General features: G+C 44.5%; 101 protein-coding genes and 1 pseudogene (1 of these 102 running past the window's edge). 55 read left to right on the top strand and 47 right to left on the bottom strand.

Annotation, left to right across the window (positions count from 1 at the left end; all coding sequences use genetic code 11):
- From QZZ41_RS07360 to QZZ41_RS07345, 4 genes and pseudogenes are all read right to left on the bottom strand, one after another.
- A pseudogene (locus QZZ41_RS07360) lies at positions 1 to 87 on the bottom strand (NAD-dependent protein deacylase); the annotation flags it as partial.
- Positions 88 to 90: 3 nt separating this feature from the next.
- Positions 91 to 486 (bottom strand): secondary thiamine-phosphate synthase enzyme YjbQ, encoded by a 396-nt coding sequence (locus tag QZZ41_RS07355; RefSeq protein WP_028517068.1) that lies wholly within the window; start codon positions 484 to 486, stop codon positions 91 to 93.
- Between the two features lie 55 nt (positions 487 to 541).
- Positions 542 to 1171 carry an endonuclease III gene (gene nth / locus QZZ41_RS07350; RefSeq protein ID WP_295069942.1) on the bottom strand — a complete coding sequence of 210 codons (630 nt, stop codon included), beginning with the start codon at positions 1169 to 1171 and terminating at the stop codon, positions 542 to 544.
- Entirely contained in the window at positions 1171 to 1527 is a 357-nt protein-coding gene (locus tag QZZ41_RS07345; protein WP_074714655.1) for a hypothetical protein, read from the bottom strand. Before QZZ41_RS07345 ends, nth begins: the two co-directional genes overlap by 1 nt.
- Before the next feature lie 302 nt (positions 1528 to 1829).
- On the opposite strand from QZZ41_RS07345, the gene QZZ41_RS07340 reads away from it, so the two are divergent.
- Positions 1830 to 4076, top strand: coding sequence for a glycosyl hydrolase (locus QZZ41_RS07340; protein ID WP_295069941.1), 2247 nt, complete (start codon positions 1830 to 1832; stop codon positions 4074 to 4076).
- Positions 4077 to 4162: 86 nt separating this feature from the next.
- Here the strand turns inward: QZZ41_RS07340 and QZZ41_RS07335 are convergent, their stop codons facing one another.
- The 3 genes from QZZ41_RS07335 to QZZ41_RS07325 form a co-directional block, all read right to left on the bottom strand.
- Positions 4163 to 4591, bottom strand: a complete 429-nt coding sequence (locus QZZ41_RS07335) for a hypothetical protein (protein ID WP_295069939.1) — start codon at positions 4589 to 4591, stop codon at positions 4163 to 4165.
- A 349-nt stretch (positions 4592 to 4940) separates the two neighbouring features.
- Entirely contained in the window at positions 4941 to 5537 is a 597-nt protein-coding gene (locus QZZ41_RS07330; protein WP_295069937.1) for an AAA family ATPase, read from the bottom strand.
- A 22-nt stretch (positions 5538 to 5559) separates the two neighbouring features.
- Entirely contained in the window at positions 5560 to 6912 is a 1353-nt protein-coding gene (locus QZZ41_RS07325) for an SLC13 family permease (protein ID WP_295069935.1), read from the bottom strand.
- A gap of 381 nt (positions 6913 to 7293) precedes the next feature.
- Between QZZ41_RS07325 and QZZ41_RS07320 the strand changes: the two genes are divergently transcribed.
- From QZZ41_RS07320 to QZZ41_RS07295, 6 genes are all read left to right on the top strand, one after another.
- The gene (locus QZZ41_RS07320; RefSeq protein WP_295069933.1) at positions 7294 to 8232 is read left to right on the top strand and encodes a calcium/sodium antiporter; all 939 of its coding nucleotides are present in this window, start codon (positions 7294 to 7296) and stop codon (positions 8230 to 8232) included.
- 14 nt (positions 8233 to 8246) lie between these two features.
- Entirely contained in the window at positions 8247 to 8603 is a 357-nt protein-coding gene (locus tag QZZ41_RS07315; RefSeq protein WP_295069931.1) for a hypothetical protein, read from the top strand.
- Between the two features lie 17 nt (positions 8604 to 8620).
- Positions 8621 to 8965, top strand: a complete 345-nt coding sequence (locus QZZ41_RS07310) for a hypothetical protein (RefSeq protein ID WP_295069929.1) — start codon at positions 8621 to 8623, stop codon at positions 8963 to 8965.
- 110 nt (positions 8966 to 9075) lie between these two features.
- Positions 9076 to 9408 (top strand): hypothetical protein, encoded by a 333-nt coding sequence (locus tag QZZ41_RS07305; protein ID WP_295069928.1) that lies wholly within the window; start codon positions 9076 to 9078, stop codon positions 9406 to 9408.
- 15 nt (positions 9409 to 9423) lie between these two features.
- On the top strand, positions 9424 to 9747 hold the full coding sequence (locus tag QZZ41_RS07300) for a hypothetical protein (RefSeq protein WP_295069926.1): 324 nt from the start codon (positions 9424 to 9426) through the stop codon (positions 9745 to 9747).
- A 64-nt stretch (positions 9748 to 9811) separates the two neighbouring features.
- Positions 9812 to 10168: a zinc ribbon domain-containing protein gene (locus tag QZZ41_RS07295; RefSeq protein WP_295069925.1), complete on the top strand. Its 357-nt coding sequence runs from the start codon at positions 9812 to 9814 to the stop codon at positions 10166 to 10168.
- Positions 10169 to 10206: 38 nt separating this feature from the next.
- Here the strand turns inward: QZZ41_RS07295 and QZZ41_RS07290 are convergent, their stop codons facing one another.
- The gene (locus QZZ41_RS07290) at positions 10207 to 12636 is read right to left on the bottom strand and encodes a beta-propeller domain-containing protein (protein ID WP_295069923.1); all 2430 of its coding nucleotides are present in this window, start codon (positions 12634 to 12636) and stop codon (positions 10207 to 10209) included.
- Positions 12637 to 12655: 19 nt separating this feature from the next.
- Positions 12656 to 13165 (bottom strand): sigma-70 family RNA polymerase sigma factor, encoded by a 510-nt coding sequence (locus QZZ41_RS07285; protein WP_295069921.1) that lies wholly within the window; start codon positions 13163 to 13165, stop codon positions 12656 to 12658.
- Between the two features lie 244 nt (positions 13166 to 13409).
- Here QZZ41_RS07285 and QZZ41_RS07280 point away from each other — a divergent pair, with 244 nt between their 5' ends.
- Positions 13410 to 15575, top strand: a complete 2166-nt coding sequence (locus QZZ41_RS07280) for a substrate-binding domain-containing protein (protein WP_295069919.1) — start codon at positions 13410 to 13412, stop codon at positions 15573 to 15575.
- 211 nt (positions 15576 to 15786) lie between these two features.
- On the opposite strand, the gene QZZ41_RS07275 is transcribed toward QZZ41_RS07280, so the two are convergent.
- From QZZ41_RS07275 to QZZ41_RS07255, 5 genes are all read right to left on the bottom strand, one after another.
- On the bottom strand, positions 15787 to 16164 hold the full coding sequence (locus QZZ41_RS07275) for a hypothetical protein (RefSeq protein WP_295069917.1): 378 nt from the start codon (positions 16162 to 16164) through the stop codon (positions 15787 to 15789).
- Between the two features lie 537 nt (positions 16165 to 16701).
- Positions 16702 to 17655, bottom strand: a complete 954-nt coding sequence (locus QZZ41_RS07270) for an ROK family glucokinase (protein WP_295069915.1) — start codon at positions 17653 to 17655, stop codon at positions 16702 to 16704.
- A 12-nt stretch (positions 17656 to 17667) separates the two neighbouring features.
- A complete protein-coding gene (locus QZZ41_RS07265) occupies positions 17668 to 18624 on the bottom strand; it encodes a type I phosphomannose isomerase catalytic subunit (RefSeq protein WP_295069913.1) in 957 nt (318 codons plus the stop codon).
- Between the two features lie 53 nt (positions 18625 to 18677).
- Positions 18678 to 19415, bottom strand: a complete 738-nt coding sequence (locus tag QZZ41_RS07260) for a GH25 family lysozyme (RefSeq protein ID WP_295069911.1) — start codon at positions 19413 to 19415, stop codon at positions 18678 to 18680.
- 173 nt (positions 19416 to 19588) lie between these two features.
- Positions 19589 to 20623, bottom strand: coding sequence for a hypothetical protein (locus tag QZZ41_RS07255; protein ID WP_295069909.1), 1035 nt, complete (start codon positions 20621 to 20623; stop codon positions 19589 to 19591).
- Between the two features lie 218 nt (positions 20624 to 20841).
- Between QZZ41_RS07255 and QZZ41_RS07250 the strand changes: the two genes are divergently transcribed.
- Positions 20842 to 21792: a hypothetical protein gene (locus QZZ41_RS07250; RefSeq protein WP_295069907.1), complete on the top strand. Its 951-nt coding sequence runs from the start codon at positions 20842 to 20844 to the stop codon at positions 21790 to 21792.
- Between the two features lie 121 nt (positions 21793 to 21913).
- On the opposite strand, the gene gap is transcribed toward QZZ41_RS07250, so the two are convergent.
- The gene (gene gap, locus QZZ41_RS07245; RefSeq protein WP_295069904.1) at positions 21914 to 22951 is read right to left on the bottom strand and encodes a type I glyceraldehyde-3-phosphate dehydrogenase; all 1038 of its coding nucleotides are present in this window, start codon (positions 22949 to 22951) and stop codon (positions 21914 to 21916) included.
- 625 nt (positions 22952 to 23576) lie between these two features.
- Between gap and QZZ41_RS07240 the strand changes: the two genes are divergently transcribed.
- The 29 genes from QZZ41_RS07240 to QZZ41_RS07100 all read left to right on the top strand — a co-directional run bounded on the left by QZZ41_RS07240 (position 23577) and on the right by QZZ41_RS07100 (position 48162).
- On the top strand, positions 23577 to 24077 hold the full coding sequence (locus QZZ41_RS07240; RefSeq protein ID WP_295069902.1) for a CYTH domain-containing protein: 501 nt from the start codon (positions 23577 to 23579) through the stop codon (positions 24075 to 24077).
- Positions 24078 to 24093: 16 nt separating this feature from the next.
- Positions 24094 to 25065, top strand: coding sequence for a PhoH family protein (locus QZZ41_RS07235; protein ID WP_074714675.1), 972 nt, complete (start codon positions 24094 to 24096; stop codon positions 25063 to 25065).
- Positions 25058 to 25570: an rRNA maturation RNase YbeY gene (gene ybeY / locus QZZ41_RS07230; RefSeq protein ID WP_295069899.1), complete on the top strand. Its 513-nt coding sequence runs from the start codon at positions 25058 to 25060 to the stop codon at positions 25568 to 25570. Before QZZ41_RS07235 ends, ybeY begins: the two co-directional genes overlap by 8 nt.
- Positions 25570 to 26463 carry a GTPase Era gene (gene era, locus QZZ41_RS07225; protein ID WP_074714676.1) on the top strand — a complete coding sequence of 298 codons (894 nt, stop codon included), beginning with the start codon at positions 25570 to 25572 and terminating at the stop codon, positions 26461 to 26463. Before ybeY ends, era begins: the two co-directional genes overlap by 1 nt.
- A 166-nt stretch (positions 26464 to 26629) precedes the next feature.
- Positions 26630 to 27379, top strand: coding sequence for a DNA repair protein RecO (recO, locus tag QZZ41_RS07220; protein ID WP_295069895.1), 750 nt, complete (start codon positions 26630 to 26632; stop codon positions 27377 to 27379).
- 143 nt (positions 27380 to 27522) lie between these two features.
- Positions 27523 to 29913, top strand: coding sequence for an endonuclease MutS2 (locus QZZ41_RS07215; RefSeq protein ID WP_295069893.1), 2391 nt, complete (start codon positions 27523 to 27525; stop codon positions 29911 to 29913).
- Between the two features lie 130 nt (positions 29914 to 30043).
- Positions 30044 to 31954 (top strand): GGDEF domain-containing protein, encoded by a 1911-nt coding sequence (locus QZZ41_RS07210; RefSeq protein ID WP_295069891.1) that lies wholly within the window; start codon positions 30044 to 30046, stop codon positions 31952 to 31954.
- A 573-nt stretch (positions 31955 to 32527) separates the two neighbouring features.
- Positions 32528 to 33298, top strand: a complete 771-nt coding sequence (speD, locus tag QZZ41_RS07205) for an adenosylmethionine decarboxylase (protein ID WP_295069889.1) — start codon at positions 32528 to 32530, stop codon at positions 33296 to 33298.
- Positions 33291 to 34742, top strand: coding sequence for an aminotransferase class I/II-fold pyridoxal phosphate-dependent enzyme (locus QZZ41_RS07200; RefSeq protein WP_295069887.1), 1452 nt, complete (start codon positions 33291 to 33293; stop codon positions 34740 to 34742). Before speD ends, QZZ41_RS07200 begins: the two co-directional genes overlap by 8 nt.
- Positions 34743 to 34802: 60 nt before the next feature.
- Positions 34803 to 35297: a hypothetical protein gene (locus QZZ41_RS07195; RefSeq protein ID WP_295069886.1), complete on the top strand. Its 495-nt coding sequence runs from the start codon at positions 34803 to 34805 to the stop codon at positions 35295 to 35297.
- A gap of 227 nt (positions 35298 to 35524) precedes the next feature.
- On the top strand, positions 35525 to 36376 hold the full coding sequence (gene speE, locus QZZ41_RS07190) for a polyamine aminopropyltransferase (RefSeq protein ID WP_295069884.1): 852 nt from the start codon (positions 35525 to 35527) through the stop codon (positions 36374 to 36376).
- A complete protein-coding gene (gene speB / locus QZZ41_RS07185) occupies positions 36366 to 37217 on the top strand; it encodes an agmatinase (RefSeq protein WP_295069882.1) in 852 nt (283 codons plus the stop codon). Before speE ends, speB begins: the two co-directional genes overlap by 11 nt.
- Before the next feature lie 301 nt (positions 37218 to 37518).
- The gene (locus tag QZZ41_RS07180; protein WP_295069880.1) at positions 37519 to 38094 is read left to right on the top strand and encodes a DUF3592 domain-containing protein; all 576 of its coding nucleotides are present in this window, start codon (positions 37519 to 37521) and stop codon (positions 38092 to 38094) included.
- Between the two features lie 44 nt (positions 38095 to 38138).
- Positions 38139 to 38816: a DUF3592 domain-containing protein gene (locus tag QZZ41_RS07175; protein ID WP_295069878.1), complete on the top strand. Its 678-nt coding sequence runs from the start codon at positions 38139 to 38141 to the stop codon at positions 38814 to 38816.
- A 66-nt stretch (positions 38817 to 38882) separates the two neighbouring features.
- Positions 38883 to 39533, top strand: coding sequence for a DUF3592 domain-containing protein (locus QZZ41_RS07170; protein ID WP_295069876.1), 651 nt, complete (start codon positions 38883 to 38885; stop codon positions 39531 to 39533).
- 89 nt (positions 39534 to 39622) lie between these two features.
- Complete coding sequence (locus QZZ41_RS07165) at positions 39623 to 40156, top strand: DUF3592 domain-containing protein (RefSeq protein ID WP_295069875.1); 534 nt, start codon at positions 39623 to 39625, stop codon at positions 40154 to 40156.
- A gap of 53 nt (positions 40157 to 40209) precedes the next feature.
- On the top strand, positions 40210 to 40668 hold the full coding sequence (locus tag QZZ41_RS07160) for a GNAT family N-acetyltransferase (RefSeq protein ID WP_295069873.1): 459 nt from the start codon (positions 40210 to 40212) through the stop codon (positions 40666 to 40668).
- A gap of 16 nt (positions 40669 to 40684) precedes the next feature.
- Entirely contained in the window at positions 40685 to 41116 is a 432-nt protein-coding gene (locus QZZ41_RS07155; protein ID WP_295069871.1) for a DUF3592 domain-containing protein, read from the top strand.
- A 65-nt stretch (positions 41117 to 41181) separates the two neighbouring features.
- Positions 41182 to 41628, top strand: a complete 447-nt coding sequence (locus tag QZZ41_RS07150; protein ID WP_295069870.1) for a DUF3592 domain-containing protein — start codon at positions 41182 to 41184, stop codon at positions 41626 to 41628.
- Between the two features lie 53 nt (positions 41629 to 41681).
- Positions 41682 to 42140 carry a DUF3592 domain-containing protein gene (locus QZZ41_RS07145; RefSeq protein WP_367267456.1) on the top strand — a complete coding sequence of 153 codons (459 nt, stop codon included), beginning with the start codon at positions 41682 to 41684 and terminating at the stop codon, positions 42138 to 42140.
- 31 nt (positions 42141 to 42171) lie between these two features.
- Positions 42172 to 42642, top strand: a complete 471-nt coding sequence (locus tag QZZ41_RS07140) for a DUF3592 domain-containing protein (protein ID WP_295069866.1) — start codon at positions 42172 to 42174, stop codon at positions 42640 to 42642.
- 74 nt (positions 42643 to 42716) lie between these two features.
- Positions 42717 to 43175 (top strand): DUF3592 domain-containing protein, encoded by a 459-nt coding sequence (locus tag QZZ41_RS07135; RefSeq protein WP_295069864.1) that lies wholly within the window; start codon positions 42717 to 42719, stop codon positions 43173 to 43175.
- A 31-nt stretch (positions 43176 to 43206) separates the two neighbouring features.
- Positions 43207 to 43596, top strand: a complete 390-nt coding sequence (locus QZZ41_RS07130) for a DUF3592 domain-containing protein (RefSeq protein WP_295069862.1) — start codon at positions 43207 to 43209, stop codon at positions 43594 to 43596.
- Between the two features lie 55 nt (positions 43597 to 43651).
- Complete coding sequence (locus QZZ41_RS07125) at positions 43652 to 44077, top strand: hypothetical protein (protein ID WP_295069860.1); 426 nt, start codon at positions 43652 to 43654, stop codon at positions 44075 to 44077.
- Between the two features lie 19 nt (positions 44078 to 44096).
- Complete coding sequence (locus QZZ41_RS07120; RefSeq protein ID WP_028517030.1) at positions 44097 to 45299, top strand: saccharopine dehydrogenase family protein; 1203 nt, start codon at positions 44097 to 44099, stop codon at positions 45297 to 45299.
- Between the two features lies 1 nt (position 45300).
- Complete coding sequence (locus QZZ41_RS07115; RefSeq protein ID WP_295069857.1) at positions 45301 to 45774, top strand: VanZ family protein; 474 nt, start codon at positions 45301 to 45303, stop codon at positions 45772 to 45774.
- Positions 45775 to 45792: 18 nt separating this feature from the next.
- Entirely contained in the window at positions 45793 to 46446 is a 654-nt protein-coding gene (locus QZZ41_RS07110) for a peptidylprolyl isomerase (protein WP_295069855.1), read from the top strand.
- Between the two features lie 4 nt (positions 46447 to 46450).
- A complete protein-coding gene (gene nspC, locus QZZ41_RS07105) occupies positions 46451 to 47578 on the top strand; it encodes a carboxynorspermidine decarboxylase (RefSeq protein WP_295069946.1) in 1128 nt (375 codons plus the stop codon).
- Positions 47578 to 48162 (top strand): histidine phosphatase family protein, encoded by a 585-nt coding sequence (locus tag QZZ41_RS07100; protein WP_295069853.1) that lies wholly within the window; start codon positions 47578 to 47580, stop codon positions 48160 to 48162. The genes nspC and QZZ41_RS07100 overlap by 1 nt, the downstream gene beginning before the upstream one ends.
- Positions 48163 to 48576: 414 nt before the next feature.
- On the opposite strand, the gene QZZ41_RS07095 is transcribed toward QZZ41_RS07100, so the two are convergent.
- Positions 48577 to 49938: an NCS2 family permease gene (locus tag QZZ41_RS07095; protein WP_295069851.1), complete on the bottom strand. Its 1362-nt coding sequence runs from the start codon at positions 49936 to 49938 to the stop codon at positions 48577 to 48579.
- Between the two features lie 10 nt (positions 49939 to 49948).
- Positions 49949 to 50497, bottom strand: coding sequence for a hypoxanthine phosphoribosyltransferase (hpt, locus tag QZZ41_RS07090; RefSeq protein ID WP_295069849.1), 549 nt, complete (start codon positions 50495 to 50497; stop codon positions 49949 to 49951).
- 408 nt (positions 50498 to 50905) lie between these two features.
- On the opposite strand from hpt, the gene QZZ41_RS07085 reads away from it, so the two are divergent.
- Positions 50906 to 54316: a pectinesterase family protein gene (locus QZZ41_RS07085; protein ID WP_295069847.1), complete on the top strand. Its 3411-nt coding sequence runs from the start codon at positions 50906 to 50908 to the stop codon at positions 54314 to 54316.
- A 70-nt stretch (positions 54317 to 54386) separates the two neighbouring features.
- Here QZZ41_RS07085 and QZZ41_RS07080 read toward each other — a convergent pair whose 3' ends face one another.
- The 15 genes from QZZ41_RS07080 to QZZ41_RS07010 all read right to left on the bottom strand — a co-directional run bounded on the left by QZZ41_RS07080 (position 54387) and on the right by QZZ41_RS07010 (position 68047).
- Positions 54387 to 54563, bottom strand: a complete 177-nt coding sequence (locus QZZ41_RS07080) for a hypothetical protein (protein ID WP_295069845.1) — start codon at positions 54561 to 54563, stop codon at positions 54387 to 54389.
- Between the two features lie 89 nt (positions 54564 to 54652).
- Positions 54653 to 56629 (bottom strand): bifunctional 4-hydroxy-3-methylbut-2-enyl diphosphate reductase/30S ribosomal protein S1, encoded by a 1977-nt coding sequence (locus tag QZZ41_RS07075; RefSeq protein ID WP_295069843.1) that lies wholly within the window; start codon positions 56627 to 56629, stop codon positions 54653 to 54655.
- A complete protein-coding gene (locus QZZ41_RS07070; RefSeq protein ID WP_295069841.1) occupies positions 56622 to 57257 on the bottom strand; it encodes a 1-acyl-sn-glycerol-3-phosphate acyltransferase in 636 nt (211 codons plus the stop codon). The genes QZZ41_RS07075 and QZZ41_RS07070 overlap by 8 nt, the downstream gene beginning before the upstream one ends.
- A gap of 28 nt (positions 57258 to 57285) precedes the next feature.
- Positions 57286 to 57948 carry a (d)CMP kinase gene (gene cmk, locus QZZ41_RS07065; protein WP_295069839.1) on the bottom strand — a complete coding sequence of 221 codons (663 nt, stop codon included), beginning with the start codon at positions 57946 to 57948 and terminating at the stop codon, positions 57286 to 57288.
- A 232-nt stretch (positions 57949 to 58180) separates the two neighbouring features.
- Entirely contained in the window at positions 58181 to 58441 is a 261-nt protein-coding gene (locus tag QZZ41_RS07060) for a hypothetical protein (RefSeq protein WP_295069837.1), read from the bottom strand.
- A 4-nt stretch (positions 58442 to 58445) separates the two neighbouring features.
- Complete coding sequence (locus QZZ41_RS07055) at positions 58446 to 58970, bottom strand: putative ABC transporter permease (RefSeq protein ID WP_295069835.1); 525 nt, start codon at positions 58968 to 58970, stop codon at positions 58446 to 58448.
- Positions 58971 to 58987: 17 nt separating this feature from the next.
- Positions 58988 to 59398 (bottom strand): hypothetical protein, encoded by a 411-nt coding sequence (locus QZZ41_RS07050; RefSeq protein ID WP_295069833.1) that lies wholly within the window; start codon positions 59396 to 59398, stop codon positions 58988 to 58990.
- 15 nt (positions 59399 to 59413) lie between these two features.
- Positions 59414 to 59773, bottom strand: a complete 360-nt coding sequence (locus QZZ41_RS07045; RefSeq protein WP_295069831.1) for a YccF domain-containing protein — start codon at positions 59771 to 59773, stop codon at positions 59414 to 59416.
- An 18-nt stretch (positions 59774 to 59791) separates the two neighbouring features.
- Positions 59792 to 61009 carry an NAD(P)/FAD-dependent oxidoreductase gene (locus QZZ41_RS07040; protein WP_295069830.1) on the bottom strand — a complete coding sequence of 406 codons (1218 nt, stop codon included), beginning with the start codon at positions 61007 to 61009 and terminating at the stop codon, positions 59792 to 59794.
- Positions 61002 to 61232 (bottom strand): DUF3006 domain-containing protein, encoded by a 231-nt coding sequence (locus QZZ41_RS07035; RefSeq protein ID WP_295069828.1) that lies wholly within the window; start codon positions 61230 to 61232, stop codon positions 61002 to 61004. Before QZZ41_RS07035 ends, QZZ41_RS07040 begins: the two co-directional genes overlap by 8 nt.
- On the bottom strand, positions 61229 to 61984 hold the full coding sequence (locus QZZ41_RS07030; RefSeq protein WP_295069944.1) for a ComEC/Rec2 family competence protein: 756 nt from the start codon (positions 61982 to 61984) through the stop codon (positions 61229 to 61231). Before QZZ41_RS07030 ends, QZZ41_RS07035 begins: the two co-directional genes overlap by 4 nt.
- A 110-nt stretch (positions 61985 to 62094) precedes the next feature.
- Positions 62095 to 64074: a YgiQ family radical SAM protein gene (locus QZZ41_RS07025; protein WP_295069827.1), complete on the bottom strand. Its 1980-nt coding sequence runs from the start codon at positions 64072 to 64074 to the stop codon at positions 62095 to 62097.
- Positions 64075 to 64078: 4 nt separating this feature from the next.
- Complete coding sequence (locus tag QZZ41_RS07020; protein ID WP_295069826.1) at positions 64079 to 64666, bottom strand: hypothetical protein; 588 nt, start codon at positions 64664 to 64666, stop codon at positions 64079 to 64081.
- A gap of 19 nt (positions 64667 to 64685) precedes the next feature.
- On the bottom strand, positions 64686 to 67244 hold the full coding sequence (locus QZZ41_RS07015) for a DNA translocase FtsK (protein WP_295069824.1): 2559 nt from the start codon (positions 67242 to 67244) through the stop codon (positions 64686 to 64688).
- 95 nt (positions 67245 to 67339) lie between these two features.
- A complete protein-coding gene (locus tag QZZ41_RS07010; protein ID WP_295069822.1) occupies positions 67340 to 68047 on the bottom strand; it encodes an ATP-dependent Clp protease proteolytic subunit in 708 nt (235 codons plus the stop codon).
- Positions 68048 to 68313: 266 nt separating this feature from the next.
- Here QZZ41_RS07010 and QZZ41_RS07005 point away from each other — a divergent pair, with 266 nt between their 5' ends.
- The 3 genes from QZZ41_RS07005 (at position 68314) to QZZ41_RS06995 (ending at position 75496) form a co-directional block, all read left to right on the top strand.
- Positions 68314 to 70827, top strand: coding sequence for a glycoside hydrolase family 9 protein (locus QZZ41_RS07005; protein WP_295069821.1), 2514 nt, complete (start codon positions 68314 to 68316; stop codon positions 70825 to 70827).
- Positions 70828 to 71118: 291 nt separating this feature from the next.
- Positions 71119 to 74208, top strand: coding sequence for a glycoside hydrolase family 9 protein (locus tag QZZ41_RS07000; RefSeq protein ID WP_295069819.1), 3090 nt, complete (start codon positions 71119 to 71121; stop codon positions 74206 to 74208).
- A 157-nt stretch (positions 74209 to 74365) separates the two neighbouring features.
- The gene (locus QZZ41_RS06995; protein WP_295069817.1) at positions 74366 to 75496 is read left to right on the top strand and encodes an Mbeg1-like protein; all 1131 of its coding nucleotides are present in this window, start codon (positions 74366 to 74368) and stop codon (positions 75494 to 75496) included.
- A gap of 56 nt (positions 75497 to 75552) precedes the next feature.
- Here the strand turns inward: QZZ41_RS06995 and rplA are convergent, their stop codons facing one another.
- The 5 genes from rplA to rpmG form a co-directional block, all read right to left on the bottom strand.
- On the bottom strand, positions 75553 to 76248 hold the full coding sequence (gene rplA / locus QZZ41_RS06990) for a 50S ribosomal protein L1 (RefSeq protein ID WP_295069815.1): 696 nt from the start codon (positions 76246 to 76248) through the stop codon (positions 75553 to 75555).
- Between the two features lie 123 nt (positions 76249 to 76371).
- Positions 76372 to 76797, bottom strand: a complete 426-nt coding sequence (gene rplK / locus QZZ41_RS06985) for a 50S ribosomal protein L11 (protein ID WP_173324922.1) — start codon at positions 76795 to 76797, stop codon at positions 76372 to 76374.
- Positions 76798 to 76890: 93 nt separating this feature from the next.
- Positions 76891 to 77418 (bottom strand): transcription termination/antitermination protein NusG, encoded by a 528-nt coding sequence (gene nusG, locus QZZ41_RS06980; RefSeq protein ID WP_295069812.1) that lies wholly within the window; start codon positions 77416 to 77418, stop codon positions 76891 to 76893.
- 25 nt (positions 77419 to 77443) lie between these two features.
- The gene (gene secE, locus QZZ41_RS06975; protein WP_295069810.1) at positions 77444 to 77677 is read right to left on the bottom strand and encodes a preprotein translocase subunit SecE; all 234 of its coding nucleotides are present in this window, start codon (positions 77675 to 77677) and stop codon (positions 77444 to 77446) included.
- A 17-nt stretch (positions 77678 to 77694) separates the two neighbouring features.
- Positions 77695 to 77844 carry a 50S ribosomal protein L33 gene (gene rpmG, locus QZZ41_RS06970; protein WP_009984160.1) on the bottom strand — a complete coding sequence of 50 codons (150 nt, stop codon included), beginning with the start codon at positions 77842 to 77844 and terminating at the stop codon, positions 77695 to 77697.
- 415 nt (positions 77845 to 78259) lie between these two features.
- Here rpmG and QZZ41_RS06965 point away from each other — a divergent pair, with 415 nt between their 5' ends.
- Both QZZ41_RS06965 and QZZ41_RS06960 read left to right on the top strand, forming a co-directional pair.
- Positions 78260 to 79006 carry a glycosyltransferase gene (locus QZZ41_RS06965; protein ID WP_295069808.1) on the top strand — a complete coding sequence of 249 codons (747 nt, stop codon included), beginning with the start codon at positions 78260 to 78262 and terminating at the stop codon, positions 79004 to 79006.
- 45 nt (positions 79007 to 79051) lie between these two features.
- Positions 79052 to 80473: a dockerin type I domain-containing protein gene (locus QZZ41_RS06960; protein WP_295069807.1), complete on the top strand. Its 1422-nt coding sequence runs from the start codon at positions 79052 to 79054 to the stop codon at positions 80471 to 80473.
- Between the two features lie 415 nt (positions 80474 to 80888).
- On the opposite strand, the gene QZZ41_RS06955 is transcribed toward QZZ41_RS06960, so the two are convergent.
- From QZZ41_RS06955 to QZZ41_RS06945, 3 genes are read right to left on the bottom strand one after another with little or no spacing between them, the layout of a single operon-like run.
- Positions 80889 to 81554 carry a ComF family protein gene (locus tag QZZ41_RS06955; protein ID WP_295069805.1) on the bottom strand — a complete coding sequence of 222 codons (666 nt, stop codon included), beginning with the start codon at positions 81552 to 81554 and terminating at the stop codon, positions 80889 to 80891.
- A gap of 46 nt (positions 81555 to 81600) precedes the next feature.
- Positions 81601 to 82716, bottom strand: a complete 1116-nt coding sequence (locus QZZ41_RS06950) for a class I SAM-dependent RNA methyltransferase (protein WP_295069803.1) — start codon at positions 82714 to 82716, stop codon at positions 81601 to 81603.
- A gap of 20 nt (positions 82717 to 82736) precedes the next feature.
- The gene (locus tag QZZ41_RS06945) at positions 82737 to 85331 is read right to left on the bottom strand and encodes a transglycosylase domain-containing protein (protein ID WP_295069801.1); all 2595 of its coding nucleotides are present in this window, start codon (positions 85329 to 85331) and stop codon (positions 82737 to 82739) included.
- 213 nt (positions 85332 to 85544) lie between these two features.
- On the opposite strand from QZZ41_RS06945, the gene QZZ41_RS06940 reads away from it, so the two are divergent.
- Entirely contained in the window at positions 85545 to 85883 is a 339-nt protein-coding gene (locus QZZ41_RS06940; protein ID WP_295069799.1) for a hypothetical protein, read from the top strand.
- Here QZZ41_RS06940 and QZZ41_RS06935 read toward each other — a convergent pair.
- The gene (locus QZZ41_RS06935) at positions 85878 to 86468 is read right to left on the bottom strand and encodes a flavin reductase family protein (protein WP_295069797.1); all 591 of its coding nucleotides are present in this window, start codon (positions 86466 to 86468) and stop codon (positions 85878 to 85880) included. The two genes, QZZ41_RS06940 and QZZ41_RS06935, sit on opposite strands and share 6 nt — an antisense overlap.
- Entirely contained in the window at positions 86461 to 87282 is an 822-nt protein-coding gene (locus QZZ41_RS06930; RefSeq protein ID WP_295069795.1) for an EFR1 family ferrodoxin, read from the bottom strand. The genes QZZ41_RS06935 and QZZ41_RS06930 overlap by 8 nt, the downstream gene beginning before the upstream one ends.
- A gap of 181 nt (positions 87283 to 87463) precedes the next feature.
- Between QZZ41_RS06930 and QZZ41_RS06925 the strand changes: the two genes are divergently transcribed.
- The 3 genes from QZZ41_RS06925 to QZZ41_RS06915 are packed head-to-tail and all read left to right on the top strand — an operon-like array spanning position 87464 to position 88868.
- Positions 87464 to 87769, top strand: coding sequence for an STAS domain-containing protein (locus tag QZZ41_RS06925; protein WP_072949807.1), 306 nt, complete (start codon positions 87464 to 87466; stop codon positions 87767 to 87769).
- Positions 87770 to 87781: 12 nt separating this feature from the next.
- A complete protein-coding gene (gene spoIIAB, locus QZZ41_RS06920; protein ID WP_295069792.1) occupies positions 87782 to 88219 on the top strand; it encodes an anti-sigma F factor in 438 nt (145 codons plus the stop codon).
- On the top strand, positions 88209 to 88868 hold the full coding sequence (locus QZZ41_RS06915) for a sigma-70 family RNA polymerase sigma factor (protein WP_295069790.1): 660 nt from the start codon (positions 88209 to 88211) through the stop codon (positions 88866 to 88868). The genes spoIIAB and QZZ41_RS06915 overlap by 11 nt, the downstream gene beginning before the upstream one ends.
- Positions 88869 to 88870: 2 nt before the next feature.
- Here the strand turns inward: QZZ41_RS06915 and QZZ41_RS06910 are convergent, their stop codons facing one another.
- Entirely contained in the window at positions 88871 to 90487 is a 1617-nt protein-coding gene (locus tag QZZ41_RS06910) for a leucine-rich repeat protein (protein ID WP_295069788.1), read from the bottom strand.
- A gap of 246 nt (positions 90488 to 90733) precedes the next feature.
- Here QZZ41_RS06910 and QZZ41_RS06905 point away from each other — a divergent pair, with 246 nt between their 5' ends.
- The 7 genes from QZZ41_RS06905 to QZZ41_RS06875 all read left to right on the top strand — a co-directional run bounded on the left by QZZ41_RS06905 (position 90734) and on the right by QZZ41_RS06875 (position 98596).
- Positions 90734 to 92656 (top strand): cellulase family glycosylhydrolase, encoded by a 1923-nt coding sequence (locus QZZ41_RS06905; RefSeq protein WP_295069786.1) that lies wholly within the window; start codon positions 90734 to 90736, stop codon positions 92654 to 92656.
- Positions 92657 to 93041: 385 nt separating this feature from the next.
- On the top strand, positions 93042 to 93476 hold the full coding sequence (locus tag QZZ41_RS06900; protein WP_295069784.1) for a peptidoglycan-binding domain-containing protein: 435 nt from the start codon (positions 93042 to 93044) through the stop codon (positions 93474 to 93476).
- A 163-nt stretch (positions 93477 to 93639) separates the two neighbouring features.
- On the top strand, positions 93640 to 95442 hold the full coding sequence (lepA, locus tag QZZ41_RS06895) for a translation elongation factor 4 (RefSeq protein WP_295069782.1): 1803 nt from the start codon (positions 93640 to 93642) through the stop codon (positions 95440 to 95442).
- Positions 95443 to 95457: 15 nt separating this feature from the next.
- Complete coding sequence (locus tag QZZ41_RS06890; protein ID WP_295069779.1) at positions 95458 to 95892, top strand: hypothetical protein; 435 nt, start codon at positions 95458 to 95460, stop codon at positions 95890 to 95892.
- A 2-nt stretch (positions 95893 to 95894) separates the two neighbouring features.
- Positions 95895 to 96233: a hypothetical protein gene (locus QZZ41_RS06885; RefSeq protein ID WP_295069778.1), complete on the top strand. Its 339-nt coding sequence runs from the start codon at positions 95895 to 95897 to the stop codon at positions 96231 to 96233.
- The gene (gene hemW, locus QZZ41_RS06880; RefSeq protein ID WP_295069776.1) at positions 96230 to 97324 is read left to right on the top strand and encodes a radical SAM family heme chaperone HemW; all 1095 of its coding nucleotides are present in this window, start codon (positions 96230 to 96232) and stop codon (positions 97322 to 97324) included. Before QZZ41_RS06885 ends, hemW begins: the two co-directional genes overlap by 4 nt.
- 18 nt (positions 97325 to 97342) lie before the next feature.
- On the top strand, positions 97343 to 98596 hold the full coding sequence (locus tag QZZ41_RS06875; RefSeq protein WP_295069775.1) for a hypothetical protein: 1254 nt from the start codon (positions 97343 to 97345) through the stop codon (positions 98594 to 98596).
- 31 nt (positions 98597 to 98627) lie between these two features.
- Here QZZ41_RS06875 and QZZ41_RS06870 read toward each other — a convergent pair whose 3' ends face one another.
- From QZZ41_RS06870 to QZZ41_RS06855, 4 genes are all read right to left on the bottom strand, one after another.
- A complete protein-coding gene (locus QZZ41_RS06870; protein WP_295069773.1) occupies positions 98628 to 99539 on the bottom strand; it encodes a hypothetical protein in 912 nt (303 codons plus the stop codon).
- A gap of 60 nt (positions 99540 to 99599) precedes the next feature.
- Positions 99600 to 101183 (bottom strand): lysine--tRNA ligase, encoded by a 1584-nt coding sequence (gene lysS / locus QZZ41_RS06865; RefSeq protein ID WP_028516990.1) that lies wholly within the window; start codon positions 101181 to 101183, stop codon positions 99600 to 99602.
- 20 nt (positions 101184 to 101203) lie between these two features.
- Positions 101204 to 101674, bottom strand: a complete 471-nt coding sequence (greA, locus tag QZZ41_RS06860) for a transcription elongation factor GreA (protein ID WP_295069771.1) — start codon at positions 101672 to 101674, stop codon at positions 101204 to 101206.
- Between the two features lie 389 nt (positions 101675 to 102063).
- Positions 102064 to 102142: the 3' end of a S41 family peptidase gene (locus QZZ41_RS06855; protein WP_295069769.1), read on the bottom strand. The gene runs 1091 nt beyond the window's last position; 79 of the gene's 1170 nt are visible here — the last part of the coding sequence; its start codon lies off the right edge, out of view; it ends in the stop codon at positions 102064 to 102066.

Genomic DNA, 102142 nt, shown 5'->3' with positions numbered 1-102142 from the left:
GCTTTCGGTGGATACTCCCGCGCCTCCGAAAAAGACGATGTTTCGGGAGATGTTTACTATATCCGCAAGTTTTTCGATATTATCCATAACTCAATCTCCTATGACCTTGACGAAGAACTTTCTTGTTCTCGGACCGTCGAACTCGCAGAAATAAATATCCTGCCATGTACCGAGAAGGAGTTTTCCGCCGCTGATGATAATAGTTTCACTTGCTCCGACAGCTGATGATTTAAGGTGAGCGTCGGAGTTTCCCTCTGCGTGTTTGAAAATAGATAAGTCAGGGAACACCTTATCTATACCGTGAATGAAATCCGTCTGGACATCGGGATCGGCATTTTCATTTATGGTTATAGCCGCAGTGGTATGTGGACAGTAAACTATGCATATCCCTTCGAGAACACCGCTTTCTTTAACGGATTCACTAACCTCACGTGTGATATCCACAAGCCCCTCAGCAGGTGTGCTCAGTTTGAAATTAAATAACATATATCAGTAACTCCTTTCGTGTAGATAGTTTTATTTATATGAAAAATATCGAAATTCAGGTTTGATAGAACCTACAGAAGTAATTCAGCGGACAGATATCGCATTTAGGCTTACGCGCATTGCAGATATCTCTGCCGAACTCTACGGTCCTGTGGCAGAAATCCGAGGATACTTCGGGAGGTATGAGCTTTACAAGGTCTTTTTCCACCTTTGCGGGCTCTTTATTCTTGGTAAGTCCAAGCCTTCCTGTTATGCGTATGCAATGGGTATCGGTCACCATTGCAGGCTTGCCGAAAACGTCACCCAGCATAAGATTGGCAGTCTTTCTGCCTATACCCGAAAGAGTGAGAAGCTCTTCCATAGTATCGGGAACTTCGCCGCCGAAGTCGTTTATGAGCTGATTAGCCATTTCCTTGAGGCTTTTGGCTTTGTTATGGTAAAAGCCGCAGGGCTTTACGTCCTGTTCAAGCTCTGCAAGGTCAGCATCCGCGAAGGCTTCAAGAGAAGGATACTTCTTAAAAAGTGTCTCTGTGACCACATTTACTCTCGCATCGGTACACTGTGCTGCAAGACGGGCAGCAAACATAAGCTCATAGGGCTTATCGTAGTTGAGAGTACAGGCTGCATCGGGGTAGAGCTTTTCAAGCTCTTTTACAGCAAGTTCGGCAATTTCCTTTTTGGTCATCAGTCAGACTCCTTCAGCTTTTTCTGCTTTTCGAGTATCCCGTCGTAGACCTTGTACATCTTCTGCACAGTATTTTCAAGGAAGTAGTAATGCTTGATATAGAATGCAAGGAGCACAAGTATCATAGTGACCAGAATAAGTACGGGTATACTCGCTTTGAATAAAGTAACAGCCATGAATATGGTGAGAACAATGGCAAAAAGCATAGTCACAAGGAAGTGGACTATCCTTTCGTGCTGCATGAAGGCTATTTTATCCTTGTGTTCGGCCATTATTTCATCCAGTTCATCAAGGCTCGAACAGCTTTCGAGACGCTGCTGAATGTATTTCATGTAATTAGTAAGATACTCAGTCATTTTCTCACGCTCCATGAACAAAGTAAACGAAACTCTAATCAAATTATACACCTTTTTATATAATATGTCAATACAAAACTGCAAAAATATGTAGAAAAAATGACTTTATTAACACTTTGGTAATTTAAGCTTAAATTAAGCGGCTTTTTGCATTATATGTCAAACTTGTTTTCTCCCAATTGTGCGTGTATACGAAAATTATATACAATATGAGAACAATTAAGTTTACTTCTTGATTTTTAACTGAAATTATAGTATAATTAAAGTACAGAAAAATTTATTTAATAGGAGGATATAAAGACATGGGAATTAAAATTTTGAAAAAGGCGAGCTCTGCTATTATGTCAGCAGCACTTCTGCTGAACTGTGCTGTTTACAGTGCTCCCACTGTAACAGCAGCCGATGCGCCTCTTAAATTCGAGTTTGAGGACGCAAAGTACACAGGCACTATAACCGTTGAAAAGGACGCAAATGCGAGCGGCGGTTCTGCACTTAAAATGACAGACAGCGGAACTATCACAATGACAGTAAAGGTCGATGAGGCAGGCCCTTACAAGCTTATTTTCCACGCTTTCGGAATAGGAACCGACAAGCAGCAGAATTTAAGCGTAAACGGCACTTCACAGGGCGCACTGGGAATCCCTGAGGGTACAGATTATCAGGAGATAGCACTTCCTGCCATTGTACTCAAAGCAGGCGAGAACACCATTACTATCGACAAGTCATGGGGCTGGTCACAGTTCGATTGCCTTGAAGTAGAGCCGATGGGCGCAACAAAGATCGAGGCAAAGCAGACAACTCCATGCGATCAGCTGGCAACAGTGGAGACACAGAGCCTTATGGCTTATCTTGCTGAGGTATACGGCAAGAACATAATCTCAGGTCAGCAGGAGATATACAGCGGCGGACCTCACGGACTTGAGACTGAGTTCGAGTACTTAAAGGAAACTACAGGACATTATCCTGCTATCCGCGGTTTTGACTACGGTAATTTCTGCTGTCCGCTCTACGGCAGCGATGACGGCTCCACAAAGCGTATCATCGACTGGGTAAAGAACAAGGGCGGTATCGCAACAGCTTCATATCATATCAACGTGCCTAAGGATTTCGCAAGCTATACTATCGGCACTAAAATGGACTGGTCATTGTCCACCTACACTGCAAAGGATACCGACTTCTCACCTTCAAAGGCTGCAACTCCGGGTACTAAGGAGAACGAGTATTACCTCTCCACACTGAAAACACTTGCCGCAGAGTTCAACAAGCTTGAAGCCGAGGGTGTACCTGTTATCTGGAGACCTCTCCACGAAGCCGAAGGCGGCGGCGGTGAGGACGGTTCATGGTTCTGGTGGGGCAGAGAAGGCTCTGAGGCTTACAAGAAGCTTTGGATATACACATACAATACCCTTACCAATGACCTCAACTGCCACAACCTTATCTGGGAGTGGAACAGCTATAACTACGCTAATTCCGCTAACTGGTACCCGGGTGACGCATATGTTGATATAATCGGCTATGACAAGTACAACTGTACTGTATACCTTGAAGAGAACGGCTGGCAGGCTTCTCTCAGACATGACGACAGCCCGATAAGCTCCACGTTCTACGGTATCATAGACAAGTATGACGGAGCTAAAATGGTTGCAATGGCTGAGAACGACTGCTTCTCAACACCTGACAAGCTTCAGGAGGAAAAGGCTGGCTGGCTCTATTTCTGCACATGGTATGACGGCGGAAGCGATAACATCAACTTCCTCTCGAATCCTGTATTCAACACCAAGGAAGACACTATCGCAATGTACCAGAGCGATTACTGTATAACACTTGACGAGCTTCCAAAGGATCTCTACAAGAAGGAAGGTATCACTCCCCCTGATCCTTCCAAGGTAACAACTACTACCACGACTACTTCTGATCCGAGCGTAACAACCACTACTACAACTGCTCCTTATAAGTTCTCGATACAGAAGAAGAATGTTACTATCCCTGAGAAGCCAGCTCTTGCAGTCGGCAAGACTATGACCATTGAAATTACAGGCGCACCGAATGCTTCTATCGGCGGTGCTATTGGCTTCGGTACAACAGCTGACGACTGGAAGAATATCGAGTGGAGCGGCAATGCCGACAAGGATGGAAAGCTTACCGTAAACGTTGACCTGAAGGAAATGTCCGATAACTTTAAGACCTGCGAGGTACAGGTATGGTGGTCAAATGTGTGGAACGCTGCAACTGAAAAGGCTATTGACCAGCCTTACACTATCGACAGCTGCGAGGTACACTACCTCATGGGCGGCGCACTTGAACCCGTATGGGGCGACGCTAACTGCGACAACACAGTTGATATGAGCGACGTTGTACTCATTATGCAGGCACTTGCAAACCCCAATAAGTATGGACTTGAGGGCACAGAAAAGAGCCATATCACAGAAAGAGGCTGGGATTATGCAGATGTTGACCTGTCCAGCAAGGGCGTAACAGCAAATGATGCACTCAAGATACAGGAGTATCTACTCAAGAAGGTAGACAACCTTCGTCCAAGTGAAAAGTAAATCATAACGAAAAAGCTGCACTTCATGTGCAGCTTTTTTAATGCATAATCCGTATTGTTGTGTCAGCTTGTGCGGACGAATAATAATTATGACAGCTTTTCTGTCATGGTGTCTATTACGGTAACTCCGTCCGACTCATATACGTTGAACGACCTCGGTACGTATGTGCCGTTATTGACAGACTCCATATATTTATCAACTTCATCGGGAGTCATATCAGGACCTAAGAAATCTTCCTTGTAAGCATAACCGACTTTTTCGTTATCGCCCATTACTGCAATAAGGTCGGGATAATCTTCGATATATATGACATCTCCTACCGTACCATAGGTCTGACCGTTGGCGTTGACATCATACTTTTTATGGGAATGTTGTATTATCTGTGTTTTCTCTCTGTCGGAGTATATGACCTTTTCATTGCTTTTAGAGCTTCCGTAAGCCAATATGCCTGTTGTAAGTGAAAAGCCTGCTATAAATGAAGCGACAATTATAGAGCATCTGAATATTTTTTTCATAATAAACATCTCCTTTCATGTAAGAATGATCGACTGTTAATTTAATTATATACAGCTTCTAAAAAAAGTCAATAGTTTTAAAATATTTTTCTGATTTAATGAAAAGGAGCTTGCTTCAAGTGCAGCTTTTTTTATTCGTAACTGTAGGGGGCGGATATTATCCGCCCGATAATAACCTGTAAAATCACAAATGATATTTTGTAGGGACGCGCATTGCGCGTCCGTTTGCCAATAATGTTATTTATGCGGACGAACAATGGTCGTCCCTGCAAGAGAATGATCCGTGCAATAAAAAGGACGCCCAATGGGCGTCCTCGCTAACGGCTAAGGGCTAAAGCCTAAAGGCTGATCAGTCCTCACTCATTCTTGACTTTATATATTCTTCAAGCAGGTCAACAGTTCTGTCGATACCGAGACGTGAGCTGTTGATGCTGAGGTCATAGAGTCTTGAATCGCCCCAGTGACCGTCGCAGTGATAGTTGTGGTAACGCTTTCTTTTGCGGTCCTTCTTGTCGATGAAAGCCTTAGCCTTGTCCTCTGAGAGCTCGTAAATGTTCATTACACGCTTGATCTTTTCGTCCATATCACCGAGTATGAACAGTGAAACGAGACACTTGAAATCGCGGAGCTTAGTCTCTGAGCAGCGTCCTACAACTACGAAAGACTCGCCGCTTGCAGCCTTTTCTCTGATGAAGTTGAACTGCATCTCGGCAATATTATCCTCAATGGAATTGCTGTAGCCGTTTACTCTGCGTGAGAGGAGGTGGTTCTTTGGCTTTTCGTTGTACTTTTCGATCTCCTCGGGAGTAAGACCTGTTTTGTTGGCGATCTCTGTGATGAGATGACGGTCGTATATCGGTATCTTGAAACGCCTTGCGAGCTGTTCGGCGATATTCTTACCGCCGCTTCCGAATTCACGACCTACTGAAATGATTACCTGTGACATATATATTCCCCCTTAAATTAAATTATAAATAACGGACAAAGAGATAAACAGTTGAGATAGCGAGTACTATAACTGTAGCAGGAGCGATCTTCTTGCAGTATCTGCCCCAGCCGATAGGATAGCCGTTTTTCTGAGCAACGGAAGTACCCACAACGTTTGCGGAAGCTCCGATAGGAGTAGCACTTCCGCCGATATCAGTACCGATAGCAAGTGACCATGCGAGAGTTGATATCGGAACGCCCGATGTCTCTGCAAGGCTCTGAATGATAGGCACCATAGTTGCAGCGAACGGGATATTGTCCACGAAAGCACTTGCGATAGCAGATACCCAGAGGATAATAGCTATCATGAGCTTTATGTTGCCGCCGCTGATGTCGCCGATGAAGTTTGCAATGAGTTTGAGTATGCCTGTTTCTTCAAGACCGCTTACAACGATGAAGAGTCCGATGAAGAAAATGAGTGTCTTATAGTCAACTTTCTTGAGAAGCTCAACAGCGTGTTTGCCGAAAGCTATGAGAGTGATAGCTGCTATGAAAAGACCGATAGTAGCAACTGTAAGGTGAGTAGTTGCGTGAGTAACAAGGAGCAGGACAGCGCAGGCGAAGATGACACAGCTTATTGCGAAATCCTTCTTGTTTGTGATAGCCTCTGAGGGCTTAGGGAATTTGCTCATATCCACAGGAGCACTTTTGTCTCCTGCAAGCTCCTTGCGGAATGCAAAGTAGAGGAAAACTACCGATACTACAAGGCATATACCTGCGCAGAGACCTGTGTTTGTAAGGAAGTCGAAGAATGAGAAACCAAGTGAAGTACCAACGATGATGTTCGGAGGATCGCCGCACATTGTTGCCGAACCGCCAAGGTTAGCGCAGAATATCTCAGAGAGTATCATAGGTACGGGATTGAATTTGAGGAGTGAAGCAAGTTCTATAGTGACAGCTGCAAGGAACATGATAACTGTGATACTGTCGATAAACATTGAGAGTACCGCAGACATTATCATAAATGTGATGAATATCGGGATAGTTTTGCATTTTACGAGATAGGCTATCTTCATACAGAGCCATCGGAAGAAGCCTGCTTTCGCCATGCCTTCTACCATGACCATCATACCTGCGATAAAGAGTATAGTCGCCCAGTTGATACCTTTGCTTTCACTTTCAGTGACCTGATACCAGAAGTCCTTGGTAGCGAAACTCTTGAGAGCGAGGGTGTCCATGATAGCTGTGCCGTTTCGCATACAAATACCGAAAACGACTACCAGCGTGAGGATACCGCTGCCGAGTGTTACATAGTGCCTTTCTATCTTATCGAGAACGATCATAATGAACATTCCTACGAAGATAATAACGGCAAAGATCTGTGCTGCTGTCATTAAAAAACCTCCATAAGAGCGGAACAGTTCCGCGTAATAAACCTTTCCTATTTAAATGGGAAAATATACCATAGCGAATTATAGCACAAAAGAGAAGGTAATTCAAGGCAAAAATTGATATTTTTTTTTAAAAGCTGAATTTTGGATAAGCTGTACCTTTTTAATTGAAAAGTGAAGTTTTTTTTGTTATTGTGTCGTCAGAAATATTCATAAAGAGCTTTTACAGACGCATCTGAAACGGGTTCAAAAAAATTTTATGGCATGTATTGCTTTATTCATAATTATGTGTTATAATAATAAAGGCAAGTGATAGTTTTATAGAACTCTTTTAGAGTTCTTATGAACTCAAAAAATAAAATATTGCCGATAGGAGATCATAGAATGCTGAAATATATTTTGCTCATAGTTGGATTTATACTGCTTATCAAAGGGGCGGATTTCTTTGTCGACGGAAGCTCGGCAGTTGCCAAGCGGCTGAAAGTACCTGCTCTGATAATCGGTATGACTATAGTTGCAATGGGAACAAGTCTGCCTGAGACATCGGTAAGCGTAAGTGCTTCCGTGCTGGGTAAGAACGATCTTGCCATAAGCAACGCTGTGGGCTCGAATATATTCAATCTTATGGTGGTATGCGGAGTCTGTGCAGTTCTTTGCCCTATGGTTATTGGCAAAGAGACGCTGAAAAAAGACCTGCCGTTTTCAATAATAGTAGCAGGAGTACTTCTTGCTCTTGGAACAATAACAGGAACTGTAATGCGCTGGGGAGGAATTATACTCCTTGCGCTGTTTGCGTTCTTCCTTTATATGATGATAAGCTCTGCGAAAAAGGCAAGAGATGCAGGAGAGCTTACAGAAGAGGACGAGTACAAGATAATGCCCGTGTGGAAATGCCTTGCATTTATAATCGGAGGAGCAGCTGCCATAGCAGTCGGCGGAAAAATGGTGGTTGACGGAGCTTCCGATATAGCCCGTGCTTTCGGAATGTCGGACAACCTTATCGGAATGACTATAGTTGCTCTCGGAACGAGCCTCCCCGAGCTTGTAACATCTATCGTAGCCGCAAGAAAAGGCGAGGTGGATATGGCTCTGGGAAATGTAGTAGGCTCTAATGTATTCAATATCCTGTTCGTACTTGGTATAGCTTCGACTATATCGCCTATTGCGTTCACAATGCAGAACACTATAGATACGGCAGTTCTCATAGCAATGAGCCTGCTTGTGCTTATACTGTGCCTGCCGAAGAAAAAGCTGCTCAGGTGGCACGGCGGATTGATGCTTGCAGTATATGCAGGATATACGACCTATATTTTTATGAGATAAAGGGGAGATGAAAGGTGTATTGTCAGAAATGCGGTTCGATGTACGATGACGGACAGCCCTGCTGTCCCTACTGTAAAACGCCTCGTGCAGGCGTGAATAATTCGCAGTTCCACGGCTTGATGCCGCCCCTGGATCAGAACGGCAGACCTTGCTATGATCCCAGTGATACACCACCGGAAACAGGTATAATAATCCTTTCTCTGCTTGTACCGCTCGTAGGGATAATATTCGGCTGCATCTGCCTTAAAAATAATGAGAAAAGAGCAGGAAATGCCTATCTTCTTGCAGCGGCTGCAAGGTATATTATTTTGCTGTTTCTGGTATTTGCCTTTGTTTTTCACTTTTTTTCTTTTTTCACGTTTTTCCTGTAAGATAGGAGGTATGTTTTATGATCTGTCCGCATTGCGCAGCTTCTATATCCGGGAAAGAGGAAAAATGTCCTTACTGTGACTCTTTTTTAGAGCATAAAGAGGAAAATAAAATAGATATTGAGGTTTTACAGGAAAACTTGAACAAGGTAAGAAACGAATTTATAGAGAATCCTGATGACAAGCCTAATATATTTATGATCATAATATCTATGTTCATGCCTATAGGAATACTGATGTTTGTTCTGAATTTGATCAAGGCACGTCCGAAAAGCGCTATTGCCTGTTTAATAACAGGTATATTAACAACATTTATATTGGGATTCTGTTACGTACTCTGGAGTTTTATTGAATTCCATTTTTAAACAGGTGAAAATATTTATTTCATACAATTATAGGGTTATGTCTGGCATGAGCCTGTTTGTCTTTAAAACTGCAAAAGCTCTATGTTTTGTTTAATAAGGAGGTATATGATATGATCTGTCCATATTGCGCTGCTTCAATATCCGATAGCGAGGAAAAGTGTCCTTATTGTGATTCTTATATAGATCATAATGATGGGCAGACTGATATAATGAAAACCTCTCCGAGACGAGACGATTTTGTTTATTACGATGAGAATTACGATCAGTTGAGGCTGCCTCTTGTATTTGTGTCACTTATTCCTTTTGTAGGTATAATTCTTGGTGTATTATGTTTGAGAGGCGGAGCACCAAAATGCGGTAAGATATACCTTGGAGTAGCTTTAGTGTCGCTGTTCCTTTTCCCACTCATGAAAAGATTGATTTTTATGTATTTGTTCTTTTAAAGGAGGGTGAAGGCTGTGAAATGTCCTAACTGTGGAGGTTCATTATCAGAGAATGATATTCAGTGCCCATACTGTGATACATTTTTTGATACATATGATGATGATTATCAATTAGGTTTTAAGATACAAAAGGTAAATCCCGAAGATGACAAGATAAATATCCTGATCTTGCTTATATCAATTATTACTCCTGTCGGACTTACTGTCGCAGTGGTATATTACCTTATTGGTTATGTAAAATGTGCAAAAGCATCTTTGATAGCAGCGTTTATACCTATGTTTTTGGTTATTTTCGGAGCAGTAATATTCAGTCTGGTGGAACTTATAAAGGCTGTTTGACAAGAGTTTTATTTTTTGAAATGTTTTTTCATGTTGTATTATTTTAAGGTGGTGTTGAATAATTATGATCTGTCCACATTGCGGAGCGTCCATATCAGAGAATGAGGAAAAATGCCCATACTGTGATTCATTTCTTGATACAAAAAAGAAGAATATCAATATAGAGGATATTCAGAGGGAGATACATGACAAGATATCTCCTTTGCAGAGCAATCCAAATGATAAGCCGAATATCCTTATGGTGCTGGTATCGCTGATCATGCCGATAGGTGTAATGATGTTCATTATAAATATTATGTTAGGACGTCCCAAAAGTGCGGCAACTTGTATTATGGCAGGTATTTTCGGAACGGCTATCATAGTATTATGTTCGATAATTTTCAGCTTTTTCAGTATGTCACGTTCCATGCCGCATTTTTGAATGAAAAACTCCCACGGTTAACCGTGGGAGTTTTTATATCAGAATACGAGTTCGTCGGTAACTTCAAGGGTATCTATAGCAGCTGCAACAAATTTGCTGTTGGAGAGTGCATATACATAGTCGCCTATATATATAGCTCTGTCGAAGCCTGTTTTGTTGTAGATGTACGGCTCGTCATCGTCGTAGTTCCAGTTTTCAGAGATATCGCCTTTTTCAACGAATTTGCCGTCCTCAAAGCTGAAGAAAACGTACTGTGATACCATTGAAGCTTTCCAGCCGTAATCCTCGTTATAGTCCTCTATTGACATTTCTATCGGCACACCTATGAGGTTTTTCTCGGGAGCTATGAGCAGAGCCTTTCTCTCCCATACAGCCGTAGAGTTATACCACTTTGATGTTGTGCTTGAAACACCGTCGTAGTTGTTATCGTAATCGTTGTTCCATGTGAATACATCAGCAGCTTTTAAGTTGTTAGGATCTGAGTTATCGAACATTGTCAGTCTCAGACCTGTTATTCTGCCGTTATCGTCAGCGTCCTGACCAAAGCCGAGAAGAAGTCCGTCGCCCCAGCTCTGCATATATGTGCTGAAACCGTTTATCTTGAGTTCGTCAAGTACAACAGGCTCGGCAGGGTTGCTGAGGTCAACAGCGTATAACGGATCAGTCTGGCGGAATGTAACGATATAAGCCATATCGCCGCTGAAGCTTGCAGACTTGAGCTGCTCGCCAACGCCCAGATCACCGACTTCGCCGACTAAGTTCATATCCATATCCATGACATAGACATGTGTATCTGTTTTGACATTCTCGTATGTGTAGTAGCCGTCCTCATCGCCTGTGATAGTTCCCCATATGTCCTCGAGGAAAGTCATATCATCGTCATTGTATTTGTAGAAAGTCTTTTTCTGTTCGCTGTAGGTAGCAGCTACGCGGAAATAGCCGTTATACTCGCTCATTGAGAACTGATCCTTTACATAGCCCTTGATAATGCCGCCTGCTTCGGGAACGATAGCACCGCCTGCGATAGATATACGGGTGATATCGGAAGTGTTGTAATCGCCGTTCTCATCGTCATAGCGTGTAGTAGCTGTGTAGAGATTATTTGCGGAGCAGTAAACGCTTCCAGAATAACCTGCGAGAGTTTTTATATCACAAGCCTTTGGCTCACCTGACTTGTTAAGGTCAACGCTGCCTATAACGCTGTAGCTGAGGTAGTATGAGCTGCCGAAACCGCACTCGGGGAGGAGTATATCCTCAGCAGCGATAACGTCATAGTTCTTTTTGAAGCCATAGCGCGGTATATAATGTATCGTATCCTCACAGTTCTCTACTATATCGAATGAGCAGGTCGAGTAATCCGAGATAAGGAGCATATATCCCTCGGGAGATATTCTTACGTCATTGAAATAGCCGTCCTGCTTGTAGACATCTATAAGCTCAGGCTCATCACCTGTGGTGAAGAAAGCTGCAAATGTATAGCCGCTTGTTGTATGAGTTGACTGGTTGTAGGTAGAATCCGTACCTATAACAATTATCATATCGTTATAGATGTACATATCACGGATATTTGTAGAATGTTCATCGCTGACACCAAGAGACTCGTTTATATTAATGGAAAAGCTGTGTGTGAACTTTCCGTTTTCAGCGTTTGCAACATAGAGGGTAGGATAATAAAAATATTCGCGTGACGTATTGGAAATGTAATAGATATGCTTTCCGTCAGTCTTGACGATATCAGCTTCAAGAACGTCCTGCTCCTGATTATAGGTATCGGAATGTTCAGGATCGCTTTCTTCTGGCTCAACGGCTGCTGTTGCAGTCTCGGTATCGGGTTCTTCTGAAGAAGTAGCAGGCTCGACCTCAGCCTCGGTGGGCAATTCAGCCGCAGGAGCAGTAGCAGGTTCACCTGATGTTTGGGGCGAATTTGTGTTTATGCTGAGCTCTTCGTCGCCGTTGGTGCTGTAAACAGGAACTTCTGCACCTGTTGCTCCTACACTTGCACCGTCAAAAGAAGCGGGAGCTTCTGCCTCATCGGCTACAGCTTCTTCTACCATATCTTCATATTTATATCTGTTTCTTCTGCTCTCTCTTTCAGCCTTTGAGTATGACTTCTTGAACATGGTATATACCTGTTCATAGTCGGAAGCACCGCTCATATAGCTTGCCTGTTTCTTTGCTTCCTGATCTGTTGTGGTATTAATGATGTCCTGTACAGTAGCAGGCTCGGTAACAGTGATCTCTTTGTCAGTATATTTATTATTATTTCTGTTGTTCAGTGAATATACGGCAGTACCGCCGATAACGGTACAGGCAGCCGCAGCAGCGGTTATGCGTCCTGCAAGCTTTATGCCGCTTCTCTTTTTCTTTGGTGCTTGTTCGTCAAGCATCTTCTTTATATTTTCAGGTTTGAGAGAGTCCGGAACGGGCTCTTTGTTTATCATCTCTCTGATCTTATCGTCATTATTCATATGTATTCTCCTTTCGGACTCATAGTTCTGGGGTAAGCTCCAGCCTTAGCTTCTGCTTTATCCTCGTCAGCCGTGAACGGACGGTGCTGGGCTTTATGCCGCAGACCTGAGATATCTCGTCGCTTGAATAGCCTTCGAGCACTGACATGGAAAGCAGCAGGCGAGACTCGGTATCGAGATTTTCCACAGCTTCACGAAGCTCGACCGACTCAAAGTCAAAGCTTTCGGTCAGGTCTGTGTTTTCGTTGAGTTCATCGGCAGGCTCAAAATACGAGCGTTGTTTTCTTTTTATCTTAGCAGCAAGGATAGTCATTATCCAGCTTCTGAATTTTTCGGGACTGCGCAGTTTTTTGATAGAACAGAATGCGTCCAGCACGGTATCGCTTACTGTATCGGCAGCGTCATGGGGACTTCGCAGACTGTAAAGTGCAATATGATAAAGGTCCTCGTAAACTGTAGCATACAGTCTTGCGAAAGCTTCTGTACTTCCTTCACGGGCAAGTCGGACATCTGCTGAGTAGTCATTCATGTGGATCCCTCCTTTGAATTCGAATTCATAAACTATGTGTCATTGGGAATGCAGATCGCTGCAAGAGATGTATAAAATCGGCGTTTTAAACAAAATGTAAAGCGTCTGATTGTGAATTATAACGATATATAAATATTCAACCCACAAAAATGCTCTTATGGTGTAAAAAACGCAGAAAACTTCATTGACAATTCTTAATAAATCATGTATAATATAAGTAACTTCTAAGGTAGGGGTGGGAAACTTGATCAAAAAAAAGAGAACGATCTTTGGCGTTGTAGCTGCTGAGGCGAACAGTATCGAACAGCGTCAGGTCATAAAAGGAGTCGCAAGGTTCGATCAGTGTGTCGGAATAGATACGATCATTTTCTCCAATAATTATAATCCTAATATTAAGGAAAAGGAGCTTTTCTGCGAAAACAGGATCTATGATCTTATCATGTCTGACGAGATCGACGGACTGATCATCATTTCAGAATCGTTTGTAAACGAAGATCTGCGCAAGATGATCGCTGATTTTCTTTCACGCAAGTCGATACCGATAGTCGTTGTAGGCACGTACCTGCCCGAGCTTGATATGCCGCAGTGTACATTTATAAATACCAGCGACGAATGTGATATCGAGGATCTTACCGATCATCTTGTAGATAAGCATGGCTTTACAGAAATAGATATAATAACAGGCTATGATTTTATCGAAGCATCAAATCTCAGAGTTAACGGCTACAGGAAATCCCTCGAAAAGCACGGCATCGAATACGATGAAAAGCGTGTTCATTACGGAAATTTCTGGATGAATTCAGGTGAAGAGCTTGCTGAACGTTATCATGACGGCGAGCTTCCTTTGCCGCAGGCTATAGTCTGCGCCAATGATTATATGGCTTACGGACTTATAGACAAATTTGACGAGCTTGGCATAAAGGTGCCTGACGATGTTACCGTCGTAGGTTACGAATTCGTAGGCGACCGTTTTATGCATTCGCCGCTGCTCACGACTTACAAGAGAAACCGTGAAACTATAGGGGAGGACGCGGCGAATTTTGTATACAGCAAACTCAAAAACAGAGAATTTCTTTTTGCGCCGCCTAAGGGCGAGCTGGTATGCGGTTCAAGCTGCACCTGCGGCATAGATCGTGTACAGTACAAAGAGGAACTGAAAAATGCGCGTACCAAGAAGGAATACGACAACTGGAACTTGTTCAATCCTCTTGACCAGAAGCTGACAGAGTGCCGTACACTCGGTGAATTCACTGATATATGCAGCGAATATCACTGGCAGGTGCGCGGTATCCAGAGTTTTTATCTGTGCCTTTACAAAAACTGGTATGATACAGATGCAGAGCTCAGCGAGATACTTTCGTGTCAGTGCATGGTAAACTGGGAGGACAGGACTCCGTTCGATATGCACAAATTCAATTTCTCGGCAATTCTTTCAAAGAATTACGAGCCTGCTGTGTATTATTTCAATCCGCTGTTCTTCAATGACAGGCTTTTCGGACATCTTGTGCTCAAATACCATGATCCCGATACCTATGACGATATCTACAGAAACTGGCTCAAATCCGTATCCAACGGACTTGAGTTCCTGCGCATGAAGAATGATATCCAGTATCTTACTCAGTGTCAGAATTTGTCGGATATGCGTGATACTCTTACGGGAATGTATAACGAGACAGGTATGAGAAAAGCTTATCATACACTTGATATCGAGGAGCAGGAATACGTTCTCGTTATGTTGAGGATAGGTATTTCAAATGCAGGATTTTATGAACTCAACGGCAAGATACCTGCTGTTATGGACGCAGCTGAGGCTATCAATCAGTTCTGCGGAAGCAATGATATCTGCGGAAGAGTAAATGATAATACCTTTGCCTGCATAATACAGGGCGAAGTTGATAAAGAGCTGCTTGAAAACAGGCTGAATTCAATAATGCTCCAGCACGCTGTATATATAGATCAGTACGGACTTGATTCCTTTGTATATGCAGCTATCAAGTGCAATGAGAAATCATATACCAAGCTTACGGCAATGTGTACGGATATACTTGCTGAGCGTCAGCGCGAGAAAATGGAGATGCGTATGCGTCCCCATTACGAGGATATGCTCAGTATAAGGAGCTATATCTACAGCAATCCGCAGGACAGCTTCGAGTCTGAGAAGCTTCGCAAGCTTTATCCCTACAGTGCAGGACATCTCCGCGAGGTATACAAGAAGTGCTTCGGCGTGAGTATACATAAGGACTGCATCAACGCACGTATGGCAAAGGCTACCTACTGCCTGACGGTAACGCCGCTTAGTATGGCGGAGATAGCCGAGCAGTGCGGATATGTGGACAGTAAATACTTCCTGCGCCAGTTCCTTGCAACGGTAGGAGTAACGCCAAACCAATACCGCAACATGGCTAAGTAGGGAACGCCGCCCAACAGGCACCGCGACCCTCTGTCAGCTACGCTGACATCTCCCTGTAGTACAGGGAGTCACCTTCGGCGTTCCAAGCCGTTAGCCTTTAGCAATTAGCCTTGTAGGGGCGGATATTATCCGCCCGTCAAATAACATCAAAACCCGAAAGCTTCATTATCCGAACGCTTTCGGGTTTATTTTTCAGCATACACTAAATGTATCAGACCATTTTTCCGTCTTTGACCGAAACAGCCACCTGCCAGTTGTCTTCGTAAACAATAGTGCCGATGAAGTTGGTATACACAACATCGTAAGGCTTTTTGTATTTTTCTAACAGCTTTACGGCAGGTTCGAGTTTTTTTACCATGTGTTCGGTACTTTCACACTTGAAAAAGGTAATGACTGGTTCGCGATTTTTGCAGGGCTCGGGTTCAGGAAGATTTTCCTTGAACCATTCATCAATTGAAATGAACAGCTTTTCATCTTCATCTGTCATTACCTTATTATTTATCAAGTTCCAGCACAAACCGAATACACCTTTGGGATATTTCGTTATATAGGAAATATCTCTGCCCTGTATGCGCATATATTTATACATTTTTTGCTCCTTTGATTATTGCTTTTGATTTGAGCCGTTAGCCTATTGTAGGGGCGGATATTATCCGCCCGAAATGTAGGGGACGGCGTCCTCGTCGTCCCATTAAGGGAACGCCTTCTCTTGCAAGGCGACCCTAATCGGGTCCGGCACCCTCTGTCCTACGGACATCTCCCTGCACAGCAGGGAGTCACCCTCTTCAAAACCAGTCCACTGGACTGGTTTTGAATTCACCCTTTGCGATGCGCCTTCGTATTATTTCGCTGTTCATTAAAAAATGGGAACAGCGACCAGAGACCGCTGTCTCTGGACTCTGCCAAAGGAACACAGTCCCTTTGGAATCCCGTTCATGTGCTCGGCAATTTATTACGCTGTAAATTATGATTTATTTTACTAAGATTATACCGCAAAAAGCTCCATATGTCAACAAAAAAGCCGCAGCATCAACGTGCTGCGGCTTTTTGACGGGCGGATAGTATCCGCCCCTACTATTCGTAAAGCACGGACTGCCAAAGGCAGCCCCTATAAATGGCTAAAGGCTTACTTTGCCTTGCCGAGGAATGCTGCACCGATGATACCTGCATCGTTGCCCAGCTTAGCAATAACGATCTCTGTATTCTTAGGTGAGTTGCGAGTGTAAACTTCCTTAGCAACAAGCTCCTTCATAGGGAGGAGGAGAGGATCGCCCTCGTTGCAGACACCGCCGCCGATGCAGAGGATATCAGGCTGGAAGATATTGATAGTATTTGTGATACCTGCTGCGAGGTACTTTATGTACTTGTCGACAACAGCCTTAGCATACTTGTCGCCAGCTCTCATGCAGTCAAATGAAGTACGTGCTGTTACCTTGCCCTTTTCATTTTCTGATTTTGCCATGATGCTGTCGGGATGTTCTGCGATAGCTTCCTTAGTCATGCGGATAAGACCTGTAGCAGAGGAATAAGCCTCAAAGCAGCCCTTTCTGCCGCATGAGCACTGTGCACCGTCAACTTCGATAACGGTGTGACCGATCTCAGCACCTGCAAAGTTAGAGCCTGAGTAGATCTTGCCGTCAACGATGATACCGCCGCCAACGCCTGTTCCGAGAGTGATGCATACAGCGTTCTTTGCTCCCTTTGCAGCACCTGCTACGAATTCGCCGTATGCAGCAGCATTAGCGTCATTTTCGATGAATACAGGCTTGTCGATAGACTCCTGGATATACTTTACCATAGGAGTATCCTTGAAGCCGAGGTTGTTTGAGTATTCGATGATACCTGTTTCGCTGTTAGCGATACCGGGAGTACCAACGCCGATCCATTCGATCTGATCCATAGTGAGCTTTGCATTCTTTACAGCTTCAATTGCCATTTTAGCCATATCGTCAGCGATAGCCTTTTCGGGACGCGGACAATTTGTCTTTGTGCTTGCCTTTGCGATGATATTATAGTTTTCATCAACAACACCTGCAACGATATTAGTACCGCCAAGGTCAATTCCTACATAATATTTCATTTTATATCCTCCTTATGGAATTGTGGTGATAATGACATCACAATTTCCTTTTATAACGTAATTTCCTGTGCCTGCGGGAACCAAAACACTTGTACCCATTTCAAGGCTTATGCAGCAGTTATCTGTGCTCAGCTCGCCGCTGCCGCCGATAACGAGAACATGAGAGAACGAGCTGTCATCGGCAAAAAGCTCAGCTTCCTTGATAAGTCTCTCTCTGTTGACGTTGAAATAATCACATTCAGCCAGAAGCTGTATAACAACACCGTCAAGCTCCATACCGTAGACAGGTCTGTGCGGGTCAAGGGGCTCGGTATTTGTAACTTCGAGAGCCTTTTCGATGTGGAGCTGTCTCGGCTTGCCGTCAGCACCAAGTCTGCCGTAGTCGTAAACGCGGTATGTAACATTGGAGCTCTGCTGTATCTCGGCAATGAGTATTCCCTTTCCGATAGCGTGGAGAGTACCGGGCTCTATGAAGAAAACATCGCCTTTCTTTACGGGAACACGGTTCACCTTGTCCATGAGTGTATTATCCTCAATTGCTTTGCGGAACTCTTCCTTTGTTATCTTCTCCTTAAAACCGTAAACAAGCTCTGCATCAGGTTCTGCGTCGATAACATACCACATTTCGGTCTTGCCGTTGTCATTTTCATATTTATGAGCGTATTCGTCACAGGGGTGGACTTGAACTGATAAGTCGTTTTTGGCATCGATAAGCTTTACGAGTACAGGGAAGCCGCTGAATTTTCTGCAGTTCTTCCCAAGTATCTCAGGGTGCTTTTCAATAAGCTCAGAAAGCTTCATTCCATCGAATTCGCCGCCGCTGACAACAGACTCGCCGTCTGGGTGACAGCTCAGCTCCCAGCTTTCCGCGAGACGTTCCAGATCACTTTTCTTTCCGAAGATATCTCTCAGTTTAGTGCCGCCCCAGATATAATCTTTAATAGGTGCATTGAGTAAAAATGGTTTCACGATAGTGCCTTTCTGTATGGAACACCATCTCGGCGTTCCGTGATATTGATATGTTATTGCTTTTTTTCAGCCATTGGGAATTCCTTTTCAAAGTCTTCCACAGAGCCGTTGTATACATTTAAGTCGATATGTTCCTCTTCACCGTCATATCCTGTAAGAGTGCCCTTGTCACTGTACTGCCAGAACTTCCAGTCGAGCAGGTCTGGCTCGCAGTTCACATTCCTTATCCACAGCGGATAGTCCGAGAAACTTCCTCTTATGTATCGGAAATAAACGGGGAGAGTAGTGTAAATTATTGGCTTGACACCGTAATACTCCTCAAGCCTTTCAATAAGAGGACGAAGTATCTTTTCGGTCTCTTCCTTTGAGGGCTTGTTGCTGCGCTTGTCGGCATAGTATTCTATGTCGATAACAGGCGGAAGGTCTATTTCCTCAGGACTCACTGACGATATGAAGTTTTCAGCCTGAGTCTCTCCTGCGCTGTCAAAGCTGAAAAAGTGATAGGCTGAAACTCTTATGCCTGTTGAAGCAGCTCTGTCCAGATTTCTGCGCACTGATTCATCGGTGTGACCGCTGCCCTCGGTAGCCTTTATAAAAGCGAATGATACATTTTGTGATTCAAGCTCCTGCCAGTTGATATCTCCCTGATAGTTTGAAACATCAACTCCGAATACAGGATATTTTGCCCTGTTGACCTTAGCTGTGGAGAAGAACAAAGCTCCTGCCGCAGCAGCAGTTATAAGAAATGAGCCCATCAGAGAGCAAAGGATATTTCTTTTTATGATATGCATATCAAATGCAGCTCCCCTCAAAAGCTCAAAGGCGATAACGCCGAGCAAAGAATCCAAAAGTCATACAATATATATAATAAACTAAAAACGGCAAATAGTCAACAGTTTTTTTGAATTTCTTTTCTGCGGCAATAGACAGCAGCAATGAAAAAGCAGCCTTTCGGCTGCTTTCTTTATATTATAGCGAAGAACTGTTTTTCGTCACGTGGGTCAAAGGGGACAAGCTTTTGGCTGCTGCGGGAAAGTACATATCCGTTGGTGCAGCCTAAAGGAGTCAGTGTAAAATGTCCGCTCCGTCTGTGTGCAGCTCTGAAAATGCTGCCAAGATGAGAATTTACGGGAACGCCTTCAAGTTCAAATGTTATGCCCTTTTCAGTCACCTTGATATTCAGGGCAGGCATATCCGAAAACGGGTGGCAGACCATACCGTTGACGATATAGTGTCCGCGCAGGGGCGTCACCTTAGTATCGCGGTAAAAGCGGTACAGAAGAGCTGCAACAGCCTGCTCGGTATCATAAAGACGATCAGTAATAGCATCTACAGGAGCAACGAACAGCTCCTGAGCATTGCGGCATATGGCAGCGGAATTGTTATTTATTGCAGTTGAGAAGCTGCTGCGCATTGAAAAGCGGCGGAGATGACTGTAGGTTATATGCTGCTCGGGAACGAATTCGGGGTACATTACACGGGCAAGGTCCTCATAGCGGATATGAACGCTGCGCATTTTTGAGAAATAGGTCATTTTTGCAGCATGGGGGAGACAGCACATATCCGACATCATATGCACAGCTCTTGCAAGATAGACTGCACCCTGTTTTACAAATCCGTTCTGGTGCATGGTAAGAGCCATTGTGTAGTCCTCCTCGAACATTGTACGGGCACTTTTTGCGAAAAGGTCCTTGCCGTTTTTATAGTAGCCGCTTATAGCTTTCTGCGGCTTTCCGTTTGTGTTGCAGGCGCAGTAATAGTGTCTGCCTGCGCCGTTTTCGCGGTCCTCGTTGTTGTCGGCTATGACAGTATATGGGAGCATTATTTTCAGCTGCGGACGTATGAGCTCGGCTGCTTCGGGAGCAGTCTCGTCAAGGAGCTTTAACGCTCTGATGAGGATATCCTCATGTATATTTGACGGCGGCTGAGTTTTGTTTTCGGTATATTTTTTAGTCAGCTTCTGGAGCTCATCAGTGACTTTTTTCCATTTATTATTCACGTTATCACCTTATATATTATATTACATCTTTAGGACGGAGAGGTCCGCCCGAGACTGATACGCTGTTATTACCTTATTAAATTATACATCACTTGTCAAAAATTGTCAATGATGTTGATGTGGAAGTACATTATTGCTGAAATATTGCTGCTTTCACTAAATCATCACATTTCAGCTTTATACTTATACAAGTATGCTTATTTGAAAGGAAAATAATTATGAAAAAAACAAGAATTGCTGCATTCTTATTTGCGGTATGCTTAGGTGCAGTTTCAATGACAGCCTGCGGCGATAGCAAGGACAACAAGAAGACAAAGACAAGTTCAAAATCTGCTGAGGACATAGAAGAAAAAGACCTTGAAGAAGCTCTTGACAAGCTCGACAAGGAGACAGCAAAGGAGAAAGAAGCTGCAACCGAAGCTGAGACAGAGCCGACGACCGTTGCTGAGATAAAATATGAGGCAACAGACGAGATAAAGAAAGCCCCTCTTAATTCAGGCTATATCCAGATAGGTGATACTGTATTCAGACGCGGAAATTATATGACGGTTGCAGAGTTTATTGAGGAATACGGTGACAAATTCGATATGTCTGAAATTCCTGTTGACGAATATCTTGCAACGGATAACGTAGGAGCTTATACGGACGCTAAAAGGATTAAATCATTTGACGATCCGCGACTTGAATTAACTGTATGTTATGGTAAATTTGATGCGGAAAAAAACGCTCGAGTAAAAGTTGCTGAAGCAACTATTGATGATGTATATTTAACTGAAACAGGTAAAATGGGCTTTTACCCTAATTCTATTAACCTTGATGACATAAGCAGCGAGCTGATTTTTTATCCGCAGGATGTAAAGCCAATGGATTATGAAGATGTAAAAACTCTTTGTACAGACCTTGGACTTAAAGAAGATGGAAAATTCTATGAATGGAGTTTTGGCACAAAGTATTATTATGGTGATGCTTTCGAAGAAAACAAAGACAGTTTCTATATTAGGATGAAAGCGGGAGAACCAAACTTATACAATTATTATCCACAGATAGATTATTACTTTTACTTTGATGAAAAGACTTTAAAGGCGGTAAAAACTGATTATTCTGTATCACGAATTGGTGAGGAATTTTTTCCTGTCGATGGATTTGAAGTAGTAGACGAGCAGGAATAAGAAATAAGCATATTGCTTTATATAGCAAAAGGCACTCAAATCGAGTGCCTTTTCTTTGTATACTGACATACAAAAAGGGCGTTCATACGAACGCCCTTAAATATTGCATATATATCAGCTATTAGCCGAGCTCTGCAAAGTACTTGATTGTTCTTACCATCTGTGATGTGTAAGAATTCTCGTTGTCATACCATGAAACAACCTGTACCTCATAGAGGCCGTCACCGATCTCAGCAACCATTGTCTGTGTAGCATCGAAGAGTGAGCCGTATCTCATACCGATAACGTCAGAAGAAACGATCTGATCCTCGTTGTAGCCGAATGACTCTGAAGCAGCAGCCTTCATAGCAGCGTTGATGCCTTCCTTAGTTACGTTAGCACCCTTAACAACAGCTGTGAGGATTGTTGTAGAACCTGTAGGAACAGGAACTCTCTGAGCAGAACCGATGAGCTTGCCGTTGAGCTCTGGGATTACAAGACCGATTGCCTTAGCAGCACCTGTGCTGTTAGGAACGATGTTTGCAGCACCAGCTCTTGCTCTTCTGAAGTCGCCCTTTCTGTGAGGACCGTCAAGGATCATCTGATCGCCTGTGTAAGCGTGGATTGTGCTCATGATACCGCTCTGGATAGGAGCATAATCGTTAAGAGCCTTAGCCATAGGAGCGAGGCAGTTTGTTGTGCATGAAGCAGCAGAAATGATCTTGTCATCCTTTGTAAGAGTCTTCTCGTTTACGCTGTAAACGATTGTAGGAAGATCGTTACCAGCTGGAGCTGAGATAACTACCTTCTTAGCACCTGCATCGATGTGAGCCTGTGACTTGTCCTTTGAGCAGTAGAAACCTGTGCACTCGAGAACAACGTCAACGCCGATCTCACCCCATGGGAGCTCTGCAGCGTTAGCCTTAGCGTAGATTGTAAGTGTCTTGCCGTCTACAGTGATTGTGCCCTTTTCATCATCAGCAGAAACTGTGTGAAGGTTCTCACCGATCTTACCACAGTAACCGCCCTGAGCTGTATCATACTTGAGAAGCTGAGCGAGCATTGAAGGCTTTGTAAGGTCGTTGATTGCAACTACCTCATAACCTGGAGCGTCAAACATCTGTCTGAATGCAAGACGACCGATACGGCCGAAACCGTTAATAGCAACTTTAACTGACATTGGATATACCTCCTAAAAATTTGTATAGATTAATTATAGCGCAACTCGGAAAATTTTTCAAGTGGTTCGATAAAAAAATAACAGATTTTTTTGTAAAAGTACATATTGAATAAATAATCAGCTGTTGAAGTTGATTATTTTGTCATGATTTTTGAGCATATAAACAATTTGGATAATGTGACGGAGCTTGGTTGTTGAAAGCTGACACTGCCGCTGATGTGTTTTGATGACATTTGTGGACTAAAAGTATGTTTTGGTTACCCTGATTTGACAGGCGTATATATAAAGATAATATATCGGTTTTGGAAAAATAAATAATAGAGAATGCGCATTTTTTATCATGTAAAATCAGCGGTGAAATAGCTTTTTGTGATGAAATTGTATGCATATCGGAGCGTGTCACATAAACCTGTGCTGCATCGTTTTATGAAGATATAGGGTGATTATCTCTGCCACATGAAAATCATAGTGTGACAGAAATGTGACAATCTAATAAAACTTAGCAATCTTAGACAGAAAAATGCAGGAATTTTGTTGACATTATTCAAAAAAAGCTGTATAATGGATATGTTGAAAAGATTTCAACATATGTAAAGCAGTATTTTTGCTTTTTGGAGAGTGCCTTATGAGTAAATCATATGAGATCGAAAGAAAATTCCTTGTTGAGTTCCCCGATGTTTCCGCGCTTGACGTAAAGCGCAGGATCGGTATCGTTCAGACTTATCTGAAAAGCGGACAGAATGGTTCTCAGCGCAGAGTCAGATCTGTAGATGAGAACGGCAGTGTGAAATATACTTATACTGAAAAGATCTTCCATACTCATGTTACAAGGGAAGAAAATGAATATGAGATAAGTGCAGAGGAGTACCGTACTTTGCTCGGGCAGGAGCTGAGAGATTGCCCTCCCGTAAAGAAGGTGCGCTACTGCTTTGACTATCACGATCAGCTCTTTGAGCTGGACACCTATCCTTTCTCGGATAAGCTTGCTATAATGGAGCTTGAACTAAGGTCGCCCGAACAGAAGATAGATTTCCCCGATAATGTAAAGGTCATTATGGAGGTCTCGGACGATATACGCTATTCCAATGCAGCACTTGCAAAGGCAGGAGCTTTTCCCGAGCAATAGATTGGAGAATCAGTTGATGTCAGAAAAATTTGTGCCCGCAGACAGTCCCGAGCAGCTTTCCGCTCTTTTCGGTCAGCTTGACGGAAATGTGGACAGGATACAGAAAAACTTCAATGTGACAGTCGTAAGCAGAGACGGCGGCATTAAAATAATAGGAGATGATGAGAATATCGGCGGTGCTGAAAAAGCTCTGAGAGCTTTGATGAGTATGGCTGATAAGGGCAACGCTGTCAATGAGCAGACAGTGCGCTATGTCTCATCTATGGTGGCTGACGGCGCAGAGCAGGAGCTACAGGAGCTTGGCGGAGATGGTATATGTGTTACAGCTTCGGGTAAGATACTCCGCCCGCGTACAGTCGGTCAGAAGCGTTATACAGACGCTATAAAGGAGAATACTATCGTTCTCGGCATCGGTCCTGCCGGTACGGGCAAGACCTATCTCGCAGTTGCAATGGCTGTAAAGGCTTTCCGCGAACATAAGATAAAGAAGATAATCCTCACCCGTCCTGCCGTTGAAGCAGGCGAAAAACTGGGATTTCTTCCGGGCGATCTCCAGGATAAGGTAGACCCCTATCTTCGTCCGCTCTATGACGCTCTTTTCGATATGTTCGGAGCAGAGAGCTTTGCAAGATACATGGAAAAAGGCATAATCGAGGTAGCTCCGCTGGCTTATATGCGCGGACGTACACTTGATGAAGCTTTTATTATACTCGATGAAGCACAGAATACTACTTCGGAACAGATAAAAATGTTCCTTACCCGTCTCGGAAACGAGAGCAGAATGGTCATTACAGGCGATATTACACAGATCGACCTTCCTGATACAAGAAAATCAGGTCTTGTTGAGGCTATAAAAGTACTTAAAGGCATCGACGATATACAAATACATCGCTTTACTGAAAAAGATGTTGTAAGACACAGACTTGTACAGGATATTATCAAAGCTTATGAAAAATATAACGAAGGGAGAAAAAATATTCATGGCTAAGTTAAAGGTATATGTTAAGAATAATCAGACAGAGGTGAAAGTTCCCGTTGGAATAAGACTGCTTATCAGAAGATGCTGCCAGGCAGTACTTACAACTGAAAATTTCGGCAAGGACGCAGAAGTAAGCGTTTCTTTCGTAAGCAATAGCGAGATAAAAAATCTCAATAAGATATACAGAAACAAGGACAGCGTTACAGATGTGCTCTCATTCCCGCTTACAAGCGAGGACGGTACTGTTGAGGTAAATCCCGAAACAGGCGCAGTACAGCTGGGTGACGTTGTTATTTCACTGGAAACTGCTGTAAAGCAGGCTCAGAACTTCGGTCACTCACTTGAGAGAGAAGTTGGCTTCCTTACAGTACATTCAATGCTCCACCTTCTCGGATACGATCACGAGACAAGCCAGCTCGACCAGCGCATCATGCGTGAAAAGGAAGAGTCCGTACTCGAAAAGCTGGGTATTTCCCGTGACGTTACTTTTGTTGTGAACGGAGATAATAACTGATGTCAAGGACTGCTTTCGTTACTATCGCAGGACGCACAAATGCAGGAAAATCCTCTCTCCTCAACGCTATCGTGGGAGAGAAGATAGCTTCTGTCAGCAGCAAGCCTCAGACTACCCGTACACGTATAACGGGTATACGCAATATCGACGATGTACAGCTTGTATTCTTTGATACTCCGGGACTGCACAAGCCTGTAAACAAGCTCAGCGAGCATATGCTCAATACGGTCAAGGAGTCCGTCAGTGATATTGATGCTGTGGTCTTTGTTATGGACTGCACAAAGAAGATAAACGAGCAGGAGCTTGAACTGCTGAAGTCAATGAACGCATCAAAGATGCCCATAATACTTGTGCTCAACAAGATAGACCTGCTGAAGAACAAGGACGAGCTTGCTCCTGTTATAGCTGAGCTTACAGCTAAGGTGAAGTTTCAGGCAGTCGTTCCTGTAAGCGTGACGGAAAACAGCGGTGTTGATATAGTAATTGATGAGATAATCGCACTTTCCGAGGAGTCGGTACACTTCTTCCCTGATGATATGATAACCGACCAGCCCGAAAAGGTACTGGCAGCAGAGATGATACGCGAGAAGCTCCTTATGCTCCTCAGCGATGAAGTGCCTCACGGTATAGCCGTAGGTGTAGAGCAGATGAGCGAGCGCGAGGACAAGGATATCCTTGATATATCTGCTGTTATCTACTGTGAGAAGGAGTCCCACAAGGGCATAGTTATCGGCAAGGGCGGAGCAATGCTGAAAAAGGCTTCAACTGCCGCAAGAATAGAGCTTGAGGACTTCTTCCAGATAAAGGTCAACCTCAAATGCTGGGTAAAGGTAAAAGAGGACTGGCGAAACAGAGAAAATCTCATCAGAAGCTTCGGACTTTCCGAGAAATAATTTCCGCTGATATTATGAACTATTACGCAGAAGATATTATGGGGGAATACTCCCGAACCATCAACTGCGGAGGTAAAAATGTCGGAGGATATACTTTGGAATAAATTTGCTGAAAGCGGCAGTATAGAGGACTATCTGCAATATTCGGCGCATAAGGAAGATAACCATGACAACTGTTGAAGGCATCGTCCTTAAAGAGCGTTCTGTTGGTGAACAGGACAAATTCATTGATATACTGACGGGAGAGAGCGGAGTTATCGAGGTTTCCGTAAAAGGCGCAAGGAAAATAAACGGAAAATCGGGGAGCTCCACTCAGCTTCTGGCATATTCACGGTTCTGCATAGACAAGAGAGGAAAGTATCTTTACCTCAACAGTGCAGAGCCGATACATATTTTTTACGGACTTCGTGATTCGCTTTCAAAGATATCTCTGGCAAGCTATTTTGCCGAGATAATGCGCTTCTGCATAAAGCCCGAGGCTCAGAACGGTGATATAATGCGGCTTTTGCTGAATTCGCTCCACTACCTTGAAACAGGTCAGCGTGATGAGAAGCTGCTGAGATCGGTTTTTGAGATGAGGCTTATGTCGGAGATCGGCTATATGCCCGATATCGTAGCTTGCAGAGGCTGCGGAGTTTACGAGCCTGAGGAGCTGTTTTTCTGTATGGAGAGCGGCGGATTTTTCTGTTCGGACTGCTTTGAAAACGACACAAAGGAAAACTACATGAAGATAAAGCTGCCTGTGCTGAGTGCGGTGCGGCATATAGTGCTTGCTGATTTCAGCAGGCTTTTCAATTTCCGTGTATCCGAGGAGACTCAGCAGAAGCTTTCCGCACTTACGGAAACATATGCACTTACTCACCTTGAACGCAGCTTCGGCACATTGGATTTTTACAAATCGATTTTGAGTTGTTAGAAAGTATAAAAGTTGAGAGTTGAGAATTGAGAGTTGAGAGTTAATGTAGTTACTGGGCTCACATTATTTCAATTTGTCGCCGTAGGCGACACCGCAACTCTAAACTCTAAACTCTCAACTCTAAACTGAATAAAAGGATAATTATGGATAAATATTTGAAAACACTTGAACTGGACAAGATACTTGAAATGCTTGCCGAGCTCACCTCAAACGAGGAGACTCACCGCATGGCATTGGCGGTACGTCCCGACAACGACCTCGAAAGAGTGCGGTATGAGTGTCTTAAAACCTCACAGGCACTGTCTCTTTCGGTGCAGTTCGGAACACCGCCTTTCGGCAATTTCAAGGATATAAGCTCTGTAGCTGCAAGAGCAAAGTCGGGAGCAGTCATATCTCTCCGCGACCTTATGGACATAGCAGCAATGCTGAGACAGATAAAGTCTTTGGCGGACTGGTATGCTCACTGTGAAAACGTTGAAACTGAGCTGAGCTACCTGTTTTCAAGATTGCAGCCTAACGACTGGCTGCTTGAAAAGCTTGAGCGTTCGATAATCTCCGAGAACGAGATAGCAGATGCTGCAAGTGCGGAGCTGGCTGCAATTCGCCGGAAAATAAACCGCGCAGGTATGCAGCTCCGCGAAACTCTCGACAAAATGATAAAGAACAAGACCACACAGCAGTATTTGCAGGAGAGCAATGTCACTATCCGTGACGGACGTTTCGTTTTGCCTGTAAAGTCCGAATACCGCGGACAGGTAAGCGGTCTTATACATGATACATCGGCTACGGGACAGACTATATTCATCGAGCCTATGGCAATAGTCGAGGCAAATAACGATATACGTCTCCTTGAAGCAAAGGAGCAGGAGGAGATAGAACGCATTGTCCGTCAGCTCTGCCGCGAGTGCGGCGAATATGCGGATATTCTTGCGGAGAATTACAAGGTCTGTACAGAGCTGAACCTTTATTTTGCAAAGTCGAACCTTGCTGCAAAGCTCAACTGCTCACTGCCCGAGATAACCGATGACGGAAAGATGTACCTTAAAAAAGCACGTCATCCTCTTATCGACAAGAACAAGGCTGTGCCTGTGGATATCAGTCTTGGTGAGGACTATCAGGCACTTATCATAACAGGTCCTAACACAGGCGGTAAGACAGTATCCCTTAAAACCGCAGGACTTCTTGCGGCTATGACAATGTGCGGACTGCTCATACCCGTTGCTGACGGAAGCAGGATATCCGTATATGACCATATCCTTGCAGATATCGGTGACAGCCAGAGCATAGAGCAGAACCTTTCCACATTCTCGTCTCATACTAACAAAGTCATTGAAATACTGAAAACAGCCGATGAGCAGTCACTTGTGCTACTTGACGAGCTTGGCTCGGGTACCGATCCTGTTGAGGGTGCGGCACTTGCCATATCAATAATCCGCCGACTTATGCTCAATGGCGCAAAGATAATGGTAACTACTCATTATCAGGAGCTTAAAGTATTTGCTATTGACGGTGAAGGCATTGAAAACGCTTCATGCGAATTTGATATCGAAACTCTGAGACCTACATACAAGCTTATCGTAGGTTCTCCCGGTAAATCCAACGCTTTTGCGATTTCAGAAAGTCTCGGTATGCCTGCTGATATAATCGCAGACGCGAAAACAAGAGTCAGCGAAGCAAATACCAGACTTGAAGAGGTAATAGGCAAGCTTGAAAGCACACGTCTTGAGCTTGAAAAGCAGAAAGAGGAGATATCGCGCCTTAAAGCTCAGACTGCGGAGCATGAAGAAGCTATCAGGATAGAGCGCGAAAAGCTTGAAGCAGCTAAGGCTGACGAGCTTGAAAAGGCAAGACTCCGCGCTATGACCATTATAGAGCAGACTAAGGCTGAGTCCAACGAGCTTATCGACGAGCTTGAAAGACTTCGCAAGGAAAAGGATAAAAAGGACTTCAGCGCAAACGTTTCAAACGTTAAATCTAAATCGAAGCAGAGCTTCAACAAGATGTACGATACGGCTAATCCTATCGACAAGCGTGACCCTAACGAGGGCTATGTGCTGCCGAGAAAGCTCCGCCGCGGAGATACCGTATATGTTGTAGACTTGCAGCGCAAGGGCATAATCTCGGGCGATCCTGACGGAAGCGACTTCGTATACGTTCAGATGGGCGTTATGAAAACTAAGATGAATATCTCCCGTCTGCGTCTCGAAGAGCCCGAAAAGGTAACTGTGAGCAACAAGTCCATACGTCCTAACCGAAAGATGAACAAGGTGGGCGTAAAGGCTGAGCGCAGGGGCAAAATGGAGCTCGATATCCGCGGAAGTGCCTGCGATGACGGAGTTTACCAGCTTGATGCATTCCTCGATCAGGCTGTTATGTCCAATATCTCAATGGTGACTATTATCCACGGAAAAGGTACGGGACTCCTCAGACAGGCTGTGCATAAGAGACTGAAATCCCACCCGTCAGTAAAGAGCTTCCGACTGGGACTCTTCGGCGAGGGAGAGGACGGAGTTACCGTAGTTGAATTAAAATAAGTATAAAATATATCATTATAATTGTAATAAAGGCATATTTTTTCTATAATTCTCCTTTAGGAGTTGAAAAAATATGCCTTTTAGTGTATAATAACTATAAGACACATTTTACACGAAAGGGGGATCTGTTATGAAGGAGCGCAAGACCATAGCAGTCATTGCGGCTGATGTTTTCAACAGCTATATGAATCGCATATTTATCGGCATTTCCGAGCAGTGCAGATCTCTCGGTTATGATGTGCTCACATTTCTTATGGCTTTCAATCTCGACAGCGGCGGTCTTATTCAGCAGGGCGAGGAGAATATCTTCTCCCTTATAAAAGCCGATGTTATTGACGGAGTAATACTTCTTGCGAGTAATCTTGCAAGCCAGAACCTTGTGGATAAATTCGTAAAGGTATTTTCACACTGGGGAATACCTGTAGTGGCTCTCGATCATGATTTCGATTTCTGCGACAGCCTCTATGCTGAGGATACCGAGCTTTTCGAGCAGATGACAGACCATTTCATAGAAGCTCACGGCTGTAAAAAGATAATGTGCCTTACAGGTCCAGAGGGAAGTCCTCCTGCAATGTCAAGACTTGAAGGATATAAACGCTCAATGAAGAAGCACGGGCTGGAAATAGCCGAAGATGATATTATTTACGGCGACTTCTGGAAAATAGTTTCTCAGCATCTTGCAAAGGAATTCATTACGGGCGAAAGACCTATCCCCGATGCTGTTGTATGTGCAAATGACGATATGGCAAGAAGTCTTTGCAATTCAATGGTAAAGGGCGGTTACAGGATACCCGAGGACTTTAAGATTTCGGGCTATGACGGCTCGAAAAAAGCCGTGTTGGAAATTCCTTCCATATCTACGGTGTGCCCCGAGAATATCAGAATGGGCGCAAGTGCGGTATGTATACTTCATAAGAGAATAACAGGTGAAGATGTTGCTCCCCTTGAAACACTTGAGCGCGGCAGGCTTATCCTTGCACGTTCTTGCGGTTGCGGAAGCAATACTCTGTTAAGCGTTGAGACAGGTGAAGAATACAACAACAGGATAAAACGCTATGACGATTACTATACAAAGAGCTGTATGCTTGACGAGCTTATGGAGGAAGAGAACCTCGACAGTCTGCTTCGCAGGCTCAATGGCTTCATATATACCATAAGAGGACTGGATACATATATGCTCTGCCTTTGCCGAAACTGGGATAACGTTGAAAAGGAAGATGACAATGATTATCTCCGCGAGGGTTATGCTGATATAATGGAAGCCAAGATGATATATACACGAAAGCATACGGAGTTTATCGGACGGGAATTCCATTCGGCAGATATAATCCCGCATTTCATGGACGAATACTGCGAAAGTCCGTCGGTATTCTTTCTGCTTCCTCTGCATTATATGGACAGATGCTTCGGCTATTCCATATTCAGATTTGAGGATATACGCAATGCCGAGAGCAGAGTTTTTGCGGAGTGGAACAAGAACATAGGCCTGGCTCTGGAATATCTGCGTGTGCGTACTAAGCTCATAAGTATCAATCAGCGTATTTTAATGAACTCTATACGTGATACTCTCACGGGAATATACAACCGCAAGGGATTAAGGAGAATGGCTGAAAGCATATTCCGCAAAGCCTGTGATGAAGGTGTGAAACTCTTTGTTATCATCGCTGACCTTGACCGTCTGAAAATGATAAATGACAATTACGGACATATCGAGGGCGATAATGCCATCATCGTTGTGGCTAATGCATTGCAGTCATGCTGCGGAATGAACGAGATATGCGCGAGAACAGGCGGAGATGAATACGCACTTATAGGCTGCGGAGATTATTCCGATGAGAGTGCGGAAATATATTTCGAGTACATACGAAGCTATTTGAGAAGATATAATGATGCGTCTGGTAAGCCATACAAAGTTGAAGCGAGTCTCGGTGCATTCTGCGGTGTCCCCGAAAAGGGCTCGAATATCGACGGATATATCAGCAAAGCTGACGCAAAAATGTATGAGGACAAGCAGATGCACAGAAAGCAGCGCGAGAACTGAAATAGGCTTTTTTAAAAGGGCTGAAAAAACGGCTTTTTCAACGGAAAACCATTGAATTTCGGAAAATAATGCAGAATATTCGTTTATATGCATAATGAGCAGCCTGCATAATTGTGAAAAACTTATAATGCGGACAGGGAACACTGTTTTCGGCGTTCCCTGTTTTTGTGTGTAAACTCAAATGAAAAACGGGGATAAAATGCGGTTTTAAGTATTGACAAAAACGTGAAAATATGATAAAATAAACTGAATTGCAAAAGAAGCTTAGGTTTCGGAGCAAGACTATTGACCACTTCCTACGAAGTCGAGGCCATACGGACAGCCGGGTCAAATGCCGACCGCCGATCTTTCGGCTGGCAACTTCTGTTGCCTTATTGATTCGACTGTATGTCGATAAAGTTTTTATAAGTTCTCATCAGCTTGTGAAAGGTCAATAAGAGTAGTAAAAGGTAGTACTTGCTTGTATAGACTCTGAAACCGTAAATGAAGTTTCTGCGCACCGCAATGATATTTCATGCACACAATGGCTGGTAAGGTCTTTTGTGTGCATTTTTTGTTTAAAGGTGTGGTTTTATGGAGAATAAACTGAAGCTTTATGGGTTCAACAACCTTACAAAGTCGCTTAGCTTTAATATATACGATGTCTGTTATGCCAAGACAGCACGTTCACAGCAGGAGTATATCGCTTATGTTGATGAACAGTACAACTCTGAGCGTATAACGGATATAATGACTCATGTAACCGAGATGATAGGAGCACAGGTGCTCAGCGTATCCCGTCAGGACTATGATCCTCAGGGCGCATCGGCTACCTTCCTTATCGCCGATGATACTATGATACCTGTCGGCGGTACTGAGACTGTGGCACATCTTGACAAGAGCCATGTTACAGTTCATACCTATCCCGAATTTCACCCCGATACGTCTATCGCTACGTTCCGTGTGGATATAGATGTTGCCACCTGCGGCAAGATTACACCGCTTACTGCGCTGGACTATCTTATCGGAAGCTTTGATTCGGATATCATCACTATGGATTACAGAGTAAGAGGATTTACACGTAATCTTGACGGTGAAAAGCTATTTATCGACCACGATATAACTTCCATACAGAATTATATCGACGCGAAGATACTGGATAAATACGATGCTGTGGATATAAATGTCTATCAGGCAAATATGTTCCACACAAAGATGCTCATAAAGGAGCTTGACCTTCAGAATTACCTGTTCAATACAGATGTAAACGAGCTTCCGCCGAGACGCAGACTTGAGATAACCAATGCGCTCCAGCGGGAGATGATAGAAATTTTCAGCGGAAGGAACGTGTTCGGAAATGGCTGAGCTTTCGCAGGTAAATGCTCCGATATATGAGGCTCTCAGAAAATTCAGAAGAATGAGAGTAGTTCCATTCGATGTGCCCGGACATAAGCGCGGCAGAGGTAATATGGAGCTTACCGAGTTCCTCGGTGAGGACTGTATGAATGTGGACGTAAATTCCATGAAGCCGCTGGATAACCTCTGTCACCCTGTTTCCGTAATAAAGGACGCGGAAATGCTGGCGGCAGAAGCCTTCGGTGCGGCTAATGCCTTCTTCATGGTGGGAGGTACTACCTCTGCGGTACAGAGCATGATAATGTATGCCTGCAAAGAGGGCGACAAGATAATCATGCCGCGAAATGTTCACAGAAGTGCCATTAACGCAATAATCCTTACGGGAGCTGTTCCCGTTTATGTAAATCCCGACGTAAATCACAAGCTTGGCATTGCCCTTGGTATGTCGGTTGCTCAGGTGGAGCAGGCTATCCTTGATAATCCCGATGCAAAGGCGATAATGGTCAATAACCCGACTTACTACGGCATATGTTCAGACCTGAAGAAGATAACCGAGCTTGCTCATGCTCACGGTATGCTTGTACTTGTGGACGAGGCTCACGGTACGCATTTCTACTTCGGTGAGAACTTCCCTGTAACTGCAATGGCTGCGGGAGCTGACTGTGCTTCGGTAAGTATGCATAAATCGGGAGGAAGCCTTACGCAGAGTTCTTTCCTGCTCATGGGAAAGAATATCAATTCAGACTATATGCGTCAGGTCATAAACCTTACACAGACTACAAGTGCTTCTTATCTGCTGCTTTCAAGTCTTGATATTTCCAGAAAGAGACTTGCTCTCAGCGGCAGGGAGATATTTGCACAGACTGTGGAAATGGCTGAATATGCACGTTCGGAGATAAACGAGATAGGCGGCTATTACGCTTATTCCCGTGAACTCATAAACGGCGACAGCATATACGATTTCGATGTATCAAAGCTGAGTATCTACACTCTGCCTATCGGACTTGCAGGTATCGAGGTCTATGACCTTCTCCGTGACGAGTACGATATACAGATAGAATTCGGTGATATCGGCAATGTGCTTGCCTATATCTCCGTAGGCGACAGAAAGCGCGATATCGAACGCCTTATAAGTGCGCTGGCTGAGATAAAACGCCGCTTCGGCAAAAGCGAAGCCAATATGCTCACACAGGAGTATATCAGTCCTGTAGTTGCGGAAACTCCGCGAAAGGCGTTCTATTCAAGCAAACGCTCTCTTTCACTTGATGAAGCAGCAGGAGAGGTCTGCAGCGAATTCGTAATGTGTTATCCTCCGGGAATACCGATACTTGCTCCGGGAGAGCTTATCACTCCCGAGATAATCGAATATATAAAATATGCAAAGGAAAAGGGCTGTCAGATGACAGGTACGGAGGATCTTAACATAGAAAGACTTAATGTTATAGATAAATAAGGGATTTTACACATTTATATTATACAAAATGGGGTATTTATTTTTCAGGAGGATAAATTTATGAATATGAAAAAAATCGGATTACAGATGAATATACTTATGGCGGTAACGCTCAGCTTCTGCCTTTCACTTTTAGGCAATCTCACCTCGGGACACTTCACATGGCGCGGATTTCTTATGAGCTTCGGTATAAGCACTATCATAAGCCTTATCATCGGTTTTGTAGTGCCCATGAAAAAGGTAGAGGACGGACTTGTGCGCAAATGCGGTCTTGAGGAGCGCAGTCTCCCTGCAAGACTTCTTTCAACACTTGTATCAGACCTTATCTATACACCTATCCTTACATTTTCAATGGTGTTCATGGCATACAAGCAGGCAACTGCACACGGTTCAAAGATGCCGTTCCTGCCTTCGTTCATCAAGTCACTTATACTCAGCCTTATAGTTGCATATATCATCATTTTCATCGTAACACCTTTATTCCTTAAATTTGTTATGAAGCAGAATGGTGTATCAGGACCACCAGCAGGAGGTCCTCCCACAGACAGAAAATAAAAACGGCTATGTTGGGGGCGATGCCCACATTGCCCCGATCATTTATCTCGGGCAGATGTGGGTGTCTGCCCCTACAATAGTAGGTGGGCGGATATTTTTCGCCCATATGTTTAATTATTACAGATCGTATCGGCTGCATTTGCAGTATTCATTTCATATAAGAACGCTGTAACGGCGTTTCTTGCTGATCAGTTATTACTATCCGCTGATCACTAAGGAGGTATAGTATGGAATTATGGTTTACGGAGAGACATACTCCGAATGTTAAATTTTCAATAAAGGTGGATCACCAGCTTTACAGCGGCAACAGTGAGTTCCAGCGCATAGATGTTTTCGATTCAAAGGAGTTCGGACGCTTCCTTACTCTTGACGGCTATATGATGCTGACGGAAAAGGACGAATTCATCTATCACGAGATGATAACTCATGTGCCTATGGCTGTTCATCCAAATCCAAAGAATGTACTGGTAATAGGCGCAGGCGATGGCGGAGTTGTCCGCGAGCTGACACGCTATCCCTCTGTTGAGAATATCGACCTTGTGGAGATAGACGAGCTTGTTGTAGAGGTGTGCAAGAAGTACCTGCCTACAACAGCCTGCCGCTTCGATGATCCAAGAGTCCATGTTTACTATGAGGACGGCGTTAAGTTCATTCGCCGCTGCACTGACAAATACGATGTTATTATCGTTGATTCCACCGATCCTTTCGGACCGGGCGAGGGACTTTTCACAAAGGAGTTCTACGGAAGCTGCTTCAAGGCACTCCGCGAGGACGGTATCATGGTAAATCAGCATGAGAGCCCGTTCTATGACGAGGACGCAGCTGCTATGCAGCGTTCACACAAGCGCATAGTGGAGAGCTTCCCTATAAGCAAGGTCTATCAGGCACATATACCGACTTATCCGTCGGGACACTGGCTTTTCGGCTTTGCTTCAAAGAAGTACCACCCGACAAATGACTATAACGGCACAAAATGGAGTATGCTCGGCTTAAAGACCAGATACTACAATCCAAGACTTCACGTAGGTGCATTCGCGCTTCCGTGCTACGTAGAGGAGCTTCTCAAAGATGTTGAATAAGAATATACAGACTTTTATCGCCTGCGATGCCGAATACGATGAGGCTAAGATAGTACTTTTCGGAGCAGGCTTTGACGGCACTACAAGTTTCAGACCGGGCACACGTTTTGCTCCTTCGGCAATAAGGAACGAAAGCTTCGGTATCGAGACATACAGTCCTTATCAGGATAAGGACATGACAGACTACAGCTATTTTGACAGCGGCGATCTGGAGCTGCCTTTCGGAAGCACTGACCGAGCTGTAGATGATATATCTGACCGTGCAGATGTGATACTTGCAGATGAAAAGCTGCCATTTATGATAGGCGGCGAGCATCTTGTAACTCTTGGTACTGTAAGGGCTGTCAAGGAAAAATACAGCGATCTCTATATCGTTCACTTTGATGCTCATGCAGACCTCCGTGATGACTATCTCGGTCAGAAGCTCTCACACGCCTGTGTACTCAGACGCTGCCACGAGCTTGTGGGCGACGGTCATATCTTCCAGTTCGGTATCCGCAGCGGCGACCGTGAGGAATTCCGCTTTGCGGACAAGCACACGGAAATGCATAAATTCAGCTTTGACGGGCTTGAAGAGGTTGTTGAAAAGCTTAAAGGCAAGAATGTTTACTTCACACTTGACCTTGATGTGCTTGATCCGTCTATATTCCCGGGTACGGGAACTCCCGAGGCAGGTGGAGTCACATTTGATGAGCTGAGGAAGGCTGTAACACTGGTATGCAGCAAGCTGAATATCGTAGGCTGTGATGTCAATGAGCTCAGCCCTGTTTACGATCAGAGCGGAGTTTCCACAGCAGTAGCCTGCAAGATAATAAGGGAAATGCTGCTGGCTCTGTCATAAAAGAGTTTATAGCGGTGAGTTTGTGGGTGAAAAATATGGATTTGAGGACGATATCCCACACGAGGAGATAAAAGATACAGACATCCCGAAATACAGCGATTAGCTCGAAAAAGAAAGCTGATATAATGCTGGTGATCGTGGGTTCAATAATGATGATCGTCACTTTTGTTTACCCGAGATACCGTACTAAAAAGGACATGGAGGAGCTGCGGCGTGAATATGAGAGCAGACTGTGATCTGCTGAAAACACTGATAAACAGAGCACGGCAGTATAAAGAATGTTCCATTATGAGGTCACACTATGAATAACAACGAGCAGCAAACAGAAAATAACAGCACAAAAAACAGAGCATTAAGGATAGGTATAATATTTGCCGTTATATTGACGCTTCTGGGCTTTATCACAGGTCTGGCATTTACGGTGGTGAAAAAAGCGATAAGCGGTGCTGTTACGCAGGATACATCTGCTTATAATGTATCGGTAACAGCAGTTATCAGCGAGAACCGCGAGCATTTGTCAAATTCCGATGACAGTTCTTCAATGGTGTATACTCCCGTATACGAGTACGAATACAATGGGAAAACGTATAATGTTGAGGGCAGTGTAAGCTCAAGCAACAAGAAATATGAAGTCGGAGAAAAGGTGGATATACGTATATCGGAAGGCGAACCAGGAAAGATGTACGATCCCGCTTACAACCGCAATACTGTTTTTAAGGAGATAGACCGGGAGTTTTCGGGCTTCTGGCTTTTAGTGATATTTATACCGTGTATTATAATAATCCTGACTGTAGTTGTTGTATGCGTGGTAATGCGCAGCAAGGCAGCAGGTAACGGCTCGGACAATACAGATACGAATGATGACTTTATGGGGTAAATTAAGTCATATTCAAAAAATGATATAGAAAATGGGGTAAGAAAATGAAAAATTATGATGATGACGATTACAGAAACTACAATAACGAAGAGTACAATAGTTATAGTGACAGCGATTATGAAAGCTATAATAACGACGGATACGACAGCTACAGTGAACGTGATTACGGGAACTATGATAACAGCGGATACGGCAATTACGGACAGCAGATGCCGCAGGTCACAGAAAAACAGGCAAAAATAGTCAGGGGTGTGGCAGGCTGTGTAGTCTTTATATTTTTAGTTCCTTTTCTGTTTGGAGGGCTGTTAAGTTTGTATACAGGCATCGTACCGTACCTTAAAGACTCTTATTTAACAAAGCATTGTACTGAAAGTGTAGTTGGAGAGGTCATTGCTGTGGAGAAAAATACAGTTACCGGCAAAAGATCAAGAGATGTTTTTTACGTACCTGTTTTGGAATATACCTTAAATGGAAAAACTCATACTCAAAGAATGCAGAGCTTTTATAGTGATACAGAATTAGAAGAAGGCGACAAAGTGACCATATTTGTTGATCCTGATAAACCTGAACGATTTTATGCACCTGCTTATCATAAGAGCGAAGAAATTTCATTGTTTGATATTTTATTTGGCTTAGTATTTATTGCAGTAAGCGGTTCTATTTTCTTTAGTATCAGAAGTAAGACAAATAAAGCGTTTGGATATGACACTCGGGATTATTAATTAGAAAAAAGAATATGTTCGGGGGACAGTTTATTCGCGGAAATGATATAAAATGGGGTAATAACAATGAAAAATTATGATGATGACGATTACAGAAGCTACAATAACGATGAATACGACAGCTACAGTGAACGTGATTACGGGAACTACGACAACAGCGGATACGGACAATTTAACGAACAAATTCCTCAGCTTACAGACAGGCAGAAAAAATTTGCATCAAATGCTTTCGGCTGTATTGGCTGGATCTTTACCGCGCCTTTTCTGATCGCAGGTTTTTTATTCTTTGTTTTTGGAGCAAAGGATTTCCTGGAGCTTTACCGCGATAAAAAGGTGTGTACTTCCAGGGTAGAAGGCACGGTCACAGCAATACAGAGCTGGGACGAGACTCATCGGAAAAGCAGAGATGATGAACCTACAAATACATATGCTCCTGTTTTTGAATACGAATATCAAGGAAATAAATATAAAGATGAGGGCAATTATTTCGGCCCATCGGCAGGCTTTAAAGTCGGTGAAAGCGTAGACATATACGTTGATCCTCATGATCCCGAACATATCTATATACCATCTTATAAGCAAAAAAAGACTGGTTCGGGAATGTCAATGGTGGTTGGTGCGATATGTTTGGCAGTTGCCTTGATCATTCCGATAAGCATGAAAAGAAAGGCAAAGAACGTATTAGGTTCGTCATCTCAGGACAACTATTACGTGTGAGAAAGGTAAATTGATATGAATATATTCAGAGCACAGAACGCATCGGGACTGTTTATTCTGAGAATTACATATAAAACAAGGTGAGAAATATGAACTATGATGATCGTGATTTGATTGGATCGTTTGATGATGAAGAAGAGAAGATATGTCTGAATGAAGAGCAGAAGAAAGTGATCAACATATTTGTATTACCTTTCATTATAACAGGAATAGTTTTTTTAATTGTCGGAACTACTCAGTATTTTAAGGTTCGTGAGAAAGAGGGAGTCTGTACAGAGCTTGTAAAGGGAATAATGACATATGAGAATGTTAATGAAGAGGAAATGCGTGATCAGTACAATAATGTAATAGGAAATTCTAAGTCCTATTCAGGTCCCCGCGTGGTCAAATATACCTATAACGGACGTGAATACATTTATAGATCAGGTTATTTTGAAGAAACAGATAACTTTGAATTGAATGAAGAGGTCGATGTATATATTGATCCTGTTAAACCTAAAAATTCTTATGTACCTTCTGATAATGGACGTAATACTGAAGGCTGGCTTACGCTTATCATTGTAGGTGCAATAGCAAGTGTGATTTCTATTTCGGTGCTATTGTTCAATAAAAATAAGGCTTAGTAAAAAGCTGTCATAGACAGATTATTTTTAAAGATGTTATGGAGTAAAGTTATATGAATATATTCAGAGCGCAGAATGCCTCGGGACTGGCGGATATACGTATAAAATATCTACGTGAGGACTTCCCCGAAATGACAGATGCCGAGGCTGCAAAAATAAAGGCAAGGCTTCCTCGATATTACGCCGACCACCTCAACTGTGATTTCTTTGCATATCTTGCAGAGGACGGCGGAAAGCTTGTGGGTTCGGTTTTCCTTACTGTGAGGGAGATGCCGCCTAATCCGAATTTTCCTAAAGGAAGAGTCGGAACGGTTCTCAATGTTATAACCGATAAGAACTATCGCAGACAGGGAATAGCCACAGAGCTTATGAAGCTCCTTATAGCTGATGCTAAGATAATGGACCTTGATTATATCGAGCTTCAGGCTTCCGAGGACGGCTATCAGCTGTATAAAAAATTAGGATTTGAAGAGAAAGTATCACAGTTCACACCAATGAAGCTTATCATATAATCAAGGAGAGTTAGCTGTGATTTATTTATTTGGTTTTATAATAGGGTGGCTTGGTATTTCTTCGTTTTTTATTGTAATTGGAATATGGCTGATAAATGACACAGAAAAAAAGAGAGAACGCTGCACTGATACTGTAGAAGCAACTGTAGTCGATATAGAAATGACGGGTTTATTTATCGAAGGCAAAGGAAAAAAGCGTGATTGCTACCCTGTTTATGAGTTTTATTATTGCGGAAAATATTATAGAAGGACGAGTAATGACATAGTGCATAAATATAGGTTTTCTGTAGGCGATCATGTCGAGCTTGCAATCAATCCCAAATATCCGGATGAATTTCATATTCTTGAAGATATTTCGGGGATAGATAAAGGCGGACTTATTTCGATCATTGTCGGAGCCGGTGCAATTTTATTTATGTTAGTTCAGTTTATCTTGAGCTTGTTTTGATCTTACTATAAAAATCACAGTTCACACCAATGAAGCTTATCATTAATTAAGGAGTATTTTTTATTGTGGAATTTCCAATCATATTATTGATTATTGGTATATTATCATGTTGGCTTTTTATTCCTTCGCTTTTTATTTTGTTTGGAATATTATATATCAGAACCAGAAAAAAAGCGAGAGAACGCTGTACAGACTTCGTAGAAGCAACAGTAGTTAATGTACAAGATCTGAGTTACCGCAGCAGAAACACAAGACGTCATATGTATGTCGCTTTACTTGAATTTTATTATGGCGGAATAAATTACGAAAGGCAGTACGAAAGTTATGTTTTTGCTTCGGCAGGCGATCATGTTCAGCTTGCCATAAATCCTGATAATCCCGAGGATTTTCGACTTGTTGAAGAGATCGATGGTTCAGATAAAGCCGGAATTATAATGATCTGTATCGGAGCATTTAGTAGTTTATGTATTTTAGCAAAGGCTATTGCGATATATAAATCACATTCAAACTAATAAATTTATTTTAAAAAGGGAGAATTATCATGAATATTTAGTTTAACAGAAATATCCAGTTCAACAGAAGTACAGCACAAGTAAAAACATCAAGTGTAGTAATACTGATACTTGTGACCATAGCCACTCTTTTGGGCGGAATATGGTTCTTCAAGCATGATGCAAAGCTCAAAAAGGAATGTACATATAAAACAACAGCTGTTGTATCTGACATCAAGAAGAGTTCATCTTCGGACGATGATACCTATGCACCTGTGTATACATATGAATATGAGGGCAAGGAATATACAGTTTCAAGCAATGTGTATTCATCAAAGCTGAAAATGCATAAGGGCGATACAGTAGAGTTTTATTTAAAGCCAAGTGATCCAAAGACATACTATTGTCCAAAGGAAACTTCGGGTAAGTTCTTCGGTATAATTCTTTTGATAGTGAGCGGCTTGTGTCTGATCTGTACAGGATTCAGCATAAAGTCTCTGATAAACTCTAAGAGGTACGACTCAGGTTATTGATGTCATGATACTTTAAAGGCAGGTGGAAAAAATGGTAACGTCTATCACTGTAATATTAGTAATGATTGGATTATGCCTGCTGACATCATCTGTTATGTTTATTGTACCATTAACCTTCCTTGGTTTGGGCGTATACGATTTCAAAAGAAGGCGAAAACTGAAAAAGAATTGTACGGAAACCGTATATGCAACAGTGGTCGATATCAGAGAAAGCTATACTCCAGGTGATTCTGACAGTCCGCCAAGTACTTCATATTTCCCTGTCTGGAGTTATAATTATATGGGACAGGATTATGAAGTTGAAAGTCTTGTAAGCTCAAATAATTACAACGTAGGCGATAGTTCAGAGCTGATGATCAATCCTGATGAGCCTTATGAGTTTTATGATCCGAAAGACAACAAAGGATTGTTAATATCTGAGTTGGTATTAATAGGCGCGGGAGCAGTAGCAATTATTGTGGTTATATTGTCTTTAACGGGCAAAATAAACGTTGAAGATTGACTTTTAAAGCGCAGACCATTCTTTGAGACGAAATAAGAATTGATATGATAGGAATTTTTAAGGTCGTGAAATAAATGGATTATTTGCTTGTATATATAATAGGTTTTGTTGTTTTATTTGTTGTCGGTTCTTCGATAGTAATATTGACAAAACTACATATTGAAGAAAAGAAACGGCGAAAAAAATGTACTGAAATTGTTGTGGCAGAAGTAGTCGATTATACAGAAGTCAGTATATACGACAGAGAGACCGAATCATACGACATAAAACGTGCGCCGCTCTATGAGTATTCCTATAAAGGTGAATTTTGCAGGTGTGCAGGCAGTACTTCAAAATCATGGCTTAAGAAAATGCAGATAGGTTCAAAGGTGGAGCTGTTTGTGGATCCCGAAAATCCTAAATCATGCATCTGTCCTGCTGAGGAAAAACACGATAATATACAGGCCATAAAAGGTCTTTCCATAGGAATTGGCGTTATACTGGTAATAATACTTGGTATCAAGCTGTTTTTTGCATATTGTGAAAGCATCTGAGTTTTAATGATAAAAACAGGAAGGTGAGAAAATGACAATTTTAATGTTAATTTTTCCCATTATTCTTTTTGTGGTAGGTGTTTGGGGAATAATAGATATAATAATAAAAAAGAAAAGGTGTACAGAGTATGTTGATGCTGTTGTTGTAGATATTGAAAAAAAACGCAACACCAAAAGAAGACGTCATATAAGTTATTCATATTTCCCTGTTTTTGAATATAGATTTGAGGGCAAAGATTACATGAAAAGGAGTAGTTTATATTCTCCATATCTTTCTTTTAGTATAGGCGAGCGTGTAGGCCTTTATATTGACCCTGATAAGCCTGAAAATTTTTACTGTCCGCAGGAAACAATACATAAAGTTATTATATATCTGATATGTATTGCTGTGGGAGCATTAATTAAGTTTTTATTTTGTTGAAATGACATATAAAACCTATTGACTGATTTTTATTCAGTTCACTGAGATAAGACGATTGAAAAAGAAAGGGAGTATAGATATTGGTGAAAGAAAAATGCCGGATATAGAGAATATGGAAGAATATTTATTTTGGAAATTCGTATTGCTGTCACCGGCTATAATAGGTCTGTTCGACTTTATGTTTTTCAGTTATCTGAAACGCAAGTGTACAGAAACGGTCAGTGTTATGTTAAAAGTCTCGTGTGTAAACAGTGACGGGACTGAAACGTACAAGGTGGTCTATGAATATGACAACAGTCTGTATGAGGCAAGAGAATCAGGCTTGGTATTTCATGTGCAGAACAGTGAGAATCATGAGATAAAGGTAAACCCCAATAACCCTGAAATGTATTATTGTCCTTCAAGACAGAAAAAACATCTCTTTACTGATTTGTTTTTAGTGGCAATGGGCATTTATTTAATAACACATATAAATTTTTAAAGATACGGAGGAATTAAAAATGGGAAAATGTATGATCATCGGCTGCGGAGGAGTTGCTTCCGTTGCAATTCACAAGTGCTGTCAGAACAGCGAGGTATTTGAGGGCATAATGATAGCAAGCCGTACAAAGTCAAAGTGCGACGCGCTGAAGGAAAAGCTCCAGCCTACAACAAAGACAGTCATCGAGACTGCTCAGGTAAATGCTGACAATGTTGACGAGCTTGTTGCTCTCATCAACAGCTATAAGCCTGATGTAGTGCTGAACCTTGCACTTCCTTATCAGGACCTTACTATCATGGACGCTTGTCTCGCTACAAAGACTCACTATGTTGATACTGCAAACTACGAGCCTCTTGATACTGCTAAATTTGAGTACAAGTGGCAGTGGGCATACCGTGAGAGATTTGAAAAGGCTGGCATCACAGCACTTCTCGGAAGCGGCTTTGACCCGGGTGTAACAGGTGTATTCTCAGCTTACGCTATGAAGCACCAGTTCGACGAGATAAACTACATTGATATCCTCGACTGCAACGGCGGCGACCACGGCTATCCGTTCGCTACAAACTTCAACCCTGAGATCAATATCCGTGAGGTATCTGCAAAGGGCAGCTACATCGAGGACGGCAAGTGGGTAGAGACTGAGCCTATGGAGATAAAGCGCGTTTATAACTTCAAGGGCGTAGGCGAGAAGGATATGTACCTCCTCCACCATGAGGAGCTTGAGTCTCTCGCTCTTAATATCAAGGGCATCAAGCGTATCCGTTTCTTCATGACATTCGGTCAGAGCTACCTCACACACCTCAAGTGCCTTGAAAATGTAGGTATGACATCTATCGAGCCTATCATGTACGAGGGCAAGGAGATAGTACCTCTCCAGTTCCTCAAGGCTGTACTTCCTGATCCTGCATCACTTGGTCCGAGAACAGTTGGAAAGACGAATATCGGCTGTATCTTCCGTGGCAAGAAGGACGGCAAGGACAAGAACTACTACCTTTACAACATCTGCGATCATCAGGAGTGCTACAAGGAAGTTGGCTCACAGGCTATCTCCTATACAACAGGTGTACCTGCAATGATAGGCGCAATGATGATAATGACAGGCACATGGAAGAAGGCAGGCGTTTACAACATCGAGGAATTCGATCCCGATCCGTTCATGGAAGCACTCAACAAGTGGGGACTTCCTTGGGAAGAGGACTTCGATCCTACTCTTGTTGACTGATATGAGGGCTAAAAAGCTTTTAGTTTTTGCTCTTTTTGTAATATACGCTGCGGCTGCGTATTATCTGCTCTTTTATATAAGGAGCAGTATGCTGAACTTTTACACCTATGGTGAATACTTCCGTAAGAATTCCAATTTCGTACCGTTCCGTACTATATCTGAGTTTGTCAGATATTATCGCGCAGACGATATAATATACGGAGAGTTCTCCTTTGATAATCTGTGGGGGAATTTAGCGGTATTCATGCCTGCGGGAGTATTCTTCCCTGCGCTGTGGAAAAAGCAGCGCAGCTTTAAGGTGTTTGCCCTTACTATAGCGGCAGTCATCATAGGAGTTGAGGCAGGTCAGTTCCTTACAATGCGCGGCAGCTGTGATATAGACGATTTTATCCTGAATATTTCGGGAGCATTCATAGGCTTTGCATTTTCAAAGCTTAATATAGTAAGAAAACTGATATTTACGGATATCAGCTGAAAAGGAGAATAGAAAAATATGAAAGGTTTTAAGAACCTCAAAAAGGTAATGACAGCAGCTGTTGCTGCGACAATGCTTATTATGACAGGCTGCGGCAAGGACGCAGGCTCTGATAAAAAAGAGTCCACAACAGCAGCAGGACAGTCGGGTAATACTATTATCGTGACCCTTTATCCCGATAAAGCTCCCATAACCTGCGCTAACTTTGAAAAGCTGGTAAATGAGGGCTTTTATAACGGACTTACCTTCCACCGTGTAATTGACGGATTTATGGCACAGGGCGGCGATCCCGAGGGTACAGGCATGGGCGGCAGCAAGGAGACTATAAAGGGCGAGTTTGCTGCAAACGGCGTTGACAATCCTACTTCACATCAGCGCGGAGTAATATCAATGGCTCGTTCAAATGATCCCGACAGCGCATCAAGCCAGTTCTTTATCTGCTATACAGGTAATTACACAGCTTCACTTGACGGCTATTATGCTGCATTCGGCAACGTTACAGAGGGCATGGAGGTAGTTGACGACTTCACAAGAGTACCTCGTTCACAGGGTACTGACGGTGCAATGTCAAAGCCAAATACACCTATCGTAATGGAAAAGGTCGAGATGATCGAACCTGATGAGAATGGTGCTCCGAGAGTTAAGATCACCATGAACAATTTCCTTGAATAAGCTTATGTTTGATAATACAAAAATGCCGACTCCCTGCTACGTAGTGGACGAGTCGGCACTTATTCACAATATGGAGATACTCCGCGGCGTTTCACAGCGCACGGGAGCTAAGATACTCCTTGCTCAGAAGGCTTTTTCATGCTATCATGTCTATCCGCTTATGAAGGAATATCTCGACGGAACAGCTTGCAGCGGACTTTTCGAGGCAAAGCTGGGATATGAAGAAATGGGAAAGGAAAATCACGTTTTTTCGGCTGCTTACCGCGAAAACGAAATAGACGAGATAATATCCTACTGCGGTCATATCATCTTCAACTCATTTACTCAGCTTGACAAGTACCGTGACCGTGTACTTGCGGCAGGCAAGAAGATAGGACTCCGTATCAATCCGGAGTTTTCAACTCAGGAGGGACATGAGATATACGACCCCTGTTCGCCTAAGTCAAGGCTTGGCATCACGCGGAAGAACTTCCGTACAGACGACCTTGACGGCGTTACGGGAATACATTTCCACACTCTCTGCGAGCAGAATTCAGATGACCTTGAAGCTACACTTGATGCTGTTGAGGAAAAGTTCGGCGATGTTCTCGAAAAAATGGAGTGGATAAACTTCGGCGGCGGTCATCATATAACCCGTGCGGATTACGACATACCGCGGCTTGAACGCTGCATAAAACGTATGCAGGAAAAGTACGGACTGGAAGTGTTCCTCGAACCCGGTGAAGCAGCCGCTCTAAATGCAGGCTGGCTTGTGACCGAGGTGCTGGATATCACGGAAAATGATATGCCAATGGCTATACTTGATACCTCTGCTGCCTGCCATATGCCTGATGTACTGGAAATGCCTTATCGTCCGCCACTTGTTGGCTCGGGAGAGAAAGGCGAAAAGAAGTACAGCTACAGACTGGGCTCACAGACCTGTCTTGCAGGGGACTCTATCGGCGAGTACTCCTTCGATGAACCGCTTCATATAGGCGACAGACTTGTTTTCGGAGACATGGCGATATATTCAATGGTCAAGAACAATACCTTCAACGGTATGCCGCTGCCCTCAATACTTCTGCTGAAAAAGGACGGCAGCTTTGAGACGCTTCGCAGTTTCGGCTATTCTGACTTTAAGGAGCGACTCTGATGACCAATATTTACTTTGTACGTCATGCACAGCCCGATTATGCTTTCGCAGAAGCATCAAAACGTCCCCTTACCGAGGAGGGCGAGAGGGATACTCTTAAAGTAGTGGAAGCAATGAAGGATATCCGCCTTGACTGTGCAATTTCAAGTCCGTATAAGCGCAGCTATGATACCATAAAGCAGACCGCAGATGAACACGGGCTCGATATTGCAATCGATGAGAGGCTGCATGAGCGTATCAACGGCAAAAACAGCAATAATATAGAGATGTTCCGCAAACGCTGGGCTGACCTGAGCTACAGCGAAAGTGACGGCGAGTGCTTGCAGTCTGTAATGGACAGGAATATTGCTGCGGTAAATGATATGCTTGACGCTCACAGAGATGAGAACATAATGGTAGGTACTCACGGTACTGCTCTCAGCACTATTCTTCACTACTATGACAACAGCTTCGGAGTTGATGATTTCATGCGTCTTATCGACTTTATGCCGTACATTATCCGTCTCGGATTTGAGGGCAGGGAGCTTGTTGAAAAAGAGGAGATACTTATAGTCAAAAAGGAATTCAAAGGCAATAACAGATGAAAAAAAGGACAGCTTAGCAGTGGTACTTATATAGAAGTTTATAGTTAATTATCGGGGGAACCCTTTCTGAGGAAAGGTTATCCCCCGAACCCCTTTCCAAAGACTTTTATCTGATTTTTTCCCGGATAGGGCGCGTATGATAATAAAAAAGACCTGTAAGTATACAGGTCGCGCACTATCCGGGAAAAAATAAAAACGAAAGTTTTCGGGAGAGAGTTTGAGAGAAGCCCCTTTTTCAAAAGGGGTTCTCTCAATAATAAGCATAAAAGTTTCTATATAGATACCACGGTTATGCTGTCCTTTTTCATAATTTAACGGCTTTGCCGCTTTATTATCGGGCGAGCGGAACTCGCCCCTACAAATAGGCTAACGGCTAATTGCTTAAATACAAATATAGCAAAGCTATATTTGTATTTACAGGAATATGTATTTGAGTACGAAGAGTACCGCAAGGATATACATGATAGGATTTATTTCCTTGTACTTCTTGCAGGCAAGGTTTATAACAACGTAAGAGATAACGCCGATAGCGATACCCTCGGAAATGCTGTAGAACAGCGGCATTGCGATCACGCAGAGATATGCAGGGATAGCCGATGCGTAGTTATTCTCGTCAACCTTTATCTCGGACACGGTGCTGAACATGAGGAAGCCGACAAGTATAAGTGCAGGAGCAGTTGCAAATGCTGGGATAGCTATGAATATAGGTGCAAGGAACATAGAGAGCAGGAACAGCACAGCTGTTGTAAGAGCTGTAAGACCTGTTCTGCCGCCTGCTGCCGCACCTGCTGAGGACTCCACAAAAGTAGTGGTGGTAGAAGTACCAAGCACAGCACCTGCGGTAGTTGCAACAGCGTCAGCCATAAGAGCAGGTCTTATAGCAGGGAGCTTGCCGTTTTTGTCGAGAAGCCCTGCCTTAGTGCTTACACCGATGAGAGTGCCGAGAGTGTCGAAAAGGTCAACGAAGAGGAAGGAGAATACTACAACGATGAAGTTGAAAATACCGACAGCGTCAAAATCTACGTTGAAGCACTGACCGAATGTCTTGCTGATAGAAGTGAAGTCAGTCATTTTGAAAGAGGGGATAAGTGTATAAGCACTCATTTCCGCATCAGGTACGTAAAGCCCTGTTACCTCGCAGATGATACCGAGCATCCATGTGGCGAATATACCTATGAGGATAGAGCCTTTCACTCTTTTGATGTAGAGTATCGCCATTATAAGAAGTCCTATAACAGCAAGGAGTGCGCATATTCCCGTAGTATGGAAGTTTTCGCGGAAGTCTACAAGCTCTACGAGAGTTGCGGAGTCTACTGCAAGACCTGCGTTCTGAAGTCCGATAAAGGCGATGAACAAACCGATACCAACGGATACCGCACGTTTCAGCGAAAGAGGTATCGCATCGAAGATAGCTTCTCTGACCTTGGTAAGTGAGAGTATGATAAAAACGATACCCTCTATAAATACCGCAAGGAGAGCCACCTGCCACGAATAGCCGAGATTTCCGCAGACTGTATAAGCCATGTAAGCGTTGAGTCCCATACCTGCGGAAAGTGCAAAGGGCAGATTAGCCATGAATGCCATGCAGATAGTACCGATAAATGAAGCGAGACAAGTCGCAAGGAGCACGGCAGTTGCGTCCATACCTGTGGTTGAAAGAATATTCGGGTTAATGGCAAGTATATAAGCCATAGTCATAAAAGTGGTGATACCTGCCGCAATTTCAGTCTTTACATTAGTTCCGCGTTCTTTGAGCTTGAAAAGTTTTTCCACCATTTCTGCCACCTCATTCGCCGAATTCTGCGATATACGGTAAGTTTCTGTAGAATTCGCCGTAATCGAGTCCATAGCCTATTACGAAATAATCGGGGATAGTGAAAAGAGAATAGTCAGCTTTAAGCTCAACAACGCGGCGGTCGGGTTTGTCAAGGAGGGTCATTATCCTCAGAGACAGAGGGTTTCTTACACCGAGTATCTTTTTTATCTCGTTGAGAGTTCTTCCAGTGTCGATGATGTCCTCAATGATTATAACATGGTAATTACTGATATCATGTTTGAGGTCCATGGTTATCTCGACATGACCCGAGGACTCAGTGCCCTCAAAGTAGCTTTTTGCCGCCATGAAAGCAATCTCGCAGGGAACAGTTACTTCGCGGCACAGGTCAGCCATGAACACGAATGCACCTTTCAGTATGCTCACAAGGAGTATAGGAGAGCCGTCGTAGACAGAATTGATATACTCGCCTGCCTTTTTCATTTCTGTGCGTATTTCATCTTCTGAGATGAGGACACGCTTGATCTTGCTTTTCCATTCTTCTGTGCTGTCAAATTTCATAATAAACCTCCTGAGTTGTAATGATATAAATAATAGCCTGATCTAATTAATGTCTGCTCAGCAACCACTGTAAGGCAGATATAGTTGATACACTAATTATACCATTTTGTATGGTGTTGTCAATAAGGGAAAGCATAAATCTGCCTAAAAATAGGGGATAAAAGATTATTTAAGGATATTTTATCCAAAGAGAGCTATCTCTAATTGTATATATCCACAAAAATAGATGTAAAAACTATGATTATATTTACATTTTGTAGTGCGTATGCTATAATTATGGTGTATAGGTGCATATTCTGCGGCAGCTTGTCCCTGTAAGTCTGCGCGATGCACTAAAGTGATTGATTTAAGGCTAAGGATCGCGCTTTAGGCAGCGTATGATCCGAAAATTCCAAAGGAGTGATAATAATGGTCGGCAGAACACGAAAGCTAAATCTACAGATCATTTCGTTTGTTTCAGCCATGATCGTATTACTGGCATCATTTGCCGTAGTACAGCCGTTGAGGTCCGATGCGGCAGGTACAGACCTGTATGTCGGATACACGGGCAGAAACAACAACTTTTCCACAGTACAGGCGGCTGTTGACAAGGCAGCGAGCCTCAATCCCTCATCAGAGGCTAATCGCGTTACAATACACATTGCCCCCGGTACATACCGTCAGCAGGTCATTGTACAGACACCGTACATTACTTTTGTAAATGACGAGCCGAGCAAGGGCGATGCTGTCCTCACTTGGTACTACGGTATCGGCTATAAGTACTACAGCGCAAACTCAAAGGGCTATTACGATGCAAGCCTTGCAAACTCCAAGAGCGGCAAGAACGTTTCAAATTACCGCTGGGGCGCAACAGTACAGCTCTGGCCAAAGGCTACAAACTTCAAGGCTAAGAACATCGTATTCGAGAACTCCTTCAACCGCTACCTCACACAGGAGGAGTTGGCAGACGGCGTTGAGTGTACAAACGAGACACTGAAAGTACAGCGTTACAACGGCGTTGACGTACAGTCAAAGGCTTATACAGAGCGTGCAGCGGCTCTCTCGGTAGATACAGGGTATGCTGAGTTCCTGAACTGCAAGTTCCTGTCAAGCCAGGATACACTTTACACAGGCGGCTCACCTCAGTACTACAAGAACTGCCTTATCGAAGGACAGACAGACTATATCTTCGGCGGCAGCAATGCAGTATTCGACAGCTGTGAGCTTCGCTGGAAGGGCTACAGCAGCGGTTCTGTAGGCGGATACATTACAGCAGCAAGAGAGCAGGGAAGTCCGTACACGGGATATCTCTTCAAGGACTGCAAGGTAACTGCAAATTCACAGCTCACAGTAAGCGCAGGCTATCTCGGCAGACCGTGGGGACAGACTGCAAAGGTGCTCTTTGTGAATACTACTCTCCAGAACGGAAATATGATAACAGCAGCAGGCTGGACTTCAATGAGCGGCGTACAGCCCGAGAGTGTTGACGGCTTCAAGGAGAACGGCACAAAGCTCTCAAACGGTCAGAGAGTTGACCTTTCTCAGCGCAAGGGACATACCGTATCAGACAATGATGCTGCAAACATCAATATCACAAGCTATATGAACAACTGGACACCGTCATTCCTCAACGGTGAAGGAAATACAAGCAGCGGCAATAACGATCAGCCTTCATCAAATGTTGAGGGGGCAATAAAGACCTGCGGCGGCTGGTATGAAGAAGCCTTCGTAGAGTGGGACAGCTCAAAGCTTGGCAATAATGTCAAGGTAAGCTACGCACCCGAGGGAAGTTCAAGCTACACAGCTGTAGACTCACAGCTCATCAGAAATTCAAGAGTCGATATCCCCGGACTCAAAGGAAATACTTCTTATACTATAAATGTTTCGGGCTCTAACGGCTCTGCAAGCTGTACAGTAAAGACAATGGCATTTGACCGCAGCGGCTATGCGCATTGGAACGTATCCGACGGTATTGGTGCTTACAACAATGACGGTACTCTCAAATCAGGAGTTACAGTTATTTATGTAAATAACTCAAACAAGGATTCTGTCACATACGGCGGTCAGACAGGTCTTTACAACATATTCTACAACGGAAAGCCTAAGAATGTTGTATTCCGTCTTATCGGCAGCATTGATGTGCCAAAAGGCGCAAAGGCTAATGACGGTCAGCAGAATGATGGATCAAATATGCTTTATCTACAGAATGCTGAAAATGTAACTGTCGAGGGCATCGGCTATGATACTGCTCTAAATCAGTGGGGCTTTGAGATGAAGCGTTCAAAGAGCTGTGAAGTGCGCAATCTGTGGCTGGGCAAGTACCCCGATGACGGCGTATCCATGACAGGCTCTTCCGACAATAAGTCAAATCATATCTGGGTACATAACTGTACTATTGAAAAGGGATATAATGCTTATGCGGGCAACGGCATAGTTGACGCTGATAAGTCAGACGGTGATGGTTCACTTGATATCAAGTGGACAGAGTACGTAACAGTTTCCTACAATGTTTTCAAGGACGGTCACAAGACCTCACTTGTAGGCGGTGGAACAAATCACGAGCAGGACTGGATAACCTATCACCACAACTGGTTCAATAATACCGAGTCGCGTAATCCGCGTGCGAGAAACGCACATATCCACAGCTATAATAACTACTTCTACAACAACAAGCAGTATGGCATCGGAGCTTCTTATAACTCAAAAGTATTCTCCGAAGCAAACTACTTCGAAAATACAAATCTTCCTCTTGATGCTGAGAATATGGGAAGCGATGCATATTCAGGCACGATCAAGTCCTACGGTGACAAGTTCGTAAGCTGTAATATGGGAAGCGGACTTGCTTATCAGATAGTTAATTCAAGAACTGCACAGGCTTATATCAATAACCTCAAGGGCGGCGGTGATGGCTACGATAACTTCGATACAAATTCATCGAAGATATACAGCAGTTACAATGTCCAGTTCGCAGACGCTGCAAAGGCAGAGGTAACAGCATATGCAGGAAGAATGCAGAACAAGGCATACAATGCAGGAACAGTTTCAAGCGGCGGCGATCCTGTAGTTATCGACGATACATTGAAGAGCGAACTTATTGCTAAGCTTGAGGTCAAGGACGCAAGCTACGGCGCACAGTGGTCTATCGTTGAGAACTTCAACATCGGCGACAAGGCATTCGGAGATCGTGAGCACGTTATCGCTTCTGTACCTTCAAGCATTGGCGGCGGAGAGCTTATCCGAACAGCCTGCAACTCAAAGAATACTGATTCCGATCTTGCAGTAATTACTGCTGCAAAGGATATCACAGTATTTGTAGCTATGGACGAGAGAGTAACTTCTATCCCGTCATGGCTGTATAACTTCACAAAGACAGGCGAGATCGCAGAGATCAACGACAGCGAAGCTGTAAGACCTTTCGATGTTTACTCCAAGGCGATAAAGGCAGGCGAGACTGTAACTCTTGGTACAAACGGTATGAGCGGGGCTTGTATGAACTACATAGCTTTCGTTAAGGAAACACCTGTAGTTACTACTACTACAACAACTACAACGACAACCACCACTACCACAACCACAACAACAACTACTACACAGCCTCCGCAGGGACTTGCAGGCGATGCAAATATGGACGGTACAGTTGATCTGTCAGATGCAGTTCTTATCATGCAGTCACTGGCAAATCCTAACAAGTATGGCATAAACGGTACAGACGAGCATCACCTTACAGATCAGGGAGCTGCAAACGCAGATGTTGAGGGCAGAAACGGTATTACTTCAAATGATGCACTTGCAATACAGCGTTATCTGCTTCGTCTTGTAGATACACTTCCGATAGATTGATAAAAAGTGATATAAAAAAGTTAAGCCCCGAAGTGATATAAGCATCACTTCGGGGCATTGTGTTTTTTAGTTATTCTTTTCTTCTGTAATTCAGTGTTATCAATATTGCATTGAGCATACAAGCGACAGCAAAGATCAGCCATACAGGTTTTGGAAGATCCACATCAGCAAGTGAACATATCACTATTGCAATTCCAATCACTATTCCGATTATTCCTGATATTATGCCTATAGTTTTCTTATTCATATTAGTTCTCCGTTTAACAGTGACGAGGAATACCCGTTCTGATATAAATGAAAAGGGCTGCACATCAGTGCAGCCCGTAAGATTATTGATTATTCAGCGTCCTCAGCAGGAGCTTCCTCATCGTCGTCCTCTTCGTTCTCAAGAAGAGCACGCATTGAGATGCTGATTCTCTTTGACTCCTCGTCGATATCAATGATCTTAACATCAACTTCGTCGCCTACTGAAAGAACGTCCTTGACATTCTCTACCTTCTGATCAGCGATCTGTGAGATGTGGATAAGACCGTCAACGCCGTCGATGATCTGAGCGAATGCACCGAAGCTTGTGATAGAAACGATAGTAGCCTTAACTACATCGCCGATCTGATACTGTGACTTGAAGATCTCCCAAGGATTGTCCTCAGCCTTCTTGAAGCCGAGAGAAATTCTGTTAGCTTCCTGATCGAGATCCTTGATGTATACCTCAAGAGTATCGCCAACATTTACAACTTCGCTTGGGTGCTTGATTCTCTTCCATGAGAGCTCTGAGATATGTACCATACCGTCGATGCCGCCGAGATCAACGAATGCACCGAAGCTTGTGAGTGACTTTACCTTACCTACGTAAGTCTTGCCAACCTCAGCTGTCTCCCAGAATCTTGCCTTAGCTTCTTCCTTCTTAGCGTTCTGAACAGCCTTGATAGAACCAACGGCTCTCTTTCTGCCGCCCTCAGAAACTTCAATAACAATGAACTCTACCTTCTTCTTGAGAAGCTGGTCAAGCTCTGCGCCTCTTGGGAGACCTGTAAGTGAAGCAGGGATAAATACTCTTACGCCGAGAACTGTGAGAGTAACGCCCTTATTAACTACGCTCTGAACAACGCCTTCGAGAACTGTGCCTTCCTGCTGTGCCTTAACAATCTTTTCGTAGCCGGCCTGCTCGTCAACCTTTCTCTTTGAGAGAGCAGCTGTACCCTCAGCGTCATTTACCTTGATTACAACAAGATCGATCTCGTCGCCAACGCTGACGATGTCTGAAGGCTTCTTTGAAGGATCATCTGTAAGATCATCAAGAGCAACATAGCCAGTGTGCTTTGTTCCGAGGTCTACGATAACTTCTGTATTATTTACAGCAATAACTGTGCCTTTAACTTTCTCTCCTGTATGTATTTTTTTGAATGACTCATCGATCATCTGAGCGAAGTCGATATCCTCATTCTGATTAGCTGCAAGAATTTCATTTTCTGCCATTTTGGTTTGTACCTCCTTGATTATATAGGCGGGGGTCGATGCGCCTGCAGTGATGCCGATCTTCTCGGCATTTGGAAGCTTTAAAGTCCGAAGCTCGTCCGAATTTTCTATATGATACGTTTTACAGTAGCGGCTGCATACTTCGTAAAGCTTTACAGTATTTGAACTGTGTCTGCCGCCTACCACAAGCATGATATCCGAGTTTTTTGCAAGCTCGGCAGCGTCAGTCTGACGTGCGTCCGTTGCGTTGCATATCGTATCATATATAACAATGTCGGGGTCATCCTTCGGGATCACGTTTAAACACTCACCCCATACTACTATATTATACGTTGTTTGCGCCACAATTGCAAGCTTTTTTTGCAAATTTTTATAATTTTTTTCAAAAAAGGCTTTTAGCTCAAAGTTGTCCTTGAAAACAAGGTAATTTTCGTCACAATGACCAACAATTCCCTGTACCTCAGGGTGATCGCGGTCGCCTGCGATGAGGATAAAATAGCCTTCTGCGGACTTTTCAGCCACTATTTTGTGTATACGCGAAACAAAAGGACAGGTAGCGTCAAGCATTTTGTTGCCTTTATCCTCTATCTGACGGTAAATATCGCTGCCTACACCGTGTGAGCGGATAACTACAGTCTCATCGGGAGCAAGTTCGTCAACTGAGTTTATTATCCTTGCTCCTTTTGCCTGCATATCGTTGACAACGTCCTGATTGTGTATGATAGGACCGAGAGTTGCAACGTGTGTATTTTTTTCAAGCTCGCCGTAAACCATTTTTACGGCTCTGTCAACGCCGAAGCAGAAGCCTGCGGACTTTGCAACAGTTACCTTACTCATTGCTGTCATTCTCCTTTACTTCGGACTTTTCCTCTGGCTCACCCTCGACGAGGAGCTTGATATCAGCCATATAGCGGTTCTTGAGCTTTACCAGCTGACGGGGATTGGGTTCGTTGCAAACCTCGCAGTACTCTGTAGGCTCGATAGGAGTACCGAATTTAAGTGTGATCGGTGTGCGGAATTTAAGCTTTTCGCCGTAGCATATACCTGCTGGGACAATAGCCTTTCCCGAACGTGCGGAGATAAGAGCTGCACCTGTGTGTCCGCGTCCCACTTTGCCGTCCTTTGAGCGAGTACCCTCGGGGAATATCATAAGGCTTCTTTTATTGTTCAGTCTTTCAACGGCGGTGTCGATAACTCCTGTATCGCCTTTGCCACGTGCAACTGGGAAAGCTCCGAGGGAGCGTATGAGCCACGCGAAGAGCTTGTTTTTGAAAAGCTCCTCCTTAGCCATGAAAGCGAATTTACCCTTTGACCATGCTCCGAGAAGCGGCGGATCGGCATTGCTTCTGTGATTACAGGCGTATATAACAGTGGTATCATCGGGGATATTCTCCTTGCCCTCAATGCTTATCTTATACATCATGCGGAAGTATATTTTTACCAGAAACTTGACTATGTAATACATATTGTTTCACCTCTGTACAGGCTTTTTATCAGCCTATTTTGTCCTTGATCACCTTTACGATAGCAGCTGCGGACTCCTCTAAATTCAGCTTTGTTGTGTCAACGAGTACAGCGTCTTCAGCCTGTTTCAGCGGAGCAGTCTCACGGTGCATATCCTGATAGTCTCTCTTGATTATATCGTCAAGTATCTCCTGATATGTGGGGCAGTTAGGCTTTTCGGCAAGCTCCTTGTAGCGGCGGTTTGCGCGCTCCTCGGCAGAAGCTGTGAGGAATATCTTAACGTCAGCATTTGGCAGTACCACTGTACCGATATCGCGTCCGTCCATGAGTACATTGTTCTCACGGGCTATCTTCTGCTGAGTCTCGAAGAGGTATGCTCTTACAGCAGGGATAGCTGAGGTGCGTGAAGCAGCCATTGATATCTCGGGAGTTCTGATCATATCGGAAACATCTCTGTCACCGAGGAAAACTCTCTGTGCGCCGTCGATGAATTTAAGTGAAACATCAGCCTTATCCAGAGAAGCTTCAATGTCCTCATCGGCAATGTTGTTTTCGGTTATATAAAGCGCGATAGTGCGGTAGAGCGCACCTGTGTCAACATAGATGTAGCCAAGCTCCTTTGACACCATTTTGGCGATTGTACTTTTTCCTGCACCTGCAGGTCCGTCGATAGCGATATTGATAGTTTTCATAGTTTTACTCCTTTATTTATAAAGCATAGATGCTTTTTTATTTGTTATGTAATATAGGGAAGTATTATCTTCGTTCACACTTAGCACGAAGCTGAGCCTTTAGCCGTTAGCCTTTAGCTATTAGCCATTGTGTCGCCTTCGGCGAATTATTTAAATAATGTGAGTGTGAACGAACTCTTTTGGCTAAAGGCTCATGGCTGTATTACATAATGTTTTTCTTTCCTATTTAAATTTACAGGTATGTTTTTCGGAATTTCCGTATACCGAGTATCAGCATGAGGATTCCGAATGCTATTATTACTATTCCTCCGATGACTGTTTTTTTCAGCGTCAAAGCACCGATAAAGAATATGAGCCCGAATACAGCTGCGAAAAACAATATTATCAGAGCGATAAGAAAATAGCGTAAAGGCTTCGGCACTCGCTTACTTTTGCTTGCTTCAAAAACAGTTCCCATTATAAGTTCTGCGATCAGTTCAAAAATAAAGTCCATAACATCACCTGTCCTTCAGAAGCTGATATACCGAGATTACAAAGTCGATGATTATCACGGCTGATATTGTGATACCTGCGCCGATGCATACGGGCTTGGGCAGCTTTTCACTGAGCTTTCCCGAAAGAGGGTGGAGCACATAGAAGTATACCACGGCAAGAAGCCCGAATATGGCACTTGATATAAGGCTCGACCTGTCAAGTATTGAGAAATACCAGTTATGATAAGTCCAGAACTGCTTATGGAATATGAATTCCAGCAGGTATGCAGAACCGAGCTCAAACAGGGTCGTTACCACAAGAGCGAACAGGAAGATGAAAACGGGATTGCGCTTCTTCCTGAGCATAGCCAGAAGAATGAACGCTCCCACCGAATAAATGGGTACTATGGGCAGATGAAGTATGCCTCGGTTCTCGAAATAGTGGTACATCGCCCATGTGATGCCCACCTCGTACAGCCAGCCGATAAAGCCTGCGACTGCGAACTCAAAAACATAGCGGAAAAAATTCCGTGAAATATCTTTTTTCATGTCATTGTGCCCTCCACTCAGTCAAAAATAGGATAAAAGCTGTAGAGGAGCAATGGCATTGCTGCGCAGATACAGAAAGCTGCAAGGTATGCTCTGCCGAGCTTTGGGCTCGATGCTTTGATGAGTGCCATAAAGACAAGCTCTATGATAGCAAGAACGCCGTAATAGACAAGTCCGACTGTGAACAGAAGTCCTACAGCGACCTCGCCGTAATACATTATTTTTCGTACAGTTTCCGTATCTTCCGATACTGCCTTATTAGTAATGTTTGCAGCCAGTATTATCAGCGTTGTGATAAATGGCGGAAGTGTCAGGATAAGCTGAGCGATACCGCATTTTTTCTCATTTTTACCATGATTTGCTATGGATATCACGGCAAGTATCAGAAGAAGCAGCGGAACAGTATATACAATGATCGTTTTTATCATGATTCAGCCCAGCCTTTACTTTACTTCTGCACCAAACGGCATAAGTGCCAGCTTGGCAAGCTTGAACATCTGTACACCGAATGGGATACCTATAAAGGTGATACAAAGCACCAGACCGATAGCTGCGAATTCCAGTGCCATAACAATTCCGCCGAATATGAGCCACAGCAGATTTACGAGGAAGCTTACAGTGCCGCCGCCGTATTCAACGTGCTTGCCAAAAGGCATGAAGGAAAGATGTGCCATTTTGAAGCACTGCTTACCGATCGGTATGCCGACTATGGTCATACACCACAGCAGCCCTACCAGACACCAGCTGAGACCGCTCCAAAATCCGCCGAAAATGAACCACAAAAGATTACCAATACATCCCATAATATCATTTACCCCTTTTTACATATTTACTGCCGCAGTATAGGCAGTAGAAAAAGCTATCTGCAAATTGAAGCCGCCTGTGTAAGCGTCAACGTCTATGACCTCGCCTGCGAAGTAAAGACCGCTCACCAGTTTTGACTCCATAGTTTTCGGATCGATTTCCTTTACAGATATCCCGCCGCTTGTGATGATAGCTTCATCAATAGGGCGGAACCCCGATATCCTTACAGGAAAAGCTTTGATAAGCTCACCGAATTTATGACGCTGCTCCTTTGTTATGCCGTTTATCTTCTGCTCGGGAGATATCCCCGAAAGCCTTACCATAACAGGTATCAGCTTTGCAGGGAGCAGCTTGCGGATACCGTTCTGGAAGTCGCGGTTGAGATTTTCGGCGAAGTCGCGCTGTATCCTTGCATCGAGCTGCTCGGGAGACAGTGCAGGCTTTAAGTCGATAAGCAGCCTGTAGCGATTTGGCTGCATATCTCTTATATGAGAGCTTGCGCTCAGTACCAACGGACCTGATACCCCGAAATGCGTAAAGAGCATTTCCCCAAGTTCGCTGTATATTTTCTTGTCTTTGTCGAAAAGGTTGAGGGTAACATTCCTCAGTGAAAGACCCATCATCTCCGCGCAGTATTTATCGGGAGAGGTGAGGGGGACAAGGCTCGGTTTAAGCTCTGTCACGGTATGTCCAAGCTCCTGCGCCAGAGTGTATCCGTCACCTGTAGAGCCTGTGGCAGGGTAGGACTTTCCGCCGCAGGCTATCAGCACCGCAGCTGATCGATATTCCTCACCGCCTGCCTTTACGCCGCAGACTGCGCCGTTCTCCGTGAGTATCTTAGTGACGCGCTTCTGTATGACTTTAACGCCGAGCTGTTTCATTTCGTGCGCCATAGCGTCCGCGATATCGTTGGCGTTGTCACTTACGGGGAATACCCTGTTACCGCGCTCAGTTTTAAGCGGTACGCCCAGCTCCTCGAAGAAGCTCATGGTACATTCGGCATCGAAGCTTGCAAATGAGCTGTACAGAAACCGCGGATTTACGGGGATATTCTTCATATGCTCCTCAGAGGAGCTGTTATTGGTCACGTTGCAGCGACCCTTTCCCGTTATGCGCAGCTTCCTGCCCAGCTTTTCGTTTTTCTCGAAAACCATAACGGACTTTCCGTATTTTGCGGCTGTAACAGCTGCAAAGCAGCCTGCTGCACCGCCGCCTATAATAATGATATCAGTCATTTTTTCCTCTTTTATCAGTTTTGTTCAAAAGCCTTTTCAGCCGCTTCCTTGTGCGTTCCCGTCTTTGCTCAGTGGCAGCTGTATCAACAGTCCACGAGCCGTCAAGAATAAGCACATCGCCCTCGGCTGCATTTTCGGGGAGCAGGCTTCGCTCAATATTTTTCATACCGTCATCTGTTTCAAGCACAGCGAGATTTCCCTCAAATCTGTCAATAATTATCATTTCGCGCTCCTTTCGGGAGTGAGGGACAGCTTTTTGCCGTCGGACTCTATGACTATAGTTCCGCATACGTCGGTGCGGTAGATATTTTTTGTATACTCTTTCAGCCGTTTTATGGTACTGTCGGCAGGGTGATCGTAGGTATTTTCCCTGCCGCAGGAAATAACAGCTATCTCAGGTCGGATAACTGCAAGAAGATCTGAGGTCGATGAGTAAGCACTTCCGTGATGACCTGCCTTGTAAACATTGACCTTGCTGACGTTTTCGGCTTTCAGCATTTCCGCTTCTTCCTCAGCTTCCGCATCACCTGTCAGCAGGAAGGAATTGCTTCCGTGATACAGCATAAAGCTTACGGAGTAATTGTTTATATCCTCCTGAAATGTACCGTCGGGAGCAGTTATCTCCGCTCTTGCATCGCCTATATTTATGACTCTTCCCACATCTGCCGCAGTGACAGCAGTCTCATTGTCCTCACAGGCATCGAGAAATTTCTCATAAAACATGGCTGTGGGGAGCTGTTCATCGGGAATATACGGAACTATCACTTCGCCCACATCGAATGTCTCGATGATGCGGTGCATACCGCCCATGTGGTCTGAGTGCGGGTGAGTAGCGATGATGTAGTCAAGCTTTCCTATGCCCAGTTTGCGGAGATACTTTATCACCTGAGCCGATACCGCGTCTTCACCGCAGTCCACAAGCATAGTAGTGCCGTTTGCGGCTATGAAAGTGCAGTCGCCCTGTCCAACGTCAATGAAGTGGACTTCAAGAATATCCTTTGCAGGAAATGTATGTGCAGGCTTGCTCCAGTAGTGTCGGCAGGCAAATATTATAATGCCGACTATGAGCAGAAAGCCGATGAACTTTAATGCTTTTTCTTTCCGTGCGGAGCGTTCTTTTTCCCGTTCCTCTGCGAGTTCCCGAAGGTACTGTTTTTGCTGCGCATTGAGCTTGTATTTCTCTCCTGCTGCTTCGACGAAGCTTTCCGTGTCTTTGAAGTATTTTGCCACGACTTGTCACCGCCTTTTCGGGGAGTATTTCCCTGCTTGTGAGAGTCTCCCTCTATGAGGCATTTCGGCGACGAGCCTATAAGGTCGCGCCTGCCTGCGGCTTTGAGAGCTTCGAGGACTATCTCTCTGTTCTGAGGACGGAAATACTGCAGCAGAGCTCGCTGCATAGCCTTTTCCTTGGGAGTTTTCGGCACGTATACCTTTTCCATGGTATACGGGTCGAGCTCCGTATAGAACATAGCCGTCGAGATAGTACCGGGAGTAGGGTAGAAGTCCTGCACCTGCTCGGGACGTATCTTGTTTTCCTTGAGGAAAACAGCTAAGTCGATAGCTTCGTTGAGAGTGCTTCCCGGGTGTGAGGACATGAGATAGGGAACGAGATACTGCTCCTTTCCCATACCCTTTGTTATTTCGTAGAAACGCTTCTGAAAGCGTTTGTAGGCTTCGATATGGGGCTTGCCCATTTTGTCAAGGACTACCGCCGAACAGTGTTCGGGAGCAACTTTGAGCTGACCGCTTACGTGGTGCATGATAAGCTCGCGCATAAATTCGTCGTCCTTGTCCTCGATGAGGTAATCATAGCGTATACCCGAGCGGATAAACACCTTTTTCACGCCCTTGACCTTGCGTATCTTTCTCAGCATGGAGAGATATTCCGTGTGGTCGACTTTAAGCGCGGGACAGGGAGTTGGTGCAAGACATTTCTTGCCCATGCAAAGTCCCTTGGTTATCTGCTTATCGCAGGACGGACGGCGGAAATCAGCGGTCGGACCGCCTACATCGTGTATATAGCCCTTGAAATCGGGCATCTGAGTAATTCTTTCCGCTTCTTTCAGTACCGATTCAACGCTTCTTACGGTTATACGCCTGCCCTGATGCAGAGCAATTGAGCAGAAATTGCAGTAACCGAAGCAGCCGCGGTTATGAGTTATAGAGAAGCGCACCTCCTCGATACCGGGAACACCGCCTAAAGCCTCATAGGTCGGGTGAATGGCACGGGTATAGGGGAGAGAATAAATGTGGTCAAGTTCCTCGGTGGTGAGACTGTAGGCAGGGGGAGTCTGTACCAGCATCATCTTGCCGTGACGCTGTATGATAGTCTTTCCGTATACCTCGTCCTGCCAGTCGTACTGTATTTTTACAGCCTTTGCGTACTCGGTCTTGCTGTCGCGCACCTGCTCGAATGAGGGGCACTGAGCCGCACCGATAGGCGTATTGACAGGCTCTGTGAGGTAGCATATTCCGCGTATATCGGTCATATCACGGATACTCTCGCCTGCGGCAAGACGTGGACATATCTCCTGTATCTGATGTTCGCCCATGCCGTACATGAGTATGTCCGCACCGCTGTCAACGAGTACAGAGGGGCGCACAGCGTCGTCCCAGTAGTCATAGTGGGCGAAACGGCGAAGTGAAGCCTCCAGACCGCCGATGGCTATTGGTATGTCGCCGAAGTATTCACGGAGCTTCTGACAGTAGACGATAACAGCTCTGTCGGGACGTTTGCCAGCAACGCCGCCTGCGGTGTAAGCGTCATCGGAACGCTTGCGTTTTGCGGCGGTATAGTGAGCCACCATAGAGTCGATATTTCCTGCGGTAACGAGGAAAGCGTACTTAGGCGCACCAAAGCGGCGGAAGTCCTTGTCCGTATGCCAGTCGGGCTGTGAGATGATACCCACTGTGTAGCCCATATCCTCGATAAGCCTTGTGACTATAGCTGCTCCGAAGCTTGGGTGGTCAACGTAAGCGTCACCTGTTATGTATATGAAATCGAACTGGTCTATTCCAAGCTCGTCCATTTCTTTTTTGGTTGTAGGCAGAAAGCCATCGTACATTATATCACCTCTCTGTGATCATAAAGTATACTGACAATATTATAATTACTCCTATAACGGCAGCGATTAAACACATAGGAATGAGCTCTTTTTTGTATCCGCTGCCGTCCGATACAAGAGAAGGATTCTGGATCTTTGATATGTCGTAAAGCTCAGGATGATCCTTATATTTTTGGGATATGTAATCGCTGAGGTGCATTTTTATTTCAGGTGAGAGTGCGTTTACAGAATCTTCTCCTTCTGAGTAAAGTGACTCTAAATATTCATCTTCTTCTGTACGTGGGATAGCACCTTCAGGAACGAGAATGTTTACAGAATTTCCTTCATTTATCGTAAAAGCTTTAAGTCCGTGTGAAACGATGCGGTATTTGTTGCCGTTTTCAGCTTCTACTATAAAAGTATGTGCTGTATATGCACTTCTTCCGTAGCTGATTCTTTCTCTTTTAACGGATAATACTTTTGCTGACATTTTTTCACATTTTTCGGTATATAGGTGTTCTTGTCTGATCTTTGACCTTATCAGAAGTATAAGTATTATTTCAAGTATGGTCAAAACAGCCAGCATTACAATGGAAAAGTGTTCTTCTTCCATATGATCAGCTCCCGTTACATTATTCGTCCATTCTGCGAAGCCGCCATTCATCGTACTGCATTTTCGACATGAGAACCTTACGGGGCTTAGCACCTTCGCTTGCGCCGATAACTCCGCGTTCTTCAAGCTCGTCCATTATACGTGCAGCCCTTGCGTAGCCAAGCTTCAGCTTTCTTTGCAGCATTGAAGTCGAGAGCTGACCAGCTTCCACAGCTACCTTTATAGCAGACTCTACTATGTCCTCATCGCTTCCGCTGCCAACAGCAGAGCCGCTGTCAGCTGCTCCCGAGCCGCCCTGTGACTGCGGAGAATATCCCTCAACAGCACCTGTTATAGCGGGATCGTATGAAACATCGACCTGAGACTTTACATAGCGGACTGTTTCCGCGATATCTTCATTTGACGAGAAACAGCCCTGTACACGGACAGGCTTTCCTGCGCCTATAGGCATATACAGCATATCGCCGTTTCCGAGAAGCTTGTCTGCACCGCCCATATCAATTATAGTACGTGAGTCTACCTGAGACTTTACAGAGAGCGCGATACGGCTCGGGATATTAGCCTTGATAAGACCTGTGATAACGTCTGTGGTAGGACGCTGAGTAGCAACTACAAGGTGCATACCTGCGGCACGTCCCATTTGTGCAAGGCGGCAGATGAAGTCCTCGACTTCTTTTCCTGCCACAAGCATCATATCAGCAAGCTCGTCTATGAATATGACTACCTGCGGCATAGGTGAGCGGTCGCCGTCCACTTCCGCAAGCTCATTATATGAGCGCAGGTCGTTTGCACCTGCCTCTGCGAAGATATTGTATCTGCGCATCATCTCGTTTACAGCCCAGCACAGTGCACCTGCGGCACGTTTACAGTCTGTTACGATAGGTATGAGAAGATGCGGTATATTCTCGAATATTTTGAATTCAACTATCTTAGGGTCGATAAGTATGAGCTTTACCTCGTCGGGAGTAGCGTTATAGAGGATACTCATTATAATGGAACGTGTGCAGACGGATTTACCCGAACCCGTAGTACCTGCGATGATAACGTGAGGCATTTTTGCGATATCGCCGAGAATGATATTACCAGTGATATCCTTGCCCACAGCAAAGGTGAGCTTGCTCTTTGACTCCCTGAATTCGGGAGAAGCTATTATCTCGCGGAGAGTTACCATATCCTTTGCGGTGTTAGGTATCTCGATACCTACAGCAGCCTTTCCCGGAACAGGTGCTTCTATACGAACGCCCTGAGCAGCAAGGCTGAGAGCGATATCGTCCTCAAGTCCCTTTATCTTTGATACCTTTATTCCGGGACCCGGCTGTATCTCGTAACGGGTTATAGACGGACCGCGGAAGATATCCTTGATCTTTACCTCAACGCCGAAGCTTGAAAGTGTATTCTTGATAACTTCAGCCTTTTCGCGCATTTCCTCAACAGCCTCGGCACGGTTTGAGCGTATCTCCGGGCGTGTGAGAATATCAATAGGCGGAAGGAAGTACATAGGCTTTTCTTCCTCTGCTTCGATCTCTTCCTCGATGACCTCTTCTGTGGGTACAGGCTTGCTGTCGGCAGCCTTGCTGATAAGCTGTTCAAGTCCTTCGTCTGTAGGTGCGGGCTCGCTTATCTCCTCAACAGGCGGTTCAACGTTATGTACAGGAGGAGCAATATGCTCTTCTATTGGCGGTGCAGCCACAGGCGGTTCTTCCTCGCCGTAGTCGATAAGGTGGTCGGTAGGAAGGGGGATATCGAAAAATCCGTCGGGGAGCCCTTCCACATCGCGCTTGTCCTGCGCTTTCTTTTCCGAGGGCTTACGGCTTGACTTGCGGCTGTTTGTCATGCTTATAGCTTCAAGGTCAGCGTCGAAGTCCTTTCGCTCCTTGTCGTCGTCAAGGTCATCATCGCCGAAAGCGTCAACGAATTCGCCGCCGATGAACATATTCTGTATGCCGTTGACACATTTTCCGATGAATACGAACGGAGTTGACAGAAGTCTCAGGAAGTCTATGATACCGCGTCCAGAAAGGAGCATACCGAATACAAAGAACAGTACCAGTGATATGAGCCTTGCGCCGAGCTTGCCGAAGAATTTCAGCAGAGGTCCTGCAATGACCATGCTTGCCACGCCGCCGCTCTTATATTCAGCACCGTTTTTATAAAGGTGCTTCAGCTGATTGAAGAAGCGGATCTTTTCGGGCATCGCTCCCACGAAAAATATCTGGAAAGCCGCACTTGCAAGGAATATCATAGCAATGCACCATACAGTCCTGCCGCTGATATTTTTTCTTGTCTGCTCAGTGCCGAGCTTAATGGCTGTATATATAAGTATTACAGGTATGAGGAAAGCTGCTATGCCGAAAAGTCCAAGCAGCAGATTATGCATAGCAAGCCAGCCCTTTGTGCCTTTTATGAGTACCATAAGGGCTGAGAGTATTCCCAGTGCAAAAAGGATTATTGACCAGAGCTGATTGCTCTCGTTCTGAGGTGCGGTTTTTTTATTGCTTTTTACGGGTTCTCTTTTAGGAGCTTCGGGCTTTTTCTGTGTTTTGCCCGAAGATTTCTTTTTGGTTTGTGTTTGTGCCATGTTAGCCTCCGTTTTGTTCTATTATATATGTATATGTAGCTGTGCCATTGTAACATATTTTCAGCGCGGAAAAGCGCGTATCGGCACAGCTGCGGTCACGAATATCTTTTTTCTGTATTTTCTATCATATCGTACAGACAGTCCATAGCATCGCCGAGACTTCCGAGACTGTCGATAAGTCCGAGCTCAACGGCTTTTTCTCCCTCGATAACGCTGCCCACATCGAGCACAAGCTCCTGAGTGTTCATCAGCAGAGTGCGGAAGGTCTCCTCCGTGATACTGCTGTTTTTCGTGACGAACCTCACTATCCTGTCCTGCATCTTGTCAAAATAAGAAAGGGTCTGCGGTACGCCGAGAACTGTACCGTTCATGCGCACAGGGTGGATAGTCATTGATGCAGTTGGGACTATAAATGAGCGTTTCGCGCTTACTGCAAGGGGAACGCCTATGGAATGTCCGCCGCCGACCACAAGTGAAACAGTGGGAGTTTTCATGCCCGAGATAAGCTCGGCAATAGCAAGCCCTGCTTCCACATCTCCGCCGACGGTGTTAAGGATTATGAGCAGTCCCTCAACGCTCCTGTCCTGTTCGATAGCCACAAGAGCGGGGATAATATGCTCGTATTTGGTAGTTTTGTTCTGTTCGGAAAGGACATAGTGTCCTTCTATCTGTCCCACCACTGAAAGGCAGTGGATAAGGTGCTTTGAGTTTCGTGAAACGGACTGTCCGTTTTCGCGGACAAGCTCTGCGTCGTCAAGAAGCTCTTCCGAGAGTGACTTGTCCTGTTGTTTTTCGTCTGACATTATATACACCTCCGACAGCTATTTTGCGCAGCTTTCAAGAGCGTATACATTATTATTATATACTTTTGCAATTTAAAAGTCAATACTTAGAAAAAGCGGATATCATCACACTGCGGATACGGACATACATATAATGTACAGTGTGCATTTCTTTGTGAAAATTGTTATTTTTTACTTGACAAATCGGTGAGGATATTGTATATTTAAAATGTATAGGTATGGCAAATGCCGTATCTTAAATAATTAATACGAGAGGGGTATTAAATATGATAATCAAAAAGGTAACGGCAGCAGTTTCTGCACTTGCTATGTCAGCAGGCATACTTGCTTATATGCCCAACAGCACAGAGGGCGGCATAGTAACAGCAGCAGACTCGGCTTCCAAGTACAACTACGCAGAGGCTCTTCAGAAGTCCATGTTCTTCTATGAGGTACAGCAGTCAGGTAAGCTCCCTGAGTGGAATCAGGTAGCATGGCGAGCAGACTCAATGGTAGACGAAGACGGCAACGAGACAGACGTTGTTCCGGGCGGCTGGTTCGACGCAGGTGACCACTTCAAGTTCACTCTTACAAATGCTTATTCAGCTTCCATTATGGCATGGGGTTATATCCAGTACAAGGATGCTGTTGACAAAGCAGGTATGGGAGAGGTTTACCGCAACAATATCCAGTGGGGACTTGACTACGTTATGGCCTGCGATAAGGGCGGCGGCGAGATGATCGGTACAATCGGCGACTTCAAGGGCGGCTCTACTGACCATAATATCTGGTGCAGCGCAGAGGTATATCTCCGCAAGCATCATCTCAACAGCAAGGACTGGAAGAGACCTTATGATACAATAAAGAACGCTTCTGTTGCAGGACTTTCGGCAGCTGCACTTGCAGAAGGCTACATTATATTCAAGGACAGCGATCCTGATAAGGCTGCTCAGTACCTCAAGCACGCAAAGGACCTCTTTGAGGGTGCTGACAAGATCAGAGCAAACAAGGATATCGGCGGCATGAGCGGAATGTACAACACAGATTCATGGCTTGATGACTGTATGTACGCTGCTAACTGGCTCTACATAGCTACAGGCGACAAGAGCTACCTCGATAAGATCGAGAAGGATTATATCCCTAACTTCCCGCTTGAAAACCAGTCTACAGCACGTAAGTACACATGGGGACTCTGCTGGGACGATACTTCACAGGCAGCAGCTTACCTCTATGCGCTCAACACAGGCGACAAGGAGTGGATCGAGCACGTTTCACATCACCTTGACTACTGGATAGACGGTTACGGCGGAAAGAAGGTAGATTATACACCTGACGGACTTGCATGGCTCTTCAACTGGGGCAGTGCCCGTCACGCTACAACAACTGCATGGCTTGCTAAGCTTGCAAGTGATACTATATTTAAGGATGATGCTTCACTTTCAAAGAAGTACAATGACTGGGCTAAGTCTCAGATGGACTATGTATTCGGTGATAACCAGCTTAAGATGAGCTATGTTCTCGGTATGGGTGACAATCAGCCGTCTGCATTCCACCACAGAACAGCATCAGGTATCCACGATGACCACTGGAATGATCTCGGTCAGAAGTCAGGCGGAGATGAGGGCTGGCAGACAGAGTATGCACATACTCTTTACGGTGCTCTCGTTGGTGGTCCTGACAAGTCAGGAAGCTACAAGAACAGTGTTGCTCAGTATGAGTATTCGGAAGTTGCTATCGACTACAACGCAGGCTACACAGCTTGTCTCTGCGCAATGGTAGATGATTTCGGCGGAAGCATTGATGCTGCATTCCCACCTGCTGAGATGCCTAAGTGGGCTGAGTGGGAGGTAGCCGCAGTTATCAACGGCACACCTGCTGCAAGCTATACAGAGATCAAGGCGTGGGCTATGAATCATACAGCTTGGCCTGCAAGAGTTGCAAAGGACGTTGAGTACAGATACTTCTTCGATGTATCAGAGGTCATCGAGAACGGCCTTTCTGTAGACGATATCAAGGTAGAGGGCAAGTCACAGCAGTACGAGAGCGGACAGGGCCACGCTACAGTTACAGGTCCTCACAAGTATGAGGGAGATCCTACAGGAAATACATACTACGCAAGCATCAAGTTCGACGACGGCAGAGCTATCCAGCCTACAGGTCAGAGCGAACACAGAGACGAGGTGCAGTTCAGAATCTCTATCCCTGATGCAGTAGACGGCAAGTCAACAGCAGGCGCATGGGATACTTCAAACGACTGGTCATACCTCGGCGGTCTTGCAAAGGCTACAGACCTCAAAAAGGCTAACTCACTCAACGAGCATATGCCTATGTATGTTGACGGAGTAATTGCATGGGGCGAAGAGCCTGACGGCACAAAGTTCGTTGCACAGCCATGCACAAAGAATGGGAGTACAACTCCAACACCAGCAACAACCACAACAACAAAGCCTGTTACAACAACTACTACAACAACTTCAACAACAACAACTACTACAGTCACAACAACAGTCACAGAGCCTGTCTCCACAACAACAGAAGGAAATGATACACCTGCTGTTACAAAGTGGGGAGATTCTAACTGCGACGGTGAAGTGGATTTTGCAGACATCGTTCTTATAATGCAGAGCCTTGCAAACCCGAACAAGTATGGCATTAACGGTACTGACGAGCACCACATCACAGAGCAGGGTATAGCCAACGGCGACGTTTATGACAACGGCTCTAAGATCACAACAAACGATGCTCAGACACTCCAGAAATACCTGCTTCACCTCATTACAGAGTTACCTGAGAAAAAATAATAATTAATTCACAAAATAGAAATAAGAGGGAAATTATTCCCTCTTATTTTTTTTACCTTTTTGTTCATTGTGTACAGAATTCTGAAACTCCCATTAGAGAAATGAACGAATTTCAAGAAAACTATTTACTTTTTTTTTTCGATATAATATAATATGATTGATGAGTCGGATAAGTGCAGAGTCCGACAGGACGTAAAGGCTCATTGCTCGAATTTACGGTATATATACGCGGCGTTTGCACTGACACTGCGTTATAAACTATATTCTTAAATATTCAGGGAGGGTATTCAAATGCACAAGAAAACTTCAAAGATTCTTGCCAGCGTTATGGCCATGGCTACAATTGCTCCTGCTGCTGTTAATGTGATAGCACCTGCAACAGCTTCAGCTGGTCTCGTAGTTGGTGAGAGCACATTCGACCACAAGGCTCTGCCTTGGCACACTTGTGAATCATCACCTGCTAAGCAGAACTTTGAGCTTACAGATGGTACATTCCACGTAATGATTAAAGTACCTGAGGGTGCTGACCACGAAAAGTGGGACCTTCAGTTCAGACACAGAAACCTTGCTTTCAAGGCTGGCCACGAGTATAAGGTAAGCTTTAAGGCTAAGGCAAAGAGAGCTGGTATGGAGCTTTGCTCTAAGATCGGTGATATCTCAGGTAACAACGAGTATTTCGAACTCGACGGACAGTCAAATGATATGCACATGGGACCTCACATGGGCGGTAACTGGCCTGCTAAGGCTGTTGAGCTCACAACTGAGTGGCAGACATTTGAGGGTACATTCAAACCTACAGAAGACCTCGAGGCAGCTGAGTGGTGCTTTCACTATGCTAAGGGTACTAAGTATCAGGGTAACGCTAAGGAAGGCGACGAGATCTGGTTCGATGACATGGTTATCGACTGCGTAACTTGCGGCGACAAGGCTCCTGGTGAAGGCAGCTGTAATTCAGATCCTGACGAGGGATACGGTGCAACAAACCGTGACTACTCTGCTAAGTTTGATCCTACAATGAAGGAAGGCGGCAAGCTCGTTAACTTCATTTCTGTAAACCAGATCGGTTACTTCACAAACTTCGCTAAGACAGCTACACTCGGCGATAACAAGGGTGATATCCTTTACGGTGCTTCAACAATCGACCTTTCAGGTTCTTATACTTGGGAGCTCGTTGATGCTTCATCAGGCACTGTTGTTGAGACAGGCGAGACAAGCACAGCAAAGAAGGATCCTGATTCAGCTGATACTGTTTGCAAGATTGACTTCTCAAAGGCTAACAAGGCTGGCAGATACTATCTCCGTATAAAGGGCGAAAGCTGGAGATCAATGGAATTCAATATCGGTGATGACATCTATTCTGATTCTTCACACGATATGCTCAAGAATGCTCTTAACTACTTCTATCAGAACCGTTCAGGTATCGATATCGAAGCTAAGTATATAACATCAGGCGATACAAAGACTCTTGCTCATGAGGGTGGTCATAAGACAGATACAGCTTATGTTCAGACTGAGTGGCACAACGAGTACCTCAGCAACGATGAAGCTACAAGCAAATATAAGTCATCTACACTCACAGCTAACAAGGGTTGGTACGATGCTGGTGACCACGGTAAATACGTTGTTAACGGCGGTATCTCAGTATGGACTCTCCTCAATATGTATGAGAGAGCTACATACAACGATAAGACAAAGGAAAAGTTTGCTGATGGTTCAGGCACAGTAAGTATCCCTGAGACAGGCAACAAGCTCCCTGATATCATCGATGAGTGTCTCTACGAGCTCGAATTCATGACAGCTATGAAGGTTGACGCTAAGGAGCCTACATGGGGCAAGTATGCTGGAATGGTTTACCACAAGCTCCATGACCACAAGTGGACAGGACTTGCTACAAGACCTTGGGACTACTCAGGTGAAAAGCTTGAGAACGGTGATAAGGGCTGGAATACAGAGCGTATCGTTAAGCCACCAACGTTTGCTGCTACACTGAACTATGCTGCTTGTGCTGCTCAGATGGCAAGACTTATCGAGCCATATGACTCAACAAAGTCTGCATTCTATCTCCAGGAAGCTAAGGACGCTTATGCAGCTGCTGAGAAGAACTGGTACAAGGCAGATCCTGATAAGGAAGAGGATAATCCGAAGTCACTCTACGCACCTATGTATCAGGCTAAGGGCGGTGGTCCTTACGGTGATAACGAGGTTAAGGACGATATGTACTGGGCAGCTTGTGAAATCTATACATCTGCTAAGATCCTCAAGGATGCTGATGCTGATACATATCTCACAAAGCTTTCTGACTATACAAATGCTTTCAAGGTTCCTACAAGAATCACCGGTGGTGAGAACAAGGACGGTTCATTCACAGCTCTTAACTGGGGTAATACAAATGCCGCTGGTTCACTTTCACTCCTTCTCCGTCACAAGGAAGTTCTTACTGATGAGCAGTATGCTACACTTTCTGCTTCTATAAAGCAGACAGCTGATGATTATATCGAAGAAGAAGAGAAGCAGGGTTATGGTATTCCTTACAAGTATGACGGTAAAGGATACAACGATCCTAACAACCTTGATCCAGACATTATCATCAACGGTTATGAGTGGGGTTCAAACTCAATGGTAATCAACAACCTCATGATCATGTCATATGCTTATGACCTTACAGGCGATGACAAGTACATGAACGGTGTTCTTACAGGTATGAACTACCTCCTCGGCTGTAACCCACTTTCATTCTCATTCATCACAGGTTACGGTACATACATGGAAAAGAATCCTCACCACAGATATTGGTCACACGAGCTTGATAAGACTCTGCCTATGGCTCCTGACGGAGTTCTCTCAGGCGGTCCTAACGCAGGTCTCCAGGATCCATATGTACGTGCTCTCGGATTCGTTCCTGGTAATAAGGATAACCCGTCACAGAGATGTTTCGTTGACTCAATCGAAGCTTGGTCAACAAACGAGGTTACAATCAACTGGAACGCTCCTCTTGCTTGGATCGTTGAGTTCCTCCAGGATAAGGAGCAGAAGTATTCATATGTTGAGCCTACACCTGGCACAATAACTACAACAACTGTAACACAGCCACCAGTTGTTACAACTACAACAGTTTCTGACATCTCTACACCTACTGCTAAGGTATGGGGTGACGCTAACTGCGACGGCGATGTAGATATGGGCGATATCGTTCTTATCATGCAGAGCCTTGCTAACCCGAACAAGTACGGCATCGGCGGTACAGATTCTTCTGCTATCACAGCACAGGGTCAGGCTAACGCTGACGTTGATACATCAAGCAAGGGCATCACAACTCAGGATGCAGTTCGTATTCAGAACTTCCTCCTCAACAAGATCGCTTCACTTGATCCTACTAAGTAATTAGTAATAAAGGGATAAAATCCCATTAGTAAACCGAGCGGTATATCCGCTCGGTTTATTTTTGTATATATGCCTATTGAAAACGTGACAGAAAAGTGATATAATGTTATATAAAGAGAAATATACCATTGCATGAGTATCAATGATCTGATTTGGCGTGATCTTTGTACGTCAGTATTTTCAGATAGGGGGGACTTTTCTGGCGAACATTCTTGATTACCTCGACTGGCGAGGAGATGTTCCGTTTTCAGCTGATCCGTTTAATGAGATCGACGGATTGGTTTTGTCTCAGTTCTGCTATGTGCCTTTGGAAGGCGTAGTGTCCGAAAGTTTTGAGGAAAGTATTACAATTCCCGAGGCGTATAAAATATATGATCCCGAAAAAATTGATAAAAAGCTCAGGATCATTACCTTCGAGCAGGATAATATGCTGTTCAGAAAGCTTGCCGAGTCAAGGCGATATCGCGGAACATTGCTTAGCGGATATATCAGCATGGTCGAACATTCTGCTGATCTTCAGTTTTCGGCACTTACTTACAGGCTGCCCGACGGCAGTGATTTTATAGCTTTTCGCGGTACGGACGGAACTGTCGTAGGCTGGAAAGAGGATTTTAATCTCAGTTTTATGCAGCAGACAGCAGGTCAGCAGCAGGCGATTTGTTATGTGGATAAGGCTTATTCGGGAGCAGACGTGGTTCGGCTCGGCGGTCATTCAAAAGGCGGAAATTTTGCTATATACAGCTCTATGTTCTGCGAAGAAAATGTGCGTCAGCACATCAGGGATATCTATTCCTATGACGGTCCGGGGTTCAGAGATGAGATAATAGAATCTGATATGTATAAAAAAATGCTTCCGTATTTCAGAAGCTATATACCGCAGGTTTCTATCGTTGGTATGCTTCTCGGTAGCAGCTGCGAGCCGAAGATCGTAAAGAACTCCGCTATCGGACTGAGCCAGCATTTTTCCTACAGCTGGGAGCTGCGCCGCAATCGCTTCGTGTTTGCGGATAAGCTGAAAAAGTCAGGCGATGTTATTAACAAGGCGATATCGGGACTTCTTGAAGAATTCAGCGATACGGAGAGGCAGATATTTACGGATTCGCTGTTTGAGGTGCTTAATTCTACCGATAAGGATACATTGAAGGAAATAAACAAGCTCCGCCTGTATCCTGCACTTATCAAGGCGTATTCAAAACTCCGTCCCGAACAGCAGGCGATAATGAAAGGTGCTATCAAAAAGATCGCAAAAGACGGAACGGGTGCAATATTCAAACCTCAGCAGCCATGACACAATAACAAAAAGGCTTCACATTTCTGTGAAGCCTTTAATATTAGCTATTTTTATCAAACACCGTACTTAGCTGTAGCAACAGGAACACCAGGGCCCATTGTTGAAGTAACTGTGCAGCTCTTGAGGTAAGTACCCTTAGCAGCAGCAGGCTTAGCCTTTACGATAGCTTCCATAAGTGTAGAGAAGTTCTCTTCGAGCTTCTGAGCACCGAATGAAGCCTTACCGATAGGACAGTGAATGATGTTTGTCTTGTCGAGACGATACTCGATCTTACCAGCCTTAGCCTCTGTAACAGCCTTTGCAACATCAGGAGTTACAGTACCAGCCTTTGGGTTTGGCATAAGACCACGAGGTCCGAGAACCTTACCAAGACGACCAACGAGACCCATCATGTCAGGTGAAGCGATAACAACGTCGAAGTCCATCCAGTTTTCCTTCATGATCTTGTCTACGAGATCCTGTCCGCCAACGAACTCTGCGCCAGCACCCTGAGCTGCCTCATACTTGTCTTCCTTGCAGAATACGCATACACGAACAGTCTTACCTGTACCGTTAGGGAGAACAACAGCACCTCTAACCTGCTGGTCAGCGTGTCTTGAGTCAACACCAAGACGAATGTGTGCCTCTATAGTTTCATCGAACTTAGCCTTTGCGTTCTTGCAAACTAAGTCAAGAGCCTCTGTGGACTCATACTGCTTTGCATAATCAACAGCCTTTGCGCTGTCAACATATTTCTTGCCGTGTTTCATTATATTTCCTCCTATTTAAGTGGTAATACCGGGAGCTTATAGCTTACCCGATTAGCGGAATTTTCCTCCCACCAATAGAACTCTGAACGGGAAAATATCCCACTTCATCATTCAAAAAATTGATTAGTCAACAACTACAACGCCCATTGAACGAGCTGTACCAGCGATCATGCTCATAGCTGCCTCGAGTGAACCTGCGTTGAGGTCAGGCATCTTTGTCTCAGCGATCTTCTGGATCTGTTCCTTTGTGATGTTAGCGACCTTAGTCTTGTTAGGTACTCCTGAACCGCTGTTGATATTGCAAGCCTTCTTGATAAGAACAGCTGCGGGTGGAGTCTTAGTGATGAACGAGAATGAACGGTCTGCGTAAACAGTAATAACAACAGGGATGATCATACCGATGTCGTTCTTTGTTCTCTCGTTGAATTCCTTTGTGAATGCCATGATATTAACACCGTGCTGACCGAGTGCCGGACCAACAGGTGGTGCAGGAGTAGCCTTTCCTGCTGCGATCTGAAGCTTAATGTAGCCAACTACTTTCTGTGCCATGTATTCGCACCTCCATAAATGTGGTAAATGGCGAGGCAAGAATTATTTTACCTCTCCCACTGAACCCATACTGCGGGTTCTTTTTGACCTGAATTAATCCTCCACTAATACGACCTGGCTTATAGGCAGGGTAGTGGGGGTTTCACGACCGAACATTGAGACAAGAAGATCTACTGAACGGTCCTCAAGATTGATGTTCTGAACAACACCGATAAATCCGTCCATAGCAGTACCCGAGATACGGACGCTGTCGCCGACCTTGAAGTTTACAGTAACAGAAGAAACTTCAACGCCAAAGAGCTTTTCAACTTCCTCTTCTGAAAGGGGAGTAGGCTCTGAAGCAGGTCCTACGAAGCCTGTACAGCCTCTGGTATTGCGAACGACATACCATGAATCATCGTTCATTATCATCTTGACGAGAACGTAACCCGGATAAGTTTTACGCTCTACTTCTTTGGTTTTTCCATCTGTGATCTCAGTTGCTCTTTCAGTAGGAACTCTGACCTCTTGGATAAGTTCATGAAGCTTACGGTTTTCTACAACCTTTTCAATATTCTGAGCTACCTTATTTTCATAGCCTGAATATGTGTGGATAACGTACCACTTAGCTGCTTCTGACATAATTCTCCTCCTGATCTCCTCTGAATTAGTGAGCGTTATAGATCAAACGCATCAAGAACATAAAAAGCTGATCTATTGCGCCTACGAAAACTGCTGATGCAACAATAACACTTACAACGACTGATGTGTTAGTGATGACAGTTTCCTTAGATGGCCAAACCACTTTTTTAAATTCTACTTTGAGGTCCTTGAACCATTTTCGGATCTTTCCTACTTCTTTTTTCTCGGACTTCTTATCTGAAGATGTATTCTTAGCCATAAAAATACCCCTTCCGATTACTTTGTTTCCTTGTGAAGAGTATGCTTTCTGCAGAACTTGCAATGCTTCATCATTTCAATTCTGTCAGGGTCGTTCTTCTTGTTTTTCTTGGAAACATAGTTGCGCTGCTTGCACTCTGTACAAGCTAAAGTAACCTTTACTCTCATATCGGCACCTCCTGAATTAGTACTTCCTTTGTTACCAAAGGTAGGTTGTTTGCCTCCCTCGCACGGGGACAAAAAAATAAACCCCCAACGAGGTACTACCATTATAACACATATAAATAGCAATGTCAAGCATTTTTTAGAAAGTTTTTAGTGTTTAGTGTTTTGTGATTAGTGAGTAGGTAGTAGTTATTAGTGGTTAGTGCATAGTGATTAGAATTTTAGGGGCGGCTGTATCAATTCATAATTCATAATTAAAAGTACTGTAAGCGATGTACAATTAACATTTTTGTTAAGAGTGAGCGAGCTTGCAAGCGACAACGGGGCAAGGGTGCAGCGTCACGCTGCCGTGCTATTGACTTTTAATACTTAAATGCTTATAATATATAATAGTATAAAATAAGCAGCAGGGGAGATGATGACTATTTCGGACAATATTATCATATCAGTTATAGTGCCTGCACATAACGAAGAAAAGTATGTGGAAAGATGCATAAATTCGATAAAACAGGCGGCTTCCCGTGTGAAATGCGGAGTTGAGACGATCATCGTATGCAACAGATGTACGGACCGTACAGCCGAGCTTGCACTTGCAAACGGTGCGCGTGTTGTCACTGATGAGAGCAGATGCATAGCCACAGTCCGAAATGCAGGCATCAATGCTGCACGGGGAAAGGTAATAGTTACCATTGACTGTGATAACCGAATGACCGAGGATACTCTGCGCGAGATACTGGGTATGCTGAACAGCGGAAAGTACATAGGCGGCGGAGCTCCTTTGCGTTTTGAGAGGTATTCCGCAGCACTCTGGATAAACGATATCATCTGTCGGCTTGGCTTTAAGCTTACGGGACTTTACTGCAGTATATTCTGGGCAAGGAAGTCTGATTTTGACGCAATAGGCGGATTTATTGAGAAAAAAGCAGGCGAGGACATCGCTACAGCCAAAGCACTGAGAGCTTATGGCAGAAAAAAGGGGAAGAAGTACGGCTGCCTTCGCAATAATCATCTTATCAATTCCACACGAAAATACAATGATATGGGTGACTGGCTCTACTTTAAGCTCATATTCAAAAATGCAGGAGCACTGATAAAAGCTGCATTTGGTGACCGCAGCGGCTACGACAAGCTTATGGACGAGATGTTCTACGATTACAATAAATAATTATTCTGTTCAGCCCTCAGCGTTTGGCTGGATACGGAGGTATATATGAAGTTAAAAAGGTGCATATCAGCCGTGATCTCTGCGGCAATAATAGCAGGAGCACTTCCGAGCGGCTATATATTTACAGGCAGTGCAGACGAGTCTCAGGCTTCCGAGTATTCAACTGCTACATCTGCCGGGATAACCTATCATAAGTATTCAGACCATGTTGAGCTCAGCAATGCGGCTGTTTCGGGAAAGATAGAGGTACCTGCGCAGATAGCAGGACTCCCTGTAACAGTTATCGGCGATAATGCGTTTGCAGGCAGAGAGGTCACAGCAGTTACACTTCCCGAATGTGTCAGTGAGATCGGCAAATATGCATTCAAGGACTGCCGAAAGCTTGAGGAGATAGTGATATACAATAAAAGCTGCACATTGTTCGACAGCGGCGATACTATATGCAACTCAGCAGGCGGCGGAAGTTCAGCAGCAATATACAACGGAAAGATAATCGGAGCTGAAAATTCTCCTGCTTCCGAATATGCTGCAAAGTATAAATACCGTTTCGAGACATTGTCTGTAAATACACTTGCAGCAACTACTTCCACAACGTCAAAAACTACCACAACGACTTCAAAAACTACCACTACCACATCTAAAACTACCACAAAGACTTCCACAACTACTTCAAAGACCACAACTACGACCTCAACTACTTCAACCACATCAACTACTACTACCACACGCACAGCCGTGCAGGGCAAACCCATATTCAAACTCAGCCGCACGGAAGTATATCTCAGTGAGTCGCCAAACCACAAAGAACAGGTAACTATCACAGTTGAGGGAGCAGATAAGCTTTACAGTGAAACTGTGCTCTATGTGTATTTCGACAGCAGACTGAAAATAGGCGAAGCCACAGCAGGTCAGGCTATCGACCAGCTCACAGGCGGACAGGCGATAGGTGATACCAAGGACTTCATCGTGCTTACAACGGGCGGTTCGACTGACGCTGGCAAGGACGGACTTATGTGGACGTTAGATGTTACGCTTCCTGCGGAATGTAAGGTGGGCGATGTGTTCAGCTTTGAGGTAGGAAAGTCCAAATACGGAAAGATACAGCCGCTTTTCACCAACTTCGCCAACGATGATAATGGCAAGGCAATGACGAAATATGCTTTCAGCGACGGACTTGATAAGGGAAGCATAACTGTTATAGCCGATCCGCCGTATGCAATGGGTGATATAAATAATGATAAGCTTGTGGACTCCGTTGACGCTTCTGTACTTATGAAAGAATATGCATATATATCCAGCGGCAAGGCATCAACATTTACAGATCAACGTCAGAAGCTTGCGGCAGATGTTAATAATGACGGCATGGCAGATTCAGTCGATGCATCATTGATACTTGCATATTATGCATATAATTCGGGAACGGATAAAAAAATAGACTTTAGTGATTTTATCAAAAACAGAAAATAGAAGATGAACCCCGAGGCTTTGCCTCGGGGATTTTTGTAGGGGACGGCGTCCTCGACGTCCCGTGTAGGGGGCTTTACGAGTGCTCGTTAAGGGACGCCCTCTCTTGCAGTTCCACCTAATCGGGTCCGTCCCCTCTGTCGCGCTGCGACATCTCCCCACCCTGTGGGGAGTCACCCTCTTCCGAAAACAATTCACTGGATTGTTTTTGGAATTCACCCTTGCGGTGCGCCTTCGTATTATTTCGCTGTTCTCTAAAAGCTGGGAACAGCGACCAGAGACGCTGTCTCTGGACTCTGCCAAAGGGGTGGTGACACCTTTGGAATCCCTTTCATACGCTCGGCAGGCTATTACGTTTAATTATGATTTAATCAATAGGGGCGGATATTATCCAATTCTACAAACTAATCACTAATCACTAACCACTAACATTCTTTTTAGCGGTTTTACAGCAGCAAGCGCAGTGAACGGAAACTGCGCCGTTTTCTTTTACCACAGCGGTTAGCTCGCGGAGCGTACTGCCTGTAGTACAGATATCATCAACTATGAGGACGCGCTTGCCTTTAATCTTTTCGCTGTCAGCAGAAAAGGCATTTTTCAGATTGAGCGATCTTTTCAGATGATCCAGCTCTTTCTGAGCACGGGTGCGGCGACTCTTGAAAACAGCTTTTTCCTCAACGGGGATATTGAGGCTACGGCTTATCTCCTTTGCGATGAGCAGCGACTGGTTGAAGCCGCGCCTGAGCAGGTCCTTTTTATGCAGCGGAGCAGGAACTATAATATCTATTTTATCACTCACGCCCTCAGACTTTAAACGCTCGGCGAGAATACTGCCGAGAGCGAAGTCTGCATTGCCGCCGATACCGTTTTTCATAAGGAATATGGCAGGCTTTACCGAGTCGTCATACTCAAATGCAGCCGTGAAGCTTTTCGCACCTTCAATGCTGAACGTGCCGTCGTAGATACTCAGCTTTCCCTCGCAGGACTTGCAGAATTTGTCCATAGCACCAATGATATCGCCGCATACAGGACATCTTGTGGGAAAGAACAAGTGCAGTATCTTTCTTTTCGTTTCAAATCTCATATCATCACCTAAATCAAAAGCTCCGTAAAAACGGAGCTTTTATCTTTTAAAAATACATATACAGCTGACACTTTATCATGCCGTTGTAGAGCTTTCTGCGCTTGTGGGCATCTGCGCCGAAGAACTTTTCGAACTCCTCATGTGGGGAGATAATGTAGCTCTGCTTGCTGCCGCCCTTGCCGAGAACCCTTCCCATTTTTCTGTAGATATCCTCAGCCTCTCTCAGTTCGAGGAGTCTCTCACCGTAAGGCGGATTACAGATAACAATGGAATTTTCGGGGTGAACGAACTTGGTTATATCAGCCTGCTCGATAGTCAGTCTTGACTTGATACCAGCCTTGTGAGCATTATCAAGAGTAAGAGCAACTGCCGCATCGTCGATATCAGCACCTATTCCGTGGAACTCAGCCGCCCTGTCAACGCTGTCGATAGCCCTTTTTCTTTCCTCCTGCCATATCTTTGAGTCAAGACAGCTCCACTTTTCAGCGGCAAATCTTCTGTTGATGCCCGGAGCTATTTTCAGAGCTTTCAGAGCAGCTTCGATAAGGAGAGTACCGCTTCCGCAGAAGGGATCGCAGACTATGGAATCGGGACGGACTCTTGCAAGGTCGATTATGCCTGCCGCAAGAGTTTCCTTGATAGGAGCTGCATTGGAGTTGCGTCTGTAGCCGCGCTTGTGGAGTCCCACACCGCTTGTATCAAGGTATATGGAAACAACGTCTTTGAGTATGCTGAACTTTATCTGCACCGTAGGACCTGTTTCATCGAACCAGTTTATACCGTACTTTGCTTTCAGCCTTTCAACAGCAGCCTTTTTAACTATGGACTGACAGTCGGGAACGCTGTGCAGAGCTGAATTAAGGGAGTGTCCCTTTACGGGAAAAGCGTCCTGCGGACCTATATAGCGTTCAAGCTCTATAGCCTTGACTCCCTGAAAAAGCTCCTCAAAGGTAGTAGCCTTGAATTCGATGAGCTCGATGAGCACACGCTCGGCTGTTGACAGGCAAAGATTAGCACGGGCGAGGATATTCTCGTCGCCCGTGAAGCTTATTTTACCGTCGCTGACCTTTAAGTCAGTACCGCCGATCTTTTGTATTTCGTACTTTAATACGCTTTCCAGACCGAAGTGGCATGGACAGCATAATCTTATTTTATCGTTCAATTTATCACCTGTTTTAAGTATTAAACGCCGCCTGCGGCATCTCCGCCGCCGACAACAGCAGCTCCGCCGCCTGCATCGCCGCCGCCTACAGCAGCTCCGCCTCCTGCGTCACCGCCGCCTGTGTATCCGCCTGTACCAGCGTCTCCACCGCCTGTGTATCCGCCTGCGCCTGCACCTGCATCGCCGCCAGCTGCCGCACCGCCGCCAGCTGCGTTTCCGCCTGCTGCTGCACCGCCGCCTGCTGTATCTCCGCCAGTTGAAGCATTTGTAGTTGTCTGTGCAGGAGCAGTATAATGAGCACCCTGACAGTACGGAGGAGAATAATTATCAGTAACTTCTGACTTCCAGTAACCGATAGCACCCTTTCCGCAGCCTGCGCCAGCGATAAGACCTGTGCTTGTACACATAGGCATTTCGATTACGGATTTTACCTTTTCAAAGTCGCTCGGAGTATCGAGGTAATGTGTATTTGCCCACTCGCCGATGATATTCATCCATACCTTAGGAGAAATACCTGACGGGATCTCCAGAGAATCCGATTTGTACTTGTAACCTGTGGTGATACCGCTGATAAAGTCAGGAGTAAGACCAACAAAGACTTCGTCGTACCAGTTCTCGGTAGTACCTGTTTTACCGCAGACTACCTTATTGCTGAGTCTTGCAGCTTGACCTGTACCGTTTTCAACGACATTCTTGAGGAGACGGTTCATAACGTAAGCTGTCTCGTCAGAGATTACCTGTCTCGGGTTGCCGTTGTTCTGATAGATTATCTGCTGAGTGCTGTCCTCTATCTTCGAGATTATGTGTGCTTCGTTGTATATACCCTCATGTCCGTAAGGGAGATAAGCGTTAACAAGGTTTTTAAGAGTAACACCTTCATGGAGAGAACCAAGGGTAAGAGGTGAAGGACCTGATTTGTCGTTCGGAACAAGATCAAGACCAAGCTTTTCTGTTGAGAACTTGTATATCTCATCAATACCAAATTTTTCACAGAGCTGAGCAGGGATAGTGTTGAATGAGTTCTGGAGAGCTCTCCATACAGGGATCTGTGCGCCTGTGCCAGCAGCTCTTCCGTAGTTGTAAGGCCATGGATTGCCGTCCTCACCTGTCAGTGTAGGTGAATCTGGGAATGTGGTGCTCCAGTGGAGGAGATTGTTTTCAAGACCGTAGCCGTAGCCAGATATAGGCTTGATAGTAGAACCGACCTGACGCTTATTGAGCACTGCGTAGTTATCAACGAGAGACTGTGTCTTTTCGCCGACGTTTCCGACTGCACAGAGTATCTCGCCGTCATAGTTCATAGCGACAAAGCCAACGTGAGGAGTATATACCTCTGGCTTTCCGTCGGGGTGATCGACAGGTTCAAGGTCGACCTCATGAGTTATCGTACTTAAATAAGCAGGGTAGAAATTTTCGAGGCTTGACATTTTTTCCTCGACATATTTCTGCATCTGATCGTCGTATGTGGTATAAACTCTGTAGCCGCCCTTCTGGAGCTTTGTCATAGCCTTAGAGTAATCAAGGTCATACTTGTCCATGAATATCTTAACTGCTTCGTAGTAAGTAGCATCAACTACCCATGTATAAGCCTTTTCTCTCTCTTCGAGCTCCTTAGCGTCATCTTCGGGGTGGAGCTTTTTGTATTCCTCGGAATTTCTGAAGAGGAGTGGAGTAACGAGGTATTCCTGATACTCGTCATATGTTATGGCACCGTTCTCGTAGAGCTTGTAGAGAACGTATTCCTGACGGGGCTTGTTGTTGGCACGTCCGTCAACTACTACAGGCTCTTTAGGATCGTTGTCTCTGTGGTAGATAACATCTGGACCGTATTCCTCCGGGCTCTTAGGTATAGCAGCGAGAACAGCAGCCTCGGGGATAGTGAGGTCGTCAACGCTCTTACCGAAGTAAGTGATAGCAGCCTGCTGTATACCGTTTACAGGACCGCCGAAGCCGATGTAGTTGAGGTACTCTTCAAGTATTTCGTCCTTTGAGTAAGTCTTTTCAAGTTGCATAGCCGAGAAGATCTCACGTATCTTACGTGCAGGAGAGGGCTCGTTATCACCTGTGAGGTTCTTGATGAGCTGCTGAGTGATAGTAGAACCACCCTGCTCGGTATCGTAGAAGTGGAGGAACAGGTTGAGAAAAGCGGAGAAAGTACGCTTATAGTCAACACCGTCGTGTACGTAGAAACGCTCGTCCTCAGTATAAACGAAGGCATTTCTTACGTGCTGTGGTATTCTGTCGATAGAAACCGGGATACGCTGGAAGTCACTCTTTATTCTGTGTATTACAGCAAGCTCCTTTTCGCCGTTCTCGTTTGTTTCGTTTCCGTAGAAGTAGGTATCGCTTCCTGATTCGAGCTGCTGCAAAGTAACGTTTGTGGACTCGTCCATGAAGTTGAGGACGTAAGCCGCCATAGCCGTACTAACAATAGTACCCGTTATGATGATGACCAGCAGCAGAGACAGCAAAGTTGTAGCGATGACAGTCATCAGTTTTTTGAAGATGATAAAGGCTTTGCTGTGTTTTTTCTTTTTCTTTTTTGGAGATGTTGGCGGAGCTTCTCTCATGTTGCCATCAAACTCGGGAGAAGGCTCGAAGTGTTTATTTTTCATTTTGTCAGAATGACCGTCTTAAAGCGACGGCAGCTCCTTTCAAAGATTTTATATTATTTATTTTTGTACATAAATATACATTTTATATTATAGCACGTTTGAGATGAAATGTTAATAGGTTTCCGAAAATTCAGCATTTTGTATAATAACGGAAAAACGGGCGATAATATTTAATGCAACACCGCATATGATAAACGTAAAGGGAGTAAAAATATGACATACAGGAACGCGAAAAAAATATATTTTACTATGGTCACTGCCATAACTGTTTCAGCCTTTATGGTGATATGCACACTCGGACAGGCTGTCCGCCAAAAGAAGGTGGAGACTCGTCTTGCGGCGGCAGCTATAGAACAGGATACTCCCGAATATACAGTCCGCGAGTACGGCGGACGTGCGGTAGTGTTCCGCTGCGGCAGTGACGAGCCGTACATTTTCATAGATGTGGATATGTCGCTGCTTTCGGACGTGGACAGGCAGCAGCTAAGCAAAGGCATAAGCTTTGATACTGAACATGAGCTGAGGCAGTTCATCGAGGATATTTCCTCATGATTTCTTAGGCGGCTTGCGGTGCTTTTTCTTTTTTCTTACGGAGAAGCCAAAGTCGCCGAGCTTTCTGCCGATAGCGAAATACTCACCGTGAGCAAAAGCCATAAGACCGCACTGCTGCAAATTCAGCTTGCCCTTGCTGTCGATGTATTTTTCGTCAGCGTCAATGCCGACTATTTCTGCAAGGAACATGGTGTGAGAGCCGAGGAGCTTCGATTCCGTAACTCTGCACTCAAGACTGAGAGGGCACTCCTCGATAAGGGGAGCACTGACCTTCTGAGCAGGTACTGTGTGAAAGCCGCAGGCAGCGAGCTTATCCATATCCTTGCCGCTTTTGACTCCGCAGAAATCAGTCTCACGACACATAGCCGAGGTAGTGAGATTTATGACGAATTCCCCCGACTCCTTGATGATGTCGTGGGAGTAACGTTCGGGACGTACGGAAATATAGGTCATAGGCGGTCTTGTACAGACAATACCCGTCCAGCCTATTGTGAGGACATTCGGTTTTTCCATAGTGCCGCAGGTAACGAGGGCGGCAGGTACGGGAGCGAGCAGAGTACTGCCTTTCCAGAATTGTTTAGCCATTTTTTCTCCTTTGGTGATCCTTGTTTTTTACAGCTGACGATGTTTTTTCGTTCAGCATATACTTGTAGTCATTGAAGTTGTATTTTCCCTTTTCACGGGTGACAGTTCCGTAAAAGACCGCGTCTTTCGGGCAGTTGCCGATACACGCCATACAGTGTGTACAGTTGTCGCCCCAGACGGGCTTTTTGTCTTTTATGATGATATTGTTCAGCGGACAGACTCTTGCACATTTGCCGCAGCCGATACAGCTGTCGGTGGTGAAAAAGTCCTTTGCTTTCATCTTGTATTTTGACCATACAGGGTTGAAAGGGATAGTGATTATCTTTTCAAACAGGAAGATATACCGCGATTGCAGCTTTTCGCCTTTTTTGATCTTATCAGCGATCTCATTAACTTTTTCGCAGGCGTTTACAAGACGCTCTTTTATCTCGTCCTTTGTCTGTACGGGATAGTGGCTGATGAAGTAGTTGCGCGGCATGACTATCTCGTTATAGCCCTTGAAGCACAGTTTCTTGTGCCTTGCGATCTTTTTTGCAAGATAGCCCGATATACCGCCGTAGCCTGCACTGTTGACTATGAAATACACGTCCCTGCTGCCTTTCAGCGGCACTTTTTTGATGTAATTGCTGAAAAAGCGCGGCATTTCGCATACATAAACGGGAGCACATATAACGAAGGGCTTATCCGAGCGTATCTCGGAGTAGTCCTTATTTTTTATCCTTTCAAGGAGATTAAGGCACTCATCGCCTGTCTTTTCAGCGATCTCTTTAGCCAGAAACTCCGTATTTCCCGTAGCTGAGAAATATAATATCATATTATTCCTCCTAAAACAGTTGCTAATCAATTATATCATTATTAGAGCTGACTTGCAACTTATTTTATGCTTTTTTCAGAAAAGCAATGACAGGGTATGAGTTTCGACAAAATCCTGCATCATACAGTGGTATAATGAGGCAAGAAAAGGCTGCAAAGGGCAGCGAAAAGGAGGTACAGCATTGAAAATAGATATAAAAAGTGAGAATGGAGCGGCAATTGCCACTCTCAGTGGTGAAATTGACCACCACAATGCCAAGGAGCTCCGTGCGGAGCTTGACCGTTTCATAGTCAGCGCACAGCCTCGGCAGCTTGCCATAGACTTCGGCGGCATAACCTTTATGGACAGCTCGGGCATAGGGCTTATAATGGGCAGGAGCAAGCTGATGAAGGAGTGCGGCGGCGCACTGGAAGTACTCAATCCGCAGCCGTACATAAGACGTGTGCTGAAGCTTTCGGGCATAGAGAGGATAGTAAAAATACGATAAAGGAGAAGAAAAATGGAAATACTCAACGAGATAAAATTCACCATGCCGTCACTGTCGGTAAATGAGGGGGCGGCAAGAGCAGTGGTGTCATCGTTTCTGATACAGGCAGACCCCACAGTGGAGGAGCTTTCCGACATACGAACAGCCGTATCGGAAGCAGTCACAAATGCGGTAGTTCACGGCTACAGGCACAAAAAGGGAAATATCGAGCTTACGGTGCGGCTGCTTCCCGAAAGAGTCATATACATAAGAGTCAAGGACAAGGGCTGCGGCATAGAAGATGTGGAGCAGGCAATGGAGCCGCTTTTCACCACAGCTCCCGAGGAAGAGCGTTCGGGACTGGGATTTTCTGTGATGCAGTCTTTCATGGACAGGCTGAAAGTGAAAAGCACCCCCGACAAAGGCACTACCGTCACTATGAGAAAGAGGCTCTCAGCACATGGAGACTGAGACAAAGAGACCTCTTGCGGAAGAAAATCTGGGACTTGTTCATCTCTGCGCAAACCGTTTCCGCGGACGTGGCATAGAATACGACGACCTGTATTCCGCAGGCTGTATCGGACTGCTCAAAGCCGTAAAGGCGTTTGACAGCGGACGGGGAGTGAAGTTCTCCACCTATGCTGTACCTGTTATACTCGGGGAGATAAAGCGGCTTTTCCGTGACGGGGGAGCTATCCGCGTCAGCCGCGGCTTAAAGGAGCTTTCCATGCGCTTGCAGAGGCTTTGTGAGGAATTCCGACAGCGTGAGATGCGAGAGCCGACCATAACAGAGCTTGCGCAGCTTTCGGGTGAAAAGGAAAGCGATGTATCCGAGGCGTTATGCGTGAGCCAGCCCCTTATTTCCCTTACAGCAGGTGACGATGACGAGGGGCAGACAGATATACCAACTGAGTCTCCCGATGAGAGCATAACCGACCTGCTTGCACTTCGGCAGATAATGGCTCAGCTCGAACCCAACGACCGCGCACTTCTTGAACTTAGGTATTTCAAAGGGCTTACTCAGTCAAAGACTGCAAAGGCACTTGGTATGACGCAGGTGCAGGTTTCAAGGCGGGAAAAAAAGCTCCTCACCCGAATGAGAGAGGAGCTTCTGAGCTGATATCACATAGCCATATTGAAAAATTCATCTATTGTTACGTAGTCATCATGAGTTGAGAGGAAGCTGTAATATGACAGTATCTTTGAAGCGTCAACTGAGTCGATCTTGCAGTTGTTGTCGATATCAGCTGCATAGAACTGAAGTTCGTTGAATGTACTTTCCTTGCCTGTTGCAGTTCGTGCGTATTCCGAAAGTATAGCTGACGCATCAACGGAATCGACAGAACCGTCGCTGTTGATATCGCCCGTTGCTTCGATAGCCTTGCAGTCTAAGGCTTCAAATTTTATGTTGTATTTTTTAGCGTAATCTTCTGCGGTAGAGCCTTCAAATCCTCTTATCACACCATCGAAATAGTATTCGCCGCTATCCTTGTCAGCATCGTTGGAGATAGTGAAATTAATATTGTAATTATTCTCAGTGAAAGCCTTTGGATTTTCAATAACTGCATCAGGAGAGAGGATAGTTACTGTTTTGAGATTTTTGCAGTAAGCGAGAGCTCCCTCACCGATGAGTTTTGTCTTTGCCGAGAAGGTGATGTTCTCGATATTATCGCAGTTGCTGAAAGCGGAGCTGAGGACGTGGGTTATGGTTTTCGGAACGATGACATCGGTATTCTTTCTGCCCGAAGGATATACTTTGAGCTTTGACTCGTCCTCAAAGAATACCATGCCGTTTTTGCAGAAATAGGTCTTTGAATAGCTGGGACCTGTTATGTTTTCAAGCGAAGGACAGTTTGCGAAAACATGATCGCCAAACTTTTTTATGCCGTCATTTATCTCCACAGAGGAAAGCTTTGCATTATCGCCGAAAGCACGGTCTCTTACATCAGAGATGTTGCTGCCGAATTTTACAGTTTTCAGGTCTTTTCCCCATACGGAAAAGGCTTTTATTTCGGTAACAGGCAGATCATTTACAGTATCGGGGATATTGAGTTCCTCGGTATCTTCGGCTATACCTGCGAGAGTATAGTGGTCGAAGAAATACTGATATATGCCCATAGCCACCTGTTCCTGTATCAGGTACTGATGCTCCTTGCGTCCGTGTTCTTTAAGCTCAAGGTGATCGTATTTTTCCTTTGCCTGAACGTATTCTGTCTCGGAAACGTGTTTATCGTCCACTTCGTAGAATACTTCCTCAGTTTCGGCGTTGCCTGTATTATCATAGAAAGAATTCAGATGAATGAACTTGCCGTCTTTGAGCTCATAATAATACATGGAAGAGTAGCCCATATGCGTGTCTGACTGTACAAGATAAGGTGCAGTATCAGCGCAGTACACAGTTCCGTATGTACCGAGGGTAATACTGTCGGTTATGATTCCGTCTTTGTATGTATAAATCATGCACGTACCGGGATGATACGAAGCTTCGGATATGAACAGCTCGGGAGTACCGTCACTGTCAACATCGTAAAGCTCAAATCGCGTACCGAAATCCTTGTCGGTGAAATCGTATTTCTCCTTATTGTCAAAAGCAAGTTTCAGCATATTGAAGTATGCTTCCTGCCATGTGGGATAATAGACCGACTGTTCATTCGCTGCAATGACAGATGCAGGAGATGCAAGTGCAGATGCAGCCATTGAAGCTGCGGCGATGAGCGATAAAAATTTGTACTTTTTCATAGAAAGTCCTCCTTTTATAACTGCCTTTGAGGCAGCCCCCTTATACTAATTAATTATATCTTGTTTTTGCGGCATAATCAATCCCGTAATAAAAAATTCTTCACTGTCTCTTGCCGGTGTGGGACATCAATAGCCGAATATTGATGAAATATGCAAAATATCGTTGACAATTCGGGCAAAATGGGTTATAATGATGTTGACAATTTCGTAAAATTGCTGAAAATCTATATTGAGAGGGGTCTTAATATGTCAAAATCATTTTTTAAGAGGCTGGCAGCAGTTTCAGCAGCTGCCGCAGTGTTCATTCCTGCTTTAAACCAGCTTCCAAAAAGAGCAGCAACTGTAATGGCTGCTCCTGACGAGTACCATGATGACTGGCTCCATGTCAACGATAAAGCACAGATCGTTGATATGAACGGCAACGAGGTGTGGCTGACAGGTGTAAACTGGTTCGGCTACAACGCAGGCAGACAGGTATTCGATGGTGTGTGGTCGAAGAATATGCACAGTATGCTCAATCAGATCGCAGACCACGGCTTTAACCTTCTTCGTGTTCCAATGTCCACACAAATTCTGCTCCAGTGGAAGAACAAGGGCTCTGATAAGGGCAGCGGCGTAGGCGAAGTCAACATGATGGTAAACGCTTACGAAAACCCTGAACTTACAGTTGAGGGCGGAGTAAACGGCGAAGGTCAGTACACCCTTATGTACAGCTTCGATATCTGGAACAAGGCTGTTGAGTGGTGCAGAGAGAACGGTATGAAGATAATGATCGACATACACAGTGCTACCTCCGCTTCAATGGGACATCAGAAGCCGCTCTGGTATGATGACAATTTCTCAGAAGCAGATTGGCTGGAAGCACTTGAATGGTTCTGTGATTATTATAAGGACGATGATACTATCATCGCTATCGACTTGAAGAACGAGCCTCACGGAAAGCCTGAGGAAGGTACATTTGCAAAGTGGGACGACTCAACTGATAAGAACAACTGGAAATATGCTGCTGAGAAGGGAGCAAAGGCTTGTCTCAAGCAGAATCCAAATCTGCTCATAATGATCGAGGGTATCGAGTGCTATCCTGATTTCGATAAGGGTGCAGACTGGTCAACTCCATGCGTAGACTATGCACATTATGACGAGCCTTCACTGGTATTCGGTGCATGGTGGGGCGGAAATCTCCGCGGCGTAAAGAAAGATCCTGTTGATATCGGCGAATATAACAAGCAGATCGTTTACTCGCCTCATGATTACGGTCCGCTGGTATGGAAGCAGAACTGGTTCTATATGGACGATCCTTCCAAGACATTCAGTCGTGAAACACTTCTTAAGGATTACTGGTATGATACATGGGCTTACCTTAACGAAGAACATAAGTATCCGCTTCTCATGGGCGAATGGGGCGGCTTTATAGATAAGGAGCACGATCCTACAGGCGAAAACAAGCATTGGATGCAGGAGCTCCGTGACTATATGATAGACAAGCGTATCCACCATACATTCTGGTGTTTCAATGAGAATTCAGGCGATACAGGCGGACTTGTTTACGATGACTTCGGCAAGTGGGACGAGGAGAAGTATGGATTCGTAAAGCCTTCTCTCTGGCAGACAGACGGCGGTAAGTTCATCGGTCTTGACCACAAGATAGCACTTGGACAGGAAGGCAACGGTGTTTCACTGAGCGATTTCTATTCATCAGGTGCAGGAAGCAACATGGACGGCGGTACAAAGGGCAGCGGTATAGTTGAGCCCAAGACAACAACTACTACAAAGCCTGTAACTACCACTACTACAACTACTGCAACAACGAGCAAGACCACAACTGAAACAACTGCAACTGAAACAACAAGCAAGACAACTACTACTGCAACAACTTCGACTACAGTAACAACTTCTCAGACAACAACGAGCGTTATTGATACTGACGGAGTATGGGGCGATGCTAACGGCGACGGCAGTGTAGATATGTCAGACGTTGTTCTCATCATGCAGAGCCTTGCAAATCCGAATAAATACGGTGTGAATGGTACTGACAAGAATCATATCACAGCAGCAGGACTTAAATACGGTTCTGTTGTAAACAATAACGGAAGCGTTACAAACGGTGATGCTCTTGAGATACAGCTTTTCTTACTTGGAAAGCGCACTGATCTTACCCCTAAAGCTTAATAAAAACTGCGGCACGGTATTTATCGTGCCGCTTTTTTATGTTTTGAAGAAGTGTACACTGTTCGGATAGGCTGCGGAACTGTAATGCAAATATTTGGTAAAACCACGAAAAATAGCGGAAATATTTGGTATAACCAATTGGCTGACTACTATTCAAATGTGGCAAATAGCTCGTTGCCACTCGTTAAAACGCACAAAACGTGTATGCGTTTGTTACTATAGTGTATGAAAAACGAACAACGCTTTGTGCGTTTATCCGATATTATATGAACAATTTGTGAAAACTCTTGGCAAATATGAATATGCGTGCTATAATCAGTACATAAATTAAGCGCGCTTATTTTCGGAAACAATATATAATATTAATTAAAGAAGGTTTTTAGAAATGAATACTATTAAAAAAGCATTTGTCGTAGCATCAGCAGCAGTTATGTGCGCACTCCCTCTCGTGCCAGCAGTTTCAAACAATGCATCATTTATCAGCGTTAACCCTATTACAGCAGACGCAGCAACCTCAAAATATAAAACACCTGATGTTTATCACTTAAATAATGGCAGATCGTATTATTGTAAAGCCAATGATCAGTCAAGAAAGTATGAAGATGTACTCTGGATACAGGATGCATATATGAAGATAAGAGGTTCTCAGTACTATTATGTTCAGAAGTATGCTTTCCCTGCAATCACAGTTGACGGCTATTATGGTAAGAATACTGAAGCTGCAATCAAGAAGTTCCAGTCATGGTATGGAATTAAAGCTGATGGATATGCAGGCAGAGAAACAATTACAGCATTAAAATTTGTATTAAAAAATGTATGATCAAATAAAAAGCACTTCTGATTTTTCAGAAGTGCTTTTTCGTTCGCGCAGCTTTACATGAAGCTGCATGATCGTTATTTTTCACATTCAAAAAACTCTTTACAAACACCGTTGTTTCTGATATAATTATACTGAGTAAATATGTTTGAAAAGAGGTAAAACATTGGCTAACGACAAGATCAGAAATTTCTGTATTATAGCGCATATAGATCACGGCAAGTCCACTCTTGCCGACCGTATTCTCGAAAAGACCGAGACTGTTGCCATACGCGATATGGAGGATCAGCTTCTCGACAATATGGACATCGAGCGTGAGCGCGGCATCACCATAAAAGCCCGTGCAGTCCGTTTGAAGTATACTGCCAAGGATGGCGAGGACTATATCTTCAACCTCATCGACACTCCAGGTCACGTTGACTTTAACTATGAGGTTTCACGTTCACTTGCAGCCTGTGAGGGTGCGATACTTGTAGTTGACGCATCACAGGGTATAGAAGCGCAGACACTTGCAAATACTTATCTTGCTATCGAGCACGACCTTGAAGTAGTACCCGTAGTAAACAAGATAGACCTGCCCTCGGCTGATCCCGAGAGAGTCTGCAACGAGGTGGAAAACGTTATCGGTATCCCTGCAATGGACGCACCTAAGATTTCAGCTAAAATGGGCGTAAATATCGAGGAAGTCCTTGAAAGGATAGTTACCGATATCCCTGCGCCAAAGGGTGATCCCGAAAAGCCGTTGAAAGCTCTTATCTTCGACAGCTATTACGACTCCTATAAGGGCGTTATCATTTACGTCCGCGTAAAAGAGGGAAGAGTCAAGGTGGGAGACAATATCCGCCTTATGGCTACAGGAGCTGTTTTCAACGTTGTTGAAGCAGGCTTCATGGACGCTACCAACCTTGTAAACAACGGCAGCCTTGAAGCAGGCGAAGTTGGATATATAGCAGCATCTATCAAGAGCATCGGAGATACACAGGTAGGTGATACCGTAACTAATGACGAAGCCCCCTGTGATGAACCTCTCCCCGGATACCGCAAGGTTAACCCAATGGTATTCTCGGGTATTTATCCTGCTGACGGAGCAAAGTACGGCGACCTCCGTGAAGCACTTGAAAAGCTTCAGCTCAACGATGCATCGCTTTCATTCGAGCCTGAGACATCTATCGCCCTCGGATTTGGTTTCCGCTGCGGCTTCCTTGGACTTCTTCACATGGAGATAATACAGGAGCGTCTTGAGCGCGAATATAACCTCGACCTCATCACAACAGCACCGTCGGTTATCTACAAGGTAACACTTACCAACGGTGAAGTGCAGTATATCGACAACCCTACGAATTACCCAGACCCTGCTCTCATACAGGTGGCAGAAGAACCTATGGTAAAGGCAAGCATACTTTCGCCGTCGGATTACGTAGGAAATATCATGGAGCTTTGTCAGGACAGACGAGGTGTATTCAAGGACATGAAGTACCTTGATGATACCCGTGTTGAGCTTCATTACGAGCTTCCCCTAAACGAGATTGTGTACGACTTCTTTGACGTACTGAAATCCCGTACAAAGGGTTATGCTTCGTTCGACTATGAGATGATGGGATATGTGCCCAGCAAGCTCGTCAAGCTCGATATACTCCTCAACGGAGATATCGTTGACGCACTGAGCTTCATAATCCACACAGAGAAGGCATATCCAAGAGCACGTAAGATAGCAGAAAAGCTTAAAGAAAACATTCCGCGTCAGATGTTTGAAGTACCGATACAGGCAGCTATCGGCGGCAAGATAATCGCCCGTGAGACTGTCAAGGCAATGCGTAAGGACGTACTTGCCAAGTGCTACGGCGGTGATATCACACGTAAGAAGAAACTGCTCGAAAAGCAGAAGGAAGGTAAGAAGCGTATGCGTCAGCTGGGAACAGTAGAAGTTCCGCAGGAGGCATTTATGAGCGTTCTGAAGCTTGACAGCTGAGAACGGGAGGAAATTATGATAAACTATATCATTCTCGTACTGCTTGCGGTGATATTAGCCGTAAGTTTTGTAACGATCATCACCGAATACTTCATACCAAAGAATACAGGCGCAGGAAGAATACTGCGTGAAATAAGGATAAGACTGCGTGAAAAGTCACGCACAAGTCTCTGTGTGACAGCTATAGTTGTGTTTATTATAGCTCTTGTTACAGGAGATGATGAAAAGCCTAAGATGCTTGGAGCTTTGCTCATAATGCTCCTTACGCTTATGATACTACACCCCGAGGACTTCCTGAGCATATTCCGTCAGCGCAGGAAGAAAAAGAAAGCTGTTCGTCTTGGTCTTACTCCAAAGCTTGCAGGAAAAGTACCGCTTGCAAAGCCTGCAAAGGAGCTTGAACCTGTTGAGGTGGAAGCTGAAGCAATATCCGAGGAAGGAAAGGAATAATAATGAGTATATACACTTGTCCCCACTGTGGCGAAAAGACGTTTACTCCCCTGAGAAAGGCTATGACAGGGAGTATAAGAACCAAAGGCAAAACCTGTCCGAAATGCGGAAAGCTCTGCGTGAACGGCAAGGGAGCAGCTGTGTTTGATGCGATATACTGCCTTGTGGCTTTTGTTTTCGTTATCTATATCTATCTTCACGGAGCAGATAACGAGTGGTGGTATTATCACGAATGGCCAATGGTCTTTGGAATTGTCATGTCAATGCTTATTGTTCCAAGGATAGTTCATGCGTTTTTCTTCAAGCTTGAACAGTCCATACGAATCGACGCATACAAATGAGTACATTAGGTATATATATCCACGTACCGTTCTGTGGCAAAAAATGTGCCTACTGCGATTTTTATTCCGTAAACTGGACTAAAGCGCAGGCTGAGGACTATGTTGGAGCAGTTCTGCGGAATATCCGTCATTACGGTGACTGCGGAACTAAAGTTGATACATTGTATTTTGGCGGCGGTACTCCGTCGCTTCTTTCTTATACACAGATCGAAAGCATCATAAACGAGACAGGCAGAAGCTTTTCTCTCGACAGCGATGCGGAGATAACTCTCGAAGCAAATCCCTGTACTCTCACATCGGATAAGCTTAAAGACCTGCGCAGAGCAGGCATAAACCGCCTTTCTATAGGCGTTCAGTCCATGATAGATGACGAGCTGAAAATGCTTGGGCGCGTACATACTGCGGCGAGAGCGGAGCAGGCTGTGCTTGATGCGGCAGGAGCAGGCTTTGAGAACATCTCCTGCGATCTTATGATAGCTCTTCCCGACCAGAAAAAGGAGAGTCTGCAATACTCAGCGGAAAGGCTGACAGCCCTGCCCATACAGCATATCTCGGCTTACATATTAAAGACCGAGGATGGCACTCCCTTTGACTGTGAGGAGATACGCCGCCGACTTCCCGACGAGGATGCTTCTGCGGAGCTTTACCTCGAAATGGTAAGACTTCTTGAAGAGCGTGGTTTTATGCAGTATGAGGTGTCGAACTTTGCAAAGCAGGGCTATGAGAGCAGACACAACAGCCGCTACTGGAGGTGTCAGGACTACCTCGGCATAGGACCTGCTGCACATTCCTGCTATCAGGGGAAGCGTTTTGCAGTTGAGCGTGATGTTGCGGATTTCATAGCAAGTGAGTTCCAGAACATAACGGTAACGGACGAAAGTCCATGCGGTTTTGAAGAGTATGCAATGCTTCGTCTGCGTCTTAAAGAGGGACTTATTCTCAGCGATGTTTCAGAGCATCGCAGCGATATAGAAAAGAAACTGCCGCCCCTTATAAAGGACGGCTATGCAGAGACAGACGGTGAGAGGATATGGCTGACCGCCAAAGGCTTCCTCATGTCCAATTCCGTTATCGAATATCTTATTTTCTGATTTTAAGGTGGTGAAAAAATGGCAGATGTGACCGAATATAAATGCCCGTCCTGCGGAGCACCGATGCGCTTTGATATAAACGATCAGAGCATGGTATGCCGTTTCTGTTCAAAAAAATACGACCTTGAATATGTTCGTTCCCATTTCAATGAAATAGCCGATGATAAACTCTCGGATTTCGACTGGGTGGACAGAACAAAATACGTCTGGGAGCCATATGAGCAGGAGAAGTTTGAAGAATTTGAGTGTTCTTCTTGCGGCGGAAAAATAGTAACAAAGTCATTTTATGCATCTGCCAGATGTCCGTACTGCAAGCACTATGTGATAATTCCCTCTGACCTTGATGGCGATATACGTCCAGATAAGGTGATACCTTTCAAAGTAACATCAGCGGAGTTCTGGGATAAGTATACCGAATACCTGTCTGAGTTCAGAAGAGTACCGAAGGAGTTCCACAGCAAGTCCGCCAAGAATGATATTATCGGTTATTACATACCCATATGGCGATACAGCTGTAAATACGAGCCCGAGGAAAGCTACAGCGTTATCGTAAATGATTATCCCATACTTGCCAATGATGCAGACGTGAAAGAAGATGTTTTCTACACACTGCTGCCCTATGACTACAGCGAAGCAGAGGAGTTCAGCGAGTCATGCCTTACGGGATTTTGTGCCAGCAGATATATTATCGGTGCGGAAAACGCAATGAAAATGACAGACTCGGTCTTAAGGATGGATTATAACGTTTACATAAACGCTGTTTTTTTACTGAAAAAGGATGATGAAGAGCCTTTGGATACAAGCGAAAAACTGGACAGGCTTATGAATGAAAGTCTGAATCAGTATATGCGTAACCGAAAGCTTGCATATTATCTTGTGCCCGTGTGGCTTCTGAAAATAAAGTATAACGATGAAGAATTCACATATGCCATGAACGGACAGACGGGAGAAATGAGAGTTGACAGGATACCAAGAAAATCAAGACTGAACTTGTTTTTCTGGTCAGCGTTTGCGTTTGTATGCTTGTTGATATCAATGCTATCCGCATATGGATTTTGTTATCATCGTAATGACGATCTTGAAAAGGCAATTCTTTTTATTGTAGCAGGGGTAAATGTCATACTATTCAATTATGGTATTGCAAGGAAAATACGGAAGAAAATACCAACGAAAAAGGTGTATTTAAATTCAAAGCGTTATGACGAGCAGAAAATCTGGAGCTTAGATGATTTCTCCTCAAAGCATCTGTCCAAACGTAAACGCAGAAGATAAAAAACCACCCTTAACGGGTGGTTTTATTTATTCATGACAGGTCATTGATAATTCTGTCGATTGTAGCGATATCCTTATCGTATGTCTCCTGCATTTCCTCCTTTGAAGCGTCCATTACGTCTTTAGGCTTGCGGAGTGCAAAGAACATATCATCGGTTATAGAACTCTTCGGAACTCCAAGTTTTTCGGCAATATCCGTATCCTTGAGGTAGAAGAAATACTTATCTACATGAGGATTATCAGGGTACAATGTACTGAGGTCTACCAGTAACTCCTCGGGATTGACGATAAGATCGGTAACGGTTTTGTCATTGCCGATTATCATAATACCTTCTTCGTTATTGAGGTAAGTGGTAAGCTTGTTTGTAACTCCGTTCTGGTAATTGGTGTAATCGTCATCGCCGTAGGGGATATAGTACACAGCGACCTCTGTTTTGCCGTTTTTATTGGAGTCCTCACCGAATTCGCTACAGTATTCTTCAAGATAAGCCGAGTTGCCCACAGCAGCGTTGTCGCAAAACATAAGAATTATCATATCGGGACGGGGCTTTGTAACGATGTCGTATATGAGGTAAGAACCAAGACAAACGAAGAATGCGCCAAGTCCCAGCCACCATTTGTTATGGTAGAAGAAATTGCTGATCTTTTTTCCGAATGTGAGCTTGATCTCTTCTTCCTTTTCCTCATGGATAGTTTCGCTTTCTTCAATAAGTCCCTGCTTTAAGCGCATGAGCTCGATCTTTTCATCAAGGAGCTTTTTTTCATAAGCCTCTTGTTTTTCCTTTTCGCGCTGAGCGTACTGACGTTCCAGTTCAGCCTGCTGAGCTTCAAGCTCTTCCTGACGCTTCTGCTGCATTTCCTTATTGACCTGGAAAACGCTCTTTTTTATGTCAAGCTTTTCATCGTCATCTGATATCGGCTTATTGTTATTTTTATCATTCATAAATATATCCTTTAATGATAACAGGCGGCAACTGCCGCCTGTATGTGGTTTTATTCAGGTTTATTTATCAAGACTTTTAAGTGTGGGGAAGAGAAGTACGTCTCTGATAGACGGACTGTTTGTGAGAAGCATTACAAGACGGTCTATACCGTAGCCGATACCGCCTGTAGGAGGCATACCGATCTCAAGAGCATTGAGGAAGTCCTCGTCTGTACGGTTAGCTTCTTCGTCGCCCTGGCTGAGAGCTTCTTCCTGAGCCTTGAAACGCTCACGCTGGTCGATAGGATCGTTGAGCTCAGAGTAAGCATTACACATCTCTCTTCCTGTGATAAAGAGCTCGAAACGCTCAACATAATCAGGAGCATCGGGCTTCTTCTTGGTAAGAGGAGATATCTCGATAGGGTGATCCATAATGAAAGTAGGCTGAATGAGGTGCTCCTCAACATAAGCCTCGAAGAAGAGGTTGAGGATATCGCCGCGCTTGTGACGATTTTCGTACTCTACGCCCTTTTCATCAGCTATCTTGCGAGCTTCTTCAAGAGTCTTTATCTCGTTGAAGTCAACGCCTGAGTACTTCTTGACAGCATCTATCATAGTAAGACGCTCGAAAGGCTTTCCAAGGTCGATCATGTGCTCGCCGTAAGGAACGCAGGTAGTACCGCATACTTCCTGAGCAACATGGCGGAACATATTCTCTGTAAGGTCCATCATTCCGTAGTAATCAGTGTAAGCCTGATAGAGCTCCATAAGTGTGAACTCGGGGTTATGACGTGTATCAACACCCTCATTACGGAAAACTCTGCCTATTTCGTAAACTCTTTCAAGTCCGCCTACGATGAGTCTCTTTAAGTAGAGCTCAAGGCTGATACGGAGCTTTACATCTTCATCGAGAGCGTTGTAGTGAGTCTCGAAAGGTCTTGCAGCAGCACCGCCTGCATTTGAAACAAGCATAGGAGTCTCAACTTCCATAAATCCCTGATCGTCGAGGTAACGTCTGATAGAAGATATTACCTTTGAACGCTTGATGAAAGTGTCCTTTACCTCGGGATTGATAACGAGGTCGAGGTAACGCTGACGGTATCTTGTATCTGTATCTCTGAGACCGTGCCACTTTTCGGGAAGCGGAAGAAGTGACTTAGTGAGCAGAGTGATGCTCTTTGCGTGGATAGAGATCTCGCCCTTACGGGTTCTGAAAACGTATCCCTCAACACCGATGATATCACCGATGTCCCACTTTTTCTTGAATTCCTTGAAAAGGTCTGCACCAACATCGTTTGAACGTACATAGACCTGTATACGGTCGGACTTGTCACGAACGTCGATGAAGTTAGCCTTACCCATATCTCTCCAGCTCATGATACGACCTGCGATACGTATAATATTCTCGTTGAGCTTTTCAAGCTCGGCAGCCTTTTTCTCTTCGTCATCGCCTACAGCAGCAAGTATCTCGGCTTCCTTAGCCTCGTACTCCTTCTTGTAGTCAGCAGCATGACCTGTAACGTCAAACTTTGTGATAGTAAAAGGATCGTGACCGAGCTCGCGGAGATCAGCAAGCTTATCAAGTCTGTCCTTCTTGAGTATATTAATATCCTGTACAGGCTCTTCCTCAGCCTGAGCAGGGGTGTTTACCTGATTTTCGCTCATTTTAAATGTCCTTTCGCATTTTACTTGGAGATCTCAACGACCTGGAACTTCAGCTCGCCTGCGGGAGCTTCAACGATGAATACATCGCCGACTCTCTTTTTCATAGCAGCCTTGCCGATAGGTGACTCGTCAGAGATAAGACCTTCTCTAACGTTTGCATGGTTAGTACCAACGATAGTGAAAGTTTCGATCTTGCCGTTGTCAAGGCGTTTTATAGTGATCTTGGAGCTCATACCGATCTCGTCAACGGAAATGTTATCATCGTCAACGATCTCAGCATTGTCAATGGTATACTGAAGCTCCTGGATATGAGCTTCGAGGATAGCCTGTTCGTTTTTAGCCTCATCGTACTCAGCGTTCTCTGAGAGGTCTCCGTAGGAACGGGCAACTTTAAGTCTTTCGGCAACTTCCTTACGTTTATTGATCTTAAGGTCATCGAGCTCAGCGACGAGCTTGTCGTAGCTTTCTCTGGACATCTTCTTTGTAGCCATATCAATGCACTCCTTATATATTTAATAATAAATAGCATTACATACAATTATACTATATTACGCAAAAAAAGTCAACCCTTTAATGCAGCCTTTAGCCCTTAGCCATTAGCAGTTAGCTTGTAGGGGCGGATATTATCCGCCCGAGCCTTACGATGCAAATAACGAGATATCATGTGTAGGGGCTGCCTGTGGCGGTCCGTGATAATCTCATCATACTGTTTTTATCGTTAGGCATACACGGGCGAGCGGAACTCGCCCCTACAAATCTAATCACTATACACTAACAACTAACCACTAAAAAGCAAAAAGGACGACCAATGGTCGCCCCATAAATTACGCATTACGAATTAATATAGTTGCCCATACAAGCTAATAGCTAAAGGCTAAATTTACTGTCCGAGGAGAGACAAAGCCGCATCGACAGCTCTGTTTTTCTGTTCATCGTATTCCTCGAAGGTATTTTCTACG

It is taken from the genome of Ruminococcus sp., from assembly GCF_016283395.1.
Note: the sequence above shows the minus strand (reverse complement) of the source record. Positions and strands in the feature narration are given on the sequence as shown.

Excerpts from the sequence above, each read along its gene's own strand:
- era (WP_074714676.1), top strand. The coding sequence starts at position 25,570 with ATGTCAAGGACTGCTTTCGTTACTATCGCAGGACGCACAAATGCAGGA.
- QZZ41_RS07330 (WP_295069937.1), bottom strand. The coding sequence starts at position 5,537 with ATGTCACAGGTAATCATTTCAGTAGGTCGTGAATTCGGAAGCGGCGGT.
- nth (WP_295069942.1), bottom strand. The coding sequence starts at position 1,171 with ATGACCAAAAAGGAAATTGCCGAACTTGCTGTAAAAGAGCTTGAAAAG.
- QZZ41_RS06955 (WP_295069805.1), bottom strand. The coding sequence starts at position 81,554 with ATGAGATTTGAAACGAAAAGAAAGATACTGCACTTGTTCTTTCCCACA.
- rpmG (WP_009984160.1), bottom strand. The coding sequence starts at position 77,844 with ATGAGAGTAAAGGTTACTTTAGCTTGTACAGAGTGCAAGCAGCGCAAC.
- lysS (WP_028516990.1), bottom strand. The coding sequence starts at position 101,183 with ATGAGCGAAAATCAGGTAAACACCCCTGCTCAGGCTGAGGAAGAGCCT.
- QZZ41_RS06960 (WP_295069807.1), top strand. The coding sequence starts at position 79,052 with ATGAAGTTAAAAAGGTGCATATCAGCCGTGATCTCTGCGGCAATAATA.
- QZZ41_RS07080 (WP_295069845.1), bottom strand. The coding sequence starts at position 54,563 with ATGAATAAGAAAACTATAGGCATAATATCAGGAATAATCGGAATAGTG.
- QZZ41_RS07075 (WP_295069843.1), bottom strand. The coding sequence starts at position 56,629 with ATGAGTAAGGTAACTGTTGCAAAGTCCGCAGGCTTCTGCTTCGGCGTT.
- QZZ41_RS06935 (WP_295069797.1), bottom strand. The coding sequence starts at position 86,468 with ATGGCTAAACAATTCTGGAAAGGCAGTACTCTGCTCGCTCCCGTACCT.
- QZZ41_RS07340 (WP_295069941.1), top strand. The coding sequence starts at position 1,830 with ATGGGAATTAAAATTTTGAAAAAGGCGAGCTCTGCTATTATGTCAGCA.
- QZZ41_RS06900 (WP_295069784.1), top strand. The coding sequence starts at position 93,042 with ATGAATACTATTAAAAAAGCATTTGTCGTAGCATCAGCAGCAGTTATG.
- QZZ41_RS07335 (WP_295069939.1), bottom strand. The coding sequence starts at position 4,591 with ATGAAAAAAATATTCAGATGCTCTATAATTGTCGCTTCATTTATAGCA.
- QZZ41_RS07010 (WP_295069822.1), bottom strand. The coding sequence starts at position 68,047 with ATGTCAGACGAAAAACAACAGGACAAGTCACTCTCGGAAGAGCTTCTT.
- nusG (WP_295069812.1), bottom strand. The coding sequence starts at position 77,418 with ATGTCAGAAGCAGCTAAGTGGTACGTTATCCACACATATTCAGGCTAT.
- QZZ41_RS07140 (WP_295069866.1), top strand. The coding sequence starts at position 42,172 with ATGGTAACGTCTATCACTGTAATATTAGTAATGATTGGATTATGCCTG.
- QZZ41_RS07285 (WP_295069921.1), bottom strand. The coding sequence starts at position 13,165 with ATGAATGACTACTCAGCAGATGTCCGACTTGCCCGTGAAGGAAGTACA.
- QZZ41_RS07200 (WP_295069887.1), top strand. The coding sequence starts at position 33,291 with ATGGCTGAGCTTTCGCAGGTAAATGCTCCGATATATGAGGCTCTCAGA.
- QZZ41_RS07160 (WP_295069873.1), top strand. The coding sequence starts at position 40,210 with ATGAATATATTCAGAGCGCAGAATGCCTCGGGACTGGCGGATATACGT.
- QZZ41_RS07070 (WP_295069841.1), bottom strand. The coding sequence starts at position 57,257 with ATGTATTACATAGTCAAGTTTCTGGTAAAAATATACTTCCGCATGATG.
- QZZ41_RS07005 (WP_295069821.1), top strand. The coding sequence starts at position 68,314 with ATGATAATCAAAAAGGTAACGGCAGCAGTTTCTGCACTTGCTATGTCA.
- gap (WP_295069904.1), bottom strand. The coding sequence starts at position 22,951 with ATGTCAGTTAAAGTTGCTATTAACGGTTTCGGCCGTATCGGTCGTCTT.
- QZZ41_RS07345 (WP_074714655.1), bottom strand. The coding sequence starts at position 1,527 with ATGACTGAGTATCTTACTAATTACATGAAATACATTCAGCAGCGTCTC.
- QZZ41_RS06945 (WP_295069801.1), bottom strand. The coding sequence starts at position 85,331 with ATGAAAAATAAACACTTCGAGCCTTCTCCCGAGTTTGATGGCAACATG.
- QZZ41_RS07035 (WP_295069828.1), bottom strand. The coding sequence starts at position 61,232 with ATGATAATTATTGACAGATTTGAGGGAAATCTCGCTGTGCTTGAAACA.
- QZZ41_RS07095 (WP_295069851.1), bottom strand. The coding sequence starts at position 49,938 with ATGGTGGAAAAACTTTTCAAGCTCAAAGAACGCGGAACTAATGTAAAG.
- QZZ41_RS07050 (WP_295069833.1), bottom strand. The coding sequence starts at position 59,398 with ATGATAAAAACGATCATTGTATATACTGTTCCGCTGCTTCTTCTGATA.
- QZZ41_RS07175 (WP_295069878.1), top strand. The coding sequence starts at position 38,139 with ATGAAAAATTATGATGATGACGATTACAGAAACTACAATAACGAAGAG.
- QZZ41_RS06910 (WP_295069788.1), bottom strand. The coding sequence starts at position 90,487 with ATGAAAAAGTACAAATTTTTATCGCTCATCGCCGCAGCTTCAATGGCT.
- QZZ41_RS06930 (WP_295069795.1), bottom strand. The coding sequence starts at position 87,282 with ATGATATTATATTTCTCAGCTACGGGAAATACGGAGTTTCTGGCTAAA.
- QZZ41_RS07240 (WP_295069902.1), top strand. The coding sequence starts at position 23,577 with ATGAGTAAATCATATGAGATCGAAAGAAAATTCCTTGTTGAGTTCCCC.
- cmk (WP_295069839.1), bottom strand. The coding sequence starts at position 57,948 with ATGAAAACTATCAATATCGCTATCGACGGACCTGCAGGTGCAGGAAAA.
- QZZ41_RS06940 (WP_295069799.1), top strand. The coding sequence starts at position 85,545 with ATGACATACAGGAACGCGAAAAAAATATATTTTACTATGGTCACTGCC.
- rplA (WP_295069815.1), bottom strand. The coding sequence starts at position 76,248 with ATGAAACACGGCAAGAAATATGTTGACAGCGCAAAGGCTGTTGATTAT.
- QZZ41_RS07270 (WP_295069915.1), bottom strand. The coding sequence starts at position 17,655 with ATGAAATATTATGTAGGAATTGACCTTGGCGGTACTAATATCGTTGCA.
- speD (WP_295069889.1), top strand. The coding sequence starts at position 32,528 with ATGGAGAATAAACTGAAGCTTTATGGGTTCAACAACCTTACAAAGTCG.
- recO (WP_295069895.1), top strand. The coding sequence starts at position 26,630 with ATGACAACTGTTGAAGGCATCGTCCTTAAAGAGCGTTCTGTTGGTGAA.
- QZZ41_RS07100 (WP_295069853.1), top strand. The coding sequence starts at position 47,578 with ATGACCAATATTTACTTTGTACGTCATGCACAGCCCGATTATGCTTTC.
- QZZ41_RS06885 (WP_295069778.1), top strand. The coding sequence starts at position 95,895 with ATGAGTATATACACTTGTCCCCACTGTGGCGAAAAGACGTTTACTCCC.
- QZZ41_RS06870 (WP_295069773.1), bottom strand. The coding sequence starts at position 99,539 with ATGAATGATAAAAATAACAATAAGCCGATATCAGATGACGATGAAAAG.
- QZZ41_RS07320 (WP_295069933.1), top strand. The coding sequence starts at position 7,294 with ATGCTGAAATATATTTTGCTCATAGTTGGATTTATACTGCTTATCAAA.
- QZZ41_RS07260 (WP_295069911.1), bottom strand. The coding sequence starts at position 19,415 with ATGCATATCATAAAAAGAAATATCCTTTGCTCTCTGATGGGCTCATTT.
- QZZ41_RS07170 (WP_295069876.1), top strand. The coding sequence starts at position 38,883 with ATGAAAAATTATGATGATGACGATTACAGAAGCTACAATAACGATGAA.
- QZZ41_RS07235 (WP_074714675.1), top strand. The coding sequence starts at position 24,094 with ATGTCAGAAAAATTTGTGCCCGCAGACAGTCCCGAGCAGCTTTCCGCT.
- QZZ41_RS07290 (WP_295069923.1), bottom strand. The coding sequence starts at position 12,636 with ATGAATAATGACGATAAGATCAGAGAGATGATAAACAAAGAGCCCGTT.
- QZZ41_RS07310 (WP_295069929.1), top strand. The coding sequence starts at position 8,621 with ATGATCTGTCCGCATTGCGCAGCTTCTATATCCGGGAAAGAGGAAAAA.
- hpt (WP_295069849.1), bottom strand. The coding sequence starts at position 50,497 with ATGAAATTTGACAGCACAGAAGAATGGAAAAGCAAGATCAAGCGTGTC.
- speB (WP_295069882.1), top strand. The coding sequence starts at position 36,366 with ATGTTGAATAAGAATATACAGACTTTTATCGCCTGCGATGCCGAATAC.
- QZZ41_RS07165 (WP_295069875.1), top strand. The coding sequence starts at position 39,623 with ATGAACTATGATGATCGTGATTTGATTGGATCGTTTGATGATGAAGAA.
- QZZ41_RS07135 (WP_295069864.1), top strand. The coding sequence starts at position 42,717 with ATGGATTATTTGCTTGTATATATAATAGGTTTTGTTGTTTTATTTGTT.
- QZZ41_RS07020 (WP_295069826.1), bottom strand. The coding sequence starts at position 64,666 with ATGGAAGAAGAACACTTTTCCATTGTAATGCTGGCTGTTTTGACCATA.
- QZZ41_RS07060 (WP_295069837.1), bottom strand. The coding sequence starts at position 58,441 with ATGGACTTTATTTTTGAACTGATCGCAGAACTTATAATGGGAACTGTT.
- ybeY (WP_295069899.1), top strand. The coding sequence starts at position 25,058 with ATGGCTAAGTTAAAGGTATATGTTAAGAATAATCAGACAGAGGTGAAA.
- QZZ41_RS07055 (WP_295069835.1), bottom strand. The coding sequence starts at position 58,970 with ATGAAAAAAGATATTTCACGGAATTTTTTCCGCTATGTTTTTGAGTTC.
- greA (WP_295069771.1), bottom strand. The coding sequence starts at position 101,674 with ATGGCTACAAAGAAGATGTCCAGAGAAAGCTACGACAAGCTCGTCGCT.
- rplK (WP_173324922.1), bottom strand. The coding sequence starts at position 76,797 with ATGGCACAGAAAGTAGTTGGCTACATTAAGCTTCAGATCGCAGCAGGA.
- secE (WP_295069810.1), bottom strand. The coding sequence starts at position 77,677 with ATGGCTAAGAATACATCTTCAGATAAGAAGTCCGAGAAAAAAGAAGTA.
- QZZ41_RS07120 (WP_028517030.1), top strand. The coding sequence starts at position 44,097 with ATGGGAAAATGTATGATCATCGGCTGCGGAGGAGTTGCTTCCGTTGCA.
- QZZ41_RS06875 (WP_295069775.1), top strand. The coding sequence starts at position 97,343 with ATGGCAGATGTGACCGAATATAAATGCCCGTCCTGCGGAGCACCGATG.
- QZZ41_RS07295 (WP_295069925.1), top strand. The coding sequence starts at position 9,812 with ATGATCTGTCCACATTGCGGAGCGTCCATATCAGAGAATGAGGAAAAA.
- QZZ41_RS07325 (WP_295069935.1), bottom strand. The coding sequence starts at position 6,912 with ATGACAGCAGCACAGATCTTTGCCGTTATTATCTTCGTAGGAATGTTC.
- speE (WP_295069884.1), top strand. The coding sequence starts at position 35,525 with ATGGAATTATGGTTTACGGAGAGACATACTCCGAATGTTAAATTTTCA.
- QZZ41_RS06890 (WP_295069779.1), top strand. The coding sequence starts at position 95,458 with ATGATAAACTATATCATTCTCGTACTGCTTGCGGTGATATTAGCCGTA.
- QZZ41_RS07130 (WP_295069862.1), top strand. The coding sequence starts at position 43,207 with ATGACAATTTTAATGTTAATTTTTCCCATTATTCTTTTTGTGGTAGGT.
- QZZ41_RS06965 (WP_295069808.1), top strand. The coding sequence starts at position 78,260 with ATGACTATTTCGGACAATATTATCATATCAGTTATAGTGCCTGCACAT.
- nspC (WP_295069946.1), top strand. The coding sequence starts at position 46,451 with ATGTTTGATAATACAAAAATGCCGACTCCCTGCTACGTAGTGGACGAG.
- QZZ41_RS07000 (WP_295069819.1), top strand. The coding sequence starts at position 71,119 with ATGCACAAGAAAACTTCAAAGATTCTTGCCAGCGTTATGGCCATGGCT.
- QZZ41_RS07355 (WP_028517068.1), bottom strand. The coding sequence starts at position 486 with ATGTTATTTAATTTCAAACTGAGCACACCTGCTGAGGGGCTTGTGGAT.
- spoIIAB (WP_295069792.1), top strand. The coding sequence starts at position 87,782 with ATGGAAATACTCAACGAGATAAAATTCACCATGCCGTCACTGTCGGTA.
- QZZ41_RS07250 (WP_295069907.1), top strand. The coding sequence starts at position 20,842 with ATGAAAAAAACAAGAATTGCTGCATTCTTATTTGCGGTATGCTTAGGT.
- QZZ41_RS07040 (WP_295069830.1), bottom strand. The coding sequence starts at position 61,009 with ATGACTGATATCATTATTATAGGCGGCGGTGCAGCAGGCTGCTTTGCA.
- QZZ41_RS07180 (WP_295069880.1), top strand. The coding sequence starts at position 37,519 with ATGAATAACAACGAGCAGCAAACAGAAAATAACAGCACAAAAAACAGA.
- QZZ41_RS06905 (WP_295069786.1), top strand. The coding sequence starts at position 90,734 with ATGTCAAAATCATTTTTTAAGAGGCTGGCAGCAGTTTCAGCAGCTGCC.
- QZZ41_RS07275 (WP_295069917.1), bottom strand. The coding sequence starts at position 16,164 with ATGTATAAATATATGCGCATACAGGGCAGAGATATTTCCTATATAACG.
- QZZ41_RS07210 (WP_295069891.1), top strand. The coding sequence starts at position 30,044 with ATGAAGGAGCGCAAGACCATAGCAGTCATTGCGGCTGATGTTTTCAAC.
- QZZ41_RS07045 (WP_295069831.1), bottom strand. The coding sequence starts at position 59,773 with ATGGGATGTATTGGTAATCTTTTGTGGTTCATTTTCGGCGGATTTTGG.
- hemW (WP_295069776.1), top strand. The coding sequence starts at position 96,230 with ATGAGTACATTAGGTATATATATCCACGTACCGTTCTGTGGCAAAAAA.
- QZZ41_RS07215 (WP_295069893.1), top strand. The coding sequence starts at position 27,523 with ATGGATAAATATTTGAAAACACTTGAACTGGACAAGATACTTGAAATG.
- QZZ41_RS07195 (WP_295069886.1), top strand. The coding sequence starts at position 34,803 with ATGAATATGAAAAAAATCGGATTACAGATGAATATACTTATGGCGGTA.
- QZZ41_RS06915 (WP_295069790.1), top strand. The coding sequence starts at position 88,209 with ATGGAGACTGAGACAAAGAGACCTCTTGCGGAAGAAAATCTGGGACTT.
- QZZ41_RS07115 (WP_295069857.1), top strand. The coding sequence starts at position 45,301 with ATGAGGGCTAAAAAGCTTTTAGTTTTTGCTCTTTTTGTAATATACGCT.
- QZZ41_RS07025 (WP_295069827.1), bottom strand. The coding sequence starts at position 64,074 with ATGTACGATGGCTTTCTGCCTACAACCAAAAAAGAAATGGACGAGCTT.
- QZZ41_RS07110 (WP_295069855.1), top strand. The coding sequence starts at position 45,793 with ATGAAAGGTTTTAAGAACCTCAAAAAGGTAATGACAGCAGCTGTTGCT.
- QZZ41_RS07305 (WP_295069928.1), top strand. The coding sequence starts at position 9,076 with ATGATCTGTCCATATTGCGCTGCTTCAATATCCGATAGCGAGGAAAAG.
- QZZ41_RS07015 (WP_295069824.1), bottom strand. The coding sequence starts at position 67,244 with ATGGCACAAACACAAACCAAAAAGAAATCTTCGGGCAAAACACAGAAA.
- QZZ41_RS07085 (WP_295069847.1), top strand. The coding sequence starts at position 50,906 with ATGGTCGGCAGAACACGAAAGCTAAATCTACAGATCATTTCGTTTGTT.